Origin of the sequence: Mesorhizobium sp. L48C026A00, from assembly GCF_000502375.1 — a bacterium.
Lineage (GTDB): Bacteria > Pseudomonadota > Alphaproteobacteria > Rhizobiales > Rhizobiaceae > Mesorhizobium > Mesorhizobium muleiense.
Map to the genome: position 1 here is coordinate 1 of NZ_AYWU01000018.1, position 115,343 is coordinate 115,343.

General features: G+C 61.7%; 104 protein-coding genes and 2 pseudogenes (1 of these 106 running past the window's edge). 38 read left to right on the forward strand and 68 right to left on the reverse strand.

Features of this window, described 5'->3' with window-relative positions; genetic code table 11:
- Positions 1-414: pseudogene (locus X738_RS67385) on the forward strand (sigma factor); the annotation flags it as partial.
- Here the strand turns inward: X738_RS67385 and X738_RS67390 are convergent.
- Entirely contained in the window at positions 415-597 is a 183-nt protein-coding gene (locus X738_RS67390) for a hypothetical protein (protein WP_023801247.1), read from the reverse strand.
- 287 nt (positions 598-884) lie between these two features.
- Here X738_RS67390 and X738_RS67395 point away from each other — a divergent pair, with 287 nt between their 5' ends.
- Entirely contained in the window at positions 885-1,100 is a 216-nt protein-coding gene (locus tag X738_RS67395; RefSeq protein ID WP_023801248.1) for a hypothetical protein, read from the forward strand.
- Here X738_RS67395 and X738_RS67400 read toward each other — a convergent pair.
- The 19 genes from X738_RS67400 to X738_RS67490 all read right to left on the reverse strand — a co-directional run bounded on the left by X738_RS67400 (position 1,097) and on the right by X738_RS67490 (position 19,781).
- Entirely contained in the window at positions 1,097-2,131 is a 1,035-nt protein-coding gene (locus tag X738_RS67400; protein ID WP_063830557.1) for a class I SAM-dependent methyltransferase, read from the reverse strand. The genes X738_RS67395 and X738_RS67400 overlap by 4 nt on opposite strands.
- Positions 2,128-3,117 carry a GNAT family N-acetyltransferase gene (locus X738_RS67405; RefSeq protein ID WP_023801250.1) on the reverse strand — a complete coding sequence of 330 codons (990 nt, stop codon included), beginning with the start codon at positions 3,115-3,117 and terminating at the stop codon, positions 2,128-2,130. The genes X738_RS67400 and X738_RS67405 overlap by 4 nt, the downstream gene beginning before the upstream one ends.
- Before the next feature lie 9 nt (positions 3,118-3,126).
- Positions 3,127-4,191, reverse strand: a complete 1,065-nt coding sequence (locus X738_RS67410; RefSeq protein WP_023801251.1) for a glycosyltransferase — start codon at positions 4,189-4,191, stop codon at positions 3,127-3,129.
- Complete coding sequence (locus tag X738_RS67415) at positions 4,188-5,039, reverse strand: PIG-L deacetylase family protein (protein ID WP_023801252.1); 852 nt, start codon at positions 5,037-5,039, stop codon at positions 4,188-4,190. Before X738_RS67415 ends, X738_RS67410 begins: the two co-directional genes overlap by 4 nt.
- 7 nt (positions 5,040-5,046) lie before the next feature.
- Complete coding sequence (locus tag X738_RS67420) at positions 5,047-5,979, reverse strand: beta-xylosidase (protein ID WP_023801253.1); 933 nt, start codon at positions 5,977-5,979, stop codon at positions 5,047-5,049.
- Entirely contained in the window at positions 5,972-6,733 is a 762-nt protein-coding gene (locus X738_RS67425; protein ID WP_023801254.1) for a TIGR04290 family methyltransferase, read from the reverse strand. The genes X738_RS67420 and X738_RS67425 overlap by 8 nt, the downstream gene beginning before the upstream one ends.
- 2 nt (positions 6,734-6,735) lie before the next feature.
- The gene (locus X738_RS67430) at positions 6,736-7,539 is read right to left on the reverse strand and encodes a sugar phosphate nucleotidyltransferase (RefSeq protein WP_023801255.1); all 804 of its coding nucleotides are present in this window, start codon (positions 7,537-7,539) and stop codon (positions 6,736-6,738) included.
- On the reverse strand, positions 7,539-8,654 hold the full coding sequence (locus X738_RS67435) for a CgeB family protein (protein ID WP_031255700.1): 1,116 nt from the start codon (positions 8,652-8,654) through the stop codon (positions 7,539-7,541). Before X738_RS67435 ends, X738_RS67430 begins: the two co-directional genes overlap by 1 nt.
- A gap of 13 nt (positions 8,655-8,667) precedes the next feature.
- A complete protein-coding gene (locus X738_RS67440) occupies positions 8,668-9,264 on the reverse strand; it encodes a histidine phosphatase family protein (protein WP_023801257.1) in 597 nt (198 codons plus the stop codon).
- The gene (locus X738_RS67445; protein WP_031255702.1) at positions 9,261-10,364 is read right to left on the reverse strand and encodes an inositol-3-phosphate synthase; all 1,104 of its coding nucleotides are present in this window, start codon (positions 10,362-10,364) and stop codon (positions 9,261-9,263) included. The genes X738_RS67440 and X738_RS67445 overlap by 4 nt, the downstream gene beginning before the upstream one ends.
- A 163-nt stretch (positions 10,365-10,527) precedes the next feature.
- Positions 10,528-10,677, reverse strand: a complete 150-nt coding sequence (locus tag X738_RS83055) for a hypothetical protein (RefSeq protein WP_023801259.1) — start codon at positions 10,675-10,677, stop codon at positions 10,528-10,530.
- A gap of 159 nt (positions 10,678-10,836) precedes the next feature.
- Positions 10,837-11,883, reverse strand: coding sequence for a UDP-glucuronic acid decarboxylase family protein (locus X738_RS67455; RefSeq protein WP_023801260.1), 1,047 nt, complete (start codon positions 11,881-11,883; stop codon positions 10,837-10,839).
- Positions 11,884-11,906: 23 nt separating this feature from the next.
- A complete protein-coding gene (locus tag X738_RS67460; protein ID WP_023801261.1) occupies positions 11,907-13,016 on the reverse strand; it encodes a CgeB family protein in 1,110 nt (369 codons plus the stop codon).
- Positions 13,013-14,107: a CgeB family protein gene (locus tag X738_RS67465; protein WP_023801262.1), complete on the reverse strand. Its 1,095-nt coding sequence runs from the start codon at positions 14,105-14,107 to the stop codon at positions 13,013-13,015. The genes X738_RS67460 and X738_RS67465 overlap by 4 nt, the downstream gene beginning before the upstream one ends.
- Entirely contained in the window at positions 14,104-15,234 is a 1,131-nt protein-coding gene (locus tag X738_RS67470; protein WP_023801263.1) for a CgeB family protein, read from the reverse strand. The genes X738_RS67465 and X738_RS67470 overlap by 4 nt, the downstream gene beginning before the upstream one ends.
- 2 nt (positions 15,235-15,236) lie before the next feature.
- Positions 15,237-16,337, reverse strand: coding sequence for a glycosyltransferase family 4 protein (locus X738_RS67475; RefSeq protein ID WP_023801264.1), 1,101 nt, complete (start codon positions 16,335-16,337; stop codon positions 15,237-15,239).
- The gene (locus X738_RS67480) at positions 16,322-17,614 is read right to left on the reverse strand and encodes a TIGR04295 family B12-binding domain-containing radical SAM protein (RefSeq protein ID WP_023801265.1); all 1,293 of its coding nucleotides are present in this window, start codon (positions 17,612-17,614) and stop codon (positions 16,322-16,324) included. Before X738_RS67480 ends, X738_RS67475 begins: the two co-directional genes overlap by 16 nt.
- A complete protein-coding gene (locus X738_RS67485) occupies positions 17,611-18,678 on the reverse strand; it encodes an NAD-dependent epimerase/dehydratase family protein (protein WP_023801266.1) in 1,068 nt (355 codons plus the stop codon). Before X738_RS67485 ends, X738_RS67480 begins: the two co-directional genes overlap by 4 nt.
- Positions 18,675-19,781, reverse strand: a complete 1,107-nt coding sequence (locus X738_RS67490; RefSeq protein ID WP_023801267.1) for an NAD-dependent epimerase/dehydratase family protein — start codon at positions 19,779-19,781, stop codon at positions 18,675-18,677. Before X738_RS67490 ends, X738_RS67485 begins: the two co-directional genes overlap by 4 nt.
- Positions 19,782-20,030: 249 nt before the next feature.
- Between X738_RS67490 and X738_RS67495 the strand changes: the two genes are divergently transcribed.
- A complete protein-coding gene (locus tag X738_RS67495) occupies positions 20,031-20,300 on the forward strand; it encodes a hypothetical protein (protein ID WP_023801268.1) in 270 nt (89 codons plus the stop codon).
- Positions 20,301-20,415: 115 nt separating this feature from the next.
- Here the strand turns inward: X738_RS67495 and X738_RS67500 are convergent, their stop codons facing one another.
- A complete protein-coding gene (locus tag X738_RS67500) occupies positions 20,416-21,009 on the reverse strand; it encodes a response regulator (RefSeq protein ID WP_036270045.1) in 594 nt (197 codons plus the stop codon).
- A 1-nt stretch (position 21,010) separates the two neighbouring features.
- Complete coding sequence (locus X738_RS86225) at positions 21,011-21,208, reverse strand: hypothetical protein (RefSeq protein WP_023801270.1); 198 nt, start codon at positions 21,206-21,208, stop codon at positions 21,011-21,013.
- A 167-nt stretch (positions 21,209-21,375) separates the two neighbouring features.
- Between X738_RS86225 and X738_RS67510 the strand changes: the two genes are divergently transcribed.
- The gene (locus tag X738_RS67510) at positions 21,376-24,474 is read left to right on the forward strand and encodes a CheR family methyltransferase (RefSeq protein ID WP_373420441.1); all 3,099 of its coding nucleotides are present in this window, start codon (positions 21,376-21,378) and stop codon (positions 24,472-24,474) included.
- A complete protein-coding gene (locus X738_RS67515) occupies positions 24,471-24,830 on the forward strand; it encodes a response regulator (RefSeq protein ID WP_023801272.1) in 360 nt (119 codons plus the stop codon). Before X738_RS67510 ends, X738_RS67515 begins: the two co-directional genes overlap by 4 nt.
- Positions 24,831-24,841: 11 nt before the next feature.
- On the opposite strand, the gene X738_RS67520 is transcribed toward X738_RS67515, so the two are convergent.
- Complete coding sequence (locus X738_RS67520; protein WP_023801273.1) at positions 24,842-25,081, reverse strand: hypothetical protein; 240 nt, start codon at positions 25,079-25,081, stop codon at positions 24,842-24,844.
- 157 nt (positions 25,082-25,238) lie between these two features.
- Here X738_RS67520 and X738_RS67525 point away from each other — a divergent pair, with 157 nt between their 5' ends.
- Together X738_RS67525 and X738_RS67535 are read left to right on the forward strand one after the other, a co-directional pair.
- Positions 25,239-25,457 (forward strand): hypothetical protein, encoded by a 219-nt coding sequence (locus X738_RS67525; protein ID WP_023801274.1) that lies wholly within the window; start codon positions 25,239-25,241, stop codon positions 25,455-25,457.
- Between the two features lie 1,252 nt (positions 25,458-26,709).
- Positions 26,710-29,229, forward strand: a complete 2,520-nt coding sequence (locus tag X738_RS67535) for a caspase family protein (RefSeq protein ID WP_023801278.1) — start codon at positions 26,710-26,712, stop codon at positions 29,227-29,229.
- A gap of 490 nt (positions 29,230-29,719) precedes the next feature.
- Here X738_RS67535 and X738_RS67540 read toward each other — a convergent pair whose 3' ends face one another.
- From X738_RS67540 to X738_RS67550, 3 genes are all read right to left on the reverse strand, one after another.
- Complete coding sequence (locus tag X738_RS67540; RefSeq protein ID WP_023801280.1) at positions 29,720-30,286, reverse strand: DUF6931 family protein; 567 nt, start codon at positions 30,284-30,286, stop codon at positions 29,720-29,722.
- A gap of 278 nt (positions 30,287-30,564) precedes the next feature.
- Positions 30,565-31,365: an alpha/beta fold hydrolase gene (locus tag X738_RS67545; protein WP_023801282.1), complete on the reverse strand. Its 801-nt coding sequence runs from the start codon at positions 31,363-31,365 to the stop codon at positions 30,565-30,567.
- A 495-nt stretch (positions 31,366-31,860) separates the two neighbouring features.
- Entirely contained in the window at positions 31,861-33,642 is a 1,782-nt protein-coding gene (locus X738_RS67550) for a hypothetical protein (RefSeq protein ID WP_023801283.1), read from the reverse strand.
- A gap of 436 nt (positions 33,643-34,078) precedes the next feature.
- Here X738_RS67550 and X738_RS67555 point away from each other — a divergent pair, with 436 nt between their 5' ends.
- A complete protein-coding gene (locus tag X738_RS67555) occupies positions 34,079-34,609 on the forward strand; it encodes an OmpA family protein (RefSeq protein ID WP_023801284.1) in 531 nt (176 codons plus the stop codon).
- Between the two features lie 493 nt (positions 34,610-35,102).
- On the opposite strand, the gene X738_RS67560 is transcribed toward X738_RS67555, so the two are convergent.
- The 8 genes from X738_RS67560 to tagH (X738_RS67595) all read right to left on the reverse strand — a co-directional run bounded on the left by X738_RS67560 (position 35,103) and on the right by tagH (X738_RS67595) (position 48,165).
- Complete coding sequence (locus X738_RS67560; protein ID WP_023801285.1) at positions 35,103-37,427, reverse strand: M23 family metallopeptidase; 2,325 nt, start codon at positions 37,425-37,427, stop codon at positions 35,103-35,105.
- The gene (locus X738_RS67565; protein ID WP_023801286.1) at positions 37,424-37,930 is read right to left on the reverse strand and encodes a DUF1036 domain-containing protein; all 507 of its coding nucleotides are present in this window, start codon (positions 37,928-37,930) and stop codon (positions 37,424-37,426) included. Before X738_RS67565 ends, X738_RS67560 begins: the two co-directional genes overlap by 4 nt.
- Before the next feature lie 11 nt (positions 37,931-37,941).
- On the reverse strand, positions 37,942-40,584 hold the full coding sequence (locus tag X738_RS81045; protein WP_441295555.1) for a protein kinase domain-containing protein: 2,643 nt from the start codon (positions 40,582-40,584) through the stop codon (positions 37,942-37,944).
- An 81-nt stretch (positions 40,585-40,665) separates the two neighbouring features.
- On the reverse strand, positions 40,666-41,433 hold the full coding sequence (locus X738_RS67575) for a PP2C family protein-serine/threonine phosphatase (protein WP_023801289.1): 768 nt from the start codon (positions 41,431-41,433) through the stop codon (positions 40,666-40,668).
- Complete coding sequence (locus tag X738_RS67580; protein WP_023801290.1) at positions 41,430-41,612, reverse strand: hypothetical protein; 183 nt, start codon at positions 41,610-41,612, stop codon at positions 41,430-41,432. The genes X738_RS67575 and X738_RS67580 overlap by 4 nt, the downstream gene beginning before the upstream one ends.
- Before the next feature lies 1 nt (position 41,613).
- Positions 41,614-45,171, reverse strand: coding sequence for a type VI secretion system membrane subunit TssM (tssM, locus tag X738_RS67585; RefSeq protein WP_023801291.1), 3,558 nt, complete (start codon positions 45,169-45,171; stop codon positions 41,614-41,616).
- A gap of 22 nt (positions 45,172-45,193) precedes the next feature.
- The gene (tssL, locus tag X738_RS67590; RefSeq protein WP_023801292.1) at positions 45,194-46,702 is read right to left on the reverse strand and encodes a type VI secretion system protein TssL, long form; all 1,509 of its coding nucleotides are present in this window, start codon (positions 46,700-46,702) and stop codon (positions 45,194-45,196) included.
- Positions 46,703-47,112: 410 nt separating this feature from the next.
- Positions 47,113-48,165 (reverse strand): type VI secretion system-associated FHA domain protein TagH, encoded by a 1,053-nt coding sequence (tagH, locus tag X738_RS67595; protein WP_023801294.1) that lies wholly within the window; start codon positions 48,163-48,165, stop codon positions 47,113-47,115.
- A gap of 198 nt (positions 48,166-48,363) precedes the next feature.
- On the opposite strand from tagH (X738_RS67595), the gene X738_RS67600 reads away from it, so the two are divergent.
- Genes X738_RS67600 through X738_RS67610 form a run of 3 tightly spaced genes read left to right on the forward strand, consistent with a single transcriptional unit; the run spans position 48,364 to position 51,474 of the window.
- Positions 48,364-50,691, forward strand: coding sequence for a type VI secretion system Vgr family protein (locus X738_RS67600; protein WP_023801295.1), 2,328 nt, complete (start codon positions 48,364-48,366; stop codon positions 50,689-50,691).
- Between the two features lie 7 nt (positions 50,692-50,698).
- Positions 50,699-51,124 carry a DUF6484 domain-containing protein gene (locus X738_RS67605; RefSeq protein WP_023801296.1) on the forward strand — a complete coding sequence of 142 codons (426 nt, stop codon included), beginning with the start codon at positions 50,699-50,701 and terminating at the stop codon, positions 51,122-51,124.
- Entirely contained in the window at positions 51,124-51,474 is a 351-nt protein-coding gene (locus X738_RS67610) for a hypothetical protein (RefSeq protein WP_023801297.1), read from the forward strand. Before X738_RS67605 ends, X738_RS67610 begins: the two co-directional genes overlap by 1 nt.
- 46 nt (positions 51,475-51,520) lie before the next feature.
- On the opposite strand, the gene X738_RS67615 is transcribed toward X738_RS67610, so the two are convergent.
- Genes X738_RS67615 through tssA form a run of 17 tightly spaced genes read right to left on the reverse strand, consistent with a single transcriptional unit; the run spans position 51,521 to position 71,654 of the window.
- On the reverse strand, positions 51,521-52,387 hold the full coding sequence (locus tag X738_RS67615; protein WP_023801298.1) for a WD40/YVTN/BNR-like repeat-containing protein: 867 nt from the start codon (positions 52,385-52,387) through the stop codon (positions 51,521-51,523).
- The gene (locus X738_RS67620) at positions 52,384-53,403 is read right to left on the reverse strand and encodes a DUF4150 domain-containing protein (protein ID WP_023801299.1); all 1,020 of its coding nucleotides are present in this window, start codon (positions 53,401-53,403) and stop codon (positions 52,384-52,386) included. The genes X738_RS67615 and X738_RS67620 overlap by 4 nt, the downstream gene beginning before the upstream one ends.
- Positions 53,403-54,425, reverse strand: coding sequence for a 3-oxoacyl-ACP synthase (locus X738_RS67625; protein ID WP_023801300.1), 1,023 nt, complete (start codon positions 54,423-54,425; stop codon positions 53,403-53,405). The genes X738_RS67620 and X738_RS67625 overlap by 1 nt, the downstream gene beginning before the upstream one ends.
- Positions 54,422-55,525 (reverse strand): DUF2169 family type VI secretion system accessory protein, encoded by a 1,104-nt coding sequence (locus tag X738_RS67630; RefSeq protein ID WP_023801301.1) that lies wholly within the window; start codon positions 55,523-55,525, stop codon positions 54,422-54,424. The genes X738_RS67625 and X738_RS67630 overlap by 4 nt, the downstream gene beginning before the upstream one ends.
- The gene (tagF, locus tag X738_RS67635) at positions 55,525-56,067 is read right to left on the reverse strand and encodes a type VI secretion system-associated protein TagF (RefSeq protein ID WP_031255720.1); all 543 of its coding nucleotides are present in this window, start codon (positions 56,065-56,067) and stop codon (positions 55,525-55,527) included. Before tagF ends, X738_RS67630 begins: the two co-directional genes overlap by 1 nt.
- Positions 56,049-59,588, reverse strand: coding sequence for a type VI secretion system membrane subunit TssM (gene tssM / locus X738_RS67640; RefSeq protein WP_023801303.1), 3,540 nt, complete (start codon positions 59,586-59,588; stop codon positions 56,049-56,051). The genes tagF and tssM (X738_RS67640) overlap by 19 nt, the downstream gene beginning before the upstream one ends.
- Position 59,589: 1 nt before the next feature.
- Positions 59,590-60,912 carry a type IVB secretion system protein IcmH/DotU gene (icmH, locus tag X738_RS67645; protein ID WP_023801304.1) on the reverse strand — a complete coding sequence of 441 codons (1,323 nt, stop codon included), beginning with the start codon at positions 60,910-60,912 and terminating at the stop codon, positions 59,590-59,592.
- A 4-nt stretch (positions 60,913-60,916) separates the two neighbouring features.
- Complete coding sequence (tssK, locus tag X738_RS67650) at positions 60,917-62,251, reverse strand: type VI secretion system baseplate subunit TssK (protein WP_023801305.1); 1,335 nt, start codon at positions 62,249-62,251, stop codon at positions 60,917-60,919.
- Between the two features lie 39 nt (positions 62,252-62,290).
- Complete coding sequence (gene tssJ, locus X738_RS67655; protein WP_023801306.1) at positions 62,291-62,743, reverse strand: type VI secretion system lipoprotein TssJ; 453 nt, start codon at positions 62,741-62,743, stop codon at positions 62,291-62,293.
- Between the two features lie 4 nt (positions 62,744-62,747).
- The gene (tagH, locus tag X738_RS67660; protein WP_031255722.1) at positions 62,748-64,235 is read right to left on the reverse strand and encodes a type VI secretion system-associated FHA domain protein TagH; all 1,488 of its coding nucleotides are present in this window, start codon (positions 64,233-64,235) and stop codon (positions 62,748-62,750) included.
- The gene (gene tssG, locus X738_RS67665; RefSeq protein ID WP_023801308.1) at positions 64,232-65,317 is read right to left on the reverse strand and encodes a type VI secretion system baseplate subunit TssG; all 1,086 of its coding nucleotides are present in this window, start codon (positions 65,315-65,317) and stop codon (positions 64,232-64,234) included. Before tssG ends, tagH (X738_RS67660) begins: the two co-directional genes overlap by 4 nt.
- On the reverse strand, positions 65,281-67,155 hold the full coding sequence (gene tssF / locus X738_RS67670) for a type VI secretion system baseplate subunit TssF (protein ID WP_023801309.1): 1,875 nt from the start codon (positions 67,153-67,155) through the stop codon (positions 65,281-65,283). Before tssF ends, tssG begins: the two co-directional genes overlap by 37 nt.
- A gap of 1 nt (position 67,156) precedes the next feature.
- Positions 67,157-67,912, reverse strand: coding sequence for a type VI secretion system baseplate subunit TssE (tssE, locus tag X738_RS67675; protein ID WP_023801310.1), 756 nt, complete (start codon positions 67,910-67,912; stop codon positions 67,157-67,159).
- Positions 67,899-68,354: a type VI secretion system tube protein Hcp gene (locus X738_RS67680; RefSeq protein WP_023801311.1), complete on the reverse strand. Its 456-nt coding sequence runs from the start codon at positions 68,352-68,354 to the stop codon at positions 67,899-67,901. Before X738_RS67680 ends, tssE begins: the two co-directional genes overlap by 14 nt.
- A gap of 51 nt (positions 68,355-68,405) precedes the next feature.
- Positions 68,406-69,911: a type VI secretion system contractile sheath large subunit gene (tssC, locus tag X738_RS67685; protein ID WP_023801312.1), complete on the reverse strand. Its 1,506-nt coding sequence runs from the start codon at positions 69,909-69,911 to the stop codon at positions 68,406-68,408.
- Positions 69,912-69,914: 3 nt separating this feature from the next.
- On the reverse strand, positions 69,915-70,454 hold the full coding sequence (gene tssB / locus X738_RS67690; protein WP_023801313.1) for a type VI secretion system contractile sheath small subunit: 540 nt from the start codon (positions 70,452-70,454) through the stop codon (positions 69,915-69,917).
- A gap of 6 nt (positions 70,455-70,460) precedes the next feature.
- A complete protein-coding gene (gene tssA, locus X738_RS67695; protein WP_023801314.1) occupies positions 70,461-71,654 on the reverse strand; it encodes a type VI secretion system protein TssA in 1,194 nt (397 codons plus the stop codon).
- Between the two features lie 333 nt (positions 71,655-71,987).
- Between tssA and tssH the strand changes: the two genes are divergently transcribed.
- The 3 genes from tssH to X738_RS84985 all read left to right on the forward strand — a co-directional run bounded on the left by tssH (position 71,988) and on the right by X738_RS84985 (position 75,603).
- Positions 71,988-74,768, forward strand: coding sequence for a type VI secretion system ATPase TssH (gene tssH / locus X738_RS67700; RefSeq protein WP_023801315.1), 2,781 nt, complete (start codon positions 71,988-71,990; stop codon positions 74,766-74,768).
- 166 nt (positions 74,769-74,934) lie between these two features.
- Positions 74,935-75,174, forward strand: a complete 240-nt coding sequence (locus X738_RS67705; protein ID WP_023801316.1) for a hypothetical protein — start codon at positions 74,935-74,937, stop codon at positions 75,172-75,174.
- A gap of 147 nt (positions 75,175-75,321) precedes the next feature.
- Positions 75,322-75,603 carry a hypothetical protein gene (locus X738_RS84985; RefSeq protein WP_156942629.1) on the forward strand — a complete coding sequence of 94 codons (282 nt, stop codon included), beginning with the start codon at positions 75,322-75,324 and terminating at the stop codon, positions 75,601-75,603.
- 51 nt (positions 75,604-75,654) lie between these two features.
- Here the strand turns inward: X738_RS84985 and X738_RS67710 are convergent, their stop codons facing one another.
- The gene (locus X738_RS67710) at positions 75,655-76,347 is read right to left on the reverse strand and encodes a DUF899 domain-containing protein (RefSeq protein WP_023801318.1); all 693 of its coding nucleotides are present in this window, start codon (positions 76,345-76,347) and stop codon (positions 75,655-75,657) included.
- A 2-nt stretch (positions 76,348-76,349) separates the two neighbouring features.
- Complete coding sequence (locus X738_RS67715) at positions 76,350-76,607, reverse strand: hypothetical protein (protein WP_306454975.1); 258 nt, start codon at positions 76,605-76,607, stop codon at positions 76,350-76,352.
- Between the two features lie 893 nt (positions 76,608-77,500).
- Here X738_RS67715 and X738_RS83070 point away from each other — a divergent pair.
- The 4 genes from X738_RS83070 (at position 77,501) to X738_RS67730 (ending at position 80,741) form a co-directional block, all read left to right on the forward strand.
- On the forward strand, positions 77,501-77,704 hold the full coding sequence (locus tag X738_RS83070; protein ID WP_023801320.1) for a hypothetical protein: 204 nt from the start codon (positions 77,501-77,503) through the stop codon (positions 77,702-77,704).
- A gap of 142 nt (positions 77,705-77,846) precedes the next feature.
- Positions 77,847-79,133: an SDR family oxidoreductase gene (locus X738_RS67720; protein ID WP_031255727.1), complete on the forward strand. Its 1,287-nt coding sequence runs from the start codon at positions 77,847-77,849 to the stop codon at positions 79,131-79,133.
- Positions 79,133-79,606: a DUF2269 family protein gene (locus tag X738_RS67725; RefSeq protein WP_023801323.1), complete on the forward strand. Its 474-nt coding sequence runs from the start codon at positions 79,133-79,135 to the stop codon at positions 79,604-79,606. The genes X738_RS67720 and X738_RS67725 overlap by 1 nt, the downstream gene beginning before the upstream one ends.
- Before the next feature lie 199 nt (positions 79,607-79,805).
- Complete coding sequence (locus tag X738_RS67730; protein WP_023801324.1) at positions 79,806-80,741, forward strand: NAD(P)/FAD-dependent oxidoreductase; 936 nt, start codon at positions 79,806-79,808, stop codon at positions 80,739-80,741.
- A gap of 59 nt (positions 80,742-80,800) precedes the next feature.
- Here X738_RS67730 and X738_RS67735 read toward each other — a convergent pair whose 3' ends face one another.
- Positions 80,801-81,418, reverse strand: a complete 618-nt coding sequence (locus X738_RS67735; RefSeq protein ID WP_023801325.1) for a TetR/AcrR family transcriptional regulator — start codon at positions 81,416-81,418, stop codon at positions 80,801-80,803.
- Positions 81,419-81,514: 96 nt separating this feature from the next.
- Between X738_RS67735 and X738_RS67740 the strand changes: the two genes are divergently transcribed.
- Together X738_RS67740 and X738_RS67745 are read left to right on the forward strand one after the other, a co-directional pair.
- Positions 81,515-81,739: a hypothetical protein gene (locus X738_RS67740; protein ID WP_023801326.1), complete on the forward strand. Its 225-nt coding sequence runs from the start codon at positions 81,515-81,517 to the stop codon at positions 81,737-81,739.
- 19 nt (positions 81,740-81,758) lie between these two features.
- On the forward strand, positions 81,759-82,220 hold the full coding sequence (locus X738_RS67745) for a GFA family protein (RefSeq protein WP_023801327.1): 462 nt from the start codon (positions 81,759-81,761) through the stop codon (positions 82,218-82,220).
- A 258-nt stretch (positions 82,221-82,478) separates the two neighbouring features.
- Here X738_RS67745 and X738_RS67750 read toward each other — a convergent pair whose 3' ends face one another.
- Positions 82,479-82,796, reverse strand: a complete 318-nt coding sequence (locus X738_RS67750; RefSeq protein WP_031255729.1) for a hypothetical protein — start codon at positions 82,794-82,796, stop codon at positions 82,479-82,481.
- Between the two features lie 185 nt (positions 82,797-82,981).
- Here X738_RS67750 and X738_RS67755 point away from each other — a divergent pair, with 185 nt between their 5' ends.
- The 3 genes from X738_RS67755 to X738_RS67765 all read left to right on the forward strand — a co-directional run bounded on the left by X738_RS67755 (position 82,982) and on the right by X738_RS67765 (position 84,547).
- On the forward strand, positions 82,982-83,803 hold the full coding sequence (locus tag X738_RS67755) for an SIR2 family NAD-dependent protein deacylase (RefSeq protein WP_031255730.1): 822 nt from the start codon (positions 82,982-82,984) through the stop codon (positions 83,801-83,803).
- Positions 83,804-83,888: 85 nt separating this feature from the next.
- On the forward strand, positions 83,889-84,137 hold the full coding sequence (locus tag X738_RS67760) for a hypothetical protein (RefSeq protein WP_023801331.1): 249 nt from the start codon (positions 83,889-83,891) through the stop codon (positions 84,135-84,137).
- Between the two features lie 164 nt (positions 84,138-84,301).
- The gene (locus X738_RS67765; protein WP_023801332.1) at positions 84,302-84,547 is read left to right on the forward strand and encodes a hypothetical protein; all 246 of its coding nucleotides are present in this window, start codon (positions 84,302-84,304) and stop codon (positions 84,545-84,547) included.
- Positions 84,548-84,595: 48 nt separating this feature from the next.
- Here X738_RS67765 and X738_RS83075 read toward each other — a convergent pair.
- Both X738_RS83075 and X738_RS67770 read right to left on the reverse strand, forming a co-directional pair.
- Positions 84,596-84,989, reverse strand: a pseudogene (locus tag X738_RS83075) (thiamine pyrophosphate-dependent enzyme); the annotation flags it as partial.
- Between the two features lie 628 nt (positions 84,990-85,617).
- Entirely contained in the window at positions 85,618-86,940 is a 1,323-nt protein-coding gene (locus X738_RS67770) for an NAD(P)/FAD-dependent oxidoreductase (RefSeq protein WP_023801335.1), read from the reverse strand.
- Positions 86,941-87,643: 703 nt separating this feature from the next.
- Here X738_RS67770 and X738_RS67775 point away from each other — a divergent pair.
- A complete protein-coding gene (locus X738_RS67775; protein WP_023801336.1) occupies positions 87,644-87,889 on the forward strand; it encodes a hypothetical protein in 246 nt (81 codons plus the stop codon).
- Positions 87,890-87,905: 16 nt separating this feature from the next.
- Complete coding sequence (locus X738_RS0142620) at positions 87,906-88,121, forward strand: hypothetical protein (protein WP_031255735.1); 216 nt, start codon at positions 87,906-87,908, stop codon at positions 88,119-88,121.
- A 115-nt stretch (positions 88,122-88,236) separates the two neighbouring features.
- On the opposite strand, the gene X738_RS67780 is transcribed toward X738_RS0142620, so the two are convergent.
- Positions 88,237-88,926, reverse strand: coding sequence for a phosphoribosyltransferase (locus X738_RS67780; RefSeq protein WP_023801338.1), 690 nt, complete (start codon positions 88,924-88,926; stop codon positions 88,237-88,239).
- Between the two features lie 228 nt (positions 88,927-89,154).
- On the opposite strand from X738_RS67780, the gene ku (X738_RS67785) reads away from it, so the two are divergent.
- Both ku (X738_RS67785) and X738_RS67790 read left to right on the forward strand, forming a co-directional pair.
- Positions 89,155-89,958, forward strand: a complete 804-nt coding sequence (ku, locus tag X738_RS67785) for a non-homologous end joining protein Ku (RefSeq protein WP_023801339.1) — start codon at positions 89,155-89,157, stop codon at positions 89,956-89,958.
- Positions 89,959-89,999: 41 nt separating this feature from the next.
- Positions 90,000-91,040, forward strand: a complete 1,041-nt coding sequence (locus tag X738_RS67790) for an ATP-dependent DNA ligase (RefSeq protein ID WP_023801340.1) — start codon at positions 90,000-90,002, stop codon at positions 91,038-91,040.
- Between the two features lie 33 nt (positions 91,041-91,073).
- Here X738_RS67790 and ligD read toward each other — a convergent pair whose 3' ends face one another.
- A complete protein-coding gene (ligD, locus tag X738_RS67795; RefSeq protein ID WP_023801341.1) occupies positions 91,074-93,623 on the reverse strand; it encodes a DNA ligase D in 2,550 nt (849 codons plus the stop codon).
- A 3-nt stretch (positions 93,624-93,626) separates the two neighbouring features.
- Complete coding sequence (gene ku / locus X738_RS67800) at positions 93,627-94,496, reverse strand: non-homologous end joining protein Ku (RefSeq protein ID WP_031255739.1); 870 nt, start codon at positions 94,494-94,496, stop codon at positions 93,627-93,629.
- 210 nt (positions 94,497-94,706) lie between these two features.
- Here ku (X738_RS67800) and X738_RS67805 point away from each other — a divergent pair, with 210 nt between their 5' ends.
- Entirely contained in the window at positions 94,707-94,901 is a 195-nt protein-coding gene (locus X738_RS67805) for a hypothetical protein (RefSeq protein WP_023801343.1), read from the forward strand.
- Positions 94,902-94,961: 60 nt separating this feature from the next.
- Here the strand turns inward: X738_RS67805 and X738_RS88760 are convergent, their stop codons facing one another.
- Positions 94,962-95,315 (reverse strand): KTSC domain-containing protein, encoded by a 354-nt coding sequence (locus X738_RS88760; RefSeq protein WP_306454976.1) that lies wholly within the window; start codon positions 95,313-95,315, stop codon positions 94,962-94,964.
- Here X738_RS88760 and X738_RS67815 point away from each other — a divergent pair.
- The 7 genes from X738_RS67815 to X738_RS67845 all read left to right on the forward strand — a co-directional run bounded on the left by X738_RS67815 (position 95,309) and on the right by X738_RS67845 (position 104,508).
- Positions 95,309-95,971 (forward strand): alpha-ketoglutarate-dependent dioxygenase AlkB, encoded by a 663-nt coding sequence (locus X738_RS67815; protein WP_023801345.1) that lies wholly within the window; start codon positions 95,309-95,311, stop codon positions 95,969-95,971. The genes X738_RS88760 and X738_RS67815 overlap by 7 nt on opposite strands.
- Positions 95,968-96,405 carry a GFA family protein gene (locus tag X738_RS67820; RefSeq protein WP_023801346.1) on the forward strand — a complete coding sequence of 146 codons (438 nt, stop codon included), beginning with the start codon at positions 95,968-95,970 and terminating at the stop codon, positions 96,403-96,405. Before X738_RS67815 ends, X738_RS67820 begins: the two co-directional genes overlap by 4 nt.
- Before the next feature lie 150 nt (positions 96,406-96,555).
- Positions 96,556-97,830 (forward strand): DUF763 domain-containing protein, encoded by a 1,275-nt coding sequence (locus X738_RS67825; RefSeq protein ID WP_031255741.1) that lies wholly within the window; start codon positions 96,556-96,558, stop codon positions 97,828-97,830.
- A gap of 1,178 nt (positions 97,831-99,008) precedes the next feature.
- Positions 99,009-99,770, forward strand: coding sequence for a Tll0287-like domain-containing protein (locus X738_RS67830; RefSeq protein ID WP_031255742.1), 762 nt, complete (start codon positions 99,009-99,011; stop codon positions 99,768-99,770).
- Complete coding sequence (locus X738_RS67835) at positions 99,767-102,499, forward strand: hybrid sensor histidine kinase/response regulator (RefSeq protein ID WP_023801349.1); 2,733 nt, start codon at positions 99,767-99,769, stop codon at positions 102,497-102,499. Before X738_RS67830 ends, X738_RS67835 begins: the two co-directional genes overlap by 4 nt.
- Before the next feature lie 49 nt (positions 102,500-102,548).
- Positions 102,549-102,920: a response regulator gene (locus X738_RS67840; RefSeq protein WP_031255744.1), complete on the forward strand. Its 372-nt coding sequence runs from the start codon at positions 102,549-102,551 to the stop codon at positions 102,918-102,920.
- A gap of 25 nt (positions 102,921-102,945) precedes the next feature.
- Positions 102,946-104,508, forward strand: a complete 1,563-nt coding sequence (locus X738_RS67845; RefSeq protein WP_023801351.1) for an adenylate/guanylate cyclase domain-containing protein — start codon at positions 102,946-102,948, stop codon at positions 104,506-104,508.
- 509 nt (positions 104,509-105,017) lie between these two features.
- On the opposite strand, the gene X738_RS67850 is transcribed toward X738_RS67845, so the two are convergent.
- Positions 105,018-105,461, reverse strand: coding sequence for a PPC domain-containing DNA-binding protein (locus tag X738_RS67850; RefSeq protein ID WP_023801352.1), 444 nt, complete (start codon positions 105,459-105,461; stop codon positions 105,018-105,020).
- 284 nt (positions 105,462-105,745) lie between these two features.
- On the opposite strand from X738_RS67850, the gene X738_RS67855 reads away from it, so the two are divergent.
- Positions 105,746-106,504, forward strand: a complete 759-nt coding sequence (locus tag X738_RS67855; protein WP_245277751.1) for a TIGR02587 family membrane protein — start codon at positions 105,746-105,748, stop codon at positions 106,502-106,504.
- Positions 106,501-106,947: a TIGR02588 family protein gene (locus tag X738_RS67860; protein ID WP_023801355.1), complete on the forward strand. Its 447-nt coding sequence runs from the start codon at positions 106,501-106,503 to the stop codon at positions 106,945-106,947. The genes X738_RS67855 and X738_RS67860 overlap by 4 nt, the downstream gene beginning before the upstream one ends.
- Positions 106,948-107,109: 162 nt before the next feature.
- On the opposite strand, the gene X738_RS67865 is transcribed toward X738_RS67860, so the two are convergent.
- Together X738_RS67865 and X738_RS67870 are read right to left on the reverse strand one after the other, a co-directional pair.
- Entirely contained in the window at positions 107,110-108,822 is a 1,713-nt protein-coding gene (locus X738_RS67865) for an HAD-IIB family hydrolase (protein WP_023801356.1), read from the reverse strand.
- Between the two features lie 88 nt (positions 108,823-108,910).
- Positions 108,911-109,882 carry an SDR family oxidoreductase gene (locus X738_RS67870; RefSeq protein ID WP_023801357.1) on the reverse strand — a complete coding sequence of 324 codons (972 nt, stop codon included), beginning with the start codon at positions 109,880-109,882 and terminating at the stop codon, positions 108,911-108,913.
- A 279-nt stretch (positions 109,883-110,161) separates the two neighbouring features.
- On the opposite strand from X738_RS67870, the gene X738_RS67875 reads away from it, so the two are divergent.
- Entirely contained in the window at positions 110,162-111,694 is a 1,533-nt protein-coding gene (locus X738_RS67875) for an FAD-dependent oxidoreductase (protein ID WP_031255747.1), read from the forward strand.
- 37 nt (positions 111,695-111,731) lie between these two features.
- Here the strand turns inward: X738_RS67875 and X738_RS67880 are convergent, their stop codons facing one another.
- The 4 genes from X738_RS67880 to X738_RS67895 all read right to left on the reverse strand — a co-directional run.
- Entirely contained in the window at positions 111,732-112,502 is a 771-nt protein-coding gene (locus tag X738_RS67880; protein ID WP_023801359.1) for a TIGR01458 family HAD-type hydrolase, read from the reverse strand.
- A gap of 97 nt (positions 112,503-112,599) precedes the next feature.
- Complete coding sequence (locus X738_RS67885) at positions 112,600-113,553, reverse strand: dihydrodipicolinate synthase family protein (protein ID WP_023801360.1); 954 nt, start codon at positions 113,551-113,553, stop codon at positions 112,600-112,602.
- A complete protein-coding gene (locus X738_RS67890; protein ID WP_023801361.1) occupies positions 113,543-114,538 on the reverse strand; it encodes a Gfo/Idh/MocA family protein in 996 nt (331 codons plus the stop codon). The genes X738_RS67885 and X738_RS67890 overlap by 11 nt, the downstream gene beginning before the upstream one ends.
- Positions 114,535-115,343, reverse strand: partial view of a Gfo/Idh/MocA family protein gene (locus tag X738_RS67895; RefSeq protein ID WP_023801362.1) — the 3' portion only. 163 nt of this gene lie beyond the right edge of the window; 809 of the gene's 972 nt are visible here — the last part of the coding sequence; its start codon lies off the right edge, out of view; it ends in the stop codon at positions 114,535-114,537. Before X738_RS67895 ends, X738_RS67890 begins: the two co-directional genes overlap by 4 nt.

Sequence of the window (115,343 nt, forward strand, 5' to 3'; positions counted from 1 at the left end):
CGGATGACGTTTCCATCGTTGACCTGATACCTGCCTTGCGCGCCTTCGCCCGCACCTTCTGCCGGGTTCCCGACGATGCCGACGACCTGGTCCAGGAGACATTGACCAAAGGGCTCGCCAACATCGACAAGTTCGAGCCCGGAACGCGTATGAAGTCATGGCTCTTCACCATCATGCGCAATAGCTATTATACGCGCATNCGAGGTCCTGATGCTGATCGGGGTCCTTGGCGTCAGCTATGAAGAAACTGCCGAAATATGCGGTTGCGCGGTTGGAACGGTAAAAAGCCGCCTTAACCGAGCGCGTGCCAGCGTGCTGGAATACCTCGGCGAAAGTTCCTTGCAGACATTGGTGGAACGACGCAATCACCTGTCAGCAGCACAGGGAAACTTCGCAGTCGACAGGCGCCGATAGCTAGTCCTGTTTCTTTGCTTTGCATCGACGCTTCTCGACAAGCGCATTCTGCAATTGAACCGCAAGGTCGGTCAGCTGGTCGGGGACCTTTTCCTGCTCGATAGCAGTCAGCAGAGATGCAATCTTCCGGTCTATTGCCAGCCGGAGTTTCGGGCTGATGCTATCGTCGCTCGAGCGAGACATAGTGTTCTCTTAACGAATCAGTCCCTTCACCAGTGTGGTGACGGCAATCAGAGTTTGCAAGGATTCGCGCGTCCTCACAGTCAGCGCCGTCCCTTGCACTGCCCGTCCCTTGCACAGCCCGTCCCTTGCACAGCATTGTGTATCGAAGCTGCTGGTCTCGTCGGGGAAGCCTATGCTTTCCCCTCGGGTCCTCCCGGCGCTGTTGCCGGGTGCGCTCGACATTTCGACTCTCGTGACCTCGACTGGCCACTGGTCATGATTGGCGTTTGCGGTTGCAGCAGTCAGTCTTGGGAGAGACGATCTGCGGCGTAATACTGATCGGAGTTGATCCGATTGCCGTCGAGCCGGCGTTGCTCGGTGTGCTGCTTCCCAGGCTCTGCTGGACAAAGCAAAGCCGCGTTTCCTTGACCTTGTCCTTGGCCAAATCGGTCATCGCGCCGGCCGCCGGAGCCTTTATCTTGACGGCAGAGATGATGTCTATCTTGCCGCCGGATGCCTTCTAGTCCTCCTTCGGATTGTCGGCACTCACAGGTGCCCTGTCTGTTTGGTGCGCCTGTCTCTTTGACGCCCTCGTCTCTTTGACGCCCGAACAATCATTGCGCCGTAATGTTCCCTCGGATGCCACAAGTAGAAAGGCATTGCCGTCCCACAGCCGGAACGGCTTCGCGCCGTCAGCCACGACCTGCATGCAATGGGCTTCGGCGAGGCGGTGAACATCGGCACGATCCAGCGCCGTCGATCCGCGATAGGAGTAATTCAGAAGTGCTGCCACGCCTGACGGTTTCAGAACACGCGCAATTTCCTCGAAATACCGCTCCGCCAGGCCAGCCAGCACCAGGTAGGGGAAGCTGTCGACAGCCAGCACGCAATCGAAGCTTGCGTTGGAAAAATCGGCGAGATCGAGACCAAAGGTCGGCCGCAGATCCACATTGCGCAGCCCGGCACATCGCCGACGAGCGACCGAAATCATCTCCAGGGATATGTCGATGCCGACGATCCGGTGCGCGGCATCCGAGAGTGCGCTTTCGAAGCGGCCGATGCCACAACCAATGTCCAGTATGTCCTGGTCGGGGCCGCTGAAGCCTTGCCGCTGCAACCATGCGACGATCTCGTCGGTGGCGGCGGTGAGTTTCTCCTCGTCTCCCAGCGAAGACAGTTGAACGCTCGCCGCCTGGGAAATCGTCGCCGCGGCATCAAAGCCGGCGGCCAGCCGCCTGACGACCGCGGCGTCAGTTTCCCATTCATCGCGTTCGTGGCGGACGGCGGCACCTGTTTGGCGCAGCGTGGTGAAGATGTCAGGCCTGTGACGAAGCAGATCGGCGATCCGCTCCAGTCTGTCGCGTTTTCGCAGGTCGGCTGAACGCATCTCCAGCGCCACATCGGCCAATTCTGCGGCATCGACCCCGGTCTCGAAGCGCAGCGCCAGTCTGGCAATGATGGCGTCGACGCAGGCGCCGTCGGCCATGCACTCCTCGATCAGCATTTTTGCGGTCGATGCCGCCTGGGGCGATGGCTTTCGTCCGGTGGCGCTCATCGAGCCATGCTCCGCGTCCAGACCTTTCGCATTGTCCATTGGTCGACGGCCCCCCAGCCATACTTGTAGCTCTCCTGGCCGCGCAGAAAATCGAACTCCCGCGCCCCTTCACGAGCCGCTTCGGCAATCGCGTGACCGATCAGGATTGCGCCGGGACTTTCCTCGGCATAGGCCGGATCAAAACCGCCAAGGTAGGCGTAGGCGCGGTGGCGATGATGAAATCCGTAATAGGCGCCGACGACCGCATCGTCGATGGCAACAAGCCAGCATCGGACAAGACCCTGTGCGGCAAGCATGGGAAGCGCCTGCCGATGGAATTCTTCTGCAGCCGGATCGGCCAGGACGCCGTCGCCGCGCCCGGCCCAACGCGCGCCGTGAAGGCGGATCAGGTGATCGAAAAACGCTTTGAGATTGGCCTGCGCCGGTATGATGGAGACGCAGCCGCGCCGGCGTGCGGCATTGTGCGCGCGGCGCAACTGGCGTCTTCGCCGCGCCGGAATGCAGATCGCGAGCGCATCGTCGCCAGCGATCGGCAGCACGGGACAAGCGGCGTGGTCGACGGGTTGATCCGCCTCCAGCGCAGGGTGCGCGATAGTGAGACCGGCAGCACCGGCCGGCAGGTCCGGTAAGATCCATTGCGACCAATTGATCGCCAGAACCCGGTCGGCGATGACGGCGGCGACAGCCGCTTCGATGCCGGGGCAACACAGGACATCCAGGTAGTCGCTCAACGAAATCCCAACCGGAAGCAGTCTCGACCCGCAAGTTGCGTGTTCCAGGTAAAGCGGTGCCAATCCCACCAGATCGTCGCCTCGCCAGACGGCGATCGTCGCCAGCTCTCCGGGCGCGAATGCGCGCCACCACGGCACCAACCAGGCGGGGCTTTGGAACGGCGTCGCTGTCCGGCTGTGCGCCCACAGCTCCCGCCAGCGCGGTGCCAGCGCCTCAAAGGCGGCCGGATCGTCGATGATCTCGGAGCGGAGCATGAAAGCCGCTCACTGCACCGTCGCCAGGCGCCTGCGGCCGGCACCAAGCCCTGCCAGCGCCTGGTAGGCGTCCATGTAAGACGAAATCATTTGGTCGAGCGAAAAGCGCCGCCGCGCCTCGGCCCGGCATGTCTCAGCATTCAGGCCGGAGGCTGCGACGATGGCCTCCGCCATCTCATGGATGTCGTTGACCAGAAAGCCCGTCTTGCCGTGTTCGACCACATCCGGCAGCGCACCGTTTGGAAAGGCGACGACCGGCGTGCCGCAGGCGAGAGCCTCCATCGCGACAAGCGAGCTGGTTTCCGCGGCAAGGCTGGGAATGACCAGGCAGCGGGCGGCGTTGAGAAAGTGCCGCTTCGCGACGAAGCCGAGCGGACCGAGGAAGCGGCGGCGCTGGTCGAGGCGCGGCTGGACTTCGTCACGAAAGTACAGCGTGTGCGTTTCGTAAGGGTAGACCTTGCCGCCGATGATCAGCCGCACGCCAGCCTGTTTGGCCGCGTCCAGTGCCAGGTGGATGCCCTTTTCCGGGCAAATGCGGCTGAGCACCAGCGCGAAGTTGCGCTTGAACTGCCGACCGCTCAGCGCATCGATATCCACGCCGTTTGGAATGGGTGCCAGCAGCCTGGCACCCGGCGGCGCGGTCCTCTGTTGGGCCATCGAGACGGCGTGAAGCCATAGATCGTCGCGGACCGTGCGCAAGGCATCGGCGGGATACCAGTCGAGCGGCAGGTGCAGGCTTACCAGGGTCGGGCCATCATCAGGCAGATAGGCATCAAAATCGATGCCGTGCAGATGAACCACGTCGATCGGCCAACGGGCGCGTGCGACTTCTATCGCGGTGCGGTGAGAGCGCTGTGCCCGTTTCTTCGCCGCATCGTCGAGCACACCTGGTTCAGCAGGCGTCTCGATGAGCACGCCCGCCGCTTTCGAGCCCTGGCAACCGATCACGATGGAAGCGTGTCCCGCGCGCACGAGTGCCTGGTCGAGCATCGACAGCACCTGCTCGGCACCGCCAACCGCATCCGGGCCGACTGGCGCGAGAGGGTAGGCGACGTTCAGGACGGTGAGGGTCATGGCCGGTCGAGCCCAAGCTCCTCATGCGCAGCGGCCGCGGCGTGAAGCCAAACCGCCGGCTCGAAGCCGAGCGGCAGCGCCTCGTAATAAAGCCTGCCGCTGTTCGGCAGCGCCAGGAAATCATAGGCAGGCGCCACCCGGAAACGTTCGATGCGCGCCGTGAACGGCGCCAGCGTCCGTTGCTGTGTCCGGTGGCAGGCCAGCATGCACTGCTTCCGTTCGAAAGCCGCTTCCGTAAGGTGCAATTCGATGCGCTCGCTGCCGGAATGACTGTTGAAATCCTGAAGGACCGCACCCTCAGGCCCGGCCGAATAGAACGCCATTTCGACGATGGCCGGTGCCTGGCGTCCGTCGCGGCGCAGCAAATGGCAGGCCGCATGGACGGCAAAGGCGGTCGCGTCATGATCGGGGTGACCACCTTCATAAGGATGCGTGCAGACGAAGCTGACATCGCGCTCGGCCAAAAGGCCGGTCAGTTCCCGTGCGAGCGAGCCAAGATTTCCGGCGGCCTGCTTGTCGGGATAACCGAGGCTGATCAGGGCCGTCGACGGCAATCCCGCTGCCGCCAGCACCGCCTCCAACTCCCGATGGCGGGCCTCGGCATAGTCCTGCCACGTCTCGAAGCCGTATGCTCGCGCGTCTTCAAGGTCTCGCGGCGCGCCATCGGTGACATGAACGATGCGAGATCCGCGCAAGCCGGCAAGATGCCCGCCGATGCCGATGGTTTCGTCGTCCGGATGCGCGACAACGATCACGATCTCAGCACCGTCTGAGCGGTGCGGAGCAGCACCTAGCAACAAGGCCGCGAATTCGGCAAGCGGTCCGGACCTGTCAGCTGCGTGTTGCATGACACACTCATGCTGCCGAAGCCCGCACCGCTCTGACCGGCGAGGCAGCCATGGCGGGAGCATAGCGGCGGGTCATCGTCGCGCAAAACTCCGCAAATTCCTCCGGCACCAGCGGCGGACTGGTGTGATGCGGCATCACTCCGCGGTGCTCCGGCGTGAAGCAGAAGGTGATGGTCACGTCGAAATCGGCAAGTGCTTCCATCTGCCGGTCGTACCAATCCAGCGCATTCGGCCTGAAACTGTCGGCCCAGGAAAGCCCGGTGCGCAGATTGGTGACGCCCAGCCGTTTCATCCAGGCGACGGCGTCGTCCAGCCGGGGATCTTCAAAGTGGAACCATTGCACCAGCCCCATCCCGGGTAAGTAACGCAGGAATTCTTCGAGCGCGGGTTTGGGCGTGCCATCTTCGCGGAGCAGGCCCATGTAGAAGTGGCGATAGTAGGAGGAGCCTTCGGCCTCGCGATGACGCGTCGTTGCCCCCCATTCGCGCGGAAGATCGTAGAGGCTGTACCATTGCACGCGCGAGGCATTGCCGAGCAGCAGTTCGGCGCTCCGACGCAAACCCCAGAGCTGCACCTCCTCCGCCCCGAAGCTCGACACGCCAACTTCGCTGACCCATACGGGAAGATCGGTAACGGTCGAAATCTCGCCGATCTTCTGCGGCCATTCCTGAATCTGCCAGAGATTCCAGTCGAGTGGGAAACCATGCACACCGACGGCATCGACATGATCGAGCACCCCGTATTGCTTCATGAGCGCCATGAAATCGGCATCGATCGGCGAAATGCCCCCCAGTATCCTGGTCACGGCCGGGTTTGCCGATGCGATCGCATCGGCGGCCAGTATTGCCATGTTGGCGAAGCGGCTCCAGTCGGGGTCGAGTTCGGGATCCCAATGGGATTTGTTGTTCGGCTCGTTCCAGATCATCGCGGCTTCAATCATGAAGTTGTCCTTTCGACGGGTAGACGGCGCCGCCGCCGGCCGGCTCACCGGCGGCGCGGCAAAAATAAACCTCTTGCTCCGGGTGCAGCACGATCTCGAAGCCGGCGCTGCGCAGTATCGCTTCGGTGCAGGCGCGATTGGGAATCCACCAGTTGGTGGGGTCGTCGGCATAGCGATGCTCGACGAAATGCAGCTTCGGAAACTCCGGCCGGTCGAACAGATCATGGGTCCAGAAAGGATAATTCTCATCGAGCGCAGGCAGTTCGATGCTGCCGCGCTGCATGGACTGGAAGATCATCAAGTCGCCGGAAACGTGCTCCCGGATCAGATCGAGAGCGAGCAGCGGGTGGCGCAGGTGATACAGCACGCCCATGAACAGGACGATGTCGAATTTCTCCCGCAGGGCGCCAACGTCGTAGACCGACAGCAGCTGGAATTCGATGTCGCAGTCCGCGATTTCGGCGGCGAAGCGCGCCTGCGCCAGATAGGCTTCATCGAAATCGATGCCGAGGACGCGGCCGGCGCCGCGTCGCTTCATCTCGATCGAGTAGAAGCCGGCGTTGCAGCCTATGTCGAGCACGGCCTTGCCGGACAGATCGGCAGGAATGGCGTCGGCGAACTTGCGCCATTTGATCAGCGGGTAGTTGCCGAGGAAATGGTCGGGGGCGGTTTCGACGCCCGCCAGCTCCATGTTGTGGAACCACGGGCCAAGGGCATCGATGCGGCGGCGTATTTCGGCGTTCGAATGCAGCATGGCTAGCCTCCTTCGCCTGGATGGCTTGGTATTGCTTGCCCCGGCAGCACGAACATGAGGTTTTTCGGGTCCTCCAACGTAGTGTCGTTGTTCTCGAGCAGCCGAAGCGCCGTGCGGTAGCCGTTGAACGTGCCGACGTCGACATAGGCGGTGCCTGCCTTGACGCCGCAAGCCTCACCGCCTGCCGCCAGATAGGCGTTGATCAGGGTGCCGACATATTCGTCGCTTTGATCCCGCTCGCGCCAAAGCGCGGCAAGCTGGTGAAGTATGCAGCCCGGCATCTTGAACGCCCCCCAGATCCAGTTCGATGCGGCGCCTTGTTGCTTGACCTGGATCTCCTTCACCCGGTCATCCCCGTCGAGAACGACGGCATCGAAGAGTTCCGGGTGATCCACTGGGAAGAGCAAAAACGACAGCCGGTCGTCCGGCAGGCGGCAAAAGCCATCTTCCGGAAACCAGATCGTGTCCGGCAGGCCGACCAGAACCGTCTCGTCCGCCGCGACCAGCGGCGCGGCGCGGAAGATCGCGTCGCAAAGACCGACGGGGTTGGGCTGCACGACAAACAATGCGGCGGCGTCGCCGTAGCCGGCGGCGTAGTATTCGAGAATGTCCGATTTTCCCGATCCGATGACGAAGCAGATCTTGTCGACGCCGTTGCGCACCATGCGACGCACCAGATACTCGCTCACCGCGCAAGGACGCTCGGTCTGGCCGTCGATCCGGCTGCCGACCGGCAGGAGCTCCTTCGAGAAGCCGAGCGGTTGAATGCGGCTGCCGCGGCCGGCGGCGGGCACGATGCCCAACATCAGATTGCTTCCTTCAACGGCTCGCCCGCCGCCAAGCCCTGCCCCAAGCCCGGCAATGAATCGGACAGGAGGCGGTCCAGTTCCCTGGCGCGCTGCGCAGAGGTGTGTTCGTCCAACACCCGCTCGCGCGCCCGGCGCCGGATGGCGTCGACTTCGCTGTCAGGCAAGCCGACTGCCGCGACCACGTCGTCGGTGCTGTCCGCCAGGATGATCTCGCTGCCGGGCTGGAAAAAGCTGCTCAGCCCGGGCCAGGTGTCGCTCACGATCGCCGCGCCGCAGGCTGCCGCCTCGAACAGCCTGCCCGAAGGACACCAGCCCCTCTTGGCCATCGCCTCGCGCGTCACGTTCAGCGTCAGGCGCGATGAGCAGAAGAAGGCCGGATGATCCGCAGGCGGAAGGTGCCTGACAAAGAAGATGTTTTCGCTCCACGGAAATTCATGCGGATATTGGGCGCCGCCGATGACGAAACGGCGGTCCGGCATGCGCGCTGCCGTGCGGACCAGCAGCTTTTCGACGCCGGCCTGGCGATCGGCCGCATACGTTCCGAGATAGGACAAATCCCCGGCGAATTCAGCCCGGGGCTGGGCCGGCCGGTGTCGGTCGGGATCGACATGGCCGTAGAGAGGCAAGACTCGGCGGGCGCCCAGCAGCGTTTTCAGCGCATCGATTGCGGTTCCCCCCGTATAACTGAGGGCGAGGTCGAAATCGTGAAGGCCCTCGGGCCCGTAATAGGCCGGTCGTAGACCTTGTTCTATCCGGGCGAGCGTGACCGGGGTGTCGAGATCGTAGAAAACCTTCAGCCCGCGACAGGCCTGCTGCGCCAGGCGCGATGCCTCCACGGCGTCGGGGCAATAGGACGTGACGATGACGACGTCGGATTCCCCGATAGCCTGTTCCGCGACATGGCGAATGTCCTCCCACTCCGGATAGAGAACGACATTGCCGCCATCGAGATGGTCAAGATCGCGTGCGCCGGCATAGTACGGGGTATTGCGTTCGAAAAAGCTGACCGACCAGCCCAGGCGACCGAGCGCACGGATCAGCCCGCGCCACAGCGTCGCGTGTCCGTTTCCCCACGAGGAGGTGACGGTGAGACCGAAAATGACCATACGCATCCGGCAGTCCTCGTCAGGCGGCTTCGTTCAGTCGGATCAGCTTGGAGCCCCAGTCACCGGACACGACCGTGGTGATCGAAGCGGGGTCGATATCGAAGCGAAAACAGTCTCCCAGCGGCAAGCCGAGCACCTTGCAGACGGCGGCTTTGATCACGTCGGCATGGCTGACCAGTGCCACGGACTGGTTCTGGTAGCGTTTGCGAAGCTGCTGCATCAGCGAGACGACACGTTGCTGGACGTCCAGCATTGTCTCGCCGCCGGGCGTCCTCGCCTGCTGGCGTTGACTGTTCCACGTCAGCCAGTCGGCGTCCTGGCTCAACTCTTCGAAGGTCTTGCCCGACCACGCGCCGAAGTCGATCTCATCGAGTTCCTGGCGGATTGTAATCTTCTCGCGATTGCAGGCGATTGCGATCGGTTTTGCGGTTTCCAGTGTTCGTTCGCGCGGGCTGCAACAGATGGCCGCCAGCGGCCGCGCCGCCATGTGGCTGGCCAGGCGCGAGGCTTGTGCCCTGCCGGTTTCGCCAAGACAAACTCCAGCCATGCGTCCGGCAAGATAGTCGCCGACATTGTCGTGCGCCGCATGGCGGATCAAGAAGAAAGTTGTCGTCATTCCGCGGCATCAAGCATCGGCTCGTCCCTCCCGGCGATGAAAGACAGCGTGCGCAGGCGTGCCTCGGCATCGGTGAACTGCTCGGGCGGCGACTTCATGAAATAGCTGCAAGGGCCGGTCAGCGCCCCCGCGATGCCGCGGTCAAGCGCCAGTTTGGCGCAACGGACAGCGTCGATAACGACCCCGGCCGAGTTGGGCGAATCCCATACTTCCAATTTGAGTTCTGCATTCAGCGGCACGCCGCCGAACGTCGTGCCTTCCACGCGGATGTAGGCCCATTTTCGATCGGTGAGCCAAGGCACATGGTCGCTGGGGCCGACATGGATGTTGCCGGCCTCCAGGGGAACGTCGAACTGGCTGGCTACGGATTGCGTCTTGGAGATTTTCTTCGATTCCAGCCGCTCGCGCTCCAGCATGTTGAGGAAATCGGTGTTGCCGCCGAAATTCAGCTGATAGGTGCGGTCGATGCGGACGCCGCGCTCGCGGAACAGATTGGCGAGCAAGCGGTGGACGATCGTCGCGCCGACCTGGCTTTTGATATCGTCGCCGACCAGCGGCAGACCGCGCTGTTCAAAGCGCCGGCGCCATTCCGGCCGCGATGCGATAAAGACCGGTATGCAGTTGACGAAGGCGCAGCCGGCCTCGAGCGCGCACTCTGCATAAAAACGCGTGGCTTCTTCGGAGCCGACCGGCAGATATGAGACCAGTACGTCGGCGCCGCTTTCCCGAAGCAGCGCGCTGACATTCGCGACCGGCTCTTCTGCCTCCTCGATCTCATCGCGCAGATATTTGCCGATGCCGTCAAATGTCGGTCCGCGCTCGACGCGAACGCCGGTTGCCGCAACATCGGCAAAGCGGAAGGTATTGTTGGGCGCATTGTATATGGCTTCCGCCACATCACGCCCAACTTTGCCCTTGGCGACGTCGAAAGCACAAACCACCTCGATATCGGCGACATGATAGCCGCCAAGATCAGCATGCATCAGGCCCGGTATCGGCTCATTGCCTCTGGCGTCCCGATAATATGAGAGGCCCTGGACAAGGGAAGACGCGCAATTGCCGACGCCGGCTATTCCAATCCGTACCTTTTTTGATCCCACGAAACTGCCGCCATCGCTGTTGAAGGTAAGTTCCTCGCGCCGAACTGTCAGCTGCCAGGAATGTTCCTTGCGACCTGGAAAAATCACCAACCTCTATTCGGATCAAAGCTGCGCCCTGTATTTTGCGTTGCCTGGGCCGATCGAAGCCTGAGCGACGCGAGCCTCAATCGAGCGTTCGCAGCATATCCGCTTCTTTTTCCAGGATGGAGGCCACTTCCTCGCGCTCAAGATGCGTCATCATCAGGCTCACACAGCATTCGAGGTAGGTGATCGAGGTACGTCTCAGAAAGGCAGCCGCTTCCCGTTCTGCCATTTGCTCGATGTCCCTGGCGGATCGTTTTCGATGCACGGGTCCGTTCTCCCTGCCGATATTCGCCCAACGGCGAGCTAGACCGGATGTTCCCACAATGAGAAAAAGTGAAGACGCCTGTCGGGAGTCTCACCATGCCCGAGGGCATAGCTCTCCCCGACTTCAGGCCGGCAGGTTTTGCAGTCGGCCTGAAACGGACCTCACGCTTGTCGCCATTGGGGAGATTCGATCCTCGTTACGGCTGGCCTCGAGCTCCATGAAATAGCTGATCGTCTGCATCAGGCCTTGCTTGAGTGGCACCTTTGGCGACCAGTCGAGAAGGGCTTTTGCACGGGAAATGTCCGGTTGCCTCCGGCGAGGATCGTCTTGCGGCAGTGGCAGGAATTTGAAGGCCGAGTTGCTGTGGGTCATATCCCTCACCAATCCGGCCAGTTGAAGAACGGTGAATTCCCCGGGATTGCCCAAATTGACCGGCTGGCTCGGATTGGGATCGACATCCATGAGGCGGACCAGACCCTCGACCAGATCGGAGACGTAGCAGAACGACCTGGTCTGCAGCCCGTCGCCGAAAATCGTCAGCGGTCTCTTCTCGAGCGCCTGCATCACCAGGTTCGAGACGATCCGGCCGTCGGCAGGATCCATCCGCGGACCATAGGTGTTGAAGATGCGCGCGACCCGGATGTCGGCCGTTTCGGTTCTCAAATAGTCGAAGCACAAGGTTTCGGCGGTTCGCTTGCCCTCGTCATAGCAGGCACGAGGACCGGTGCAGTTCACGTGACCCACATAGTCTTCCGTTTGCGGGTGCTGTTCCGGATCGCCATACACTTCGCTTGTCGATGCCTGCAGGAGGCGCGCATTGTTTCGGGCGGCAAGCTCAAGTAGATTGAGGGTTCCGATCACGCAGGTCCGCGTGGTGTGAATCGGGTCAGCCTGGTAGCGCGGCGGCGATGCGGCGCACGCCAGGTTGAAAATGCGGTCGACCGGCTCAGCAAGGTCCAATGGTCGGCAAATATCCTGCTCGATCAGCCGGAAACGAGGACTGTCCAGCATCGAGACGATGTTTTCCATCCGACCGGTAAGAAAATTGTCGACACAGATCACACGGCACCCGGCCTGAAGCAGTGTCTCGCAAAGATGCGAACCGAGGAAACCCGCGCCGCCGGCGACAAGCGCCGTTCTGGTCCGTTGTGTCCTTCTTGATTGCCGCATCTCTATTTTCTCCTGTCTGCCAGTCATGCTGCACTTTCGATGTTCAGATCGAGCGCTGGACGTGCCGATCTTGGCCGCGCCAGCAGCGAAACGAATTCGCGGGCTCTCGCGGCGCTTGTATGTGCCGCCAGGATCGTTGCACGCGCTCGCTTGGCCAAAGCAAGCCTGACGCGGTCGGATTGGCTGGACAGGATATCGATCACGTCTTCGGCTTGGCCCGCCGTGTTGATCGTGGCTGTCGGAAAGAAGCTGTCCAGACCGGTCCAGCGATCGCTGATGATCGCTGTGCCACAGGCAGCCGCCTCGAAGAGGCGTACGCTGGGAGACCACCCAGCCGCTATCATGGAGCTGCGCGTGACGTTCAACGTATAGCGCTGGCGGCTGTAGAACGAGGCGTGGTCCGCCGGCGGCAGGTGCTCGATGCGATCGACGTTGCTTGGCCAGACGGTCTCGGACGGGAATTGCGAGCCGGCCACGACGAAGCGACGGTCCGGCATGCGTCTTGCCGGTTCGAGCAGGAGAGCATCCAGCGTCGCCTGCCGGTCCGAGCTGTAAGTGCCGAGATAGCCAAGGTCCCAGCAGATCGGATCGGCCGTTCGGCGATGCCGCTCCGGGTCGACGGAGCAGTAGAGCGGCTCGGCGCACCGTGCACCGAAGTCCGCCGCCAATCGGGCGAGTGTTGGCCCGCCGGTGAACGAGAAATAGACGTCGAAATACGGGATCTGCCGCCGGCATAGGTAGTCGCAATCATCCGCGGCGAACTTGGCCAGCGTGACCGGCGTGTCGATGTCGTAGAAGCAGAACTGGCCCGTGCACAGGGACGCGACGATGTCGATGACGGCTCGCCCCTCCGGAACGAACGACCCGACCACTACGACATCGGCCTGTTGCAGACAGCCGGCATAGGTCCGACGAAGATCGTTCGTCGTTTCGTAGTAGCGCAACGTGCAGAAATCCGGGTCGCGCAGATCGCGATGGTTCGCATACCACGGCACGTCGCGCTCCAGGAAGGTGACGCGATGGCCGAGCTCGTGCAGGCCCTTCAGCAACCCCCTAAAGGTCGTGGCATGGCCGTTTCCCCATGAAGAGGACAACGACAGGCCAAGAAAGACGATGTCGAGCCGCTGGGTCATTCCGCTGCCTCCACGGTGGGGCGCTCGAAATGACGCCTGAAGACAGCGTCGGCGACAGCGGCCCTTAACGCATAGGTATGCTCGGCGAGAACACGCCGAAGCGCAGATGCGCCGATCGCCCTTGCCCGCTGGGGGGTGAGGGTGCGCAAGATCTCAGTGACATCATTGCCATCGCGCGCCACCAGGATCTCTTCCCCGGGGGCCAGGAACAATTCGACGCCGAGCCAGGCATCGGTGATGAGGCATGCGCCGGCACCGGCAGCCTCGAAGACGCGGGTGGCAGGCGAAAAGCCGTTGGCGGCCATGCTGTCGCGGCTGATGTTCAGCACCGCCTTGGGGGTGACGTTGAACGCATTATGGTCCCGCGTCCCGACGTGGCCGAGCCATGCGACATTTGCCGGCAGCTGCTTGTCACCCCAACCAGATCCGCCGAGCAGGAAACGCTGATCGCCCGAACGGTTGGCCGGATCGAGGAAGAAGGCTTCGACGCGTGCTTCACGGTCCGGCAGGCGGTTGCCGAGAAAGGCGAGGTCGCAGGCGAAACGCTTGTCCTTCGCGACCGGATGGTGCGTTTCGGGATCGAGCGCGTTGTAGATCGGCACGCATTCGGCAGCCCCCAGCGCACGATAGGCCCAGACGACCGGATCGCCGCCGCCATAGGTGAGGACAAGGTCGATCTCCCGCAACGCGCGGTGCAGGGGGTGATCCGGCTCGTCGCGCAATTGGCCCAGAGTGGCCGGTGCGTCGACATCCCAGAACACTGTCAGCGCCTCCGTCCGGGCGTGGTCGAGTACGGCGCGCAGCAGCGCCTCGTCTTCGAAGCCGACTCCGCTGGCCTTGACGACGATATCAGCTTCGCCTGCGCTTGCTGCCACCTGCATCAGCGCATGCGGGGTCGCCTCGTATATGACGACGTTGCACCAGTCCGGTGCCTCGATATCGCGGTTCTTCTGCCGGTCGTAGACGTCCGGTTCATAGAACGTGATCTCGTAGCCAAGTTGAGAAAGAGCCTTCAGCAATCCACGGTAATAGGTCGCCGCGCCGTTCCAATAGGACGACAGCAGGCTCGATCCATAAAATGCAATCTTCATGCGACTGTCTCCTCTTTGGCGATGCGATCGATGGCCTGGCGGTTGCCGCATTCGGCGAGCACGTCGAACAGCTCGTCCGCCCGGTGCCGGCAAGTGTGTCGCCTCCCGATGGTTTCGAGGCCGGATCTCACCAGAGAGGCGGCCAGGTCAGCATCGTCCAGCACGTCGCGAAGATGGCGGCACATCTCGGAACCGTCGCGCGCGAAAAGAAAGTCGATACCTGGCCTGAAGAGTTGTTCGACATCGGCCCAAGGCGCCGACACGAGCGGGATGCCACAGGCGAGCGCCTCGAACATGCGGATCGTCGGGATGCCGGGCAGGTTCTCCCGATACGGGCGCCGCGGGATGTGGACGGTAACGCGGTGGGCCGCGAATGCCTTGGGCACGTCGGCATTGGCAATCCAGCCTTCGTATTCCAGGCCGGCGGCAGCAAGATCGGCGAGCGCTTCGCGTGGATAGCGCACGCCATGAACAGTGCCACGCAGGCGAAGTTCTTCCACCGGATCGATCAGGAATTCCTTGATTTCGGCACTGCGCTCGTCATCGCCCCAGTTGCCGATCCAGATCAGATCGGCAGTCGGGTCGATCTCCGGGTGAGGCTTGAACAGGCGCTCATCCGCCGCCTCGTGCCAGGTGAAGGCACGTTTGCCCCAGCCGGCGCGAAGATAGCTTTGCCGCAACGCCTCGCCGAAGGCGAGCACGCCGTCATAATGCTCCAGCCGCAGGGCCGAGATCGCCTGCGTCGCCGACACGGCGCGATGGTGGGTGTCATGGAACAGAAGCGTGAAACCGCCTCCATTCGCCTTGGCCCCGCCGATGCGCTCGACAACCTCCGGGTCGGTCCATTCGTGGACGATCACCACATCGGCGTCGGCAATCCAGCCTTCATGGTCGAAGGACGCGTCGTAGGTCACCGACATCAGCTCCGGAAAATCTTTTCTGAAGCGCTCGACCGCGTAGGGCCCTTTCTCTGCCAGCAGGTTCGAACGGCTCCAGCCGTCTGCTGGCTCCAGCGCGATCGCCTGGTGCCCGCGTGCAACAAGCTCCCGCATGATGCCGCGCAGGAAATGTGCGTTGCCGTGGTTCCAGTCGGAAACGACCGAATGGGTATAGAACAGGAACCGCATTGTCAGCGTTCCGCAACGGCCAGGGCGGCCCGATCGTAGATGTCGTGCATGGCCGCCGCCTGCCTTGCTGGTGAAAACTTGCGCGCTCGCCGTGCGGCGGCTTCGCCGAGCCGGCGCCTGTGTTGGGCATCGTCAGAGAGACAATCGACGCACCTGGCGAGATCGCCTGGATCGTGGACGTCGTAGAACAAAGCCGCGCCATTCCACAATTCGCGATAGTTCGGGATGTCGGCAAGCACCAAAGGTGTCGCCGACGTCGCTGCCTCCAGTGCGGCAAGGCCAAATGGTTCATAAATGGAGGGCGATACGAAGATGCCGGCCCGCGCCATCAAGCGACGCACCTCGTCGTGGCAGACCGAGCCCAGAGCAACGACATTGCTGAAATTGACGCGTTGGCCATCGCCGCCCTCGATCGGCCCGGCAGCGAAGACTGGCCATTTCGTCAGCGCTGCTGCCTGGTCCAGCGTAGCTGCGTTCTTTCCTTCGTCCCACCAGCGCGCGGCGGCGAGAACCACCGGTTCGCGTCGCTCTGCCTCTGGAGCCGGCCGTGTGCCGTTGCTGACAACGCTCAGGCGGGCGATCGGCCCGTAGCAGGCCTCGAGCATGTCGGCATGGCTGCGGCTGGGTGCGACTACCGCATTGGCCCAATCGAAGCCGCGTCTGTTGCGGTCCTTCTGCCAGGCCCATTCGCCGTCCGCAGCCCGCCCCCTGACGGCGTGGAGCCAGGTCACGACGCATGAGTGCGAGACCGCCACGACCGGGCAGGGCAGATCAAGTCCCACGGCCTGCGTCGGCGCGTTGAGATGGACGAGGTCGATCGCGTAATCGCCGACGAGCGCGCGCAGTTCCTGCGGCAACATTTCCAGATCGTCCTCATTGCGGGTCATCCAGTCCGGCGGTGTCTTGAGCCACGCCAGGCCGGCGAAAGCCTGTGCCTCCTTCGCCTGCTCCTCCGACGGTTCCGGGCCCAGCCCGGCGAGCACGATGCTGTCGCCGCCATGAGCCAACTCCCGCGCCAGATCAAGCGCGTAGCGCCAGACGCCGCCGACGGCATCGACGGTCATCAGGATTCGCCGCGGGCGGCGGATCAGTGACTGCAACATGTCGCCTCCAACTCGGCCAGCGCGCGGGGGCGCTTCTCCTGGATATCGCTGAACGTCCGGAACGAGGCCAGGTAATGCTCGTGGGCGCGCTCCCAGGCGAGATCGTCGGGCTCGCCCCAAAGCTCGCGATAGCTGGGCGAACTGGGATAGGGATAGAGCGGCACCGGCTCGTTGGCCCACACGCCGCGGTCAATGAGGTGCTTGCGCCAGTGGTCGACCAGAGCCGGATCGTCCTCGACGACGCCGATCAGATTGGCTTGGACGAACGGAACGTGACGTCGTGCATCGACCAGCAAAGCGGCCAGTTCCTTGGTGTCCAGCCGGCAACGCTTTGCCAGCATGGCCCGGCCTTCCACCGTCAGGCTTTCAAGGCCGGCTTCGATCGAAACGCAGCCGGCCGCACCAAGCAATTCCAGGAGCTCCGGCTTCCAAAGATCGATGCGGGTCTGCACGCCGAACTTGACGTCGCGATCGACCAGTGCCTCCAGCAGCGCCTTCTGCGGCAGGAATATCTCGTCGATAAAATAGATGTAGCCGACGCCTTGCCAGATCAGCCGATCGATTTCAGCGATGATCGCATCGTGGCTCCTGCGGCGGTAGGCGTCGCGGAAATCCATCTTGGCGCAGAAGCTGCAATTGTAGGGGCAGCCGCGAGATGCCTCGACCTCCGCGCCGAAACCCAGCTGATTATCATCGAATCGGTGGTGATGGTGCGAATGCGCGGCTATCCAATCGGACGGCCAGCTGAGCGGCGGATGATCGACAAACGAACTGGTGTGGACGCCGCCATTGCCGACAAGTTTTCCCTCGTCGAGGTAGGCGGTGTGGGGCACGGCGCTCCAATCGTCACCGCGGGCGAGTTCTGCGACGACCTCTTCGCATTCGCCGCGCACGACGACATCGACGCCCAGCTTGCGCAGCGTCGGCGCCGGCGTTGCCGAGCCGTGCGGCCCGACAGCCACTGTGCGGCCGCCGTGCCCGGCGAGGCGGTTGAGGAAGTCGGCGGGTACACGCAGCTCGGGCGGCGCGCAGCGCCAAAACAAATAGGTCGGCGCCGTGCTGACGACGGTCATGGCCGGTGCGAAAGCGGCGACGCGATCGGCAAGTGCCGCGTTGTCGAGCTTCTGGATTTGCCCGTCCAGCATCAGCACCTGATGGCCGTCGGCCTCCAGCGAGGCTTTCGAGTAGCCCAATTCCAGCGGCAGATGTGGCTGGCGGCAGCCGAAATAGATGCTGTCCTCGTAGGTCCAGAACGGATTGACCAGGGCGACTTTCATGCCACGTACCTCGCTGGTTCAGGCTCGAGGCGATGACGCCGGAGCCAGTCGGCGAGATCGCGGACGCCGTCGCGCCAGGAGACATGCGCTTTCCAGTCGAGCGTCGCTTCTAACTTGCGGGTATCGGCGACAAAGAAAGGTTGGTCGCCGGTGCGTTCCCGGTCGTAGCGGATCGCGAGGTTCCGCCCGGTCAACTCGCCGATCTCCTCGATCAGCATGCGCAGGCTGACGGCGTTGCCCGGTCCGCCACCGAGATTGAATGCCTGGCCCTTGATGTCGTCGATCCGGGCAAGTACCCCGCGATAGGCCGCAACGGCGTCGCTGACATGAAGGATATCGCGCACCTGCTTGCCGTTGCCGTAGATCGTGATCGGCCGGCCGGAAAGCGCGCTGAGCAGAAAATGGGCGACCCAGCCCTGGTCCTCCGTGCCGAACTGGCGCGGCCCGTAGATGCAGCTCATGCGCAGGACCGCGGTCGGCAGATTGTACGACTTGGCATAATCGAGCACATATTGGTCGGCCGCGCCTTTGGAGCAGCCATAGGGGGTGCAGAAATCCAGGCCGCAGGCCTCGTCTATGCCGTTGGCGCGGATGCCGGCATCGCAGGGCACGCACCGATCGTCCTCTTCGCGCACTGTGACGTCGGGCAGGCCGCCATAGACCTTGTTGGTGCTGGCGAAGATCACGGGAATGCGTCTGCCGCTGCGGCGAGCCGCTTCCAAAACGTTGAAGGTCCCGCGCAGATTGATGTCGAAATCTTCGCTTGGCTGGACGAGGCTCGTGGTGACGGCGGTCTGCGCGGCGAGATGAAATATCGCCCTGGCATGCACCAAAAGCGGCGCCAGCACGTCTTCGTCCCGGACATCGGCGGTTTCCACGGCAAGTTGATTGCCGTGCTTCTGCGCCAGCCACGCCAGGTTCTGATCGACGCCCGGGCGGCTGAGATTGTCGATGACCAGCACCGGCACCCCATCCGACAACAGGCTGTCGGCGAGGTTCGAGCCGATGAAGCCGCTGCCGCCGACGATAGCCACCGGCGCTTCACGAAAACCGTCCGGCCTCATGACACCAGTCCTCGCTCTTCGAGTTCCCGTTTCATGTCGGCGCCGCGGTCGATGGCGACCGTGTTGCGCACCCATGCGACGAACTCGTCGAGTGAATCCTCCAGCCGGTGCTGCGGCTCGAAACCGAGCAGTTCGCGCGCCTTCGAGATATCGGCGAAGCAATTGCGGATATCGCCGGCGCGCGCCTTGCCGAGAATTTCAGGCCGATGGTCCGGCACACCCATAGCGTCGGCGAGCAGCCGGGCGACCTCGCTGATCGCATAGGCCCGTCCGCTGCCGATGTTGATGACGTGGCCGCGCGCCTGGCGTTGTTCCAGCGCCAGGCGGAACGCGCGGGCGACGTCGCGCACATGCACGAAATCGCGTTTCTGCTCGCCATCTTCGAAAATCATCGGCCGCTGGCCGTTAGCGAGGCGTGAAGCGAAATTCGCCAGAACGCCGGTGTAAGGATTTGACAGCGCCTGTCCGGCGCCGAACACGTTGAACAGGCGCAGCGCCACCGCATCGACGCCATAGGCATCGCCGAAGATCAGCACGGCGCGCTCCTGGGCATATTTCGTCAGCGCATAGATCGAGGCGAGGTCGACCGGCTTTTCCTCGTCTGTCGGCAGCGGCGACAGGCTTTCATCCGCCGCCGAGAGTGGATTCCATTGGCCGCTCTTGACGTCGCTGGCCTGCCGCCGTGCATTGTCGACGCGCCGACCGCCTGGCGTGGCATAGAGACCCTCGCCGTAGACGCTCATCGAGGAGGCGACGACGATCCTCTCGACCGGATGCTTGATCAGTGCCTCGAGCAGGGTGGCGGTGCCGAGGTCGTTGGCGCCGACATAGCGGGCGATCTCGTACATGGACTGGCCGACGCCGACCTCGGCGGCGAGATGAACGGTGGCGTCGACGCCCTGCAGCGCCTCGGCGACGGCGGCGCGATCGCGAACGTCGTCTTTGATCAGTTCGGCTCCTGCCGGCAGGCTGATCGCCTCGCTGCCGTGCACCTGTTCCAGCAGCGCATCGAGAATGCAGACGGCATAACCATGTTCAACGAGTTCCTGGACGACGTGGCGGCCGATGAAACCGCACCCTCCTGTAACCAGTATGCGTTTCACGACAACTCCTTACGCAGTTGGCCTTGGCGCCCCGAACTGTTTGGCAAAAGGTTTGTTCCCTCTGCTTCAACAAAGATGGTTTTGGCGAGGCTGCAACCTGAGGTGAACGCATGGCGAACGAGCCTTGGGCGATGCGCTGGAACATTGCAGCTTCTTTGGTGTTAGGGGCGGTCATCCGGTCCGTGGGCGGCCCGTGGGCGCAAGCCAGGAGGCCACACGCCTGCAAGGTCTGGATCAAAGGAGGTTCCAATGTCTGAATCGAAGACAACCACCAATCATGACGAGATCCGCCAATGGGCCGAAGATCGTGGTGGCCGACCGGCGGTTGTACGAACCAGGGGCGAGGGCGGCATCTTGCGGATCGATTTTGGCGAGCCCGAGGAGAAGCTCGAACCCATCCAATGGGATGAGTTCTTCCGGATTTTCGACGAGAACGATCTGACTTTCCTTTACCAGGACGAAACCGGCTCCGGAAAAAACAGCCGGTTCAACAAATTCATCGACCGCAAGAACGGCTGAGGAAGCTGCTACTCAGCGCTGTCGGGTAGCTCTTAGGCTCGCCTCGCGTTCTGATAGAGGACTTAACTATAGATGGCTGTTTTCGCCTACTTTTCAGACTGTTAGAAAACCAATCTCAGTGCAGCAGGCTGGTTCCGCCCGATCCGGCAATGTTTCGCATGATGCCGTTCAGCCAGTCTTCGGTCGATACACCGGGCCGCCTGTCGATCTCACCGATGGCGCGCTCCAGTGTTCGCTCGACCAGCCGATCGGAAGCACCGACGTCGCCCAGAAGCAGCCGCGCCGCGAGCCTGAGCTTCGGCAGAAGTGAAAACACGTTGTCCGACAAGTTCACGGCAGGGCGACCGGCAAGGGCGGATTTTTCCGGAGGGAACAAGGCGTCGAAGACGGCGTAGCTATCCGACGATTTTCGAAGATTGCTGGCGTGGCGGAGACGTTCGGGAATGACGATGTCCTCGTCACCGCTGAAAAAGACGAAGGGAACGCCGCGGCGCATCAGTTCGTCGGCGATCGGAAACACCCGCCGGCCGTTGAGATTGACGTCGAGGATCGCGGCCTCAGCCACCTCGGTATGCATGGAGGCGTGTTCGACCGTCGCCGCAGGGCCAAGGACGACCGCGCCCATATTGCCGAAATATCTTGCAAGATCGCCGGCCAATACCCAATCGTCTTCGACAATCAGGATGCGCACTCCTCGGAGATCGCGCACCTCATCGCCCTTTCTTCGAGCGGGATTTGCAAGTGTCCGCACGGGCCTGTTCGGAATGTTCCTGCAAGGCTGCCTGCAATCGCTTCGCCAAAACAAGCATGCGCGGCGGAATGGATTCGTTTCCCGGCAAACTCAGCAGATCCTCGAAGCGCAACGACGCTCGTCTTGTCAGCTTCAGCTCAGGTGTGCGCTTTGACATTGGAGTTCCACAATAATCCCGACTTTAACGCCGTCTGCACGGACTTGTTCCGGCCCTCGCGCACGTTATATGCTGGGCGTTGCGTTCAGCCCGGTCGTGGGCTTTGGGTCGATTTGGCGGCCTTGTCGTCTAGGCTGTTCAACCGAGGGCTTGCGGTGACATCTCAGGTGAAGAGATTTCCAATTGTGGGCGTCGGCGCGTCGGCCGGCGGCATTCCTGCAATGGAGGGCCTGTTCAAAGGCATCACCGGCCAGCCCGGCATGGCGTTCGTCATCGTCACCCATCTCAGCCCCGAGCGCGAAAGCCTGCTTCATGAGGTCGTCGGACGTTACACGCAACTCCCGGTTGTCGTCGTCGAGGACAGCACCACTATCCTGTCCGACCACGTCTATGTGATGCCGCAAAACGTCGTTCTCACGATCGAGCGGGGAGTGCTGCACCTGCGGCCATCCAACGTGCTCAGCCGCGAGCGCAAGCCGATCGATATCTTTTTTAGCGCGTTGGCGGAGGATCAGGGCGAATATGCGGTTGGCGTCATTTTGTCGGGCGGCGATTCCGATGGCACGCTTGGCGCCAAGGCGATCAAGGAGCGTGGCGGACTGACGGTCGCCCAGGCTCCCGACGGCTACGGTCCGCGCAACCCGGACATGCCGAAAAGTGCGATCTCCAGCGGGCTGATCGACATTGCGGCGCCGGCGGAGGAGATCGGCGCGAAGCTCGAGGGGTTCGCCCGCAGCTTCGACATGCTGAACGGCGTTGCCGGAGACGGCGAGCACGAGACGGCAGAACTGGGTCGGCTCCGCGACGAGATCTACGGCATTCTGCAGGGCCAATCCGGCCACGATTTCTCAGGCTATAAGACCAAGACATTCCTGCGGCGCATCAAGCGGCGCATGCAAATCGGACAGCTTGATTCCATTGAAGAGTATGTTGAATGGCTGAAGAAGGACCCTCGCGAGGTGGCGAACCTTTTTCGTGACCTTTTGATCAACGTCACCGATTTTTTCCGTGATCCCGACGCGTTCAAGCTGCTCGAGGAGAAGGTCGTACCGCAGCTGTTCGAGGGCAAGACCGCCAGCGACGCCGTCAGGATCTGGGTGCCTGGCTGCGCCACCGGCGAGGAGGTGTTCTCGATCGGCATGCTGTTGCGCGAACACATGGAGACGCTTTCGGTTGTGCCGCGCGTCCAGATATTTGCGACCGACATCGATGAGCCCGCGCTTGCGGTGGCGCGCGCGGCGCGTTACCCGGCGGCATTGCTGCAGGGCGTCTCGCCCGAGCGCAGGCAGCGTTTTTTCAGCAGCGACGGCGAGAGCAACGTGCTTGCCAACGAGGTCCGGGAGCTGTGCGTCTTTTCCCCTCACAGCGTCGTCCGCGACCCGCCGTTTTCACGCATGGACATGGTTTCATGCCGCAACCTGCTGATCTATTTCGGCTCGGACATCCAGAACCGGGTGATTCCGATCTTCCACTACGCGCTGAAGCCGGGCGGTTATCTTTTCCTCGGCACGTCCGAAAGCGTCGGCCAGCACGACAACCTCTTCGCCACCGTCGACAAGAAGCAGCGCATTTTTCAGGCGCGGGAACATGCCTCGCCACACATTAGGCTGCCGATGCTGATCGGCGATGGCCGTTCAGGCGCCTTCCTGCCTGAAGGAACGGGGCCGAACAAGCGAACCGCCAGCTATCCGCTTCGACAGGCGGTCGAGGCACAGGTGCTGGAGCGTTTCGCGCCGCCGCATGTCGTGGTGAATGGCGACGGTGACGTCGTCTACTATTCGGCGCGGACCGGCCGATATCTCGAAGCGCCGCAAGGCATTCCGAGCCGGCAGGTGCTGACTTTGGCCCGCTCCGGGATAAGGCTCGACCTGCGCGCAGCGTTGCGGGAAGCCGCCACGACGCGCCGCACTGTCGTGCGCGAAAATGTCGTCGTCGATGAGGACGACGAACAGGCCCAGTCGATCAAACTCACTGTCGAGCCCCTGGCGGAACGCGGCAAGGGCGAACGGCTTTATCTCGTCCTGTTCGAACCGACGGGGCCGGTGCAGGCGCGGTCCGATGTTGGGCCCGAAAACCGTAGTAGCGAAGGCACTGCTGATCTCGAGCGGGAGCTGCGCGAAACCCGGGAGCGACTGCAGTCGACGATCGAGGAGTACGAAACGGCGCTGGAAGAGCTGAAATCGTCGAACGAGGAACTCGTCTCCGTCAACGAGGAGGCGCAGTCGACCAATGAGGAGCTTGAGGCCTCGAAGGAGGAGATGCAGTCGCTCAACGAGGAGCTCAACACGATAAATTCGGAACTGACCAACAAGATAGAAGAGCTCGACCGCGCCAACAGCGATTTGCGCAATCTGTTCGAGAGCACGCAGATCGCAACCATCTTCCTCGACCGCAATCTGGTGGTGCGGACCTTTACGCCGGCGGCCTCGTCTTTCTTCAGCCTGCGTCCCTCCGACGTCGGCCGGCCGCTGACCGAGCTTTCGAGCCAGCTCGACTATCCCGAGCTGAAACAGCACATCGATGCTGTCTTCGAAACCGGGGAGACCCTGAACCATCATCTGGCGCGCGACAATCGGGGCCGGTTTTACATGGTTCGCATCAATCCGTATCGCGACAAGGACAACAGGATCCAGGGCGTCGTGGTCACGCTGGTCGATGTCACCACCTTGGCCGAGACGGAAGAGCAAAACCGGGTGCTCATTTCGGAGCTGAACCACCGCGTCAAGAACATGCTGGCGGTGGTCGCCAGCATCGCCAACCGCACCCGTGAAAGTTCGGAATCGAAGGAAGAGTTCGCCGAAGCGCTGATTGGTCGCCTGCACGCCATGTCGCGGGCTTACGGTCTGCTGTCGAAGGAACGCTGGAAAGAAGCTTCGATCAACGAACTGCTGCATCAGGAGCTCGAGCCTTTCAGCATTGACCGGTTCGAACTTGACGGCGCTGAAGTGAAGCTTAGCCCGCAACAGAGCCTTTCCCTTAGCATGGTGATTCATGAACTGGCGACCAACGCCGCCAAATATGGCGCGCTGTCGACGCCCGAGGGCAGGGTCGTGCTGAAATGGTCTGGCGACGGCGATGTTTTCACGCTCACCTGGTGCGAGCGACACGGGCCGCCGGTCAGAAAACCTGAAGTCAGCGGCTTCGGACTTTCCCTGCTGCAGGGTGAGATCGGCTACCGGCTTGGCGGAAACGTCGAGACCACCTTCAACCGTGACGGTCTTGAGGTCCAGATCACATTCCCGATGCTGCGCAAGGAGACGCCGTGACCGACCCGCTGCGCGTTCTGGTGGTCGAGGATGAATGGCTCATCGCCGAGGACATCGCTGCTTGTCTGCGCGATTCGGGACATCAGGTGATCGGCCCCGCCCCTTCGGTGGCGGCAGCCCTTCGTCTTATCGGCGAAAATCCTGTCGACGTGGCGCTGCTGGATGTTCAACTGCATGGCGAAACGAGCCTGGCGATCGCAGAAGAACTAAAAACCCGCCATATTCCGTTCGCGTGCCTGACCGGCTTTGGGCCGCGCGATGTTCCATCCGCGTTCGCCAACGCTAGATTTGTTCGCAAGCCGGCAGATCAGGCGGCCATTCTCAGAGCCTTGGCGGAATTGGTCCCGACGTCCTAGCTCGTTGCCCTTCAGTCCAGCGGCTTTTCGGTCGGTCGCGGCGTGGCGCCTTGCTGGCGCGGCCGGCCGGCATTGCGGTTGGCCACCGGATTGTCCAGCGGAGCGGTCGAGGGCTTCGAGGCTCCCGCGCTTTTCGGCGTCGGTGGCCTGGCTCCGGCATCCGTATCGTCAGCATCCCGCCTTGGACGTCGCAAGCCAGCGGCATTTGCCTGCCGGATTGCCGGTTTCGATGTGGTTTTCTTGTTGGCCATGATGTCTCCTTCCTGCTGCGACGGAAACAACGGAGGCTTCGTTCACCGCTCGCAGCCCTGCGTGTCAACCGCCGGCACGGTGCGAAGTTCCACGACCTGCCGCTGGATGGGAACCATTTTCGATACTGGCTGTTCGGCTCGCAGGAAGGAGCCGGACATGGAGCGACGTAACGCCATACTTTCGCTGGTGATAGCAGCGATCATCATCGTCGGCTTTCTCATCGGCTTTTTGTATGCCGATATGGGCTGGCGCACCTCGCCACTCGAAAGAGCCCAGGAGCAAAACCAGGGTGGGAACGCCCCGGCCGACACCTCGCCTGCCGCGGGCATCGAAAAGAACCCCCAAGAGAATACCGAGATGCCGGATCAGCAATAACCGCGATCTTTCCGGCAGGAACCGGGCAAGCTGGATGGTCTTGCCCAGAACCAATGGCTGTATCGCTGGTGATATCGGACTTACGGTGGCTGCTGGTACCCGGCTGCCAACGCCGCGGCCTCTTCCCCCGTCGTTGAAACCCCTCCTGCTGATGTAAGCGATTTCTGGCATTTGCGTATCGGCAGCACGGCGTGCTCAGTCTCCGGAGACGAGAGCCGGCCGATCCTGCTGCTTCTTGCCAACGCATCTTGGTTGGCCCTTGCTGCGAGCCACTCTGCCCGCTCCCGCGGCAAGCCGATAAGGCAAATACCAGCGAAGTGCGCCGGCACATCCACCGTCGTGTCGAACACGGCCCATGTGTTGGTAGGCTCCTGAACCGGCAAAAACCTCATAACAGCTCCTGCTAATATAAAGCACGAACTTACGGACGAAGCACTGTTCCGGCATCAACCAAACGAAGGAGAATTTTTCGTTTTGCCACGCTGCGGCGCGCTGAGCCTCGCAAATTGATCCACACCGTCTGTATCGCGGCTGCGACGTGGCCGAAAATAGATCTCGACGAGCGAACGCATCCAGGAGTCCGCCATGCGGCGGCGCTTTTGCGTGTCGGCGGTCCGCCTTCAGTGCCCCATCTCGCGGCGCCTCGGCGTATCCCTTGGGGAACTGTCAACTGGCCTTTGGAGCGCTGCTCGGGACCAGGAATCCACCTTTTAGCAACTCCAGGGCGTCGAGCGCCTCCTCATCCAGCAAATCTGTCAGAGCCACCCCTTCTGCGAAGACCACCCTATCGTCGTCTATGTCGTAGACCTCCCAAAGCCCTTCCTTGTTCCGTCGAATGGCGTGCCGATGCTCCATAAGCAGACGCTAATTGAGTCGCGGAAATGGTGGCTAGGAAAAATCAGGGGCAGGCCGACATTAGCAGTGGAAAACCTCAGGCGCCCTGACGCGTGATGCGTGTGCGAAGCCAAGGGTATGCCGGCCGCGCGTGGCCCGAGGGGACCAAATCGACCACGGGCAAATAGTTGAGAAACCTTTTGACGATCATTGCGGACACTCGGGCTCTGATGTAATTTAGGGACCGATCAAGTGAGGAATATACCGCTGTCGCGACGGCTTTTCTCTCTTTTCTGTCTCGGCAGATAGCATGCTCTCTAACGGACCTTGGCACTGCAAGCTGTGTTCTTGTGGTCGCCAGGTAACGACGGTTAAGGGATTTGCCATGCTCCGACGTTGCGGTTTCGTTGCGGCCTTGATGCTCGCAAGCGTCGCGACTTTCGACGCTTCTGCAGTCGAACGAAGGGTCGCCTTTGTAATCGGCAACTCCGATTACCAGGAAATCTCGGCCCTCAAGAACCCGGCCAAAGATGTGGTGGACGTGTCCAACACGTTTCGAGCGGCTGGTTTTGATGTTTTCGTTGCGAGCAATCTTACAAAGCTGCAATTTGAAGATCAGTTCCGCAACTATCTTGCCGCCGTGGACGGCGCCGATGTCGCTGTCGTCTACTATTCCGGCCACGGCTTTCAGATCGGCGGCGAAAATTTCCTGATCCCAGTCGACGCCTCGTTGAAAGATGCGGCGGACGTCGAGGTCCAGGCAATCAAGCTGAACGATGTGCTGCAGCAGATGCGTTCGAAATCGAAGATCCAGGTGATCATCCTCGATGCCTGCCGCAACAATCCATTCCCTCGCAAGGACTATTGGCTCAGGGACCAGCTTCTTACTGCCAGCGGCACCGGCCTTGCGCAAGTAAGAAGCTCACTGAACACGCTGATTGCTTTCGCCACCGAACCCGGCGCGGTCGCCTATGACGGCGCCGGCGACCTCAGTCCTTTCTCATCGGCGTTTTCTCGTCGCGCGCTCGCCCCGAACCAGGAGATCCGCACGGTCATGTCGGCCGTCCGCCGGGATGTGGTTGAGGCTACCAAGGGCCTGCAGGTTCCCTGGGAGAACTCTTCGCTGATCGACGAAGTCGTTCTGATGCGTCGCATCAGCCGCCCATCGCTGCCGCCGGTATTGGAGAAAGTCGTGCTGTCCGGGGCAGGCCCCATCGATCTGGACCTCCCGGAACCGGTCCAGGTCGATGGCGGGACAATAACCGTCAGCATCGAAAGACCTCCCGCCTTGGGACGCCTGATGCTGGACGGCAAGGTCATCGAGGCGGGAGACCTGATCCAGGGCAAGGATTTGCCGCGTTTGCAGCTGGATGTCCCCAAGGGAACTGGCGAGCCGGAAGAGATGGATATGCTGGCCTACGCCGCACGCGACAGTTGGGGCGGCGAAGCCAAGGGCATGCTGGTGTTCCGGGTCAAGAGCGGCGAAGGAGCCGAGGGCGAACAGGTGATGGCCTCGCTCGAAGCCGAGCAGAAGCAGCAGGTGCTGCAGCGCGGCATTCATGTCACCGGTGCGGCCGAGGCGATCGAGAACCGGGACGTCGACGTTCCGGTCGGCGTCGGCGCCGTTGCCCTGAACCTCGACGTCCCGACAGACGATGCGGCGGTCAGCCTGAAAGTCACAAACTATCCGGCAACGGGGACGCTCTCCCTGCCCGATCGCACCCTGTCGCCCGAATCGAGCTTGACGGTCGGCGAAGTCGAGGGGCTGCGCTATGAACCCCAGATCGGAGCCAGCGCACCGGTCGAGATCGGCTTCGAAATTCGGGCGGACACCGGCGCAGCCAAACCCGCCAAAATGAAACTGTCGCCGAGCGTCGATCCGTGCGACCTGGCTGCCGGCGAACCTCTCGACCTTCAAGGCGTCGTCCCCGGCCTGCTGCCAAATGAAATCGGCGCCGACGCGGTGAAGCTGTGCGAGGCTGCGGTGAAGGCGTATCCCGATGTCGCCCGCTTCCGTTATGAACTGGGACGCGCGCTGCTTGCAGCCGGCAAGGTGGACCAGGCCAGGAAAGCCATACAGCAGGCCGCCGACAGGGGGCATGTGCGCGCGGTGTTCGAACTCGGCTACCTCCATGCGACGGGAACGGGCCAGGCTGTCGACCGCAAGCAGGCCAACACCTTCTACGCCGCTGCGGCCGACAAGGGCGATCCCTATGGGATGACGTCGTGGGGCCGTGCCCTGTTCCATGGCTACGGCGTCGAGAGCGACACCGACAAGGGGCTGGACCTGCTGCTCAAGGCGGCATCGATGGGGCACACCTATGCCATGAACGATCTCGCGGCGATCTTCACCGAAGGCCGCAACGGCGTGCCCGCCGATCAGGCCCGCGCGGTTGCCTTCCTGGAGGCCGGCGTCCAGCGCCAGGACATGTATTCGATGAACTTGCTCGGTCGCAATTACCTCAGCGGCAGGGGCGTCGAAAAGGATCCGAAGGCTGCGCTGGCGCTTTTTCAGAAGGCCATCGACCTCGGCCAGCCCTATGCGCCGGCCAGTCTTGCGCGCATGTACCGTGATGGCGTTGGCGTCGAGCAGAACCTTGATGAAGCCCAACGTCTGTTTGAACTGGCAACCTCGCGCGGTGACCAGTCCGGCGCCTACGACCGCGCGGCTCTCGAGATGCAAAAGGGCGACAAGGCCGATCAGGCCGTCGCCGTGCGTTTCCTGGCATTCACAGTTGCGCTCGATCTTCGCAATGAGCTGCCTGACGCCCGGGCGACGTTGGCGCAATTCGGGGCCAAGCCGAAAGCGGCGGCGTTGAAGCAGCTGCGTGGGGAACTCAAGTCGAAGATTCCGTTGAGCGGTTCTGTCGACAAGCAACTGGTCAAAGTGGCAAGGGCGGTCTGGGAACAAGCCAATCCGCGTCGGGATTTGTTCTGATCAACAAGGAGGCAATGGTGGGCAGAAATCTGAAGCAGGCAGCAATCGGGATAACTCTGTCCATAGCCTTGGCGGGGGTCACGGGCTGCACATCCTGGCCACCCCTTCAACCGACGCCGCTGGTGGCGACACCCACGCCGGCGCCGAAGGTCGTTCGCAGAGCCGCGGCGCCGCGGAAGGTCGTCAACCCGGCTCCCAAACCGGTGGCCGCCAGGAAAGTGGTCAAACCGGTCGCGGACGAGCCGGCTGCCCCACCTCCCGTAATCATTCCTTCTTCGGGAGGAGGCGGGGGTGGCGGGAACAGCGGAGGAGGAGGAGGAGGTGGCTGGGGAGGATAGCGTTGAATGGCTGCTGCAAGTAAGCCAAACAACTAGAGCATTCCGCAGCCAAGTGGGTTCACTTGGCGTCGCAGGAATGCGGCCAAATCAAACAGATAGAGCCGGATTCTCGTTCAATTGAACGTATGCCGCTCGCGGATCCGGGCTACGGTCTAATTCGCATCCGCTGATTGGCGCAGCGCCTCGATCTCTGCCATCTGGATGCCCATTTCGACAAACGCGGAAAGAACTGAAAAGCGGTCCTCCAACGCAACACGTGCCAGTCCGGCCAGAACCCCCGCACTCACCGCGCGGGCGGCTGGCGGCAAGGCTGGCGCCGCCTCCACAGCTGAACCGTTGCCATGCCGTCCTGCAGCCAGGGCAATCCAGGCGGCCGGCGTTGTTGGCGGCATTGCCGCAGCCTTGCTCACGTCCGGGCGATGGTGAGGGCTCTCCGGTTCGCTGACCCAGTCACGAACAACCGCGAGCAATTCCTGATCCCTGCTGTCGAGCAGAACGGTGAGGTGGCTCAGGCATTCATGGGCCCACCACACCGCAGCCCGCTCGGGAAGCAGATAGGCACAGAACGTAATCGCCTCCTCTGGCACCCGCCCGGCCAGCAGGGCGCGGCAAAATTCGATTGAAGGCTGTTCGGTCGGAAGTGCCACCATGTCCCTGGAAACGGCGGGGCAGGCCATGAAAAGGTCCCGTGCCGTTTTGAATCGAAGCTCATTGGCCATGGCGCCACGCTCTCCCAGGGAACAATCGACACTGAAGCCCTGGATACGGGGCGGGTCAAGTCTCCAGTCCCTAGTGGTGAAAATCTGACGGTTGATACCCAAATCGAATTGCAGCAATGGGTGGAAAGTTGCCCCACAGCAGGTTTAACCTGAACGACAGGATTGCGCGCCAGGAGCCGACATTCCAGCTGAACCACTGGGCACTGGAGACGTCTCTCACCGACTGGCCGTAGGTAACCGAGAACATGCATAGGGCGCGCCCGTGCCTGAAGTGCTTATCAACTCTGGTCTATAAAGGCCTCGAGATCGGCTGCGACGCGTTGGGGCCGTTCCCAATTCGGACAATGTCCGGTCTCTGGGTAGCTGAGCAGTTTGGATCCTCGGATCGCGGTCACGAGGCGATCCTGATCGTTTCTGGAAAAGAGCACGTCGCGTTCGCCCCATATGAGGAGCGTCGGGGTGACGATCCGAGAAAGTTGATCCGTGTCATCGTAAGCGAGCAAACCGTCGAGCACGCCGCGCCAACGCCAAGCCGCCAGCTTCAGGCTTTCGGCAACGATCCGTTCGAAGAACGATTCGGGGAGGGGTACGTGCGCGGTGCTCGCCTGAAAATCGCGGGCGAACTCCACCGGCACCGGGTCTGGTAGCTCCATCAGTGTGGCTTGAACCTCCCGCGTGACCGGAGTGGCGGCCGACACACCAGTGCCGATCAAGACCAAGCGTGCGACTCGTTCGGGATTGGTGATCGCGACGTGTCGCGCGACGAAACTTCCGAAAGAGTGTCCGACGATGGTGGCGCGCTCGATGGAAACAGCGTCGAGAAACGCGACGGCATCAGCGGCGAATTCGTCGATCCCGTAACCGGCATCCAGCGCTTCCGAGTCACCGAAACCTCGCTGATCCAGGACAAACGCATGAACCCGATGCGACAGCAACGGCAGAATACTGCTGAACGAGAACCAAGAGTCCGGCCACCCGTGCAGAAAGAGGATCGGATCGCCCTCAGCATTGCCCTGTTCCGCGTAGTGAATCTGTGGACCCGTCGCCAGTCGAACAGTTGCGAATCGCAGGTCTCCCATCAACCAAACTCCGCTTTCTGAGTTGAAATTGCCTGCCGGCCGCACATCTTCGGGGCGTTTGCCATGTCGCTCTTTCAGCCGAGCGCAACCCGCTTACCAACGGCTGCGCCTTCTTGAATATGTGTCACACCTTGGACCGTGCTGCTCCCATTTCGCAACATTCGCACCACTCCAACGGTTGGAAGCTGCTGCGGTCGGCAGTTCCGTCTGACATAATCCGTTCTTGTTTCGGCAGTTTCGCTGGATCGACGCCAGAGTGTTTCGTTTGTTTCAGCAGGACACAGAGCTCGCATGTCGCGCTACCATCGCGCAGCGGACGCGTGGTCCCTCGGCCTAACAGTCGCTCACAATCTTTGGCGTGGAGGCCGAGTACCGTATTGACTTGATGAACGGCGGTGCGCCTCGACCGGATTTTTGGCCGGCAGCCCTGCGGGAAGTGAAATCCCCCTCCGGTCAACGACCGGAGGGAGAAAAATCCCCTGCGGGAAAGGCCCGTCACAGCCGCTCCAGCGTCAGCGTGGCGGGGTCGCCACGCCAGGCTTTGGCGAGCTCAGCGGCGGCCTTGGCCTCGGCGCCGGTGTCGCGCCTGGCCTTTGCCGTTTCCTTGAGGCCGAACAGCGCCCAGGCGCTGCCGCGTGCCTTGTCGAGCGCGGCCCGGAACTCCTTCTCGGCCTCTTCCGGATGGCCGGTACGCAGCAGGGCAGCGCCCAGCGACTGCCTCACCGGATAATACCAGTAGGGCGGCTCCATGTAGGGGATCGTTTCCTCGACCTCGGCGGCCTTCCTCCAGATCGCCACGGCGCCCTCCAGGTCACCGTCGGCCTCGGCCGCGCGTGCCCGCACCGTTGCCTCAGCTACCTGCAGCACGGCCAGCGCCGGGATTCCCCAGGCGTCATGGGTCGACCAGTCGGTCTCCGCCGCGATGCGGTGAATGGCGTCGGCCTCGGCGCGCGCGGCGCCAATATCCTTCTTTGCCGCCAAGGCGGCGCCGCGCATATAATGCTGGACTGCCTTCACATAGGCTGGCGCGTCCGCCTGCACCGGCTTGGCCAGGACCATGTCTGGGTCGCCGTATTGCGCCCAGGCGAAATAAGGCGCCGCCTTGACCGGCTGCACGATCGGGATCGCAGCGGCGATCTCGTTGGTGAGCAGCGTGTCCAGCTTCTCGGCCTGGTCCAAGACCGTCGGCGCGTCACCCAGAAGCTGCGCCGAGACCATCACGAAGTGGACATTGTGAGAATAATAGCCGATCGGGTAGACACCGACCGCACCGGTATCGGCAATGTAGGTCTCGTCGACCTTTGCGGCGGCGACGTTAGATGCGAGCGAGTCGGCGTAGCGGCCGACCCGATGGTAGATGTGGCTCGGCATGTGGACGATGTGCCCGGCACCCGGCATCAGCGCGGCGAGTCGCTCGGCATAGGGCTCGGCCCGCTCCGGGCGGTCGGAAGCCTCCACCAGATGGATGTAGAGGTGAATCGCCCAGGCATGGTCGGGCTTTTTCGTCAGCACGGCTTCCAGCCGCTTCTGAGCGTCAGCTGTGCGGCCCTTCGGCTCCTTGCCGCCGGGCTGCCAATAGTCCCATGGCTGGGTGTCCATGGCCGCTTCCGCCGCGATCATGGCGAGTTCCAGATCGTGGGGATATTTGTCGGACAGGGCGGCCATGGTATCGGCGAAGGCCGCATCGAGGGCTTTGCGATCCGCGTTGGGATCGTCCGAGTAGCGGGCGGCGACGGCATCGATGAGGCCGCGCTCCTTGTCGGTCGCCGCTGAGGCGAGCGACTGTGCTTTTTTCAGCGCGGCGACGGCCGGTGCGTTCGCGGCAGGGTCCATCGGCACGTTGATGTTGGGTCCGAGTACAAGTGCTTCGCCGAGGAAGCACATCGCGCAACCCGGATCGAGACGCTGCGCCTTGCGGAAGGCGCGACGCGCCTCGGCGTGGTTGAAGTTGGCGGCCTGCCTCGGGCCCTGGTCGAAAAATTTCTGCGCGTCTGGGTTCTTCGTGCTGATCGGCCAGGTGAGCGTGCCGAGGTTGTCCCAAAGCGGCGGCTCGGCATCCTCGTAGGCCTTGACCGCCTCGGCGATGGGCGATTCGAGCGGTAGCGTCGCGGCGACGCAGTGCGCCATGGACAGGTCCTTCGGGAGCGGCACTCGCGTGGCGGCGGCAAGCTGAATTCTGGCCGGGCCGCCGGCCGCATACGCGATGGCGCCGGCGCCGAAACCTATGACTAAGAGTGTGGTCCATCCCGCGCCAGGCAGGAACTTGCGCAATTTCATGTGAGCCTCCCATTGATTGCGGGCCGCGCCGGCGTCACGTTCTGGCGGCGCGCTCCCGCTTGCCTGGAATCTACGCCCCGGATGTTTCAGTCGTTGTTCTTGAGCGGTGCTGAAATGTTTCGATTGTATCACAATGCTCATTCCCCCTTGGGTTAGAAACCGTGCGACGTCGTGTCGGCGAGACTCTATCTTTCATGGGCGCCTCCGAGATGGACGTCCGGGCCAATACCTCTCATGTAAGTGCCTCGGTCGAGGTCTGCCTTGCCCGCACCCGGCACGTCCGCCGACCAATTCGGCAGGGCCCGCGCGATGTCTTCACGACTAGCAAGATGCAACTGCCCCCCACTATGCTCGACGTTTATTGACAGACAACCGCTTCGCAATTTGGTATTGTCCGCAGTCGATGAAATCGATGCTCAAGACAGGAGTAACCGTTATGCGGTTGGGCAGTTTAGCCTTCGTGTTTACGGTCGCGTTTTATTCGACCCACGCTTTTGCTGATCCACTTCAGAAATCAGAAGACATCGTGAAGTTTTTTGACGCGGCGAGCGAGCTCGGCCCGCCGCGTGGAATTTGCGTCGGCACCGAGGAAGAGTGCAACAGCAAGAACAAGGCAGCGCCTGCCGAAAAAACCAGCCTCGACATGCTGATCAATTTCGGCCTTGATTCTGCGGAACTCGATGCGACTGCGCGTGCTGAACTGGACGAGTTCGCCAAGGCACTGAAGGACAGCCGACTGAGCACTCTGAACTTCGTTGTCGAGGGTCACACCGATGCAACCGGCTCGGAGCGCTACAACGAGGGGCTGTCGGAACGCAGGGCCAGATCGGTAACAACCTTCCTCACCTCCAACGGCATCGATCCTGCCCGCATCAAAGCGACAGGCCTGGGCGAAGCGAGCCCGCGCAACCCCAATCCATTCGATCCGGTAAACCGCCGGGTGGAAATGCGGATAAGGACCGAGTAGCTGGAGCGGGTGTGCTGGACTAGTTTGCAGTCAAATGGAATCACTTGCGACAGCACTCCGGCCAACACCCCCTCGACCGTCTTGGCGCTGCGCGCCAATCCACCTTCTTCCACAAGGGGAGAAGGCAAGAGCGCGCTATTACCGCTACGGTTGCAAACTCCGGTCGCCGACGTAAGCGATTTGGCTCCCCCTTCTCCCCTTGTGGGAGAAGGTGGCCGCGAAGCGGCCGGATGAGGGGNACCATCGTCACGCAAATCGCCGACATTCGAGATTGGCTCCCCCTTCTCCCCTTGTGGGAGAAGGTGGCCGCGAAGCGGCCGGATGAGGGGTGTTCCAGCTTGGCACCGACAGCACTCCGGCCAACACCCCTCAACCGTCTTGGCGCTACGCGCCAATCCACCTTCTCCCACAAGGGGAGAAGGCAAGAGCGCGCTATTACCGCCACGCGTAGCAGAAATGCGGCTAAAACAAATAGATAGAGCGGGATGCTGGCTCACAGCGCATTCTGAACGGAACTCACCATAGCCGTGATCGCCTGCTTGTATTTTTCGAACTCGGGCGATGTCTGCCGGACTTCCGTTGTTGTCGTTGTCTGTTGGCTCACTTCAACCATCGCCGGGCTCAGCTTCCGCCCCATTTTCCTTTCGGCCCAGCTCACGACATAGCTGGCGGACTTGCCGGTGAGAAACGGGTTGGCCTGAATGACGGCCGATCCGAGCACGGCGCTCAATTGCGCCGAACCCGGCGACGACAACACTTGATGGGCGCCTTCCATCCCCAGGAAATGACAGAGATAAAGCCGGCCGGCCGTGATCTGGTGGCCGCGTGCCCGAAGATAGGCTTCGCCTTCGCGCGCCAGATTGCTGACCATCTCGCGCGAGATGGTGGCGTCAAAACGCAGAGCGAGCAGGTCGGCGGTTGACAGTGTCCGCGCCAGTTCCGGGCGGTAGGTGTTCATCATCCGGATCCACGTCTTGGTTATGAACTGACCGGCGCCGGTCGCCGAAGAAAGTGGGTTCTTGGCGCGGGCCTTGCCGCCACTTTCGACTTGAACGATACGCTCGGTCAGCGTTTCGACGGCGGAAGCGTCCGTCGCGACTGCCGTAACCGTGCCCAGCGGATCGATCGCCTGCCCATTGCGATAGAGTTCGAAATGCAGGTGCGGCCCGGTCGAAAGACCGGTGGTGCCGATATAGCCAATGATATCGCCTGCCTTCACCTTCGCGCCGACACCGGCCTTATCAGCGAATTTTTGCATATGCGCATAGCGCGTCTCGCTGCCGTCCCCGTGCGAAATCTTCACCAGGTTGCCGTAACCACTTCCATCGCCCTGAAAGACGATTTCGCCGTCGAAGGCGGCGGCTATCGGCGTGCCCAGCGGCGCCGCCCAATCCACGCCCTTGTGGATACGAACGGTTCCGAGGATTGGGTGCTTGCGTGGGCCGAAAGTCGAGGTCATGACCCCGTTGACCGGGGTGACCATGCCGTTGGCCACTGTCAGCGAGCGAACCTGATCGTCGCCGCTGACGCATGCAAACTGGCCGTCGGTCTGCTGGAACACGAAACAGTCGAGGCTTTTTTCGCTACCCTGGACGCCAACATACAGCACCCGTCCGGCCGTCTCTTCCTTGCCACGCGGTTTTTGCGAATAGATCAGGACCAGACGCTGGTCTTCGCTGGCGAAGGCATCCAGATCCTGTCCTCGCGACAGATACATGATCGCTTCTCCGATCACGCCGGTTGGAACCTTGTTGCGCGCTGCTGTCGAGTAGATCGCGTCGAGCAGCCGGTATTGCCTTTTGTGCGTGCCTTGCGCCTGTGCGCCCGAGTAGTTGAACAAATCTTCGCGGACCCACGGGTCGACACCAGACACAAACACACCGGCGGCATTGCGCGTCAGCGTACCGACAAATACGTTCCTGGCGTAGATCGAGACCTGCATGAGGGACATGGTTGTCGTATCGCGCGTCGGCCTGAAACCGCGCATGGCGACGACATGACCTGGCTCAAGGCTCTCCCGATTGAAAAGCGCCTTCAGGGCTTCGCCTGCCAGCCTGGCATCCTCGGCGGAGAAATGCGCATCGAGCGCAACGCTGTCCAGGCTGCGGTCGTTGAGGATCTTTACGAAAATGTCCTCGGTAGCCTCGTATCGTTGATGTTCACTGATGACATTTGCAACGCTTGTGTTGTTTTCGATCTGGGTTTTCTGGAACGCGGGAAGGGCTGCCTCACCTGAATCGATTGTTTCGCCCCAACCTGCTTCGGCATCCCCCTGCGGGTCCGAAGCAACCGGAGCCTCGTTTGGAACGGGCGGTGGCTGAACGTCGTTTTGCAGATCGTCGGATGGCGCCGGCGCGGTCTGTCGCTGCGCCTGGAAGAATGCGAAATCTTCTTGCGTGGACGGTATCGTCGTCATGAACTTTTCGCTGGCGCTAAGCATCACGTCGGACAGGATTTCGATCTGCGGAGAAACGCCGGCCTGATCGAGTTCTGCCGGGCGCGGGATCACCTGGCTTTTTGTCGCGCCGCCGGTGTCGGGCGCAAGGGTGATCCACATCGGGTCGCCTGCGAGATCGATGATGGCAGGCACATAGACGGATGCGTCGGCCGGCACATCGTCGGTTCCCTCGACGGCCTGCAACTCCTCATCCTCGTCGCCAAACGACCAATAATCCGCAGTGAGATAGAAGCCGGCAGCGATCGACAACAGGGCAACCACAGCAAGGCCGGCAAGCAGCCTGCGCCAGAGCCTGCGTCTGCGCAGGGCGGCGCGGGCCTGCTTTTTCAACTTGAAGCTTGTGTCGATACTGTGCGTCACGGATTGCTTCCGGTCAGAAAGAAGGTCCACCGCGCCTGTTCAAGCGTATCGACTTCGAGAAATCGTGCGGCGATATGGCCGCGCTGCCAGCATTCATCGATGCCGCGTATCGAGAAACGCCGCCGGTCGATGCACATTTCGGTCGACCCGGTCAGGGTCGCATGGCCAAAGACGTCCGTTGCATAGATGTAGATGTAGCGGTTCGAAAGTTCCTCGCGGATGACGTTGACGCACTGATTTGCGCCGATGGTCCACCAGCCATCGGTCTGGTCGGCATTGTCGACTTTTTGGCCGACAGCGAGATTGACGACGTCGAGCGTCTGATTGCAGACGGTGAATTCGGCGCGCGCTTCGTGAGGCGACAGGAGAGCCAGCAATGTCGCGCCCAATATGACCGCAAGTCTGATACGGCCGCTCGGGGCAAGCAGGCCGCGAAGCCGGTCACGCTGATTGTTGGGCGGCACAGCGGGCAGGAAGGAAAAGCGCGAGCGGCGGTGGGCCATCGGCGTCCATGCTACCCGCCGAGCCGAAAATACTTTGCCGTTGCGGAGTACTCAGCTCGGTTGGCGTCGATCTCGTCGAGAATTTTGGGCAACAGCAGCGCGGCTGGTGTCGGCGCAGAGAACGCCGCAGCCTGAATATCCTGTGGGCCCGTGATCACCATTATGATCTGCGGCACGACCTTGCCGGCCGCCTTGTCGGCTGCGCCGAGATCGATCGGGATGTTGAAGGTGGCCTTGCCGGCTTGCGCCAGCATAAGATCGTCGAGGCTGAATGCCATGCCCCTGTGGTCGATCAGCAGCACGCTGGAAATCAGGCCGCCCTGCGTCACCAGCGTGCCGCCGATCGGCGAGCCGCTCGGCACCGTCGTTCGATCGAGAACAAGCTGCGGCTTGTCAGCCGGCATCTGGTCCAGAAAGCGCAGAAAGTTGGTGACTTCGCATTGAGCCGGCTCAATGAGGCGGACGCTGATGTCCGGTTCGACACGGAATTTTGCCTGGAAATCGGACAGCATTCGTTCGAACGGCTGGATCTCCGTGCCCAATCCTTCGATTGCGGCGGCGGCCTCGGTTGCCGACGTCAACGTCGCATAGAAACAGTCGCCGCCGTTGAAATCCCGCACCCAGGAGACCCGTTGCGCAGCGGGGTCGAGGGCATTTTTCGGCGGCAGTTTTAGGTCCGGTTTCGGCACGTTCAAGGCAATAGTGGCTTCGCCCGGCTGTTTGCCTGCCGCCGTCTCTTCCTGCTGCCGTTTTTCGTTCGCATCATCCGTCTGGCTTTCAGCCCGCGCGTGCTGGCTGGCCGGCTGATCGGGCCTCCGGCTCTCCATAATTTCGGGCCGGACCGCTTCGGGCGGCGAGGTCTTGTCGGCCGGCGGCATTGGCGCGACCTGGATGCGCGGCGGGATCGGGGCTTCCTCGGTTGGCGAAAGGACTTCGGCGGGCCGTGTCGGCTCCAAGCTTTGATCCGCCGCGGCATCTGCCCGATTTTCAGCTGGCGATGGCGCCTCGGCTGCCGCCGGCTCTGAAATGTCCTCGGATGCCGCCGGCTCCGGGGTTTCCTCGGTTGGCGAGAGGACTTCGGCGGGCCGCGTCGGCTCCAGCCTTTGATCCGCCGCGGCATCTGCCCGATTTTCAGCTGGCAACTGCGCTTCTTCTGCTGCCGGCTCCGAGATTTCCGCGGATGCCGCCGGCTCCGAGCTTTCTTCCGATGCCAACCGCTCCGGGGTTTCCTCGGATGGTGAGAGGACTTCGGCGGGCCGTGCCGGCTCCAATTTTTGATCCGCTGCGGCGCCTGTCTGACTTTCAGTTGGCGGCGCAGTGGCTTCTGTTCGTGACTGCTCAGGTGCAACTGCTTTTGCCGGCTCATCGCCCGGCGAATTTGCCGCGCTGTCCGTCGGACCCGGTTTGGATGCTTTTGGCGACAAGAACGCTGTGTCGCCGGCGGTCGGCGTGGAAGGCGCCATCACGCCGCTGAGATAAACGCCTGCACCCGACGCGACAGCCAATGTCGCCAGGACAGCGATCGCGATCGATCGGGTCCTGGCGGACTTTGCCGGAACCTTTGGCAAGACCGCCCGAGCAGGACCGGCAACTGGCGACGGCCTTGGCTCGGACAGAAGCGCCGGCCGGACATGCGGAACGAAGCGCTGCTCACCGGCAGCCGCCGGAGGCTGACTTGCCATCTTGGGGCCGGCAAGCCTGGGGCCGGGAAGCTTGGGGCCAGGCGCGGCGGTTCCCCCCGTTCGCAGCGTCCGGTCGCGCGGTGTGATCGACGCTGGCGGCCTTGTCTCCTCGTCCGTGTCGTCACGTGTCGCCCTGGCGATATCGGCCATGCTGATCGGCCGGTCTTGTGGATCCGGCTGCAGCATGGCCTCGACAATTCCACGAAAATCGGCGTCGATGTCGGAGAGGTCCGGAACGGTGCGGCGTTTTTCCACGATCTCGAATTGGGAGCCGCTCATGTCGATCGGTTTCCCGCGCAGAGCAGCGGCCAGCACCAGGCCCAGGCTGTAGATGTCGGATTGCTCGCTGACATCGCCGCTGTACAGCCCGAGTTGCTCGGGAGAAACGTAGTTGTACTTTCCCGCGAACTTTCCGCCGATCAGCGTCTCGCCGCCGACGGTCGCCGATCGCGCGATGCCAAAATCGATGATCTTTGCGCGATCGACCCGGCCTCCCGGCAGGATGATGTTATCCGGGGAGAGGTCACGGTGTATTGCTCCCGCCTGGTGCACGGCGTTCAAGCCGGAAGCCAGACGATGGCAGAGCTTGCGCACGTCTTCCGTCGGCATCGGGCCACGTCGCATGATATCGAACAGCGATTGGCCGTCGACGAATTCCATGGCAAGGTAAGGGCGGCCGATACCGGGGTCGATCGTGAAGACGTGATATCGCACGACCGCGTCGTGCGACAAATGATTGAGGATCGTCGCTTCCTTGCGGAACAGCGACAGGATCGTCTGGTCACGGGCGAACTCGGGCAATACGATCTTGATGGCGACGTGGTCGCCGNTTGCGGAACAGCGACAGGATCGTCTGGTCACGGGCGAACTCGGGCAATACGATCTTGATGGCGACGTGGTCGCCGGTCTGGATGTTGTGGCCACGGTAGACTTCGCCCATGCCACCGAATGCGATCCGCTCGTCCAGTTCATAGATGCCGCTGAGTTGCGTGCCTACGGCTGTGGTGGCCATGTCAGGCGATATCCGCGTCTTGTCGTCGGCGCTCATCAGCCTCAGCCTACCGCTCTGGAAGAACCGGGATAGGCCCCATTGCGCCCGTCTCCGATCTTGACGAGCACGATCGTGACATTGTCCGTTCCCCCGCGCGCCAGCACCATTTGCAGCAGGTTTTCGCATGCCGCCTGAGGTGTCGCCGACACCGCCGCCGCCTCGATCTCGGCGTCTGTGACATGCGCTGTCAGCCCGTCGGTGCTCAGCACGAATATGTCGCCCGGCATGATTTCGCCTTGCTGGAAATCGATCACGATCTCGTCGCTGACACCGACCGCAAGCGTGATGACGTTGCGGCGCGGCCAGGCGAGCGCTTCGGCTGCGCTGATCATGCCCTTGTCGAGAAGTTCCTGGACTTCGGTATGGTCCTTCGAAATCTGCGAGATCGAGCCGTTGCGGATCAGGTAGACGCGACTGTCGCCTGCCCACAGGCAGGCAAACCGCCCATCCATCGCCAGCAGGGCGGCGACAGTGGAGCCAATGGTTACTCCGCGGGATTGCGATATCCTGCGGATTTCGGCGTTGGCCCGGCTCAGCCGGTCCTCGAAGCGCGCGCGCAGATCCGGTGCAGAGCTTGCAATGCCGATCGTTGCCAGATGATCGACAATGCTGGCCGAAGCGACTTCCCCGGCATCATGTCCACCCATTCCATCGGCTACCACCCACAGGCCGGTTTCCGGCTCGACCAGATAGCTGTCTTCGTTGAGCTCACGGACACAGCCTCTGTGGCTAACGCCGAAGCTTTCAAAGGGAAGGGCGACATTGTTCACTTTGCCACCAAGCGCTTCTCAAGCGTCCTCTGCGGCGCACCGTCAGGCGCTCGCTCGCGCCAGTTTGCCACAGGCTCGAACGTTAGAGTATCGAAATCAACGTCCGCCCATCTGTTGCCGATGGACAGCCGCCCCATATTTGAAAATTCAAGGTCATCATTGGAAAATTCAAAGGTCATCTCAAAACGCCTTTGGACAGCTGAACCCGGATAGCGCAGGAAGGAAGAGAGGGATTTGGTCCGAACTGGCCTGGATCGTATAGGCGACATCGCGTCCCCCGATCACGAAGCGGGCTTGCGTGTTGCCGCCGGTGCCGGTGATATCGGCCTTGTCCAGCAGGCGCTTCAGTGCCCACGGACCGTCGAACTTGATCGCGGATTCACGGCCCGGCATCTCCGGAATGAGGCTCAGGCTCGCGGACGCGGAAGCCATGCCGCTCGGCCAGGTCACCGTGCTTGGCGCGTTGCCGGCCTGGTTGCTTTGGACGATCTGGCCATCGACGTCGAGTACCGCCGTATCGGCATCGCCATGCAGTGAAAACGGCGTAAAGGTGATACTGACCGACGGCACCGAACCACCTGAAGGAAAGAAGGCATTGCGGATTTCCGCCGCCAGCTGGAAGTTTTTCAGGGTCGACTTCGACAGGTCGCGCCCGAAACGCGCATCCTGCTTCCAGTTCCAGTCCTGGCCGGTCATGTCGATCAGCGATGCGAGATTCTGTGCGAAGAACCGGTCCATCAGGCCGCCTGGAGCGAACAGTTTCGCGAAATCCGCCATCGCGATATCCTCCGGGCCATCGCTGGCGAAAGGATAACGGCCCTCGACCATCTCCTCGCAGGCGCGCGTCACCGTCTGGTCGAGCAGCTGGTTCAAATTGGTCTGCGACGTTTCTGCGACGTTGCCGTCAAGCTCGTCGGCGGTCGCAGTAACCATTCGGGCGAGTTGCTTGGGCAGCCGCGAGACATTGGCGCGAAGGGTGGAAATCTGCAGCTGCAGATTCATGTTGGCGCGTTCCGTTTGCGAAGGGACATCGGCCGCCAATTGCAGACTTTGATGGATGTCGCGGAAATTCTGGGTCAGTGCATCGATGGGGCGGCGCCCAGTGGGACCGTTCACCAAAGCCTGAAATGATCTGAATTGCGCTTCGATGTTCGCCCCGGGGTTCTGGTTTTGCGCGCGAGCGGAGCCCGTGCCGGCCCGGCTTTGCGATTTGCCGCTGGCGATTTGAATGCCGATGCGGGCCAATCCGCTGGCGATGTCTGCAGCGTTTTGCGGCTGGTTTTGAAGCATGCCGGCTTCGGCCTCGGAGCCGGGCTCTTCGCTGGAACCAGCTTCTCGCGTCAGCGCTGTTTCGCCGGCTATCGCCGTAAAAAGCTGGTCGATTGGCGAGCTTGGTGACGCAGCGGCGGAGAGCGCGATATAGTTGTCCTCCAGCATTGCCTTGAACTTCAGTCTGTCGAGAACGCCGTTCCACGCCGCGGCGAACTCCCTGCCATAGCGCTCGACAAGTTCGGGACCGAGTTTTGGCAATTCCTGGTCGATGCCGCCTTGCTCGGCGCCGCCGCCGAGAACCCACTGGTCATCGACAAGCATCTGCGCAATGCGCGAGAGGTGTCCAAGATAGAAGTTGTTGAAGCCGCCATAGGTGTAGATACCGGGCACGCGAAGGCCGGACAGATCGCCGCCATCGACACGCTCGAACAACAGCTGCGCTTCCGGGCCGCCTTTGACGGAGACGGAAAAATCGCCCAGCGCTGCGGCGTATACCGCCGACTTCACCAGGGCAGAGGCACGATCGGCAAGGCTCATGCGTCCGAGCGAGCGTTGAGCGGCTTCGACAAGTGGCTGGTTGAGTTCGAAAACCGGATCATAGGCGTCGTCCAGCGCAAGCATGGCCCGCAGATGCTTTTCGAGTTGCGCTCGTCCCTCGCGGTTGTTTTCACCCGGATACCGGTTCTGCTCCCAGTCCTGCCTCATCCAGGACACGATCAGCTCGTCGTCGACCTTGGGCGCCTTGCCGCCAAGCATCATGTAGATCTTCAGCGGTTCGTAGAGCGCGGTGGGATCAGCCATTTTTGCCTGGATCGTCCGTTCGGCCTGAAGCAGCAGGCGCGAGCGGAACATGCGCTCCAGGGCTTGCCGGTAAGCTGTCTTTGATGCCGAAAGCAGTCTTTGCCGCTGACTGAGGCCGAATGTCTCCTGGATCGGGGTCGGCAAGTCACTGGTGTCGAACCCGGCCGGCAGTTCGCGCAACTGGTCGAGCGGGCCGATGACGTTTTCGAGGTCGACATCGGCGACTTCAGTGCTTTTGAGGAGCGGGTCCGCCGTCTCGCGATACTGGCCTGCAGCTTGCGTGGTAGAAGCGATCAGCGACCTGTTGGCTGAAAAGCTCAGGGCCAGGGTGCCGAGAGCCGCGGCAGCCATCAATGCTATTGCGCCAAGGCCGCCATACCTGGCGATCGCTGCACGCCTTTCAGCCGATTTGTCGTATGAGACCCAGCCGGATTCCGCGAAAATGACGCCGGTCAGAAGATCATGCAGGAAGAAGCTCTTGCCGGTGCCGGAAAGATGGGCGCGAGAGGCGCTGCCGAAACTGCGGCCGATTGCGCCCAGCACCTGGTCGATCGGCGTGCCCTCCTGCGTGCCTGACGAAAAATAGAGACCACGCAGGCTGACATTCACCTGGCCGCGGGCCGGATCGAAGATGCCGGCGACGAAACCGGCAATACGGCTTTTTAGCGCGTCAAATTGAGCTGGAAAGCCAAAGATGGCTATGCGCGCGACCGGATCGGCCTCTTCCTGCAGGCGGTCGGCCATCTCCTCTGCCAGGCGCTTTGCCAGTGCGTCGAGTTCGGCCGGTGCCTCACCGGCCATGTTCTTGCTGCGATCGGCGGTCTGGAATGTCGCGCCCCACACTTTGCGGCGGCGCTGCTCGTCGAAGCCGCCAAAATAATCCATGAAACCGGAGACAAGGTCGGCCTTGGTGAAGAGCAGGTACACCGGGAACTGGATTTTCAGTGTTTCGTGAATTTCGCGCAGACGGCTGCGTATTTCGACGACATGGGCGTCAAGCTGCCGATCATCGAGGCTGATGAGATCGGCAAGGCTGATGGCCAGAATAACCCCGTTTATCGGTTGCCGGGTGCGGTATCCCTTGAGCAGCGACAAGAAGGCGAGCCAGCTCTTCTTGTCGCTCTGCGCATTGGAATCCTGCGTGGTGTAGCGCCCGGCGGTGTCGATCAGCACCGCCTGGTCGGTGAACCACCAGTCGCAGGATCGTGTGCCGCCAACGCCGGCCACTGGCTGGGCGTCGCCCGAACCGGCAAGCGGAAAATTCAGGCCCGAATTGACCAACGCCGTTGTCTTGCCGGCACCAGGCGGGCCGATGACGACGTACCAAGGAACCTCGTAGAGGAAATTGCGCTTGCCGCTCGACCGCTTGAGCGCAGCGATGGCTTCATTCATCCGAGTCTCGAGCACCTGCGAGTCGTCGTCCCTGTCGTCGTTGCGGGCGACTATCGTCTCGAGCGCCTTTTGCGCCTTTCGCTTTTGCCAGAAACGCACGCCATAAAGCAGCGTCGCGATCGCAACGATCACGCCGATGATCGTCACGCGCAGCCAGACGGGTGCCAGTGGACGCGTGTCGGCAAAGCGGATCAATGGTCCGGCAAACCAGACGGCTGCCGCGAAACCGGCCAACGCGATCGCGCTGAATATCCGCAGCAGCCAGCGCGTCATGGGCGCTTCCAGATGGCCGTGCTCACAGCGTTTCCTCCTTGGGGATCATCAAGTCGACACGGCGATTCTGGGCGCGGCCTTCCGGCGTCGCATTGTCGGCGATCGGTTCGTCTTCACCCTTGCCGTCGACGGTGATCCGGGAAGGCTTGCTGAACCGTGGCGCCATGACAGCTGCGACGGCCTTCGCCCGGGCGATGGAAAGGTCGAAGTTGGATTTGAACGGGCTCGATTTCCGCGGCTTCACATTGTCTGTGTGGCCGACGATCATGATCGGTCCAGGCTCCGGTTCCAGTGCGGCGGCGATGTCCGCGGCGATTGGTCCAAATTCCGGTTTTATCTCGGCCCTGCCGGACGGGAACAGCAGGACATTGTTGATCTCCACGATGATGAACCTGCCCTGCGTGCCGACAATCAGCCCGCCGCGCGCGATAGTTTTGGCCAGTGCCGCATGGATGCGATCGATCTGGGAACGGGTAGGGGCGACAGGCGGAGCGATTTTCACCGGCGCAGCCGACGGCATCACGCTGGCGCGTTCGATGGCGACCGGCATCGACGGATCGAGCGCCAGCAACCTGCCGGCAAGGGTATCACCCTCGTTGGTAATGATGACCCGCAATGCGAAGAATGCCGCCGTCAGCAGCGCCGACGCAGCGGCCGCAATCACCCAGAGGGGCAACCGGGCCGACGACTGTAGGCTGGACACCGCCAGGCTTTGCCAGTGGGGCGAGATGTCGTCGTCGGCGCGCGCCCTGAAGTAACGAAGCGTCTCGTAGACGTCGCGTCGAACGCGTTCGAGATTGTTGTCCTCGCGCGCCAGGCCTCGATACTGGCCTTCGAACCCCAGCGACAGGCAGGCATGCATCAGTTCAAGCAAATCGTAGTGTGCCTCCGGCGCGGCCAGTATCTTGTTCAGTGCTTGGTAGAAGCCCGAGCCGGTGGGCACGACGTGAAAGAACTGTGACAGCATGCTGTGCTGCGCCCAGGCGTCTGTCTGGGGCCAAGGCAGGTTGCCGATGAGGTCGTCAGCGGTTTCGCAGAGAGCAAATTTTGCGATCCGTGCATCTTCCTCGGGAACACCGGCTTTCTCCATTGTCCGGTCGAATTTTTCGATCGCCTCGGCGACATGTTCCGCCAGCTGCTCCGCCTGCCTTTCGACAGCCATAAGCCTGAGCTGGCCAAACAGCATCAGCAAAGGCGCGGCCGCGGCGAGGATCTGATTGGCTGCGGAATACCTGACGCTGTCCGTGGCATGCAGCAGTATTTCCTGCTGAATGCCCGGCGCCGCAACGGAGCCGGTTGCCGCCGCTGCGCCGGGGTCTGCGCCCTGATAAATCACGGTTCCGGATGTCCAGCCCGGCGGTGCATGCCGAGCGACCGGATCGAAAACCGTTGAATCCTTGACCGGCGAGGGGCCGGGGCGCCCGCCGTCGGCAACGGCCCGGTGGGGATCGGGCGCTGATTTTTCAGCACGGCGCGGTGCGCGAATGACGGTCTTGCCCGCTGGGCCGAAAGGGTCGTCCTTCGAGCTCATCGCCAATCGTCCGTGCACGCGTCGGTGCCGCATGCGCGCCACATCAGGGCAAGACGGTCCCCAGCCGGGCGCGGGGACTGCAGGCGCAGGAACTGCAGGCGCTGCTGACGAGGGCAGTGTCCGGAGGAAGGTCGGCTATATCTTTCTAACCCGCAGTAACATGACATGTGCCGCAGACCCCCAGGTCAATCAGCCTTACCCGCTGGCGAACTGTCGAAAATGATCGTAAGCTTAGAAACGGTCGATTGGAACCAGATGCAGCGCTGCCAAAGAATTTTTCTTCGCCAACGACAGCGCCGTATCTTTGGGCTCGCCAAGGATACATTCCACCTGGTGCGTGATCCGCTCCGCAGCCGAGGCTAAGCGCAGCAAACCGATCCGATTTCCGGAGCACCTGCCAGATTTCCAGTCTACTTTTGCTTGTCGGCTTTGGCATAGGCTTCGCTGAAATAGGCCAGGAATATGTCCAGCATGCCGTTTTCGTGTGCTTCCTCCATGGTCCGCCATTTGGCGACGAAGGCGTCCCAGGCCAGGCCCTTCTTCGATGTGAATGACGTCGGTGGGAGTTTTTTGCTGATCGCCTCAGGCGACAAATCGTCAAGCAGCCGGGAGAGCGCAGCTTGCATGGCCGCATAGGTGGCAAATTCGTGCGTCTTGAGATCGCGGAACGCGTCCTCGACACTGTGCCTGGCATCAAGGTAGCCGGATCTGCGCCGCGCAAACATGATCTCGAGGATGTCGTCGGTTCCCGGGACGAATTTTAGGGGATTGTTGTCGGCAGCGCTGATCATCGTCCGGTGTGTGCTCTTGGCCAGTATTTTCGCAGCCGCACGTGCCTTCAGCAGCAGGGCCAGTTCCTCGACAACCGTCCGAAGCACCGCGCCGATTTCGGCGGCCACTTCATGCGGATCACGCGATTGAAGCAGTTCCGGCGCGATGCCGGCTGCGATCGCGATGTCCCGCAGCACCTCGTCCTTCGTCGAAGCGAGAGGCGCGGGCGTCGAAGCCACCGGTGCTCTCTGCCCGGGCCGTTGCGCCACCGGTTCGAAGAAAGGCTGGTCTCCGAAATCCTGCGGCCGGCCGGTTGCGACAGGCATTTGTCGCTGCGTCGAACCGTGGCTGCTTTGAGGATGCCCTGTCGCGGCGCGCTCGTCATCAATCGAAACCAGGACGACATAGCGGCCGATCAGCAACCGGTCGCCCTGATCGAGCCGGTGAGGGCCGGCCATGCGCTGGGTTGATCCATTGATGAATGTGCCGTTGCGCGAGATATCGTGCAGCCAGAACGCGCCTGCCTGGTAACGCACTTCGCAGTGTCTGGCGGAGATGAACTTGTCGGGATCGGGCAAGGTCCAATCACAGGCCTCGCGGCCGATTTCAAAGCTGCGATCACGAGCGGAGTAGCCGGTCGACATACCGGCGGGCAGGGAGACGACATTGTTGATCTGCAGCCTGATGAACATTCAAAATCGCCGTCGATCCTGTCGGGAAACTCGCCCAGGACACCCCATTATACCAGCAATTTGTGAGCGGCGGCACAGAAGCGTTCAAGTCGATGATTCCACAGGCGACCAGGCTGCAGCCGCCAAGCGTCCCCTTTGGTCGGTGCAAGACATGTGCTAGGCTCAGGCAGAAACGAGCGGCGGGAGGGGGCACGACCCATGCCGAACGAACGTGCTACGGTTGTGCAGACGCCGGTTGGCGCTGACCTGTTGACCTTCACGCATCTTGTCGGGCGCGATGAGATCAGTCGTTGTTTGGCCTATACGGTCGGGTTCGTCAGCAGCAGCCCCGAAATCGATCCGCTGAAGATGCTGGGCGGCGCGGTTTCGATCGAGGGTGAATCCGATCCCAAACGCTGGTTCAGCGGCCTTGTCTCCGAGTTTCGGCTGACCCGGATCGAGGACCGTCTGGCCTACTACGAAGCCGTCATCAGGCCATGGCTCTGGTTTCTCGGCAATACCACCGATTGCCGTATTTTCCAGAACATGAGCGTCATCGAAATTGTCGAGGAGGTTTTCTCGAAATACAGCACGGCAAAATTCGAGAAGCGCCTGCAAGGGTCCTATCCGCCGCGCGAATACTGCGTCCAGTATGACGAGAGCGATCTCGATTTCGTGCAGCGGCTGCTCGAGCACGAAGGCATCCTGTATTTCTTCGAGCACGACGAAGGCAAGCACACGCTTGTGCTCGCCGATGCCATGAACAAGCTCAAGCCGGCGCCGGGTTATGAAAAGGTGCCCTATCACTTTGAAGGGCAGGGCTCCCGGCGCGATGTCGAATACATCACAGAATGGATTCCGGGCAGCTCGGTGCGGCCGGGCGCCTATGTCCATACCGACTATGATTTCGAGAAGCCGGGCGCCGACCTGATGGCCAAATCCGCCCAGCCGTTCAGTCACAAGCTGGCCGCGGGCGAGAACTACCGCCAGCCCGGCGCGCATCTCGACGTCGGCCGCGGCGACAGCCTGGCCGCGATACGGCGCGAGGAAATTCAGGCCGTGCACCAGCGCATCGCTGCAGTCGGCACCGTGCGCGGCCTGTATTCCGGCTGCACCTTCAAGCTGGACGGCTTCCCAAGGGAAGACCAGAACCAGGAATATCTGGTGGTCAGCGCCGAATACAGGCTGTTCGATCCCGGCTACAGAGCCCTTGCCGACGTCGAAAGCGAGAACTTCAAGGTGATCCTCGGCGTGGCGCCGACCGCCTTGGCCTATCGCCCGCCGCGGGTCACGACACGGCCGATCATGCGCGGTCCGCAGACGGCGACGGTGGTCGGCCCATCCGGCGAGGAAATATTCACCGACAAATATGCCCGGGTAAAAGTCCAGTTCCACTGGGACCGTCTCGGCAAGAAGGACCAGAACAGCTCCTGCTTCGTGCGGGTTTCGCAGACCTGGGCCGGCAGCGGCTGGGGTTTCATCCAGATACCGCGCATCGGCCAGGAGGTGATCGTCGACTTCATCGAAGGCGATCCGGATCTGCCGATCATCACCGGCCGCGTCTACAACGCCTCGCAGATGCCGCCCTACGGACTGCCGGGCAGCGCCACGCAATCCGGCTGGAAATCCGACTCCTCGAAAGGTGGCGGCGGCTACAACGAGCTGATGTTCGAGGACAAGGCCGGTTCCGAACTGGTCAATTTCCAGGCGCAGAAGGACCATAACCTTCTGATCAAGAACGACCGCACCAAGCTTGTGCAGCACGACCAGTCCGACCGCATCGATCACGACGCCAAACACTCCGTCGGCCACAACCTCGACGAGGACGTCGGCAACAACAAAACGGTCAAGGTCGGCGTCGACCAGACCACGGATATCGGCAACAACGACACCGAGACGGTGGGGGTGAATAGGTCGCTGACGGTGGGCTCGAACGAGACGATCGGCATTGGGTCGAACTCGACGGAGACGATCGGCATAGCGCACACGCAGACTGTCGGCGCTGTCCAAACGGTGACCGTCGGCGCGGCTCGGGTCGACTCGGTCGGGACATCCGAGACCCGAACCGTGGGTGGCCCGCAAGCGAACACGATCGGCGCGACACGGTCGGTCACTGTAGGTGCGGCGCAGAGCCACGATATCGGTGCCGAGGATAGTTGGAAGATCGCTGCTGCTCAGAGCGTGCAAATAGGAGCCGGGCAGACGATCAAGATCGCAAAGGATCAAGGCACCGATATCGGGGCTGGACGATCGGCCAAGATCGCTAAGGATGATGTAACCGAGGTCGGCGGTTCCAGAGCGCTCAAGATAGCCAAGGGCAGCGCCGTCGAGGTAGGCGAGGACGGGCTCATCAAGATCGGCAAGGATCTGATCATCGAGGCAGGTGACTCCATCGTGATCAAATGCGGCTCGGCGGCAATCGCCATGAAAAAGGATGGCACCATCACGATTGAAGGTAAGGATATTTCGGTGATTGCCTCAGGTGAGTTCAAAGGCAAGGCGTCAAAGGAAGTTTCTTGGAAGGGCAGCAAGATCAACCACAACTGAGGGCGTTATGGCGGAAGTGTTAGAACGGATCGAGGGCGTCGCAATCGGGATATTGATCGGATTTGACGCGGGTTTGCCGCTTGTAGTCTTTACAGGGAATCCGCAAGAAACGGCGGTTTCCGCACGCAGCCTCACCGAACTTAACTCGGCGATGATAGGCGCGGAAGTGGCGCTGCTCTTTCAGGAAGGTAATCCGCTGCGGCCGCTGATTCTCGGCAGGATCGTGGAGCCGGTCCGCAAATCATCAACGCCATATGTGGTTCGCGATGGTGAGAGGGTTCAGATCGTCGGCGAAGAACGCCTAGAATTGCGTTGCGGCAAGGCGACGATCATTATGGAGAAGGATGGTCACATCACTATTCGCGGCACCTATTTAACTAGCCACGCCAGCGCCGCGAATCGAATCCGCGGCGGCTCGATAAATCTGAACTGATGCCGCCGCCGACGCTCCGCGAGATCGTGCGCCAGCATGCCGAACAGGCGGCGTTTTTGTGGATAATTTACGACCGCCATCTGCTGAATCCGGAAGAGAATCCGGAGTTGGACGAGGTGCGGCTCGCGCGACTAATAGAACGACTGGAAGCCCATCTCGACGGGTTGCGAGTTGCCGGAAGGATTGGGCTTGAGATCGCCGAAGAACGCTACCGAGAATATTCCGAGGCGGGCGAACTTTTTGTGGTCAGAATGCTCAGCTATAAATCGACTATGCGTATCATCGATCTCGATCTAGACAAGGTGAGAGCGTATCTGATAGCGAATTTGCCGGCAGAGCAGCCTCGTTAGCTGCGCGCCATATGCGGGCAAATGGACGATCATGCTGATCGCGCTGCTACAGAAAATCCTTGCGCAACCAGCCACTTCCATCGAATTTGTAGTAGGAATTATGGCCGCATGACCAAAGGCAGTCACCGGAAGATAAACGTTGCCCGAAAACGGTTGGTTTGAACGGCACGACTTCCAGTTCGACCAAGACGTCGACACCTCGCCCTGCTGCGCCGAAGTAAATCTTGTCCCGAAAACGAGTGACGGCGCTGTACCAGCGCGGCTGCGTCAAGAAATTTACCAACGCACCTGCGTCGTAGCGAAAGCAGGTTCCACTCTCACCGCAGACATAAACCTTATCCGGCCCGTCCACAAAAACGCCGAGAAGGTTGGCATTTGTCTGAACATCGATTTCCAGCCAGGTATCGCCCTGCAGTTTCCAAAATGCGCCGCGCTCGCCGACGGCATAGATGTGTTGGAGGGATGGGCCGTTTATGTCGAAAAGGCGGGTCGAGTCAGGAATTGAAATATCTCGCCAGCCGTCGCCGTCCGATCGTAATACAAGCCCGCCCTCGCCAAGGATAAAGATAGTTTGATCGTCCAGACCCCAGACCTTGAAGATCATTCGATCAGACAGGCGTTGTTGCGTGAACTGACCATCCGACCCCTTCCAGAGGCGAAATCCGTCGCAGGCGTAGATCATTCGTGATGGCGAAACCCAGAACGAGTCGATCCAGGTGTGTGTATCGAGCAGAATTCTTGGTTCGACCTCGGGAAATGAGGGGGTATGAAAGATCTGGCTGCGCTTTTCTTCGCGACCCTCGTCCATCTGCACAATAAGGTTCCAAACCCCTGTTCCCTTGTCCGCCTGAACGAGTGTGCAATCGACCGTGAAGCCTTCGGGACTGATGTATCGTTCCGCATTGTTTGTCATTCTGCAACTCCTCCTGGGGCTGGTGTAGAGGTTCTCGGAATCTTGTCGCCGCCAGGTACGCGGCATTTTTGTTCCGCAATTTCTTCCTTTTTCTTACCTGTGCAGCGCTCAAGATAATCATATATGACGGCCTCGAGACAGGTCATTACGTCATCCTGCTTTTTCTTGTCCTCGATTTTGCTAATGGTCTCGTCGTGTTCGCGAATAGAACCCAGTTCGGAGGCGATCGCGTCTTTGACCTTCGGGCGGTTTTCGCCGATCTTGTTGCCAGCCTCGTCGCGAACAATGCAGGACTCGGCAAATTTTTCCTGGTTGCGTGTCTTCTTGCCATGGGGGGTGGAACTGTCGGCAGCCGGGCCCTTCATGCAAAGGCACGGAGCGCCGCCCGCACTGTAGTCACCCATACCCTCGATAGATCGTGGCGCGCCGCCCCGCTTGTTTTGCGCCAGCGCGTTCTGAAACATATGCTCGGATTCATTCTGATTTTCTTTCGTCCACCCGCAGTTTTCCGTCTTGTCGGAATGCTTGTGAAGCGTGATCTTGAATTCATTGAGCAACGACTTGCAGTCAATGTTATTCGGCCTTATTTGAGCGATATGCGGCCAGGTGACCGTGTTGCCGGGTGGCGAAGCGTGATTGTTCGTAGCGAGATCGGTCATCCTGATCACCGGCTCGCCGTCAAATTTCACGTCACCCGACCAAGAGTTGAAATACTCTTTGCCCGTATTTTTCGAGGTGATGATGCCTTTCTTTGCGGCGCACCCTGCCTCGGTTCCCGATGTTTTTGACAAGTCGGACTTGTTCTTGATATTGACGGTCTTACCGCCAATAAATACCGTACCTGTTCCTTGCTCGGTATCCGAAGCCATGCCGAAACTCGGATAGGGGATCGGGACACCTGGTGGTGTCGCCGGATTCTCCGGCGGGGTGAAGCAAACGTCGGGAAAGGCGGCAATCGTCTTTGCATCGACTGACTTGCCAGAGATTTCCAACCCATTTGCGAAAACGTTCGCCATCAGGCTGCCCTTGTGGCAAGCACTGCCGCTCCACAGGCACCCTCGTCATTCGATGCCTCAATCAGCACAGAATTGCCTCCGGCATACCCTTTCTGTGCTGCCATTTTGGCCATCCCGAGCATCAACGGCCCTACTGCCGCGCCGACATTGCCTAGCGATTCACTTGGTGACCAAACGTCCTGAAAGTCGCGTCCGTTTCTGACCAACCGCAAATTGGCGAGCGCGCTCTGCTTGAACCAGTATTGCTCACCAATGAAATCGGCAATGCGATAGCCGAGGCGATTCAGTTCGATCCCGGTCTCCTGCAGTGCCAGGTGATAGGCAGACGTCATGCCATCGCCGCGCAGCGGCAGGTCCTGGCGATTGTAGATAGTTGCATTTTCTCGCGAAAGGCCAACGCCAAACAACCTAAGTCCTTGGCTGTCGGGTCGACTGCAGAGAACCGCAGCGGCCGCCTCACCTGGAATGAACCCATTTGGATTTCCGGGCGTGAGAATGCGGTTGGCATTGAGGTAATGAGCGACCGATTGCGAGGTAAGGTAGCTGTCCACCCCCGCAATCATCACATAAGGGACGTCTCCCGAGGCAAGGAGCAGCCGTGCATGGCCAAGCGCGACATGCCCGGAAGGACGGCCATGTGCGACGACACGCGACCGTGCGTGCGGTTTGACCTCCACGATTTCCGCGATGCGGCCGAGTAGGGACGCTGGATTAGTAACCGGTCGGCCCGGCCTGTTTTCCTCTGCCAGGCAGAGGATCAGTGCTGTTTGGCCTCGCGCCTCTGGAACGGCGTCGAACGCTTCGGCGATGGACCCGGCGGCGAGGTGCGCCATCCGCTTTTCGCCGATCCAGTTTCGCGGCAAAGGCACGGGAGCTCCGATCAGGCGACCATCGTTCGGCAACACAAAACGCGTCTCTTGAAATCCGTCCAATCGGGCACGCATCGCCGCACATGCCGATAGCGCATCAAGGCCGACAGCGGTGACCATGCCGATCGAGATGATGTCAAGGCTGACGCTCATGTGTCCGCGCCCTCCGTTTCCGGCGCGGAGCCGTTGGCGCGGATATACATCCGGCCAGTTGCCCGCGCCCGCAGCATGGACTCAGTCGGCGGACCGACCCAGCACTCGGAAAAGTCGAGTATCGTCCGGTGAATGCGCTGCGACACGCGCCAAGCCAGCGAGAAGCGGCGGTTTTGTGGGTCAAACAAAAGAGTATCGGCGGGAATGTCTCCCTCGAAGGCCTTTTCCCTGCCCTTAAATAAAGTGATCGGCAACGCCGTAGATGGTAGCCGGAAACTCTCACGTCCCTGCGGCGTCAGGTTGACGAGCTGCACCTCTTCGCCACCTCTAGGCGGGTCGATCTGCTGGTCAGGCGGGGCCATCTGGAAATAGCGCTCGTCGAAGTCCGGCGGCAGAAACGGAAAGATGTTCTTCGTCCAGTTGTCGTCATAGGTGCCGCCATATTCGATCCGGCCAGGCCAGCCGCGGCCCATCGGACCGAAACTCATCGGCTTGTAGTCGCCGAAGGGCGAGCGGATTTCTTCGCCGACAGCTTGCGTATTCGGCAGCCGCAGGCCGGGAATGAGGCGCTGGTTTTTGGTGCGCGACCAGCCGGTTCCGACGGGATTGTATTTATAGCTGGCGGGGAGCTTGTCCTCCGGGTCCAGTCTGTCGACGCCACCCCAGGCAACGTCATAGGAAATTGGCATGCGCAGGAAGGGCTGCGGCGCGGTGGCGGTGAACACTGGCCCGATGGCGCGCCACTCACGCGTGCCCACCACCTCAAAGAGTTTCGACCAATTGCCAACCTTGATGCCAACCGGTACTCGCTCCGCCGGTTTGCCACCCGGTGCATAAGCGCAGCCGTTGGCGATCACGTCGCAGCGTGGCTTGCGAAAAGCGAAATCGGTTTCCCACAGCGTGGCCGAATAGCCGGGCTCGCCGGTGTGCGTGTCGGCCATCACCAGCGGCACCTGTTCCGTTGATTTCTGCACCGGTCCGCCGGGCGTCGCGGGAAAGTCGAACGTGCCTTTCACCACGACGACAATCCACTCATGTCCGGCCTTGTCCATGCCCATGGTGAACTGATGCGGATACCCCATCTGGTTCCAGATCTGCATCAGCTGGTCTCCCAGCTGGCGGCAAAAATCTGCTCCAGCGTCGCTTGCGGCGACAGCGGATCAATATCGAAAAAGTCGGAACGGGCTGTCCACATCACCATTTCGCCGATGATCTCTTCGCCCGGCTCGACAAGCGGCATCGGCAGTTCGGTCAATGCGATGTCCAGTTCGTCAGGCGTCAGCTCGCCATGCTGGGCGGCAAAAGCAGCGTCTTCAATCCCGGCAAACCACGTATCGGCGCGAGCCAACTGAATGGAAGCGTCAGGAAGCCGCGCGACAACGCTCAGAGGGAACTGCCGGCCGACCCTGTCGGCGCTCTGCAGAATAATGCCCGCCGATGCGCCGAAAGAAGCCGGACCGGCCAGGAAGCGCAGCGCGGTGGTGCGCGGCCAGGTTTCCGAGCCGATCAGCGGCACGATGTGCTGCGCCAGCCAGCGGTCCCAGCTGCGCACAAAATCCCCCGGCAGCCGCCGCGTGACGAAATCGCCGGTGGCAGGCATTTTGCCGTAAAAGCCGGGCAGGATCATATCTGCGGTGGACATGAGAATTTCTTGAACATTTGCAGATTGTAGGGGTTCTCGACGCTTGCCGCCTTGAGCTCGAAATCGGCGTACATGCCTTGCGTGCCCAGCCGCAGGCTGTAGACGTCGGACAGCGAGGTGCCGGTGAAGCGGCCGCTGCGCAGCAGCCTCAGCCACGCCCAGCTGCCGGTTTCGTTCAACATGACTTCGGGCGAGCCGTCGATCGGCTGGAAGGCGAGCGAGATGACGCCGGTGCCGTCCTTGCCGGGCCAGGTCATCGGCTGCGGCCGCGTCGCATTGTTGTAATAGACGAGGTTCTGGCCATCGAGATTGAGCGTCACGCGCGTGACGTTGGGCGACAGGTCCGTCGGTTGCAGGGTGAAGCTCATCACCGGCCCGGTACCGCCTGGAAACAGATCGTCGCGGATCCGCCTGGCCTGTTCGAACGCCGCCAGGGCCGCCGCGTCGAGGCCGAAATCGGCGCGCCATTTCCATGGCTGGCTGGCGGTGTCGACATAGCTGATCAAATGGTCGTTGATGAAGGTGTCGATCATCCCGGCCGGCCCGAACAGGCGGGCGAAATCGCGGACATTGACGTCGACCGCGCTTTCGGGGCTGAACGGGTAGCGGTCGTTCAGCGCCGCCTGGCAGAACGGCAGGATGTCGGCGCGCCAGATGGCGTTGAGCTCCGAGGTGACCGCCTTCTGTGTCAGGCCGCTGGTGTCGCCGGCAATGCCGCCGAGCCAGTCGTCGACCGGATCGGGCAGGATCTGCGCCTGCCTGGCCACCGCTCCCGTCAGTTCGGCCAGCCCACCCTGCTTCTTGATGGCGTCCTGCGGGTCGGGATTGGCCGTGACCGTCTGCAGCACGTTCGAAAGTGCGGTCAGCGCCACCACCGCGGCGTCGAGTGCCGGCGGCTGGCCGTCGACCTCGGCGATCGCGCCCTTGAGCGGCTTGAAATGTTCGGCAACCAGATTTCCGGTAAGGTCCACCTCGTTGGCGGATCCTGCGCGCGGCAGCAGTTTTGCGCCTGTCTTCACGATCTTTCCAAGCTTCCCCAGCTTGCCGAGCAGTTTCGAGGTGCCCTTGGCTGCCGCCTTGTTGTCGGCCGGCGCTGCTTCATCGGATCGGGTCAGCTCGGTCTCCTGGACGACCGCCGTAAGCAGGCGCTTCAGCGCGGAATCGGCACTCGAAAGATCTTTTAGGTTCTCGCTGGCGACATTCAGGTCGGCCAATGGCGCGAGCCTGATATCGCGCAGGATGCTGTCCCATTGCGCGATGTAGTCTTCGTAATAGAGTTTTAGAATATCCTCCGACAGCGCCGAGACCGAGGTTTCGGAATTTTCCGAACAGCCTCCGGCAAACACCGCCCGATCGAGCGCCGCCTGGGCGGCGACATCCTCGATCCGGTCGAGAATGGCATCGTGGAAGCCGGAATAGGTGAACGCGCCCGAAATGCCGACGCGCAGCGTTTTGTCGGAACGCCGTGCAAAAACCTTGGCGCCGTTGGGGCCGGCGAAATTCGCCGGGATCCATTCCTTGAGTCCGGCCACCGCCGGATCGGCCAGCAACTGCCTGTAGGCGCGCGCCGGCAGCGAAATCGTGCAAACCGTTTTCAGCGCCTCGGCAACCAGCGCCTGATCCGCTGATATGTAGCTGTCGTCGACCGTCATGCGACGGATCGCGGCAAGCTGGTGCTCTTCCGCATCGGCGGTCGGAAACGGCGCCGCCGGTGCGAATTCCGGCAAATCGTTGACCCACCAGGTCTCAACGTAGTCGGCGTCCATCTGCGACAGGCCGGTCATCATCCGATAGGTTTTTAGCGCCCCCAGCATGAAATCCGGATCGCGGATCTGCCGCCACATCGTCGCCTCGAGCAGGGCGACCATGTGCGGCTCGAGGACGTTGCGCAAAGCGTGCTCGTAAGTGTCGGCCTGCGCCCGCAGCAGCTCTGCCGACGCCGATGGCCCGAGCAGGTCCTGGGCACTGCTCGGCGGTGCGGTACGGGCATTTGCGACCTCTGCCATCGCATTGAGCGCGCTGTCAATGGCGGGCTGCTCCACCGATGCCGGGCTCGCGGCTGCCGCGGTCAGCGGGGCCTGCAGCGCTTCGAACTGGCCCGCCTGCGCTGCGATGGCATTGCGGTTGTCATAGTAGGACCAGGTGAACATCGCACCGGCCAACAGGGCGGCGGCGGCACAGGCTGCCGCGGCGCCCCGCCAGATCCAGGCGCGGCGGCGCTGCGTCAGCGGATCGAACGTCCCCAGGCCGGCTTCCCTAAAAATGACCTCGGTCAGCAGGTTCTTCAGGAAAAAGCTGCGTTTTTCAACGCGCGGCGCCGGCATCGCCCGTCGCGGCGGAAGACCGAAGGATGACGACAGCGCCGCGGTCAGCCGGTCGATGGGCGCCCCTTCCTGGGTCGCCGACGTCAGATAGACGCCGCGCAGCCAGGCGGCTTCTTCGTAGCGGCTTTCGCCGAACATCGCCTCGACCAGCACCTGGATCGGCTCGGACAGGCTCGTCAGCTGGGCGGGAAACCTGAAAATCTCGGCGCGGGCGGCGAGCTTGTCCTCGTCCTCCAGGCGCGGCACCAGCCGCCGCTCGAGTTGCGTCGCAAGGGTGGCGATTTCCCGTTCTATGGTCTTTGCGTCGACACGCGCATCCAGCGCGAAGGTCGTGCCCCAGACCTGCTCGCGCGAGGCCGTCGACAGGCCGCCGAAGAAAGCCTCGAAACCCTTGATCAGATCGGCCTTGGTCAGCATCAGATAGACTGGAAGGCGGATTTCGAGCCGGTCGTTGAGCTCTGCCAGGCGCCGACGGATCTTGCGGCCATGCGCCTTGATGGCTTCGTCGCCCTCTGAAAGCGCATCGATCGAAAGCGCGACGATCACGCCGTTCAGCGCCCGGCGGCCGCGATGCTTTTTCAAGAGGTCGAGGAAGCCCAGCCATTCCGCCGCATCGACGTCGGGCTGGCTCTCCTGCTGCACATAGCGGCCCGCCGTGTCGATCAGAACCGCGTTCTCGGAGAAAAACCAGTCGCAGTTGCGCGTGCCGCCAACGCCCTGCAGGTCGTCGGTAAGGTCGATCGGAAAGTTCAGGCCGGACTGGCGCAAGGCCGTGGTCTTGCCGGTGGCCGGCGGTCCGACGATCACGTACCAGGGCATCTCGCGCAGAAACTTGCGTCCGCCCAGCTTGCGGCGCTTCAATTCGACCATCACCTCGGCGAACTTGGCGCCGACTGCGGCGACGTTCTCTTCGCCGGGGCTCAGCGGTTTTTCCACCACGGGCGCAGCGATTTCGGCGACGAACATGCGGTTGGCCCGGATCGCCCGGCGCTGCGCGACGATCAGCCAGATCAGCCAAAAAATGACCAGCAGCGCAATGATGACGATGCGGGCATTTTCCGAGGCGAAGGGTTCGTAAGCACCGACCCTGACGATCGGGCCGAACACCCAGATAACCAGAGAAAGCAGCGCGATGCCGATCAGCGTCCACAGCCAGCGCGATGTCAGAACCGCCCAGAGGAAGCGCAGGATGAACATCTCACAGCCTCTTTTCGACCAGCACCTCGACGCGGCGGTTCAAGGCCCGTCCCGCGCGGGTGCTGTCGTCGGCCACTGGATCGGTAGCTGCACGTCCTTCGAAGCGAATGCGGTCCTGCGGCACACCGTTCTGGACCAGCATCTCGGTAATGGTTGCTGCGCGCGCTTCGGACAGCCGCTGGTTGGTGGAAAGCGGATTGGACCGTTGCAGGGGAATACTGTCGGTATGGCCGACCACGGTGATGTTTCCGATCAGTTCCTGATTGGCGAGGATCACTTTGGCGATCGAGCCGATCAGCGGTTCGAAGCCTTCCGTCAGTGTCGGCCGCGACGACTGGAACAGTTCGGGGTTGGAGGCCTGGATGATCAGCCTGGCCAGCGAAACGCTCTCGGTGCCGCTGAGCGCGGCCCTCAGATTCGCCGGCGCTCCGGCCTGAAACTCCGGCACCAGCGCGAAATCCACTGCCTCCGGCGGCGGCGCGTCGACCTGTGGCGATGTCCGGCTGATCTCGCCGCGGGTCGGCGGCGGCAAGGCACGAACCAGCGTCGAAAGCTCGACCGCCTGACTGCTCAGCCCCATCGACAGGCCGAGGTAGATTGTCGTGGCGAGAACCGCCGCGCCGAGCCCCATCACCCAGATCGGCACGATGAAACGCTGCGGCTCGTCGGATGCGATCACGCCTTTCCAGTTCGGCGACAGTGGCGCGCCGTCGGCGTCGGCATCGCGCAGAAATCGCGCCGCAGCAACGCGAACCGCATTGATCGAGCGGTCGCCCGACCGGCCCGGGACACGATATTTGCCGCGGAAGCCGAGCGCCAGGCAATGATATTGCAGTTCGAGCAATTCGCGATCCCGGTTCGGATGCCGCTCCAGTTCGTCGAGACGCGTGAAGAACTGCGTGCCGGCATCGACATCGCCTCGCAGCATCACCACAAGCGGCTGGCGCGGCCATGCGCTGGCGCCGCCCCATGGCGTGTTCAGCGCCAGGTCATCGAGCAATGCCGCCACCACCCAGGCTGCCTGGTCGGCGCGCTCCAGGGAGGACCCCGCCGCCATTGCCGCGTCACGTGCTCGAACCAGCTCATCGAGCAACCGGGTCCGCAACGCTTCCGGGTTTTCCGGCGGCAGCGCGCTTTCAAGCTCGGGCGCGAACTCGAGCAGCGGCGCGAATGCGTTGACCAGCGTGTTCGGATGGGTGCGCGACCGTTTGATTGGCACACCCGACAGGAGTGGCGTCATCGGTCGCGGCATCGGCGCGCCGGTCAGTCGTATGCGGGTGCGTTCGCGATCCTCCGACAGTCCGAAAGGATCATCCCGGCTCATCATCTCACCTGTTTACCGAATAGCAGTCGACCTGCGGCTCGCTCGGCAGCACGCCCGACACGCCGATGACGAAGCCGGGGGCATCGAGCAGCGAGGCCCAGTGCTCGCTTTTCTGATCCAGCTCAAGGCACAGCCGATCGCCGTCGTAAGGGATTTCGCGCGGCTGGGAATGAAGCGGTTTCAGTGGAATGCCGGGTAGACGGGATTTCCACAGGCCCTCGAACTGATCGGCCGAACCGACGGTCGCCTGGTTGACGAAAATCTTGCGCAAGGCATCTTCCGACAGCTCGGAGCCGACCCGGATGACGATCCGGCTGGCCACCAGCAGTTTTGGGTTGTCGATGCGGATTTTCCAGACATTGGTCGAATGCCGCATGACCGGCAGCGCGCGTGATTTAGGCTCGATGTAGCGCAGGCTCAGGATGAGCGAGCGCAGGGCGTCGGCCAGCGCCGAATAGGCGGGGCCGGGCGCCATGTGATCGTAGGCGGGCAACTCGCTCAGCCGACGCGCGCTCGAGCCATAGGTCGCCATTGAACCGGCAAGACCGGCAAGCTCCAGGTAAAGCTCGGCCGGATGGAAAACATCCTGCGCCAGCATGTGGGCCAGCCGCGGACGCGCTGCATTGGCGAGATTGAGCATCAAAAGATCTTCGACGCTGCGCCCTGGCCCGCCCATGACCATTTTACCATGCGCCTCGGCGATCTGGTCGAGGCCGGTGACAACTTCCAGAAGCAGCTGCCGGTACCAGGCCACCGCCCCGGTGACCAGTGTCGGCGGCAGGAACGTCTCGTCCAGCGAGACGCCGCCGTCGGCGCGAACCCCTTTGATGTCGGCTATCGGCAGGGCGGTGTAGCCGCCAACCGATTTTCCCGGTGCAATCAGCAGCGCCTGCGGGCGGGCGATTTCGATTTCTTCAGGATCCGAACCGCCCTGGACGGCGTCGCGCACCGAAACGATCCGCCCATGATAGCGTGCTCCTGTCGATGCAGCGTGCGCCGGATCGAAGCCGACACCGCCGGCAGGCTCGAGCGGCAGGGCGACCAGCACCGGTCCGGCGCCGGTATCGGCGGTGACCGGCAGCGGTCGCGGCGCGTCCATCAGGTCCGGGATGGAGAAGGGGGTTCCATCCGGAAAGATGCCCCGTGCCGACAGGATCGAAACCTGGCCGGCATCGAGCATTGCCTGGTCCAGCGTCAGCTGCTGAAAGCCGAACGTATGCAGCTGCCCGGCCTGCAACGCGCCGCGCACCGTCGCCTCGAAAAAGCGATCCTGCTGCTGAAAATGCTGGGTCCGGAGAAACAGGCCTTCGGACCACAGCACCCTGTTTGCATCGCTCATGCCGCTACTTCCTGCATCGAGCACCCCTTGCCCTGGCCGCTAGGCGGAAATGCCGCCGCTGCCAAGCGTGACGTTGACGGTAACTGTTGATCCCGACGACACCGATTTGGTTGTACGCCAGGTCCGGCCGCCGGGCTCGCGAACGAGGGCAACGAAGCCCAGCGCAGCCGCGTCCGGCTCGACCGTGATGGTTTTGGATGCGGTCTTTCCAGGCCCGACGGAGATCTGGTCGGATCCAATGAGATCGCCTGCGAGCGCGGAGCCGGCATCCCCCTGCAGCGCGAAATAATCGGCCGAGTTGAATTTGCCGGTGCTGCGCAGCCGCATCACCAGGACCGTGACCGGCCGGTCGCCGCCGCCTGGTCCCGGGTTCATGCCGGCCGCGCCGGTCAGGTTGACGGTCACCGCGGATGGTTTTGGCGGACCGCTCTGGCAAGCAGCAAGCAGCCCGGTTGCGCCCAGGGCAACGATGAATTCGCGGCGATCGATCATTTTTTCACTCCTCCTCATATGCATCCCGAAAATCAGCGCCGATTTCGCCGAGGAAGCTCGATTCCGCACTCTGGGCGATTTCACGATGGCGTTTTTGGTAAAGCTCCCACAGCCTCGCGCGGCGCCCGCCCGAAAGCACGGTGCCGATCGCGGAACTCGATTTGAGCTCTTCCTCGATCGCTGCCGGGTCAAAACGGTCAATCATTCGCCGCAAGGCGGACTGCACGCCTCGCCAGGCGCGCACGTGATGTTGCGCGAGATCGCGGACCGCGTCGGCGATTGCCGCTTCGCCGGCCAGAAATCCGGGGCTGCGTTCCGCGATGAGGGTCACGATGGCGTCGTCGACCGTCGGCAGAAACTTGAGCGGATTGACTTCAGAGGCCCCGACCACCGTCTGGGCGACGCGCGCGTTTCCTTTTTCCTCGGCCCGTTTGCGCAGCAGCTGCATCAGGCCTTCCATCATCAGCCGATACTCGCGACCGAATTTTTCCATTTCCGCGACGCTGTCGCGTCCGGGAAACTCGGCTTCCTCGATGCCCATGCCTCGCAGGAACGCGCTGCGAAGGGCCGTGTTCGCCGGCTGCGCCGCTACCGGCGATGGGGCGGGTCTGGGGGGAAAGCCAGCACGTGGCGGAGAAGGCATAGCTGCCGCGGGGCCAGGCAAATCCCAGGGATTGGCCGGCTGCGGCTCTGGGGCGAAATGTTTGCGTTGACCGGCCGAGCCGGCGCCGTTTCGCAAATCGGGCGAAGCGGCCGGCCCGAAATCGAAACCGTCATCGAATTCGGAGGACTTTCTTGAAACGGGCTGGCTTGAAACGGGCTGGCCTGGAACGGGCTCGCTTGCACCGGAAGGCACCGGATCGAAGCTGAATGGGTCTGCGGTGTCCGGCGCATCACGCGGTTCGGAATAGCCAGCGCCATTCGGCGCCGGCGTCGATACCGGGTCGAGGCTGAACGGGTCGTCGAAGGCGGGCGAACTGCGCTGGTTGGCGCGCTCGAACGCTCCTGGAACGGGTTGCTCGAACGGGTTCGGCAGATCGGCGGGACGCGGTCGGCGCGGCTCTTCTTCGACCGTGGCTGAAAAGAAGTCATCGCGGCCGATGCTTACCGGCGCTCGCGATGCCGGCGGTGACGGTTCGGCGAACGATTGGCTGGCCGTTGGTGCATGAGCGACCGGCGTCTGCAGATCGACGCATACGATGTAATCGCCCAGCCTCAGCCGCATGCCGTTCTGAAGACGGACCGACGTGCCGGTGCCGAGCGGGCTGTCGGCCTCGTTTATGAACAAACCGCTGCTTGATGTGTCGGTGACGAAATACCCATCCGGCCCGCCGGTGATCCTGCAATGGGCGCGTGAAACGAACATGTCGGGATCGTCGATCTGCCAGTCCGCGTCCGCGCTGCGGCCGATCACCAGTTCACCCTGGTCCAGCCGGGTCTGCCGTACCGCCTGGGTGCGTGGCCCGTGCTCCAGCGTCAGCAGCAGACTCATGCCGCGACCTCCGCCATTTCCGGCCGCCATCCGACGATCGTCCGCAGCCGCATATCGTCAGCATCGCCCCTTTCGGCGGGCCGCGCAAGCCAGGTGGTTCTGCCGAGCTGTACCGCTCCGATACGCGGCGGCGGCACACCTTCACGCGCGAGCACGATCCGCAGATCGACGTCGAGCGATTCCCCGACCATGTCGCGAACCGCCTGCTTGAACATCTTCAGACGTTGACCGCCCGGCAGGAACGTCTTGAACTCCTCATAGCCGAGTGGGCCGACGCGGAGCTCGATCCTGCTTTGGCGGCTGAAAACGCGCGGGCCGATCGTCGCCCCGCGACCCAGCACTGCGTAAGCCTGGGTAAGCCGGGTCTGGAGCGTCGCCGGTATGGTCATCCAGGTGGCAACGAACTCCTTGATCGCGACCGGCACCTTGAACGCTTCCGCCAGGAACAGCGTCAGCCGCTCCGGACCGTCGACCTGGCTGGCGAGCGACGCGGCCTGGCGAAGCTTCACGGCGTCGAGATCGGGATTTTGGGTGCCGGGAAGTCCGGTTCCCGCCATGGCTTCAAGCATGGCCCTTACCCGGCCGCCGACCGCACGTTCGACCTGTACCGCCGGATGCGCGTCCGCCCAGGCTCGATAGTACAGGGCGATCATGCGGTGCTGGAGAATATTGACGAAGTCCACGAACGTCGTGTCGCTGGTCTGCCGTGCGTCAGCGCCGGTGAACCAGCGCTGCGACAGACGATCGAGCACCCAGCGTGTCAAATGAAGCGGCATCGGGCCTTCCGGTCCCATCAGCCCGAGATTTGCAACCGTGACCCGGGCCGGTGTCCCGTCCGTCCTCGGCGTCTTGTCCTTCGCGTCGCGGAATTCAACCACGTCCTTGGCGGAAAAGCTAAGACGCACATGCTGCCCGAGCCTTGCCGGCTCGCGATCTGCGCGGCCGGAATAGCCGAACAGCCCGCCCCGTTGTTCGAGCCGGCGCAACAGTTCGAAGAAGTCGAACGTATCATCCAGTTCTTCGGCCCGGACCGGGTCGAGCTTGCCTAGATCAGGTAGCGATTGCCGGGCGTCATCGGCCATGGCACATCCTCCTGCTTCTGCAGCAACCGCGTGCGGGTCCGCACAAAGCCGTTTATCCCGGCGTGACGGGCAAACAGCCGGGCAAGCAAGGCTGAAAGCAGCAATGTGCTTTGCCCGGCCAGGACCGACTGGTCCACATGCAATGTCACTTCCGTGCCCCGTCCGAAGCACATCGGCCCATCGATCTGCAGCCGTTCGATGACGGATCGCGAGTCGATGCGAACGATCGAGTGCACGTTGCGAGCCAGGCTCGGATCTCCCCGGTCGGCATAAAGATCGAGCAGCGCATGCAGCGGATCGACACCGCGGCCTTCCTTGGCGAGGCTGAGAAAGTTGAGGGCCAACTGCGCCACGAGCCGCCATGCGAGATTGTCGGCTCGAGATTCGCCTTCGGCGCCGGCGGGCAGCGCGGCCGGGATCGCCGGCTGGGGCGGGCGCAAAGCACCGATAAGCCGGACCGTTTCGACCGGATCGCCTGTCTCCAGCGTCAGGGTAGGGTTGTCGTCGAGGATCGGCAGATCGCGGTTGGTGCAAAGCGCCATGATGTCGAGCCGCTTCAGCGGCCGGTTCGCCGGGCTTCCGGCCGGCCGGGAAACCGAAAGGAAAACGTCGTCTCCGGTGTAGGAAGTGCGGGTCAGTCCGTCGCGCCGTTCATCTTCGGTGGCCCGGCGAGGGCGCCGTTCGGTGGAATAGACCCAGCCATTGCTGCGGTTTTGCCCCAGGCTGAAGAGTTCTGGAATTTCGGCGTCAGGACCCTCGGCATCGGCGTCCTCGACATGGGTCACCCGATAGATTTCGAAGTCGCGCGCCCGCGTGCGGTCGGCATGCAGCACCTGCCGCGTTCTGCGCGGATCGAGCTCGATGACGTTGCAGTCACGCTCGAACAGGTTGATGATCGGTGTCGCGAAAAGTTCGAAATCCGCCGGCGTCACATCGGCAAGCTCGGGTACCGGACGCCGGAACATGAAGATGATCTCGACCCCGGCCTCGCATCGGCGCACGACCGGTTGCAGTCCTGAAACCCGCACGTAGTGAAAGCGCTCGGGCATCATGAAATATTCACGCAGCAGGCGGTAGCCTTCGAATGTCGGCCGGGTACGAGGCATCAACGCCTCGTCGTCGCTGATGCCGACCATTTCGGGTTCCGGCAACCGCGACAGCGGATTGGCCTTGCCCTCGGCGCGTGCGCCAACCGCCGAGCAGGCGCCGAAAATCGCGTCGAACAGCAATGGCGCCTTGGTGCGCCCGGCAAAATAGAAATCAAGCCGGTCGAGCGCCAGTTCGCCGAGCTTGCCTTTTCCGGTCCGACCCAGCGTGATGCGCAGCGCCGCCTCGCCGCCTGCGCCGCCGATCGGTGTTATGCCGGCCGCCGCCAACCCGCTGCGATCCTGGAAATAGCTGACCGAATTGATGGTTATCGGCCACAGCGTGATTTCCTGCGCGGTGGTGAATGTGCAGCGCGTCGACAGGCCGGGTTGCAGACTGGACACCAGCCGCGTGTTCCGCTTGATGACATGGCCGGCAATCATCGACTGGACCTGCTGGCCGGGTTTCAGCACTGCCATTGCCGTAGCCGGGGCCGGGGTAACCAGATCGGGATACAGCACATCCAGCACGCTGCGTGAAAACCGCGAACGCTCGGCGTCGACTTTCAACCGGGTGCGTGCAGCGAGGAAAGCGACGCCGTCAAGCAGCCGCTCGACATACGGATCCGGGCACGGGACGGTATCGAGAGAAAGATTGCGCGCCACCGCCGGATGCATGTCGGCAAATTCCGCCGCGAGTCCGCGGATATGGGTCAGTTCCTCCTCGTAATATTCTACGAAGACCCGATCCATCTCAGCTGTCCCTGAATTCGGTCCGCGCCAGGCCGTTATCGAGATTGATCGTGGTGCGCAGGCGCATGCGTTCCGGCGTCGGCGTCATGATCAGAACGGCGTCTATCTCGATCTTCAGGCCGACACTTTTGTCACCGAGGGTCACCGTTACCTTGGTTGCGCTTTCCTTGAGACGGGGCTCGAAGGTGGCAAGGACCGAGCGGATCTCGCGCGCCAGGGTCTCGCGATCAAAGTCGCGGGACGAACGGCCCGAAAACGACGGCACGCCGTAGTTGACCACACTTCGGCGCACCTCCGGAAAATCGGCCAGCGACGGCGGATTGTCTGCGGCCTGTTCGCTTTCGAAATCGGAAAGAAGCGGAACAGCTTCAAAACGCTCGGTGTTGAACAAGGCCTCGATGTCGCGCCGCACCGCCTCCCTGAGAACGCGGGCCGATACAACCACGCCACGGCTTTCGATCTCGGCGCGGTGTTGGGTCTGAAAGGCCAGGCGGTGCAGACGCCGCTTCTGATCGGGAGTCAGCTCCGCGTCGGCGTCGATCAGCCGCGCGCTGCCCGCCAGCAGCGTGTCCAGCCGGTCCGCGCCCAACTCGTCCTGCAAGGTCTGGCGCAGCCCGTCGATCTCGGAGGTGACGCCCGGCAGATCGTTGACGAGGCGGTCCCAAAGAGAGGGCTGGACCGCCTCGCGTTTCGCCCGCGAACTGCCGGTAACCTGTAGCTTGTCGGCGCCGGGCCGCCGCGCCTCACTTGCCGACATAGACATCCATTTCGATTTCGTCATCCTTGTCATAGACGAACTTGATCTTCTTGTAGGCGAAGCTGACCTCCTCCTCGATCAGGTCTTCCTCGTCCTCGGCCTGCGACATGTCGTATTCCATGATCGAAGCGTCGGTCAGGGTGACGACCAGATAATCGCTGGTCTCGCCATCGATGGTCCGGCGGGCGGAGAACACAACTTCGTCCAGCGCCTTGTTGTCGAACAGCGCCTTTTTCAGATAGGGCGATGACTTGTCATAATGCTTGGTGAACTTGATCATCCCCAGCGACACGCGACCGCGGCGTGAGAGCGAATTCGGATCGTATGGCGCGATTATCTTGTAATCGACCCCGTGGACTTCGATCTCGTCCTCATGACCGTCGCGAACGCTTGGCCCTTTGATATCCGGAACTTTTAGAAAACCATCAATTTTCACGGGCATTGTCTTCCTCCAGCGCTTTCAAAACAAAACAAGGTGGATGTTGCTGCAAAATCAAGCTTTTACGGACGGTAGTTCTGACACCAGTCGAAGCGAGGCGTTGATGCCCTCCAATTGGTAATGCGGGCGCAGATAGAAGCGGGCGTTGTAGTAGCCCGGCCGCCCCTCGACGCTGTCCACCTGGACTTCAGCGGCGGCAAGCGGGCGCTTGGCGCGCGCCTTGTCGTCGGCAAAGGCCGGGTTGGCCAGCACGTAGCGGTTGATCCACTCGGTCAACCAGATCTGCATGTCGGAGCGCTCCTTGAACGACCCTATCTTGTCGCGCGCAATGGCCTTGAGGTAGTGCGCAAAGCGCGAAACCGGGAAAAGATAGGGCAGGTTGGCGCTCAGCCGTTCATTTGACTGGGCGTCGGGATCGACCAGCCGCCCGGCGCGCGTCTCGTCGTCCTGCAGCGAATGCGCACCGATAAAGGCTGCGAGATCGGTGTTCTTGCGGTGCAGAATGGGCATCAGGCCGAGCTTGGCCAGTTCCGCCTCGCGCCGGTCGTCGATGGCAACTTCCGTCGGGCATTTCATCGCGATCGATCCGTCGTCCGTGGGGAAGGAGTGCACCGGCAGGTTGATCACTGTGCCGCCGTTCTCGACTCCGCGGATCTGCGTGCCCCAGCCATAGAGCTTGTGACTGCGGTTTATGTTGACGCCCATCGGGAAGGCGGCGTTCATCCAGACATATTTGTTGTGGTCGCCCTGCACTTCCTCCTCGAAAGTGAAGCCCTTCACCGGAACCGTTTCCGAGCCATACGGCAGTCGCGCCAGAACACGTGGCATGGTCAGGCCGATGTAGCGCGCGTCCTCGCTCTCGCGCAGCGATTGCCACGAGGCATAGGCCGGGTTGGAGACGATCATCTGCAGGTCCTGCGGGTTCGGCAGTTCCTGCCAGCTGTCCATGCGGAACAGCCGCGGGTCGGCGGCTGCGATGAACGGCGTATGCGCGGAGGCGCAGATGCCCGAGATGTTGCGCAACAGGCCGACGTCACGCGGATGGTTCGAGAATTCGTAGGCGCCGATCAGGCAGCCGATCGGCTCGCCACCCAGCATCGAATACTCGTCCGTATAGACCTTCTTGAAGATCGGGCTTTGATCCCACATCTGGCCTTCGTAGTCTTCAAGCGTGTCGGCAAGCTGAACCTTGGAAATGTTCATCACCCGGATCTTCAGCTTCTGATCCGTCTCGGTGTTGTTGACGAGATACCATAGGCCGCGCCATGTGCCTTCCATTTCGCGCACTTCCGGCGCATGCAGAATCTCGTTCACCTGGGTAGTCAGCATCTTGTCGATGCCTGCTATCAGCGACTTGATCGATTTGATCGCGTTGGACGAGATGGTCGTGGTATCGGAGCGGGACTGCGCCGCCAGCGCGAGATTACGGACGAGCTGCTGCAGCTTCTCGCTGTCGTCCTTCTTGACCTTGAAATCCTTCTCGAGGAGCCCGCTGAATTCTCCGAGGTCTATGGCTTCCGCCTCAGCGGCGACGGCTGCGGTTTTTTGTTGTTCGGCCATGATTTACTCCTGAACCTTGTCGTCGTCGGATAATGCCTGGTTGGCGATCTTGCCGAGAAGCGGCTCGTTGTTCAGAAGTTGCGCGATGCGCTTTTCGGCGTCGACACGGCCGTCCATGAAACCGAGCAGCTCCTCGAGCTGACGACGCATCTTGAGGATCTCGGCCAATTGCGGGACTTGTTCGGCGATCTTGTCCGGGGCGAAATCGCCCATTTTGGTGAAGGTAAGATCGAGTGCTAGCTCTTCGTCCCGCTCGGCGCCCTCAGCCTGGGGCAGCGTATTCTTCACACGGGCTTTGACGCGCGGCCCGAGCGCCTCCATGAAACGGGGGAAGCGGTTGGCGTCAGTCTCGACAAAGGAGCGGTCCAGTACCGACTTCATCGCTTCCCTGGTCTGTGAAGCGCCGGAGAGGTCGGCCATCACGCCCATGACGAACGGCAATTCGATCGTCGTCGGGCTGCCATAGGTTTCCACGTCATAGGCGATCTGCACGCGCGGAGCGCGGTTCCGTTCGATGACTTTCGCTTTGCTTTCAGCTGCCATGGCTCGTTACCTTTCATCCTTCTGGGCCGTCTTCTTGGCATCGGGAACGCCGGCAAGCAGCCGGAATTCCTTCAGCCCCGACGGGGCGAGATCTTCCATCAGTTCAACGAAATCCATATGCACCATCCGGCGCACCCGGCGGGCCAGGTGCGGGATCGGGCTCGACGGTTCGGTGCGGTCATAAAAGGCGATGACGAGGTCGAGGCATTTCACGACGTCGTCGCGCGAGGAAATCCGCTCCGGCAGCCCCGTGCTCGGTTCCGCGTAACTCGCCACACTTGCCATAGTATCGGCTCCATGGCCCTTTGCAGGCATTTGACCGTTTCGAGCAGGCATTTCCGGATCTGCAGTCGTGGGGGCTGGCTCGGCCGCGCCGTTCGTCGCCGTTTCGATTGCCGAATTCCGTTCGAGGGTCGACAGCAAACGCTGCAGAAACCGTTTCAATTCCGGAACAGCGGCGCCACCGCCCTGCAGACGGCCGTTGAGAGCCGTCTCGACCGCATCAAGAGCCGTGATCGCCGCATGAGCATCGGCAATGAGCGACATCATCTCCGCATTGGCTTGATCGGCCTGCGCCTTGCACCCGCTATGAACCCGGTTCAGCAGTTGACCGTGCGCGCTGGCCAGCGTTGCCTTTTCCGCCGCATTCAATCCCGAAGCCGCTTCCAGAAGCATGACCCGCTCGTCGAGTGCGGCTTGTTCCAGATCGCGTCCGCTGATCGGTCCCATAGGGCGCGGCGCGAAGAAAATCATTCGCCGCAAGTCCGCCAGCAGCCCGTCCTGGCCATTCTGGAGGTCGAGCAGGGCGTTGATGCGACGCAAGGCGGCGTCGCGTGGTGAAGCACTGGGCCGCAGGGCCGGGTGCATGGTCTCCCAATGCTGATCGAAGCTCCGCGCAACAAGGGTCAGGCCATGTGCGAGCCCGGCGAGCCGCTGCTCATTGGCCAGCGCGCGCGTGACAATGACGAGCAGGCGCAGATCCCGGCCATGCCCACGCAATTCCTCCGCCTTGTCGAGGACGGCAGGCCAGTCGACCGGAATGGTGCTTTGCGACGAGGGCTGGTTGTGGCCGCCATGGACGACCTTGACCTGCGGCTCGGTGAGACGCTCCAGCTCATGAAAGGCTGGATCGTTGCGCAAATCCTCCCCTGACGGATTTTCACCGTCCAGCGGATTCAGCCAGAGTGCGAGATCAAGCACACCATCCCCCAGCGCGCGGCTCGTGGGCCGTGCCTGACCCAACGTTACCACACTGCGACACTTTACCACAATTTAGTTGATGCTCAATCTTAATACGAGCCTGCAACCGGCGCGCTGGGCTCAAAAGTGCTGGCGGATTTGTCGAACCCTGTCGGTGAACGCATCGCCAACAGGCGCGGCGTTCGATGGCGTTGCAGCCGATGGCGCCGGCGCCTGCCGGGACGGAAGAAATCGACTGAATCGCACACCCGGACGCCCCGCTGATAAACGCTCTTTGTCAAGTCGCTGCTTATGTGGCAGTTTGTTGGCTGGCAGATTGGAGGGGCAAGTTCGATGGAACAGCGCCGGTCGTCGCAGAGCTTTAAACGCAAGGAACTGGTCGGCAAGCTCAACCCCATCTGTTTGCGCGCCTTCAAGGCTGCGGCCGACACCGCCAAGCTGCGCGGCAATCCTTATGTCGAGCTCGTTCACTTCATCGAGCAGCTGGTGCTTTCAGAGCGATCGGATGTGCAGCTGATACTGGCAGACGCCGGGGTGGATGCGAGCCGGCTCACGGCCGATATGACCCGCGCCGTCGACAAGCTGCCTTACGGCGCCACTTCGATCGAGGAATTTTCCGATCATATCTTTCACGCCATCCAGGAGGCCTGGGGCCTGGCGGGACTGGAATTCAGCGTCGAGGAAGTGCGCAGTGCGCATATTCTGCTCGCCTGCCTGAAGACGCCGGTGCTGGAAGGCCTGCTGTCGAAGATCAGCGGCGAATTCGACAAGATCGATGCGCAGGCCGTTGTTGCGCGGTTCGCGGACGTCATGGAGGGTTCGCTCGAAGCCGGCGCCGCGACTGCGGTTGCCGCCGCCGAAACACCGCGGCGGGCTCCGGGCGGGGATTCGGCGCTGGCCAAATATGCCACCGACCTGACCCAGCGCGCCCGCGACGGCAAGATCGATCCGGTCGTCGGCCGCGATCCCGAGATCAGGCAGATCGTCGATATCCTGATGCGGCGCCGGCAAAACAACCCGATCCTGACCGGCGAGGCGGGGGTCGGCAAAACCGCGGTCGTCGAGGGCTTTGCCTTGCGCATTGCCGAGGGCGACGTGCCGCCGACGCTGCAGGGCGTCAGCGTGCGCATGCTCGATGTCGGCCTGATGCAGGCGGGCGCCAGCGTAAAGGGCGAATTCGAAAAACGGCTGAAGGCGGTCATTGACGAGGTGCAATCCTCGGAAACGCCGGTCATCCTCTTCATCGATGAAGCGCACACCTTGATCGGCGCCGGCGGCGCGGCAGGAACCGGTGATGCGGCCAATCTGCTGAAGCCGGCGCTGGCGCGCGGCGAGCTTCGCACGATCGCGGCGACGACCTGGGCCGAATACAAGCAGCACATCGAGAAGGACCCGGCGCTTACCCGTCGCTTCCAGGTCGTCAAGATAGATGAGCCGTCGGAAGCGGTCGCCGTTCTCATGCTGCGTGGTGTCGCCGGTGTCCTCGAGCAGCATCACAAGGTGCAGATACTCGATGAGGCGATCGAGGCGGCGGTCAGCCTGTCCCACCGCTACATCCCGGCACGGCAACTGCCCGACAAGGCCGTGAGCCTTCTCGACACCGCCTGCGCCCGTGTCGCCATTTCGCAGCATGCCACCCCGGCCGAGGTCGAGGACATCATGCGCCGCCGCCAGGCGCTGGAGGTCGAGCGCGCCATCATCGGCCGCGAGGCAGCGATTGGCATCGACGTGGCCGACCGGCAGGCTCGGGTCGAAACCGGGCTTGCCGAGACCGAACTCACGCTTGCTGCCGCGCAGCAACGCTGGGATCGGGAAAAGGCGCTGGTTGGCGAGATACTCGAACTGCGCGCCAGGCTGCGCGGCGAGGGTGTGCCGCTCGACGCCGTGGAGCCTTCGGGGGCGGTGGCCGAAACCGCAGGCGCCGATGTATCTGAGATCAAAGCGCCCGAACCCGATGCGCCCGAACCCGATGCGCCCGAACCCGATGCGGAAGCAACGGCCGCTGCCGGTCCTTCTCCACCCGACCCGGCTGCCGATCTCGCGCGGCTGCGCGAGTTGATGGCCGAACTCGCAGAAGCGCAGGGCGAGACGCCGCTGATCCTGCCGTCGGTCGACCGCAACGCCGTGGCGGCGGTGGTGCAGGACTGGACCGGCATCCCGACTGGCCGGATGCTGTCGAGCCAGACCGAAAAGGCGCTGCGGCTCGCCGTCACGCTGTCCGAGCGCGTGGTCGGTCAGGATCACGCCATGGAAATGATTGCCAAGCGCGTGCAGACCAGCCGCGCCGGGCTCGGCGCGCCCGAAAAGCCGGTGGGGGTTTTTCTGCTCTGCGGTCCCTCGGGCGTCGGCAAGACCGAAACCGCGCTGGCCCTGGCCGAGACGCTCTATGGCGGCGAGCAGAACCTCATTTCGATCAACATGTCCGAGTTCCAGGAGGCGCACACCGTCTCTACCTTGAAGGGCGCGCCACCCGGATATGTCGGCTACGGCAAGGGCGGCATCCTCACCGAGGCGGTCCGGCGCAAGCCCTACTCGGTGATCCTGCTTGACGAGGTCGAGAAGGCGCATCCGGACGTGCATGAAATCTTCTTCCAGGTCTTCGACAAGGGAATGATGGACGACAGTGAAGGCCGGCGGATCGATTTCAAAAACACGCTGATCCTGCTCACCTCGAACGTTGGCTCCGAAGTCATCATGGACCGGACCAGCAGCGGCACGGTGCGGGCGGGGCTCGACGATCTCGACACAGCATTGCGCGCCCCGCTGCTGAAGGTTTTTCCAGCGGCCTTCTTGGGCCGGGTGGTGACCATCCCTTACTACCCGCTCTCGGACATGATGATCGAAGCGATCACCCGCCATCAGTTCGCCAAGATCGCCCGCCGGCTGCGCTCGAGCAACGATGCCGAGTTGGTGATCGGTGACGGTGTCATGGATCTGGTCAAGGCCCGCTGCACCGAGATCGAATCCGGCGGCCGAATGATCGACGCCATTTTGACAAACACGCTTCTGCCCGAATTGAGCCGTGGCGTGCTGAACCGGTCGCTCGAGGGCGAAAAAATGACGAAGGTGACGGTCGGAGCCTCCGAAGGAGGTTTCACCTATTCCTTCGAATAGCTGAGCAGCAATCTGTGGTTAACCGGCGCCGTAGCACCGCTCAGGGTTGATCCACCGCATTTTGCGCCCGAGCACCAGAGCCAATTTGGCGTGGTTTCGCGCGTCGGTTGCATCCTGGCCCCAGACACGCTACTATACCCTCTCGCGTTCCCGGGGGGGAAGGTGGATGAGCATCGTCCATAGGGTCGGTCCAGTTCTAGATCAGGCGATTGCCGCAGTCCTCAACAGGGCCGGCTATGGCGACACCGTCTCGGTCAAAGCGGCATTAAACCAGGTTCGGCAGGCTGCACCTGGTTTGGTCGCATCCAATGACGATCTGACCGAAGCTATCCTCGAAGTCGCTGCTGCTTTGGGCCTGTTGGTGGCTTTCGATGAGCACGAGCAGTATCCGCTCAATCCCGCTTAGTTATCCGGTCACCGCTCGAAAGATCTAATGCATGTCGCGTAAGCGGTTTTGCGATAACGACATGCATAAAACAAGAACTTAGCGTCACATGAATCCATTCAGCCGAGACGCGCTTTAGCGAGATAATCCGGCCCCTCATGGAACCCTTTGGCAAGCGACGAGTTGCGTTCAAAGCTGAAGGTGATCGTCATGGCAACCAGAGAGAGCAATCGTGGTTTCCGAGACCTGGTCCGTTCGGAAGACAATCGTCGGAGCCTACGCAAGCGATTAGGACTGGAAGGCGATCCAACCCTGTCGCCGAGGCTTCTCGCATTAGCTCTGAAGCTTCAGAAGGAGCTTGACCGGCGAGAGCAAGAACTGGCTGACGAGAACCCTCCATCACCTGAAGTCATAGCACTCATTCCGGTGACCGTAGATAGCAACGCGTGACAGAGCGGGCCATAAGATCCTTGCCGACGCCGTTCCACCGTCCCCGCGGGTCTACGCGTAGCGGTCGTGGCGGCGCACCCAGTCCATTCCCTCAGCTTCGTTGCGCCCCTTTGGCATGAGGTCGAGCATGGCGTAGGTGCCCATCATCACCTCTACACCGCGGCCGAAGGTGGAGTAGGTGTGAAAGACGGTGCCAGCCTCATCCTTGTAGAAGGCGCTCAGGCCAGGCCATTCCTCGCCGGTTTCCCGCCATTCGCCGTAGTTGTAGTCGATGTGCCCGGTAGCGACCTCTTCGGGCGTGAAACTGACCCGGAAATCGTAGTTGAACGGACTGCCGTTCGAGGACACCCATCGGAACTGCCAGCCCATACGTCTGCGGTAGCGCTCAATATCGGCCAGCGGCGCGCGCGAGACGGCGATCATGGTTACATCGTGATGCGCCAGATGCTTGTTCATGCCGTCGGTGTGATCAGCCATGAACGAGCAACTTGGGCAGCCTTCCTTCCATCCCGGTGCGAACATGAAATGTTGCACGAGAAGTTGCGAGCGGCCGTCGAAGAGGTCGGCGAGCGCACGCGGACCGTCCGGCGTGTCAAACAAATATTCCTTGTCGATACGCACCCATGGCAGCGCGAGCCGCTCGCGTGCGACCTTGTCGCGAAGATGCGTGAGTTCCTTCTCCGCTCGCAGGAGGTCCCGGCGGGCGCTCAGCCAGTTATCGCGTGAAACGACAGCGTGTTGCATTGTCAGTCTCCTTGGGTTTGGGCGACGGAAGTGTTGCAGTGCTGCGAACGGGCGGAAAAGAGCTTCAGCCACGGCGATACGTGAAAGAGGCTCATCAGCAGGTACATCAGGGCCATGTCGTTGACCGGCATGAAAGGCGAGGCGGCAGAGCACATGGTCATGCCCGGCGAGCCGACAGTAGAAATCCAGGCCATCAGGGCAAAGGTCGGTGCGGCGGCGAGCCCGAGCCGGCCGGCAAAATCGACCGCCTGCCCGAGCAACGATGTGGCTTTCTCTTTTGCTGCAAATATCGTCATTTCCGGTCCTGCGGTCGAATTCGCAGTTTCCACGTTTTCGATAAAAAGACGCTATCTCGGGCAGCCGGAGAGGTGAGAGTTACAAGTGTGACGGGATTTCAATGTGGGGCTGCAAACGGACCTGCAGCAATCGCCTACCGCAATAATCGGGAGCGCGCATTAGCCCTCAATCCAACGCAATCTCACCGCGCTTGGCCGACACGGAAACGAATGAGACGACTCCCGGTTGTTGGCAGGGTTGACCCAATGCAGTCTTTCAGCGCGAGCGTCGCTTGCTGGAGCTGCGTTGGTCGGTCGGAGGCCAATGGTGTTTCTAATGGAACGCTAATATACATGGACGCTCGAACGAGCAGCGCCTGCCAAATACCTGGGGAACGCCATGCGAAGCCTCGTCTTCACGATGTGTATCGCCACCGCAACTGCCGCCAGCGCCCATGATTGGTACGAGGACAGGATTGACCCACTGACGAAATTCAAGTGTTGCGGTGGCTCTGATTGCCGCGCCATACCTCGGTCGTCGGTACGGTCCAGGATAGACGGTGGTTACACTTACTTGCCGCATAATTTCAACATCCCACGGGACCGTGTGCAGGAATCGCCGGACGGCCAATACCACATCTGCGAGAGTACCTACGTCGTCACTAATCAGCTGTTTTGGCGTTGCTTTTTCGCACCTCGCGCAAATGTCTCTCTAATTCTCCCACATTAAGACACTGCCTGAATTCCTTGCCGCCCGGACAAGTGGAGCTGGACCAGTCCCAGCGCTTCGGCCGGAGAAGCAGCTGTTGTGATCGATCATCCGGGGAACATTTTCGTCAGCCTTCAATTAAGCAGAGGAGCTGGTTTGGAGCAGATCAATGGGCATTTTTTCCGACCTTGATAAAAAACTGACGGAAAATCTCTACGCGCACGGCAACGACCTCGTCGATCCTGCTGCGGATCTCCCAGAGAGCGTCGAGGAACGGGTCGAACTGTTGATGCCGTTCGTTCAGCCCGAGGCTCGCGAGTTGGTCCGCTCGCAAATCCTTGGTCTCATTCATGAGTACAGGAATGAGGATTGAACGCCTATGGTCATCGTCAAACCTGGAGCAGCTGGCCGAGAGACATGTGCTTTCGCAGCGCCGGAAAAACATCGACGGCGTGGAGGAGATACGCGCCGAATAGAACGGCGACGATCTCGTGGCTGCCGGAGATCGGGGTCCGATGAGAATTCTCGTTGTTGGAGCCAGCGGCTTGATCGGCGCTTCGATCTGCGCCCGCCTCGTTTCCGAAGGACATGAGGTGGTTGGCATCACCCGTAGCCCTCGGGCAAATGCAGCCCGCGATTACCAGACATTGGTGCTGGATATGGCCGCAGCACTTCGCCCTGAGGATTGGCTGCCGCACCTGACTGGCGTCGATGCCGTGGTGAACTGTGCCGGCGTTCTGCAGGACAGCCCGCGCGAAAAGACCGGGCAAGTCCATCGCGATGCGGCGGCTGCTCTTTTTCTCGCCTGCGCGCGGGCCGGCGTTGCCAAGGTGATCCACTTCTCGGCAATGGGTGTGGATCGGGCACAGCCTTCGTCGTTCTCGGCGACGAAATATGCCGGCGATCAGGCGCTGATGGCGCTTGACCTGGACTGGATAATCCTTCGCCCTTCCGTGGTGCTCGGCCGGCCTGTGTTTGGAGCCAGTGCATTGTTTCGCGGTCTGGCCTCGCTGCCGATCCTGCCGTCAATGCCAGATACCGGCCGGCTGCAGGTCGTGCAGCTCGATGATGTGGTCTCGACTGTGCTCTTCTTTCTCAATCCCGGCAGTCCGTCTCGTCTGGCGCTGGAACTTGCCGGTCCCGAACAGCTGACCATGGATGAGATCATCGGTACTTTCCGCCGCTGGCTCGGCTGGGCTCCTGCAGCCAGGCTGGTCTTGCCGGGATGGGGTGCGCGGATTCTCTACCGCCTCGGCGATTTTGCCGCGATGCTCGGCTGGCGGCCTCCGATGCGCACCAATGCCGCCAGGGAGATCGCGCGGGGGGCGCTCGGAGATCCGTCGGACTGGATTTCCCTGACCGGCATGCGGCTACAAAGCCTGGCGCAGTTCCTCGCGCTCAATCCTGCGACGGTGCAGGAGAAATGGTTTGCCTGGCTTTATTTCACAAAGCCTGCAATTTTCGTCGTGCTGCCGTTCTTCTGGATCATGACAGGGATTGTTTCGCTGACCACGGGCTACGGCAACGGCATCGGCCTCATGCAAAGCACGGGGGCTGGCATGTTGTCGGCGCCTGCCGTGATCGCCGGCGCTCTTGCCGACATCGTCGTCGGCGCACTCATAGCCTGGCGGCCAACGGCGCGAAAAGGCCTCTACGCCGGCATCGCGCTGTCGCTGTTCTATCTGGTCGTGGGCACTTTCCTGCGCCCGGACCTGTGGAACGAACCACTTGGGCCATTCCTGAAGGTCTTGCCGATCATCGTCCTTCACTTTGTTGCCTTGGCGATCCTGGAGGAGCGCTGATGCTTTATTTCGTGCTGAAGTCCCTGCATGTCATCGGTGCCAGCGTGCTGCTTGGCACCGGCGCCGGCATAGCGTTCTTCATGCTTCTCGCCCACAGGACCGGCAATGCGGCAACAATTGCGGCAGTGGCGCGCATCGTCGTGGTCGCCGACTTTCTCTTCACGGCAACTGCCGTCGTGGCGCAGCCGATAACCGGCGTCGCGCTCGCCTGGCTGGCGGGCTACTCGCTCTCCGAAGGCTGGATCGTGTTGTCCATCGCGCTCTATATCGTCACCGGTGTGTTCTGGCTGCCGGTGGTATGGATGCAGATGGAAATGCGCAATCTGGCGTCTGCAGCCGCCAAAACGGGGACCCCGCTGCCGGCCCGGTATACCAGGCTCTTCCGGCTGTGGTTCGCCTTCGGCTTTCCCGCCTTTGCTGCCGTCCTCGGGATTTTCTGGCTGATGATCGCGCGGCCGACGATCGAGTGGTGACGCCTTGCCGCGATAATGCATGTCGCGAAAGCATGCCCTCGGGCTTGAACCGAGGGTGCGCAGCGGTTTTGCGACAACGACATGCATAAACAACAACTTATAGCGCGTCACATGAATCCGTTCAAATTGCGACGCGCTTTGGATGCCGTGGCTTGATTTCGGCGCTGGAACATCTTTCCCATGAATGCGTTCGGCGCGGATGGATCAACCCGCGCGCAAACGCCGACATTCAGCCTCGTCCGCGACTGAAGCGGATGTTCTCATCGTTGGCGGTGGACCTGCGGGGCTGGCGGCGGCTATCTATCTCGCCAGGTTCCGTCATCGGGTCGTCGTGGTCGACGCGGGTGAACCGCGCGCGAGGCTGATTGCGGAAAGCCGCAACTGTCCGGGATTTCCGGAAGGGATCAGCGGCCCCGATCTTCTGCAGCGGCTTCGTTCCCAGGCCGCCAAGTTCGGAGCGACACTGATCCAGGATCACGCGTCATCGGTCGAGCCGACCGTAGGCGGGTTCGGCGCCGAAACCAACGGCGGGCGGATCGTCGCCCGAAAGGTATTCCTGGCGACAGGTATCGTCGATGTCGTGCCTGCAATTCCGCGTCTGCGCGAGGCCATCGCCAAAGGCAGCGTACGCCTTTGCCCGGTTTGTGACGGCTACGAAGTCATAGATCGTCAGGTCGCGGTCATCGGTCACGAGGCGCAGGTGCTGCGAGAGGCCTTGTTCCTCAAGCAGTATACGCAGCACGTCACAATGATCGCACGCTATCTTCCAGATTTTTCCGCCAGCACACGACGCGTGGCCATGGAAGAGAACATTGCTATTTGCGACGCATTCAAAAAGTTTGTTCCCACCGACAGCGGCTACCAGGCCATCCTCAAGGACGGCGAGGTGCGCCATTTCGACGTCATCTATCCGGCGATGGGATGCCAGGTGCGTTCCGACCTTGCGCTGGCAATGGGCGTCAAATGCTGCGACGAGGGCTATGTCATCGTCGACAAGCATCAGCGGACTTCGGTCGAGGGGGTGTATGCCATCGGCGACCTGGTCAAGGCTCTGAACCAGATCGCAGTCGCCTTCGGCCAGGCTGCGATCGCTGCGACAGATGTTCACAATGACCTGGCCCTCGGCTACGAATAAGGCCCTGAACATTAAAGGGCACAGATATACGGTAGGCGGGGCGAGCGGGATGGCACCAGCTATTGTTGTGGTGCTGGGTTTCCCAGCCCCTCCAACAGTGTGCTCAAGGCCGCATCCAAGGGGGCCGATCCCACCTTCTCGGGCACCAGGAGTCCATCGATCGCAAGCATGGTCATGCCGTGGATGAGCCCCCAGCCGGCTGCCGCCTGACCTTCTATAGGCCGCTTGCGAATGCTCCCCGCGGCCTGGCCCCGCCGGAGGATTTCGACGAGAACGTCGAATACCGCCAGCGCCCGCTCATTGAGATGCATTCCCACCGCTTTTCCCTCCTCCGCGCTAAACATCAGGCGGTAGAGAGCCGGATTGTCCGTTCCGAACGCGACGTAGGCTCGAGCTATCGGAGTAATTTCGTCGCGCAGAGTTTTCGGCGCTTCAGACTTCGCTGCCGATAGGGACTCGCGCAGCCGGTCGAACCCAACCATAGCGATCTCCGCAAGCAGCGCGGCCTTATCGGAAAAGTGCTTGTAGGGTGCCGCGTGGCTTACGCCAGCCCGGCGGGCGACTTCCCGCAGGGTGAACTGCCAGCCCTTCTCCTCCCGAAGCATATCCAACGCCGTCTCGATAACCGCACGGCGGAGATCACCGTGGTGATAGGGGCGGCTGGGTGCGTCCTGCATGGTACCTCAAAGTTTCTTGTGAATACATTGTTGACACTGGCTACTTAAGGGGCTACATCAGGGCGTAAGTTTCTTCTGTCTACATCGGAGTGGACCATGAACGCAATCGCAAAAATCACCGATGCAGATCGGCTAGGCAGTCTCCTCGCCGGCCAGCGTGCTGCCTTCATGCATGATGCTGCGCCTTCGCTGGCGCAGCGACGCGCTGATCTGGCCAAGTTCAGGGTCACGATCATCGGGCGCCGCAAGGCGATCGAAGATGCCATCAATGCCGATTTCGGACATCGATGCTTCGGCGATTGGAATTCCGTTTCCCAATGACAACGAGGAGCATCAGCACATGACCATCGACCCATCGTTGGCGCTACGCGGCTCCTGCGAATGCAGCGCTTGCTCGTTCGAGGTGCATACGTTGCCGAAAGCCAGGTTCCGGTGCCACTGTTTGATCTGCCAGGCCTTCAACGGCAAACCGTTCGCGGATGTGGCTGCCGTTCGCGCCAAGGGTGTCGTGCTGAAAAACGCCGGCAATATTTCATTCAAGAAATACCGTCCGCCGCCGAACTTCAATCGCGGGGCCTGCCGGACCTGCGGCAAGCCGGTTGTGGAGGTTGCGGGCTTTGGGCCGTTCAAGACGATGTTCATCCCGGCCAGCAATTTCGAGCCCGGGGCCCGGCTGCCGCCGGTTCGGATGGATATATTCTATCACCGTCGTGTGCTGGACATGCCCGGCAGCCTGCCCAAGTACAGCGGCTATTACCCGAGCCTTTTGGCAGTCGGGAAAATGATCATGAGTGGCTTGTGAATTGGTGAGTCGATTTACTTGGGTGCCATCGACGTGATGGTCTCGGCGCTGTCCGGCATCTACCTGTCGTCATGCGGCATCATCGGCTCGATCTTCGGCAGTTCGGCCAGGTTCATCACGGCCTCACCGAACTGAACTATGCTTTTGGGCGTGACATGGCGGCGCGGCCAGATCCTTACGGAAGTTACGGGGGATGGCTCACGTATATCTGTGCCCGTTTCATGTCCGGGGGCCGATAAGCTCTCGAAACCCACCTCGCTAGCGCAGCATGGCTGCCAGCACGAAGGCCGCGGCCGCTACGAGAACGACTGCGGCAATCACCAGCACCGGCCAGTTCTTGCCAGGCTGAAGACCAGGCTCGCTTGCTGCCGGCCGCATCGCATCGCCGAAGCTTGCTTCATTCGTGAACTCAGGCTGTCGCCGTGGACGAGCCTCGGCGACAGGATTTGGCATACCGGCCGCTTCGGCGTCGGTCTTTTCAGGTGCCGCGGCAGGGTCGAACCCCGGGGTCTTGTCCTGTGTCGCCCCGGCCTGAATATCGCCTCTCGCTTTGGTCTGATCTCGTCGGACGGCCATCATGGTCTCTCCCCTGACACCAAACTTCGATCTGGCTCAGCGGTTCCAGTCTGCGCCGCATTTGCTGAACACACCCGATTTTCCGAACAGACCCGGTTTCTGAACAGACTTGGCGCTGATCCGGCTTCTCCGGAACAGAGGGCGCCGTTCGCAGTTGTGTTGGATCATCGCCTGGTGAGTTGGCCATGCCGTCTGCACTTGAGCAACTGGCTCAATCCGTGAAAGAGCGACGAGCGATCTTGTTCGTTGGGGCGGGGGTGTCGATGAGCGTCGGCCTGCCATCCTGGGAGAAGCTCATCGAGCATATGGTGGATGAACTCGGCCTCGATCGAGACGTGGTCGACAGGCCTGAGTCCAGTTACCAGGCTCTTGCCGAATATTACCGGCTGAAGCATGGCAGTCTCGGCCCCTTGCGCAGCTGGATGGATCGCGAATGGAGCGTCTCGCGGGAAAAAGTCAAGGGATCGGCGATCCACAAGCTGATCGTGTCACTCGATTTTCCGATCATCTACACCACCAACTATGATCGAAACCTTGAGGTTGCGTTCGAAGTCCACGACCGCGCGTTCGTGAAAGTGGCCAATGCCAAGGATATCCCCAAGGTGAACGGCGAGGTTACCCAGATCATCAAATACCACGGCGATTTCGACGACGACGCGTCTCTCGTCCTGGCGGAGTCCGACTATTTCGAGCGGCTGTCGTTCGAGTCGCCGTTGGATGTGAAGTTTCGCGCCGACGCACTGGGGCGCACTGTCCTGTTCATCGGCTACAGCATGTCCGACATGAACATCCGTCTGTTGCTGTATCGGCTTTGGGAAACCTGGCGCCGGTCCGGTTATGAAAAGAATCGTCCGAAATCGTTCGTCTTCATGCCGCAACCGAGCGTCGTCCAGCAAGCGGTTCTCGGACGCTGGGGTATCGACATGCTGACCGAGGAGGCCGATCGGCCGGAGGATGCTCTGGTGGCATTCCTGAGCAAGCTCAAGGACGCGATAGACCAGGCTTAGTGCGTATGCGTTCGGCCGGCCGGGAACATTGTAGATCGTTGCGACGTTCATAGCCGCGAAGGGATGCTGTTTGCGGAGGCCTATGATGGGCCAGTTCCAAATGATCGATCTCGTTTCCGTCATCGACGCCTGCACCACCGACCGCGCCGCAGGGCGATTGGTGTCGATGGCCAAAGCCGTCGAAGAGTTGCGGGTGCTGACCGGTGATTTCATCTCGCCGGACGAAATCGTGGCCAACGCACTGTCGCCGGTGGCGTGGGCGCGCGGCTGCGCGGTTCTGTTCGACGAGCAGCCGGGCGCCGACATCCTGCACGCGCCATGGCAGGACGCCTGACCGGCGCAGGACGCCTGAGTGTCGCCGAAAATCGGCAGCCGTGTGACCGCGGGGTGCTGCCCGCGCCGCATACGGCGGCCATCAGGAGTGCCGGCAGTCGGAACCCTGACGTCACAGAACCGTTTAATCGCCATGCAAGCGAGTGAGGCAATCGGAGAAACGCCGTGACTGAAAACGAGACCCGTTACGAACATGGCGCGACCAAGTACCCTCCCAAGAAAGTTGCGGACGCGTCGGATCAATTCTCCCAGGAGGCGGCCGGTAACAAGAAGCCTGCCGGCGGCATGGGCCTGACCCGGTCAAGGGACGAGGTGGAGGACAAAACCCGTCAATCCGAAGGGCAGGACCCGCCCAGGCAGTCCACGCCAGATTCCGCGAGCGAAAAGACATCCAGCGCCGCCAAGCAGTGACCGGTCAGGAGCCCTGCAGGTCAACGGCCGCCAAACAGGCAAGCGCCGTCAGCCCATCATCGCCTTCAGCGGCTCCCGAGCGAGGTTTGCTTCGATCTCCTTGCGGCCCGGCGTTTCCCGCAGCGCCGTGCGCATGTTCTTGCGATATTCGTTCGGCATGCGCGGCGGCAGCATAGGTTCATATGCATCGACGACCGCCTCTATGATCACCGGGCCTTCCGCGGCAAACGCGGCATCAAGAACCCCATCGACGTCCTCAGGCCGGGTGACGCTGTAGCCGATGCCCCCAGGCTTCCGCGGCCAGGGCGAAATCGATCGGCTGGAGTTCGCAGGCAAATTGCGGGTTGCCAAGGAACATCATTTGCTCCCAGGCGATCTGGTTGAGCATGTTGTTCTTGATCACCAGAAGCTTGAGCGGAATCCTGTAACGCACGGCCGTCGAAATGTGTCGACAAGGATCTCGGCGGTGTTGGGCATGGTTGCCTCCAGTGTGTTGTCCCGGGGCAATGACCGCCCCAGGCCAAGGACAACCGGGAGAAGCAGGGCGAGGGCGCTTGTAAGAAGCGGCGCCGAGATTGACGCCTCCGGCGTGGACGAGGTGCGGGGCCGCTCCGCCTGTGGAAGAGCTGGGTGAGATAAAGCCGTGCGTGCCCCGCGCAGGGGGCGAGCACCCACAGGTTGGTTAAGACGTTGTCGACGACACCCCAGCGCCGTAGAAACCTGTCTCCCGCATGATGCCGTAGTGCAGGGCCACGGCGTTGAAGTTTGCGCTGCCACGTGTGTAGGTTGCGGCAAACATCCCGGCCGCTGGCGCGGCGTATGGGCCGAGCAATTCGCCTTACCGGCAGAAGCAGAAAACGCTAGAATGAACTCCTGCGACGGTTCCAACTGCGCCAAAGACGAGCGCGATGAGCGCGGCGCTCTCCCGAGCGGATTCTGGTGCAACTCCTACCACGTTGCGCTCATGCACCCGGAGACTTGACTGCGAGGGAACGTGGGGATTCCGCTCACCCGTCTGCTGACACTTTGACTTCGCTTGGTGCGCGTCAGGCCTGACTTCCGGCTGATCTTCAGATAGCGGCGATGTCCAGCTTCGAGCCGTCGACCAGACGCGACAGGCGGAACGGTGAAGGATCGACGCAAGGCGTGTCGTTTACGACAAGCTCTGCGGCCAGATAGCCAAGCCCCGGGCCCAAACCGAAGCCGTGGCCCGAGCAGCCCGCCGCGAGGACGAGGCCTTTCACCCCGTCCACCTGCGACACCACAGGCACTGCGTCCGGCGTGCAATCGACGAAGCCGCCCCAGGCACTATCGATCTCTATATCGCCGAGTTGGGGGAAGGTCTTCCGGACACTCTCCACCACTTGGCTTACGAGCCATTTTAAGGGTGGAGGATCCAGCACCCGATTCTGTTCGAAGATCCGATCGTCGCTGGTCAGCAGCGCCGGCATTGAATCCGGCCCCGAAAGGAACGATTGGCCGATGCCGAGCCTGACGTTCTTCAGGCGACGCAAGAATTGCGGCATGAATTCCCGGCTATACCGGATAGCCTGGGGCGTGATTTCGAGGTTCGCCTTGCCGCTGATCGCAAGCGTATAGCTGCCGTCCAGTCGGCGCGTGATCGTGCAGTAGGGTGTGGAGACCGCCTCGCCTATGTTGATTGTCGGGGTGGAACGCAGCGCGGTCTGCCGGATGCTCGCTTGGGGGAAACTGATCCCGAGCGGCCTAAGGAAGCGCGAGGACCAGGCGCCAGCGGCGCACAGCACCGCGCTGGTTCTGATGTAGCCCTTCTCCGTGTGCACGCCCGCAATCTTGCCATTGGCCAAGTCGAGCGCCCGCGCGGCGCATTCCTGGTGGATGGTGGCGCCCAGAGCTCTGGCCCCATCGGCGATAGCCGGCGCGGCGAGCGCAGGTTCGGCCTTACCATCCCGGTCCGAATAGGTCCCGCCGACCCATTTGTCGCGCGCTTCGGGGACGCGCTCGGCCACCTCCGCCCGGCTCAGCATGCGGGTGTCGACCTCGTACTCCCTGGCGACCTCGCGCCACCTTTCCCAGCCGGCGAGCACAGCCTCGTCGTGAGTGGCATAGACGAGACCGCAGCGTCGAAATCCAAGGTCCCGATTGATATCGCGCGTCAGCTCGTCCCACAGTCGCATGGAGATCACCGAGAGCGGCAGTTCGCGCCGATCGCGGTTCTGCTGGCGGCACCAACCCCAGTTTCGGCTCGATTGTTCACACGCGACGTGGCCCTTCTCGAGCAGAGCCACAGAGAGGCCACGCTTCGCCAGGAAATAGGCGGCCGTAGAGCCGAGGATGCCGCCGCCGACGATGACGACGTCGACCTCGGCCGGGAGACGCTCATCGCTGTGAATGCGTTCGACTCGGGGCGACATGTTCCAACCAACCTCGGCTGCCAAGGATGCGGAAGCAAAGTTCCGATCAGCCCTTCATCGCATCGTGCGCTCGAAAGAATGTGCCGAAATCATCCAGGACTTCGCCAGATGTGCGGGTTTTTGATCCCTTGATCGATACGAGCTGCTCAAGCCCGACCGAGTTCCAGTTCGGCGCAGGGCGGCGTAACCTGCTCGCGAGTCCGTTGGATCGCGCTTGAGGGTCTTGAGCCTGCGAGCGAAGTTGTAGGCGGCAACGAAGTCGGCGAGGTGTTACCTGAGCTGATCGTGGCTCTCGTAGTAGAAGCGTTTGACCGTGGCGTCCTTGATCGTGCGGTCCATCCTCTTGCAGCTTTACGCGCTCGCTGCGGCGGGCGTCAGACGTGGACATAGGCGATCAGTCGCCGAACGACGGAGATGCTCTGATGTTCCAACGGAACACCGTGGGGAGAAAGACTGACGGATCATGGCAGATGCGGATGAGCAGCCCGGAACAGATGAGCGAATAGACGGATTATTCGGCCGCCATCTCGGAACGATCCCGCCGCCCTGCCATTATCGCCATAAGGACAGGCTCAGATCGTGGTGGCGCACGATTGGTCCGCTTCGGCAAGGACCGTGGCCAACTGCAATCACCGGAAGTCGACGGTTCCGTCAGCGATCTGGGCGTCAAAAAATCGAACGCAAGGCACCTTGGAGGAAACCAATGGCTGGACGCAGAACCCATGAGCAGCAATTGCGCATCATTGAAAAGCGGGAGAACACGAAGGGCGCCGGCAAGGATTTCGACGCAGAGGCCGACCTGAAGCGATCAGCAGCGGAACGTGAAGCGCGGCGCAAGGGGTCGGAAATCAGGTCCAAGACACCCGACCTCGTTGACCCTGACGATCGCAACATCCTTCGCGGAGAAAATCAGGAGAGCGTTCATCACAAGAACCGTCCCGACCACTAAGAATTGGAGCAAGCCCATGGCAAAAGGTAGCAAGAAGCACATCGGAGCGGGTGCGCGGGGAAAGGGTTCCGGTGCAGGTGCCATGACCACCACCCCAAAGAACAAGCTCGAGGAAAACAAAGTCCTGTCCAACCGCGACAAGGCCCAGCATACGAAGCAACGCGGTCTGGATTCCAGGCAGATCGCGACCGAGCAGCGCCAGGATCACGCTGCCAATCGTTTGCGCGATTGACGGCTCAACCGCCGCTGGCGCGCGGTCTGGTCGGTAGAGAAAGATGCGGTCTGGTCTGGCCGGTTAGAAACATATGGCCGCGCTCGGCGTGCGCCATCGGCTGTCGGCGAACAGGCTAGCCGGGAGATCGCATCGACGATTTGCTCTCGAACTGCTCTGCCTCACGCAGCAGCCGGATCACCTCCGCGTCGGTCGTCTGCGCGAAATCGTCATAACACTGGCTCACGGCTCTGAACGGCTCGGGCGTGACCAGACAGACCGCTTCGTCCACGTCGGCTTTGATCAGGTCGAGCGTGTCCCGGGGCGCGACCGGGACGGCCAACACGACATGGGCGGCGCGATCCTTTCTTAGCGCCTTGAGCACCACTCTGACCGTGCCTCCGGTCGCAATGCCGTCATCGACGACGATGACGGTCCGGCCCAGGACCGAAGCCGCAGGCCGGCTTCCGAGATAGAGGTTTCTGCGACGTTCGATTTCGAGCAGTTGCCGCCGCATCTCTGCTTCGACGTATTCGTCTGACGGCCGGACCAAAGCCATCGCCTCCTCGTTGAGGACGAGCTGCGGATTTTCCCCGTCGACGACCGCGCCGATCCCATATTCGGAATGGCCCGGCGCGCCGATCTTGCGCACAAGCAGCACGTCGAGCCGGGCACGGAGTGCCTTCGCCACTTCGAAGCCAACCGGCACGCCGCCGCGCGGCAGCGCCAGCACCAGTGGATCGGTTGCCGCGAACCTGGCCAAAGGGGCGGCAAGCTGGCGCCCCGCATCCGTTCGATCTTTGAATCTCAAGGCGTCAAAGCGCATGGTCTTCACCTCTCCAAGGCCGAGACCTAGGCGTCGGGGTGCTGTTCAGGCCTCCTCCTCGCCCAAATTCAGCTTGCTGGCGAAACGACGATCGGAGGCAATTGTTTCGTCTCACCTTGGTAAAAATTGCCGAACCATGCGATTGGCCCCGGTTTGCGAAAAAATCGCTGCTGGAACAATCGATCGCCCTGCTGCGTTCGACTGTTTTACTCCTGCCGGGGGTGCTCGATGGCGCCACGACCTTTCTGGAAAGGCTATCTGAAGCTTTCGCTGGTGACCTGCCCGGTGGCGATGACGCCCGCTACCACCGAGAGCGAGAAGGTCCGGTTCCATACGCTCAATCGCAAGAGCGGGCATCGGGTGGTCAGCCAATATGTCGATGCCGTCAGCGGCAAGCCCGTTGCTGAAGACGACGAGGTCAAGGGCTACCAGCGCGGCGAGGACGAATACGTCCTGCTCGAGGACGACGAGATCGACGCAGTTGCGCTCGAGAGCACGCGCACCATCGACATCGACATGTTTGTCGATGCCGACAGCATCGGCTGGATCTGGTACGACAAACCGCACTATCTCACCCCTGACGACCCGGTTGGGGAGGAGGCATTCTCGGTCATTCGCGACGCGATGCAGTCGACAGGGACAGTCGGAATATCGCGGCTGGTCATGTACCGCCGCGAGCGCGCCGTCATGCTTGAACCACGAGGCAAGGGCATCGTGCTGTGGACACTGCGCTATGGCGAAGAGGTTCGCGATCCCGAGGATTATTTCGGCAAGATCGATGACGTCAAACCCGACCCGAAACTGATGGATATGGTCTCGACCCTTATCGATGAGCGAACCAGGCAGTGGGATCCCGCCATGACCGGAGATCCCGTCCAGGCGCGGCTGCTGGAGATCATTGCCTCGAAGAAGAAGGGCAAGAAGGGCCCGGCCAAGGCGAAGGCCAAGGCCGAGCAACCGGCCAGCAACGTGATCAACATCATGGATGCGCTGCGCAAGAGCATCGGCTCGGAGCCCGGAAAGCGGAAATAAACGCCTGGGAGCAGGCTGGGCTGGGGGACAAAGGCAGCACAATGAAGGTCATACCCCGCGATCCTGCTTTCGACAGCACCCGCCGATCCAGCGATTTCCTCCTGCCGCTCGATACGCCTCCGATGGAGGCAAAGGCGGCCGATGCGATTCCCGAAGGAGAGGGATGGCAGTATGAACGCAAATGGGATGGTTTTCGCTGCCTGGCATTTCGGCAGGATGATGCGGTCGAGTTGCGCGCAAAGTCAGGCAAGCCGCTCGGACGCTATTTTCCCGAACTCGTCGCGACATTGAAGGAACTGCCGTCGCGCCGTTTTGTCGTCGACGGGGAAATCGTCATCTCGGTCGACGGCAAGTTTTCGTTCGACGCGCTCCAGATGCGGCTTCATCCCGCCGAGAGCAGGATCCGCAAGCTGTCCGCCGAAACCCCGGCTAGCATCGTCCTGTTCGACATGCTCTGCGATCAGCACGGAACCGTCTGGTTGGCGCGGACCCTGAAAAAACGGCGAGCGATCCTTGAGGCTTTCGTCGCTTCGGCAAACCGCAGGAACATCGTGCTTTCGCACTGCACGCGCGATGTGAAGGAAGCCCGCTCCTGGTTAGGGGATGCCGGACATGGGGCGACAGACGGCGTCGTCGCCAAGCGGCTGGACGGTCCGTACCAACCGGGGGTGCGCGCGATGGTGAAGGTGAAGCGGCTGCGGTCGGCCGATTGTGTGGTCGGCGGCTTTCGCTATCTCAGCAGCAGTCGTCAGGTCGGATCATTGCTGCTGGGTCTGTACAACGAGGCCGGCAAGCTCGACCACGTCGGTTTCACCTCGACGATTGCCAAGGAGGACAGGGCCGAGCTTACCCGCAAGCTCGAAGCCATGCGCGAGCCACCGGGCTTTACCGGAAAGGCGCCGGGCGGGCCGAGCCGCTGGAGCACCGAGCGCAGCGGCGAATGGGAGCCGGTGCGGCCCGAGCTGGTGGTCGAGGTACGCTTCGATCACGTCACCGGCGACCGTTTCCGGCACGGCACCAAGTTCCTGCGCTGGCGGCCGGACAAGGCTCCGGAGCAATGCACGTTCGAGCAGGTCGCCTGATTATTCCGATGCATGCACTTCGTAGTGCCGTCCTCAAGCCGCTTTCTTGCGCCGGTTTGCACGGTCTTCGATTGGCGCCGCGGCCGCGCGGAAATCCTGCCAGGGGTCCGACGACAGCGAGGCAAGCCGGGTCGGCGTGTTCTCGACGGTAAAATAGGCCGGTCCGATGCCGGGGCCGAGCTCGTCCCAGGCAAGCGGCATCGACACCGCCGCACCCGGCCGTGCTCTTGTCGAATAGGGTGCGACTGCGGTCGCGCCGCGCTGGTTGCGCAGATAGTCGACAAGGATTTTCCCGCGCCGTTTCGATTTTGTGATGGTCGAGACGTAGCGGTTGGGATTGTCGGCGGCCATGGAGTCGGCAATCGCCTTGGTGAAGGCTTTTACAGCTGGCCATTCGGCTTTCGGCTTCAATGGCGCCACGACGTGCAGACCCTTGCCGCCGGAGGTCTTGATGAAGGGGACAAGCCCCGCATCCTTCAGCCGGTCGCGGGTCTCGACGGCGGCTTCGATCACCGCCTCCCAGCTCACGCCTTCGCCGGGGTCGAGATCCATGATGATCGTGTCCGGACGCTCCCAATCGCTCACCGTCGAGCCCCAGGGGTGGATCTCCAGCGACGCCGACTGGACGAGACCGATCAGCCCGTCGAGATCATTGATGCTGATCAGCCGCTCGTCGGGCGGATCCTTGGGGTCGTGGACCAGTACGATGTTGGGGTTCAGCCCCTTCCAGGCATGCTTCTGGAAGAATTGCTCGCCCGAAATCCCGTTGGGACAGCGCACCAGCGCCAGCGCGCGGCCGACGATGTAGGGCGACACATAACGCCAGACCTCGGCATAATAGTCGGCGAGGCCTTCCTTGGTCACGCCCTCGTCCGGCCAGTAAAGACGGTCGGGATGGGTGAGCTTGACGGTCCGGCGCTGAGGTTTGGCCACCTCCTTGCTCGTCTTCGGCGTCTCGCGCGTGATTTCTTTCGCCGGCTTGTCTTCGCGCAACCCGCGGAACGAGGCGTGGCGCAGATGGCCGTCGGCGGTCCACGCCCGGAACTCGACTTCGGCGACGAGGTCCGGCCTGACATAGCGGACTTGCCGAGCCTCGTCGGCGCTCAGCCGTTTTTCGAACGGGCTTGACGGAATGCGTAACCGCTCGAGCTTCTTGAACAGGCTCTCGGCGACCGCTGCCGTGTAGCCGGTGCCGACGCGCCCGACATGATGCAGCTTGCCGTGGTCATAGACACCCAAGACAAGCGAACCGATCGCCTTGCGCGACGTTGTCGAGGGGACATAGCCGGCCACGACAAATTCCTGCCGCGCCGAGCATTTCGACTTCACCCAGTTCTTGCTGCGGCCGGCGCGGTAGGGCGCATCGCGAAGCTTGGAGACAATGCCTTCCAGGCTCAGCCGACAGGCATGTCGCAGCACCAGGGCGCCATCCTCCTCAAAATGGCCGCTGTAGCTGATGATGCCGCTGTTACTGCCGATGATTTTTTCCAGCAATTCCTTGCGCTTGATTAACGCAACGTCGCGCAGATCGTAGCCGTCGAGATGAAGCAGGTCGAAGACGTAGAAGTGAAAGCGATCACTGCGGCCCTCGCTGAGATCGGCTTGCAGCGCGGAAAAATCCGATGCGCCGGCTGACGTCTCGACCACGAGTTCACCGTCGATCAGCGCCGTCCCGACAGGGATATCGGCCAGCGCCGAAACGACCGCCTTGCCGAATTTCTTCGTCCAGTCGAGACCGCTCCGCGTCAACAGTTTGACGCGGCCGGCTTCGATCCTGGCCTGCAGCCGGTAGCCGTCGAATTTGATCTCGTGCAGCCAGCGCTCGCCCGACGGCGCTGACGAGACCAGGGTCGCCAGCGTGGGTTCGACGAAATCGGGAAGCGCCGCCTTCTTGGCGCCCTTGATCTTTGACGGTTCGGGAACGCTGATAGTGGCGGGGGCCTCTTCCGCTGGAGCTGGCCTGGTGCTGCCGCCGCGGCGCCTGCGAATGCGCCCTGTCTTAGACGACCAGCCGGGCTCTTCGCCGGCGACGTCCTCTATCTTGCGGCCGGTCGCGACGGATTCCGGCCGCTCGTCCAGAATGTCGGGATCACGTTCGGTGCGCGCGGCGTCATCGTCGCCTTTGATCAGCAGCCAGTTCTCGCGCTTCTCCCGGGGCTTTCCGGCCATCCGCACAAGATGCCAGCGGCCGCCAAGCTTCTCGCCGTGAAGTTCGAAGTCGAGATGGCCTTTCGCATAGCCGCGATGCGCGTCGCCGATCGGCGCCCAAGTGCCTCTGTCCCAAAGGAGGACGGTGCCGCCGCCATACTCGCCCTTCGGGATTGTGCCTTCGAAGTCGCCATATTCCAGAGGATGGTCCTCGACGTGGACGGCAAGACGCTTCTCGCCGGGGATCAGGCTCGGCCCTTTTGTGACGGCCCAGCTCTTCAGGACGCCGTCCATTTCGAGACGAAAATCATAATGGAGCCGGGTGGCATCGTGCTTCTGTATGACGAAGCTGTTGCCGGTCCTCGGCGCCCTGCGGCCCTGCGGCTCCGGGGTAACGGAAAAATTGCGCTTCTTGCGGTAGGTCTCGAGCGCCATCGGTCAGCCGGCCTTCCGACGCGGCGCTGTCTGCTTCGCCTTGGCATGGCGCGCTGGCTTTGACTTTGCCGCGGGCTTTCTTGTCGAGGGCTGCTTCCCGCCAACGCCGGCACTCTGGCGCAGCGCATCCATAAGGTCGACGACCCTCTCCCGCTTGGCCGGCTTCGGAACGGCAATCTTCTTGCCCTCGAGCTTTGCCTTCACAAGCTCGGCCAGCGCCGCCTCATAACGGTCGTCGAATTTGGTCGGATCGAATTTGCCTTTCTTGGTCTTGATGATGTGTTCGGCCAGTTCGAGCATCTCGCCCTCGATCTTCAAGTCGGGGATGTTGTCGAAAGCCTCCTCCGCCGAGCGCACCTCGTAATCGAAATTCAGCGTCGTTGCGACCAGGCCTTCGTCATAGGCGCGGACGAGCAGGGTCCGGACGCGCCGAAACAGGACGGTCTGGGCGATGGCGGCGACTTTCTTCCTGCGCATGCCTTCGCGGATCAGCCCAAACGCTTCCTCCGCGTGTTTGTCCGACGGGGCCAGGTAATAAGGCTTGTCGAAATACACGTCGTCGACATCGGAACAGCCGATGAAGGCCGAGACCGACAGCGTCTTGTCGCTCTCGGGAACAGCGGCTGCGACCTCATCGGGTTCGAGCACGACGTACTCACCCGAGCCGATCTCATAGCCTTTGACCTGGTCGTCCTTCTCGACCGGCTTGCCGCTATCGCTGTCGACGAAGGCGCGATGCACCCTATGACCGGTGGCGCGGTTTATCGTGTGGAAGGCGATCCGCTCGGAGGTTGAGGCAGCCGTATAGAGCGCCACCGGGCAGCTGAGTTCTCCGATTTTCAGAAAACCCTTCCAATTTGCTCTCGGCGCCAAGACGATAGCCTCACTGTCACAAGCGTTGCACAGGAAATGCAACGTGGCGGCGCCGAGATTTGTTCCTTTGGCGCCTGCTCTGCGATGATCAGAAGGGTCCTGGGCCAGCAGACAAGCCATTCCGCTGCAACCAAATTCACCACCCGTCGTTGTCGAGCAGCAAGGGAGCGGTTGGCCATGACGGGATTATCCATGAGGAGACTGTCGTTTTTGTCGGCGCTGGTGGCGACTCTGGCTCTGGCGGGTTGCAGCAACGAGGCCGAGCCGACACAGGGCAGCACCAGCAGCACTGAGCCGACCCAGAGCAATACCAACACCGTCGATCAAAATCCCGAAGTCGACAAGGACCCGACGCCGAAGACGACCACGGGCGGCGATCAACCCGGAACGCCGCCCGCGCAATGAGGGATCGGCCGACCGACCGGATTCTCCCGGATGCGCTACGCGCGACAAGGGCAAAAGATCTCATCCCGACGGGCTCTGTTCGACCAGATGGTAGCTATACCGGTCGCGAATGAAGGCGTTGAAAAACCGGCCTTTTGACCAGGCCTTGCGGAATGCCGCATAAGTTTGCGGCGGCACGTCGTTGAAATCGTAGCGATTTCCGCTTGGGACAAACCATACGGAGAGGGTCCTCGTCGCCGGGTCGTAATTGATGCTTTGGATAACAGTTGAAGGCATTTCCCAACACTCGACGCGCCTGGGCAATAACCCGCCCCGGCAATCCGGGTTCCATCTCGCGCATGTGGAGGCAATGATCCGGCGGGCCCCAAGGCCTTGCCGCCACGGGCCGGCTTCACCAATTAGGGTTGATGCCATCGCTCAAAACCAGGCAGCCGCAATCCGCTGGCCAAGGCGACCTGTTTCGCGCGCCTGACTTTCTCGCGCCCGACTTTCACGCACGTGACGACCTGCCGGAAGGATTTTGCTACCGGCCGGAGCTGATCACGGCGGAGGAAGAGGCCGAACTGGTGCGGCAGCTCAAAAGTCTCGCCTTCCAGCCTTTCGACTTTCATGGCCATCTCGCAAACCGGCGCGTCGCCGGTTTTGGCCTGCGCTACGATTTTGACCAACGCAAGGTGGTCGAGGCGCCGCCGATCCCTGCTTTTCTGATGCCGCTCAGGGACAAGGTGGCGGCATTTGCGCGGCTGCCCGCCGATGCTTTCGTGCACGTCTTGATCAACGAGTATCGGCCCGGCGCGGGTATCGGCTGGCATCGCGACAAGCCGCAGTTCGATGCCGTGGCCGGCGTTTCTCTTCTTGCGCCATGCAGCTTTCGGCTCCGCCGGAAGAACGGCACGAGATGGGCTCGCGTGACCGTCACCCTCGAGCCAAGGTCGGCTTACCTGATGAGGGGCCTGGCGCGCACCGAATGGGAGCACAGCATCCCGCCGGTTGCCGCGCACCGTTATTCGATCACCCTGCGGACCCTGCGGCCGCAACGGTCGCCTCGATCAGAAGCGATAGTTCGATGACCAGAATCGAGACCGGCTCCTGTTTTTGCGGTTCGATAAGTGCTGAGATGCATGGTGACCCGTTCTGGATTTGCTCCGATCACGATGACGATTGTCGCAAGGCGATAGGCAGCCCGTTGACCGTCTGGGTCGGCTATCGACCGGCCCAATTCAGATTGCTCACCGGCGCGCCAAAAAAATTCTCAAGGACCCGAGGCGTGCTCCGCACCTTCTGCGCCGATTGCGGGACATCCATAGCCTACCTCGACCAGGGGCTTCCCGAGGAACTTTATCTGACGATCGGCTTCTTCGACCACCCCGAGCGCTTTGCGCCGCAGGCTCATGCCTATTGGGACATGAAGCTGCCGTGGGTGGAATTTGGCGACGATCTGCCGCGTGTGGGAAGATATTCAAGGCGGCGCGATCCGGCGGTCGGAAATCCGGCCGACCGGTAACCGGCAACGCCGCCGATGGGACCCGAGTGGCCCAGCTGAATTGAATTGCGATCAGTTTGTAATCCAAACGGACCGGCATCATCGCTTCTTCACGCCGCTTTCTATACTATCTGTTGAGCGCAAGGCATAGGTCGGAACAGGCAGAAAAATTTGGCACAACGATCGGGAAGCGCAGACCTTCCACTTCATGGCGGACGCGTGCCGAAATGGCTCGGCGACCGTATGACGCGCCTTGGAGCCGTCATGTGCGAGGCGATCATTCACCATTACGGTCGCGAAGAGCTGCTGCGCCGGCTGGCGCATCCCTTCTGGTTTCAATCGTTTGGCGCCGTCATGGGAATGGACTGGCATTCCTCCGGCATCACGACCAGCGTCATCGGCGGCCTCAAACGTGGTTTGGCTCCGCTTTCCGGCGAACTCGGTATTCACGTGTGCGGCGGCCGCGGCGCGCATTCGCGCAAGACCCCGCATGAGCTTGCCGCCATCGGCGAGCGCGTCGGCTTCGACGGAACAGGCCTGGCGATGGCCAGCCGGCTTGCCGCCAAGGTTGACAGCGCCGCCGTCCAGGACGGCTTCGACCTTTATCTGCATGGCTTTATCGTCACCGATGACGGCGACTGGGTCGTGGTACAGCAGGGCATGAACGGCGACAGCAAGGTGGCGCGCCGCTATCACTGGCTGTCCGAAGGCCTGAAGAGTTTTGTCGACCAGCCGCATGCCGCCATCGAAGGCGCCAACCAGGGCGAGATCGTCAACCTGACGGACCGCCGGGCCGATGCCTCGCGCAAGGGACAGTTGGATCTCCTGCAGGACCTCGGACCGGATCGCATTCTGAGGGAGTTCGCCGCGCTCGAACGTGACGTGGCTGCCGCACCGGAGCCCGACCAGCCAATGCTGCCGCACCTGGTCATGCCGGCGCACCACGACGTTCGCGAAACCGATGTCATCATGCGTCGTCTTCATGGCAACATGGCGGCGGCTGCCGAGCGTGGCCCCGCCGATTTCTCCGAACTTCTCCTGGTACCCGGCGTCGGTGCGCGCACGGTGCGGGCGCTGGCGCTGGTCGCCGAGGTTTTGCATGGCGCGCCATGCCGGTTTTCCGATCCCGGCCGCTTCTCGCTGGCACATGGCGGCAAGGACAGGCATCCGTTCCCCGTGCCGCTGAAAGTCTATGACGAAACGATCGGCGTCCTGAAGTCGGCCGTCCACAAGGCCAGGCTCGGTCGCGACGAAGAACTCGGCGCCTTGAAGCGGCTGGACGAGCAGTCGCGGCAGGTCGAACGCTATGTCACCGGCCCGAGCCTGAAGGAAATCGTCGCCGGAGAGTTCGATCGGTCGCATCAGCTCGGCGGCCGCAGCGTGTTCGGCTGGGAGGCCGCACCCGAGCCGCCCGCGGATGCTAAACAAATCAAACAAAAGGGATGATCGGACCGGAACGCAGTTCAGCGGACCAAGTGGTGAAAATCTGACGCTTGATACCCAAAACGAAATACCGATTTCGACCCTTCTCTGCCCTTCTGTCGGAGAAATTGAAGGGAAGCCTTGACCCGTAACGACCTTCCTGACATCGCGCTTCAACGTCCGCACAGGGGGTGAATGCTGTCATTGTTGCGCAGTCGTGGAGCGACGAGCCACTGAATCACGATCTGCGAGCAGGTAACCGATCGGCCAGCGCCGTGATCACTCGGGGTCGGTTCGACTCGCCGCCGCGGGGACAATGAGACCTTGGCATGCGACATGGCAGATACTGTGGGCTGGACAAATCATGGGCCGGCCGCATTCCGACCCGACCCGGAACTCGGATTGGGACGCTTTGACAAAGCGCACGTGATTTCGTCGCGCGAGATACCAATGTCGTTAAGAATGTCATCCGGTGACCGGCTCAACCCGTCCGTTATCATCCACATAGCTTTTCGCTCGGCGCGAAGGCGGAACCATCCGCGAATGTAGCCAATGGTGCCATTATGAAAACTCGTCCACATCGAAGTCATCTTAATCATCGGCTCGAACACACGGCACGGAACGGCACTGGCGGTATTCACCGCGAGAAGGACCGGTTACGTAGCGTCTGACTCGTCTCAATTCCGAACTTATCGGTCTCGTCCGGCTGGGCGCACCGCGGCGGCAGCGACTGCAACCGCGCCGGCGAGGGTTGAAATGCTGATTGTTTTTCGTAACATAGTTCTGTTTCCTTTCAGCGATGATGGTTCATCAAGCGATCAAGATGACATGCATAGGTTGTGCCGGCCGACAACATAAGGCCAGAACCATCATCTTCTTCTACAAACAATTGCTATGCTAAGTTTACGGTGCGTGAGGTTGCGCTCGAACACAACGAATATATATTTCAAAGCTAATTTTCTAGCTTTAGCAAGCTATATTTTAACGGCAAGCTTGACAAATCCACCGCTAACCTCTCGGTGCTCCACCCAGGGTGGTCAAGAGACGTTCGGCAAAAACGGGTTTGCGGGCCAGGGCCGCTTCGGAGCGGCGGCGGATGCTTCGTTCCTTCTCTCACCGCTTGCGCATGGGCATTTGTCGCTACGCTATCGGCCTGCGTCGTGCTATACTTTTTGTTTGGCTTCCTTCGACGGGATGGAGAGATGTTCGCCCTGTCAACCTTGACGCGGAGAAGCATTGGCGTTGCTCTTGTCGGTTGCGCTTTCCTCGCGTCGGCTGCCATGGGAGCGGGAGATACTGAAGATGTCGCGATGGGAATCCGACTTGCGGAATTGCTTCGCGCGGGGCGAAGCGTTGTCTCCAACTATCAGACACTAATCAACGATCCAGCACTTGGCGACAAGCACCTCGACAGCGAGCGGTTCGCGAGCGAGGCCATCGCCGTTTACTCAAAAAACACCGGCCAGGACCCGTTTTCCGGCGAATTGACCAATCGCGACCGGCGTCTGCTTGAGGCCCAGATTGGGGCTATGCGGGAGGTGGTGGACGAGCAGCAAGATGACATCAACCGCGCTGGGATCGGGTTCAAGGGCTTCGTGCCGGCCGTTTTCGCGCGTCTGTTGAATGAGAAATTCGCCGCCAAGGTTGGCAACGAAGCTCTGGTGCGCGTGACAGCGCCCGAGCAACTCGTGCGCAACCGCAAATCTCTTCCGGACGCTTGGGAAGCCAGCATCATCGTAAGCGTCTTCTCAGATCCGAAGAAAGCAAAGGGCGAAGCCTACACGGATGTGACCGAGGTGGAGGGACGCCCGGCATTTCGAATGCTCCTGCCCGAATACTATACGGAGTCGTGCCTTTCCTGCCACGGCGAGCCGAAGGGCGAGATCGACATAACTGGATATCCCAAGGAGGGCGGAAAAGCCGGCGATTTGGGGGGCGCAATCAGCATCGTCTTGTTCAAATGAGCGTCCTGGAACAGACATCCCACGATGTGGAAGCCATACCGGCGCCGTCGAAATCCCTGGGACGTCGCCTTGCCAGTCTGCCGATCGCGGCCCGCGTAGCTGCACTGACAGCGGCCGGCCTCATTAGTCTCATCGTATCTTCCATCCTTCTCACGCAGGCGCTTTATCGCAGTGCCGACCGCACCGCAGACACTAAGGCATTGTTCGATCTCGCGGCGAATGCGGCTGCGGCGCACGTGACCTTCGGCGAATTGCGATACTGGCTCACCGATTTGTCGGTCAGCTTGCTAATGAACTCCCAGCGGAATGCCGAGCAGGCGCGTGAGCGACTGCTGGACCAACTGGACGGCCTTTCGAAATCATCCCCCGATGCAGTGAGGGAAATCCGTGTCGAGATGGATGACTATGTCAAAAGGGCACTAGAGGCGGCGGACAGCTATACTCAGGATAACCGCATCATTGGAAACGCTCTCCTGGCGGAGGCGCGAACCCACAGCACGAATGTCGATGCCGCCCTTAACGAACTTGTCGAGGAAGTGAGCGCCGAGGCAGAAGCTGCTCGCAACGAGGCTGTAAGGCTAGCCCAGAAAACCGCGACTACCGCTGCCATTCTGGTGATCATCGTGCTGTTGATTGGGTCGCTTCTTACAATCCTTGTTCTTCGCTCGATCATTGGCCCGTTACGGCGGCTGAACCGGGTCATCGGCGAACTGACGCAAGGACGCTACGATATTGAAATACCGATTGAGGGAGGCGACGAACTCGGCGCAATGTCGCGGGCGCTTCGACTTTTTCGCGCGGGCGCGATTGAAAAGAAACGACTGGAAGACGAGGCGGAGCAGCAAAGACGGACGATCGCAGCGGCGCTTGAGGCAATTTCTGACGGATTTGTCCTATTCGATCCGCAGGACAGGGTCATCCTGGCCAACAGCAAATTTTGCGAATTCTTCCCTGACCATGCGCGAGCTTCTCTTCCTGGGCAAAGCTTTCAAGAAATCTTGGAGCAACGCCTGGCGGGCGGGCAAGTCGACCTTGCGGGCGCGTCGCCGGAGGAGTGGATTGCCCAGCGGTTACACATCCACAAGGACCCGGCGGGCTTCGTCTGTGAGGATCGCTTCGGCGACAGATGGGTTCGCGTAAGCAGGCGAAAAACGCCTGACGGCGGCGCGGTCGCCGTTTACACCGACATCACGGAATTGAAACAGAGACAAGACGAACTCGAGCGCGCCAAGAGCCGTGCTGAATCGACGAATGAAGCCAAGAGCCGCTTCGTCGCATCCGTCAGCCACGAACTGCGTACGCCGCTGAACGCGATTATTGGCTACAGCGAGATGCTGATCGAAGATGCGAGCGACCAGCACATGGTGGAATTCGTTCCGGAACTGGAGAAGATCGCCGCGGCTGGTCGCCATCTCCTGGCGCTCATCAACGACATCCTCGACTTGTCAAAGATCGAGGCGAACAAGATGGAAATTTTCTTGGAAACGTTCGTCGTCGCCGATTTGATGCGCGACGTCCAGGCCACAGTCGCGCCTCTGATGGCGAAAAACCGAAACGGTTTCGTACTGGACCTCGACGACGACCTCGGGAAAATGCATTCGGATCAGACGAAGTTGCGTCAGAACCTGTTTAACCTGCTCAGCAACGCCGCCAAGTTTACCGAAGGGGGTCGTGTAACACTCACGGTGCGTCGCGACAGACGACCAAAGGGCGATTGGCTGATATTCAAAGTGTCCGACACCGGGATCGGGATGACGCCGGAGCAGCAGGAACGGCTCTTCGACGCTTTCACGCAGGCGGACGCATCCACCACTCGCAACTATGGCGGAACGGGGCTTGGCCTCAGCATAACCCGGAGTTTTAGCCGAATGATCGGAGGCGTTGTAAAGGTCGAGAGCGAACTCGGAAAAGGCTCGACCTTCACAATGGCGATTCCAGCCGAGTTCAAAAAAGAATCTGGCGAGCAACACCCCTCCGAAGCTGTGCCGTTGCCGCCACGAGACAAGGCGGTTCTGATCATAGATGATGAACCCGCCGCCCGAACCGTCATCGCCAGGGCCTTGGCGGAGGCGGGACTGGCATCGTTCGAAGCAGCAAGCGGCGAGGAAGGAATAGCCGCTGCTCGAGCGCATCGCCCCGCGGCGATCATTCTCGACATCATCATGCCGCATCAGGACGGCTGGTCAGTGCTGCGATCTCTGAAGAACGATAGGGAGCTTTGCGAGATTCCTGTGATCCTTGCGACGATACTTGCAGATCGCGAACTCGGCCTCTCACTCGGGGCGGTTGAATACCTGACGAAGCCGATCGACACCGAGAAGCTGATTCAAACAATTGAGGCTTGCGGCGGTGGCAACCGCGATGTGCTTGTAATTGATGACGACCAAGCCTCCCGCGATTTCCTTCGGCGTATCCTGATCAAGAAGGATTGGCGGGTTCACGAGGCAAGCGACGGCGCGCGCGGACTTGGCCTGATGAAACGGTTGTTGCCGCGCCTGGTGGTGCTTGATCTGCTGATGCCCGAAATGGACGGGTTTCAGACATTGAGTGAGATGCAGCAGACGCCCGAACTGCAGAATATTCCGGTGGTCGTAGTTACCTCGAAAGATCTGTCGATGAACGAGCTCGAATGGCTCCGCGATAGGGCGGTTGCCGTTGTGACCAAGGGCGCGAACAGCAGGTCTCAATTGGTCAAGGCGCTCGAACGCCAGATTTCCGCGGCCGAGTAGGTTGGCCCGGCATCTCAGTTCGTTGACCCATCGTTAGAAGAGGCCGAAGATGACGAGAATCCTTCTGGTGGAAGACAACGAAATGAATCGCGACATGCTCTCGCGGCGGTTGTCGCGGCGTGGGTTCGAAGTGCTTATTGCGGAAAACGGACAATCCGGCGTGGAACTAACCATTTCGGAAAGACCGGATCTGATCCTTATGGATATGAGCCTGCCCGTGATGGACGGATGGGAGGCGACGCGGCGGATCAAGGCTGATCCGGCCACCTCGGGGATCCCTATAATCGCGCTTTCTGCGCATGCTATGACCAGCGATCGGGAATTGGCGCTTGAGGCCGGCTGCGATGACTACGACAGCAAGCCGGTGGACCTGCCGAGGCTTGTCCAGAAAATCGAACAATTGCTTGCCGCAAATCCGTGAGCCGCCGAGTCGGCGGATTGGAGACATGACTGCCAACGAGTTCCAACGCCACGCAATAGCCGCCCATCTGGCGCAGCGGCTTGCTGGACCGGCACGGGCAATCTCGGGATTTCAGGAACTGCTGCTAGAACAGGTGCAGAACCATAGTCTGGTGCACATCACTCCAGATCTTGAGAGGGTCGGCGCCGCTGCCCGGCAATTGAACAGCCTCATCGACAGCTTGATCCATGGCAAAGCCGACTGTCCGGACCATGCAGGGCGCGAGATCGAGGCGAAACTGCGCCACGATTTGCGAACACCACTCAACGCGATTATCGGCTACTCCGAAATGATCCTTGAAGAAGCCGAAGAATTGCACGAACACGCATTGGACGAAGATGTCAGGGTGATGCTCGCGGCTGCGGCCGAGCTGTTGGCGCATGTCGATGCAATTGCCGGCCTATCGCGCGCCAGCGACAACGAAGCGCTGTGGACGACGGATCAGGCAGAGATCGATGCAGCAGGGCTTGAAAGGGCGCTCGGCAAGACGGAGCACGATGCATTCTCAGGACGCAGCGGTAGAATACTTGTCGTCGACGACATCGGCAGTAACCGCGATCTTCTCTCGCGCCGCTTGCTGCACGACGGTCATCAGGTAGTCACTGCCGAGTCAGGCCTGTCCGCGCTGACCCGCCTTGCGGAATATGAATTCGACCTTGTTCTGTTGGACATACTGATGCCGGACATGAACGGCATCGAGGTGCTCTCGCGATTGAAAGCTGAGCGCCGGTGGCGGCACATCCCGGTCATTATGATCTCGGGGCTGAACGAAGTCGACGCCGTGGTCCGCTGCATCGAGGCGGGAGCCGACGACTACTTGCTTAAACCATTCAATCCGGTCCTGTTGCGCGCCCGGATCAACTCCAGTCTGGAGAAAAAGCGTTGGCGCGACCGCGAGCACCAGTATCTTCAGCGGATAGAGGCGGAAAAGCGGCGGGCCGACTCGCTTCTACATGCCGTCCTGCCCGGTCAAATCGTTGCGCGGCTGCAAGGGGGCGAGGAGATCATTGCGGACCGGTTCGAGGAAGTGACCATCCTTTTTGCCGATATTGTCGGATTCTCGCCTATCGCAGCGAAATTGCCGGCATCCGACCTTATCAAGCGCCTCGACCGGATGTTCAGCATGTTCGACGCGCTGGCGGAGAAGCATTCCGTGGAGAAGATCAAGACAATCGGAGACGCGTATATGGCCGCTTGTGGTCTTCCGGAGCCGGCGGCCGATCACGCCGACAGGACCGTGGCGCTGGGAAAGTCCATGCTGGACTCGTTGAGGCTCTTGGCGTCGGGCAGCGATAGTTTTCGCGTCCGAATCGGCGTACACACCGGACCGGTGATCGCCGGTCTGATCGGCCGACATCGGTTCGTCTATGATGTCTGGGGCGAAACCGTGAACATCGCAAGCCGGCTCGAATCCCAGGGCGTAGCCGACCGCATGCAAATCTCGGAGGCAACCAGACGCGCTTTGCACGACTCTTGGGAGCTAGAACCGCGCTGCACTGTGGAACTGAGAGGCGTCGGCACGATGGAAACCTATCTCGTTCGACACTGATGTCTGATTTCCTCAAAGCGACGCGTAAGCGAGTAGCTTACGGCACCGGCGTTGAGAGGCTATCACTACCATAGCATTCGCGAATCCAAGAGCAGATTAACCAGCGTCCGTGTCATCATCAGCATGACTGGGTTAGGCTCGGCGGACTTGGCTACCACCACCCGTCCCATCCATATCGAATTTAGGTCATGGGTTGCTGGCGAGACTGGAGGCCTATGTCGAGACGGGCTTTCTGTGCTTCCGCCGCATCTCCAAGCGGAAGTTCATCCATCTGTGATGGTCGAGAATAACGCCAGAGCTATCGCGACACGGGTGCTGATCTATGTGGCACGATACGTCCGGAACGTGTCCGAGACGCGACCTCCATAGCGATGGCCGCGCAAGTCCGATTATGGCGCTCTCTGCTCGTTCAGGAGGCTAAACGAACTACGGCTTCCCACCCAAAGCGGTTGTCTAACCTCGGGGACCAAGCGTCAGGTTTTCACCACTAGCCTGATCCGCGCTTGGCTTCAGGCATCCAGATCGATCAAGGCGATGCCGAGTTCCGGACGTTTTCTGCGGCGCAGATGACCAGGCGTTTCCACCAAAGTGACTTCGAGTGTAGGCCGAACAATGCCATCGAGCAGATGTCCGCCCTTCGTGCTGCCGTCGCGCAATCCGAGCACCGCATGGACGTGAAGGCTGGGCTTGCCGTCGTCGCCGATCGCAACGTCGCCGATCGCGCTGAGCACCTCGCACTGTTCCAGCACCGGGATTTTCCGATAAGTTTTTTCCTCGATGTCGAACCAGCCGACAGTCGCCTTTTCGAAGGCGCCGAGCGCGGTCAGCGAGGCGCCGCCAATATCGTTATCGACAGCGAAAGATGTGAGCGCCGCGAACGCTTCCTCGCCGGGATCAAGCACCACAACGAACGTCCTTTGTCCGGCGCTTTCGGCGACGAGCTGCGATTTCATGATTTCACTCCAGACGCTGTGTCGGCTTTGGGTTGTCATTCGATCGAGAGGTTGAACGGAAAGCTGGCTCGCAAGTTCCCAACAGGTTTGGCTTGGCTTTGAACATCGCAGCGCCGTTCGGCTGTGGCGAAGATGCAGCGGTGCGGAACAAGATTGTCCAGGAAACATTGTTCCCCGCAGGCTATCTCTGAGGAGCGGACGTGGCGCCAACCGAGATCATCGTCAGGCATGCGCTAACGCCGCGTGAGTTCTGGATTGGTCTTGGCCGTGCCTTTGCCGGAGCGTTGATCTTCGCCGCCCCGGTGCTGATGACCATGGAGGCCTGGGCGCTGGGCTTTCACCTTCACCCACTGCGGCTCGCCCTGTTCCTCGCTGTCACTTTGCCAATGCTGGTGCTGCTGCACAAGTACGGAGGCTTTCGTCACACGGTGGCGCTGCGCGACCGCATCGCCGATGCTTTTGTGGCGATACTTGTGGCCGCTGTGGCGGCTACGGCGGTGTTGTTTATTTTCGGCATCGTGACCGCCGAAATGCCGCTACGGGAGGTGATTGGCAAAATTGCGGTGCAAATTGTCCCGGGCAGTCTCGGGGCATCCTTGGCACGCGCTCAGCTCGGCCCGAGTTTGTTGGAGGAGGAGGACATTCCCGAGCCCGGCTACACCGGAGAGCTGTTCCTGATGGTGGTCGGAGCGCTGTTTCTATCGGTGAACATCGCACCAACGGAAGAGGTCGTCCTCATCGCCTACAAGATGGAGCCCTGGCAGGAAATCGCCCTGGTGGTGGTCACCCTCGCTCTCATGCACGCCTTCGTCTATGAGTTCGAATTCCGCGGCTCGCACAGTCCCGAGCCAGGCGCTGGATTCGTCAGCATCTTCTTTCGCTATGCGATCGTCGGCTATGTCCTGGTGATGCTTGTGAACCTCTACATCTTGTGGACCTTCGGCAGGACCGATGGCGCCGGCTTTTCGGAGACACTTAGTGCAGTCGTGGTTCTATCGTTTCCTGGCGCGCTCGGGGCGGCGGTTGCGAGGCTCATTCTGTGACAAGGAACCCGGCAAAAGGCGACAAGCAACAGAAGCAGCAGTCCGATAACAAAGCAAAGACACGCAAACCCGGGACTTCGGTCACGGAGTGGGTCGTGGCGGGCATAAGCTCCGTAGTCCTGCTTGCCGTGCTCGGTTATCTTGTCGTCGATGGCGTGAGCACGCGCGATGGGACCGCCCGGATCGTTGTGGTGCCGCTCGCGGTCGCGGTCACCGAGGGGGGCTACGTGGTCGAGTTCGCCGCTGCAAACAGGGCGGGGAAATCAGTTGCTGCTGTCGAGATCAAAGGTGAGCTCCGCAACGGCGATGAGGTCGTCGAGGATAGCAGCGCTACGCTCGACTATGTCCCACAGAATTCCCAACGGAAGGGCGCGTTGATCTTTCGTCGCGATCCCGAGGCCTATGACCTGCGCCTCTTTGCCATTGGATATAGTGAACCCTGACCAGTCAAAACGCCATGGATGAAAGGGAACTCGGCGTGGATGACGCGGTCAACCGGCCACTGCTTCGCCCTGCTGTAAAAGCGACATGGCTGCAGAGAACCAACACGGCCGGTGCCTCCGAGAATGATGTGCGTGGGCGATCCTTTCGCACCCTATTCCTCTCTATTCCTCCGGGGCGGTGGCAGGAGCCGTATAACGGCGACGCACCGCATCCAGAACGTGCTTGCGGCTTTCCTGCGCCGAGAGCATTTCGTCCTTTTCCGCGTCGGCGGTCTCGCGCGCCAGATCCTTGTCCCTGATCTGTCGGCGAAACCATTCGGAATAGTCGCCGGCGCGCAGGTGATGCTCCCAGGTTCTGTCGTCGATGCCCTCGGCAATCTGAGCGAAGATCATCAGGTTGTGGGCCCGGAGGTTCATCGCGTTGTCGGGACCTCTGAAATAGAAGCTGCCGGCCTCGTCGAGTTGACCTTCTGCATATTTGCGGCTGTGACGCTTGAGCGACTGGCGCGGCTCGATCGCTTTGACCATGGCAATTTTCTTGCGGGCTTGCGGCCGCCAGAACAGCACACGCTCGCCTTTTGGCGAGGGAATATCCTTTGGCGGCTTGGTGTCCGTCTCCTGACAAAAGGCCTTGATGACATTCTTGGCCTTGGGACCGAGCGCAATGACGGCAGTGACCAGACGCAGGGCGTCGGTCGAGATCGCTTCCGGATGAACGGTGATCAGGACAGTGCCCGGCAATTCCAACGACAGGATGGCGCGCGTGTCGTCGCGCCTCTTGGGCAGAAGATGATGCGCCTCGTCGATGACCAGCCAATGCGGCCTCGCCGTACGGTAGCGGAAATTGCCAAGACCGGGGAGCAGGTCGGCAAAGAAGCCTGGTCGCTCGTTGACCCGCAACGCCAGCCCGTTGACGACCACATTGGTGTCGGGCTTTTCGATCAGGTCGAGCACTTGTGCCTTTGTCGGTTCGCTTGAGGCATCGCCTACCCGGACGGCGCCTTCGAGGCCATCATAGTCGCCTTCCGGATCGAAAACGCAGAATTGAAATCCGTTCTCGACGAAGTGTTCCGTCAGCGCGGTGGCCAAGGTGGATTTGCCGATGCCGGAGCTTCCGGCGATCAGAACCGTGTCGGTCGGCGTCAGATAGACTTCGTCGCCGCCGACCGAACCGAGAAGGATGCCGTCACGGGCTTTTCGGACAAATTCCCGATCACGCTTTACCAGCTTTTCGATCAGTTCCTCGACGCCCTTTCCACGTGCGCCGCGCGTTACAAGATCCGCTGTATCCTTGACCGCCGCAAGGGCGTTCTCGACAGCGACGCTGCAGCCGCAGGCCCGCAGGAACGCATGATCGTTTTCAGCATCGCCAATACCGACCACATTGTGTGGCGACAGCTTGAGGTCCTCAAGTGCGGCTGCCAGCCCGGCTGCCTTGTTAATGCCGGTGGGCAGCACCATCACCGCGCCCTTGTTGAAGATGATTTCCAGCTCCAGCCCGAGTTCCTTGATGACCTCAAGAACTGTTGCCTGGTGTGGTTCCCAGGTCGCGACGATCGACCGTCCGACTGAAAGCGGCTTGACGCCGCGTTTCTTCAAACTGGCGACAAATTTCGGCGCCGGCGCCGGTGAGATCGCACGTTCTTCCTCGCTGGCAGGCGTGTAGATCAACGCCCCATTTTCGGCGACGACCTTGTCGAACACGCCGAGTTCGGGAAAAACCCGCTTGAGGTCGGGCAGTTCGCGGCCAGTGACGAGGATGAGCTTGCGGCCACTTTTCTTGAATCGTTCGAGGGCTGCAAGCGTCTTTTCGACTACGATCCCATCGTGCGCCAGCGTGCCGTCATAGTCCGTCGCCAAGGCAATGAAATACATCTGTCGACCATTTCATATCTGAGATCGCCGCTACCTCCGCCACAGGCGAGAGGTCCACGATGATCGAGGCAGTGCGGGCGACACGTTCTCAGTAGCCGCCGATGATCGGCAATATCTCGCCGGTGATGTAGCTTGAACAATGCGGCGAGGCGAGGAACACATAGGCCGGCGCGATTTCCTCCGGTTGCGCTGGCCGTTTCATCGGTGTGTCTGCGCCAAATTTCGAGACGTCGCCGGCTTGCTTGTCCGACGGGTTGAGCGGGGTCCACACCGGGCCTGGCGCCACGCAGTTCACCCGAATTCCCTTTTCGATGAGGTTGCCGGACAGCGCGCGCGTGAAGGCATGAATGCCGCCCTTGGTCATCGAATAGTCGACCAGCTGCTTCGAGCCCTCGATGCCGGTTATGGAGCCGCTGTTGATGATCGCCGAACCAGGCTTCATATGCGGAACGGCCTCCTGCGCCATGTGGAAATAGCCGTAGAGGTTGGTCTTCAGCGTCGTGTCGAAATGCTCCTCGGTCAGCTCACTGAAGTCGCTGGAATGGACCTGGAAAGCGGCGTTGTTGACCAGCACGTCGATCCGGCCAAATTCCTTCACCACCTTAGTCACAGCCTTGTGGCAGTGGTCGCGTTCGCTGACGTCGGCCTTGACCAGCGTGCAGCGCCGGCCCTCGGCTTCGACGGCCCTCTTCGTTTCTTCAGCATCCTTGTCCTCGCACAGATAGACGATCGCCACATCGGCGCCTTCGCGCGCATAGAGCACGGCCACGGCTCGGCCGATGCCGGAATCGCCGCCGGTGATGACGGCCACTTTGCCGTCCAGCTTTTTTGATCCGATATAGAATGGCGCGTCGTAAAGCGGCGCCGGCTCTATCGCCCATTCATGCCCTGGCTTCGGCTGGTGCTGCTCGGGAAAGGGCGGCTCGGGATATTTGCGTGCTCCGGCCTGCATGGCGCCTTGTTGCTTGCCGTTGCCCTTCGTTTTGTCCTTGGCGTCGATGCCGCGCTGGATGTGGCGTTGCTTGGCGGCCTCGCCGGCGATTTCCGATTTCCTCTGCATGGCTGTCTCCTTGGCTTGGAGAACGAACAACGCATGTCCGGCGAAAAAGTTTACGCGACGGCGTCATTCCTTCGGCAACGAATCCAAACGCCAGGAAATCGACGGCGTGTACTGCGCAACTGGCAACTAATGATGCGGCCGGACGTTTGGGCACAAGCGGTGTCCGAGAACCTGAAGGCGCGCTGGCCAAGCAGAAGGTATTCCGAGGCTGGTGACCTGACGATTTCCCGCTTGTCGGCCGTACAGGCGATCTTCTGGATCGCGCCAAGGGAGAGGAAAATGGCTGAAGATCATGCCAAACCAACCGGGCCGGATCTGGTCGAGGGTATCGCGTTATCCGACCTTGCCGACGGCGGAAAGCTCCTCGGCCATTGCGACGATGAGCCGGTGCTGCTGGTGCGCCGCGGGGCCGAGATCTTCGCCATCGGCGCGACATGCACACATTATGGCGGGCCGCTCGTCGACGGTCTTGTGGCGGAAGACACCGTCCGGTGTCCCTGGCATCACGCGTGTTTTGATTTGCGTACAGGCGAGGCCTTGCGCGCCCCTGCTTTCAGTCCACTCGCGTGCTGGTCGGTGGAACAACGCGATGATCGGATCGTCGTGGGCGAGAAACGCAAGCGGACGGTGTCCAAGCCGCGCCCTGGCGGCTCCAGCCAGGCTCCCGAAAAAATCGTCATTGTCGGTGGCGGCGCCGCCGGTTTCGCGGCGGCAGAAACACTGCGGCGCGAACATTATCAAGGCAGCATTGTCATGCTCAGCAACGACGAAGCGCCGCCGGTTGATCGGCCCAATCTTTCCAAGGACTACCTCGCCGGCAAAGCACCGGAGGATTGGATTCCGCTGCGCCGAGAAAGCTTCTATTCGAAGAACGGCGTCGACCTGCGCCTCAATGCGGATGTCGCCAGCATCGATACGCGTTCTGGCGAGGTTGTGCTCGCGGACGGGGCCCGGACTGCCTACGACAGGCTACTCCTGGCGACCGGAGCCGAACCGGTTCGCCTGACCATACAAGGCGCCGACCAGCCACATGTTCACACGCTGCGCTCGTTCGCAGACTGCAAGGCGATCATCGAGCGAGCCACGACTGCGCGCCGCGCCGTCGTGCTTGGCGCCAGTTTCATTGGCCTGGAGGTTGCCGCGGCGCTGCGGTCGCGCTCGATCGAAGTTCATGTCGTGGCGCCGGAAAAACGGCCCATGGAACGGATCATGGGTCCGCAAATGGCCGACTTCATCCGCGCCCTGCATGAGGAGAATGGTGTCGTATTCCATCTTGAGGACACTGCGAGCAGCATCGACGCCAGCGAGGTGAAACTCAGCGGTGGCGATACATTGGCGGCGGATCTCGTCGTCGCCGGCATCGGCGTGCGACCGCGGACAGGGCTTGCCGAAACGGCGGGGCTCACCCTTGACCGCGGTGTCGTCGTAAACGCCTTTTTGGAGACGAGCGCACCAGGCATCTTCGCGGCCGGCGACATTGCGCGGTGGCCGGATCCTCACAGTGGCGAGAACATTCGGGTCGAGCATTGGGTGGTTGCCGAGCGGCAGGGGCAAACCGCGGCCCTCAACATGCTTGGCCATCGCCAGAAGTTCCTCGCCGTGCCGTTCTTCTGGAGCCAGCACTACGATGTTCCCATCAACTATGTCGGCCATGCCGTGCAATGGGACGAGATCGCGATCGATGGCGACATCGTTGCCAGGGATTGCCTGCTCCGCTTCAAGCGCGAAGGGCGCACGCTGGCTGTCGCTTCGATCTTCCGCGACATCGAAAGCCTGGGGGCCGAGCTGGAAATGGAGCGCCGGATGACCTAGCGAAGCGCACGCTGTGCGGTCGGTTCAGTCCGCGCAATCAGTCCCGGCGCGCAAGAATCCAGTCGGTCGCCGCCGCGAGGTCGGCGACGGTTGCGGTCGGGGGCGGATCAAACCGTTTCTCGTCGCCCTGCCGGTATTTGCCGGTCCTCACCAGCAATGCGCCCGACAGTCCGGCGCTTAGCGCGCCAGCTATGTCGGCCTCCGCGTCGTCCCCGACCATGATCGCCTGGTCTGGCGGACAGTCCATGCTTGCCAGCGCCGACAGAAAGAATTCCGACGACGGCTTGCCGAGAACGGTTGCGCGTTTCAGCGAGGCAAATTCCAATGCCGCGACGAATGGCCCTGTATCGAGGCTGAGTTCGCCGTCGGCATCCCGAAACGTCCGGTTTGTGGCAAGGGCAAGCAATTCGGCCCCGGCGCTCAACTCGCGGAACGCGTCATTCAACGCCGCATAGGTGAAGGCGTCTCCGGCATCGCCGACGATGACGGCGCGCTTGTCGTGATCCGGCAGTTCGCAAAAATCCGGCGCAAGGCCAGGGTGAATCAGCAAATATGGCGCACGGCCATTGCGAAGCAGCCATTCGCGAGCAGCGTGCGCCGGGGTGAAAACATCTGCCTTGGTAACGGTGAGCCCCATCGCCTGCAGACGTTCGAGGACCCTCTGTTTCGACGAGCGCGTGGTATTGCTTATGAAGCGTATGGCCAAGCCGGCCTGGCGCAAACGTGTGACGGCGTCGATCCCGCCTGGTATGGCGGTCTCGCCATCATAGATGACGCCTGCGAGGTCCAGCAGTACACCTCTTGTCATCGGTCCAGCATGACCACGAGTCCGTCAGGCGTCAAATCCCGAACAGGCCATGGTTGTTCCTTTGGATCAGCGGGGCAGGGCGCGCGATTAACGACCCTCACTGCCACCATGCGGGAAAGGCCGTTCGTGCGGCTTGGGCCAGCGTCGCGATCGCCTCGTCGGGGACCGAGCTGTAAGGCCAGAGCAGTCGCGGGCCAAGCGGCGCCCAGCCGCCGGCCGCCGCCATCCATTTGTCGAGCGCCGCATCGCTGACGTCATAGCGAGCGCGAAAAGGCAGTACGTGGGTGGCGAGAAAGGCCTGGATGCGCGTCTCGACCTCGGCAGCGGCCGCCGCGTCGGTGCGGATCGTCTGCCACCACATTACCGCGCCCTTGGGGTTAAGGCAGGCGACGTTGGAGTAGCTGCCGTGCGCTCCCTGGGCGAATCCCGTCGCCAGCGTATGGCCGGGCACGAAGACCGAAAATCCCGGCAGTTCGCGGCGCATGTCGGCGTACCAGCCGGGGTCGCCGCCCGGCAGCTTGGCGCCGACCAGCGACGGCACCGCTGCACGCAGCCTGGCGATGGCTTCGAGCGTCAGGCGGCGCTTGGCATGCGGTGGATTGTAGAGCACCAGCGGCATGTCGGGCGCGGTCTCGCACAGGCCGCCGACGAAGCGCATGACCTCGCCGTCGCTGGGCGGCCACCAGTCGGGCAAGGTGAATTGCACCGCGGCCGGACGAAGCGCCGACACCCGCATCAGCCGCTCGCGTGCGACGCGCGGATTGGACTGGCTGATGCCGATCTGGAAGGGCAGGCGCGCGCGGCCGGCAATCGCGGCCACCAGGGCGCAAAGCCGGTCGAACTCGGGCTCGGTCTGGCAGTGGAATTCGCAGGCCGTGCCGTTGGAATAGATGCCGTCGACGCCTGATGCGCAGAGCCGGGCGATCGTTTCCTCCGTCGCTTCCCAGTCGATGGCCCCGCGATCGTCGATGGCCAGCATCACCGCGCCCCAGACGCCGCGCGGCGCGTCTGCGGGCAAGTGGCTCGGGTGTTCGTCGAGCTCAGGGCGCATCGGCGATCTCGTGCTCGCGGCGCGTTTCGTTCGACGCAAAGGCGGCCTCGATAATGGCGATGATCTTGCGGCCATAGGCGCCGTCGACCGGCACCGGCTTGTCGTCGGCAATGGCATCGCGCATCGCGCTCCATTCGCGCACCAGCGCGGCATGCATCCAGTTCGGCTCGAACGAGCCGGGCAGGTCGGTCCAGGCCGTGTCGCGGCCAAGCATCGTGCCGCGGTCCATGTCGATGCGCAGCGTTGCCTGCTCGCAGACCAGGTCCATGACGTAGCCGGCCGCGCCATTGCGATAGCCGACGCTCTGCACCTGGCCGAGCCCGCCGCCGGCGAAGCGCAGTCCGAGCAGGGCGGTGTCGTCGGCTTCCTGATCATGGGACATGGCGCCAAGCATAGCGCTCACCGACACGACGTCGTCATCCATGAGCCAGACGAGGCGGTCGAGCGCATGGATGCCGGCCGTCAACAGCATGCCGCCGCCGGTGGCCTTGCGCAGATGCCAGTCGCGGCGATTGTGCTCCATCCACAGCTTGATGATCCAGCTCGAGCCGACGAGCGGCCGGCCGAGCGTTCCTTGCTCAAGCATTTGCCTGGCCGCCATGCAAGGCAGCGCGAAATGCATGAGATGGGCGACCATCAGCTTGACGCCAGCGGCGGCCACGGCGGCGTTGATCGCATCGCAGGCCGCCGCCGTCGGCGCCATCGGTTTTTCGAGCATGATATGCTTGCCGGCGTTCGCCGCGCCGATCGCCATTTCGGCATGGAGATGGTGAGGACTGGCGATGAGGACTGCCTCGACTTCCTTGTCGTCCAGCAGCTTGCGCCAGTCGGTGTAGCCGCGACCACCATGTTCGCTGGTGAAGGCGGCCAGGGCATCGTTGTTCCCGCGGCACGATGCGACGAGATGCAGGCCCTGTAACTGCTTGATTGCCCTTGCATGGGCGGCGCCGAAATCGCCCGCTCCGATAATACCTATTCCAATCATCGTCCTGCCTTTTCATACGCGGCGTCGATCAGCGACATCGCCGCAACATAGTCATCGATCGAAGTCGCCGGCGGCGCTTTTCGAGCCAGCCGGTCGAGCGTGTCGCTCATGCACAGGCGGTAGCGCGTCGCCGGCAATTCGATCGGCAATTCGATGATAGCGCCATCGTCGAGCGTCGCACAGAAGGCGCGCTCGCCATAGTCGATGAGGGTCGCATTCTCACTGACGATACGCCATTCGAAATCGCCGCCGGGGCGCATCGAAGCAAAAGTGTATCCGGCCTCGACGACGAACAACGCTTCGGCAGCGTCTTGCAGCACAAGCAGCGCATGGTCCTCGACCGGGGCGCGGTGAATGCGGTTCTCGATCGAAACGGTTTTTAGCCTGAGCGCGCCGGTTGCCAGGCTGAGCGCGGCATTGACGCCGTGTATGCCGAGGTTCCTCAGCGCGCCGCCGCCGCCGATCGCCGGATCCGCCACCCAGGCGACGCCGTCGGCCGCATAGCGCTGCGGCGGGCCATTGACCAGCCGGAACTGGCAATGCGCAATCGCACCGGCGCGGCCTTGGCTGCGCAGCCGTTCAAAGGCAGTGGCGGCCGGCCCAAAGCGGTTGGGCAGGGGAACGCTGACAAAGGCCTGGTGCTGCCTCGCCAACTCGCTGAGCGCGGCCAACGCTGCGGTGCTGCTGGCCGCCGGCTTTTCCAGGATCAGCGGTATGCCGGCTTCGATCACGGCACGGGCCCGCGCCGGCACCGTCGAAGGGTGTCCCATCAGCAGGATCGCGTCCGGCGGGCCGGAGAGGATTT

Coding starts and splice junctions, on each gene's coding strand:
- X738_RS67390 (WP_023801247.1), bottom strand. CDS start 597: ATGTCTCGCTCGAGCGACGATAGCATCAGCCCGAAACTCCGGCTGGCA.
- X738_RS67400 (WP_063830557.1), bottom strand. CDS start 2,131: ATGAGCGCCACCGGACGAAAGCCATCGCCCCAGGCGGCATCGACCGCA.
- X738_RS67405 (WP_023801250.1), bottom strand. CDS start 3,117: ATGCTCCGCTCCGAGATCATCGACGATCCGGCCGCCTTTGAGGCGCTG.
- X738_RS67410 (WP_023801251.1), bottom strand. CDS start 4,191: ATGACCCTCACCGTCCTGAACGTCGCCTACCCTCTCGCGCCAGTCGGC.
- X738_RS67415 (WP_023801252.1), bottom strand. CDS start 5,039: ATGCAACACGCAGCTGACAGGTCCGGACCGCTTGCCGAATTCGCGGCC.
- X738_RS67420 (WP_023801253.1), bottom strand. CDS start 5,979: ATGATTGAAGCCGCGATGATCTGGAACGAGCCGAACAACAAATCCCAT.
- X738_RS67425 (WP_023801254.1), bottom strand. CDS start 6,733: ATGCTGCATTCGAACGCCGAAATACGCCGCCGCATCGATGCCCTTGGC.
- X738_RS67430 (WP_023801255.1), bottom strand. CDS start 7,539: ATGTTGGGCATCGTGCCCGCCGCCGGCCGCGGCAGCCGCATTCAACCG.
- X738_RS67435 (WP_031255700.1), bottom strand. CDS start 8,654: ATGCGTATGGTCATTTTCGGTCTCACCGTCACCTCCTCGTGGGGAAAC.
- X738_RS67440 (WP_023801257.1), bottom strand. CDS start 9,264: ATGACGACAACTTTCTTCTTGATCCGCCATGCGGCGCACGACAATGTC.
- X738_RS83055 (WP_023801259.1), bottom strand. CDS start 10,677: ATGGCAGAACGGGAAGCGGCTGCCTTTCTGAGACGTACCTCGATCACC.
- X738_RS67455 (WP_023801260.1), bottom strand. CDS start 11,883: ATGCGGCAATCAAGAAGGACACAACGGACCAGAACGGCGCTTGTCGCC.
- X738_RS67460 (WP_023801261.1), bottom strand. CDS start 13,016: ATGACCCAGCGGCTCGACATCGTCTTTCTTGGCCTGTCGTTGTCCTCT.
- X738_RS67465 (WP_023801262.1), bottom strand. CDS start 14,107: ATGAAGATTGCATTTTATGGATCGAGCCTGCTGTCGTCCTATTGGAAC.
- X738_RS67470 (WP_023801263.1), bottom strand. CDS start 15,234: ATGCGGTTCCTGTTCTATACCCATTCGGTCGTTTCCGACTGGAACCAC.
- X738_RS67475 (WP_023801264.1), bottom strand. CDS start 16,337: ATGTTGCAGTCACTGATCCGCCGCCCGCGGCGAATCCTGATGACCGTC.
- X738_RS67480 (WP_023801265.1), bottom strand. CDS start 17,614: ATGAAAGTCGCCCTGGTCAATCCGTTCTGGACCTACGAGGACAGCATC.
- X738_RS67485 (WP_023801266.1), bottom strand. CDS start 18,678: ATGAGGCCGGACGGTTTTCGTGAAGCGCCGGTGGCTATCGTCGGCGGC.
- X738_RS67495 (WP_023801268.1), top strand. CDS start 20,031: ATGTCTGAATCGAAGACAACCACCAATCATGACGAGATCCGCCAATGG.
- X738_RS86225 (WP_023801270.1), bottom strand. CDS start 21,208: ATGTCAAAGCGCACACCTGAGCTGAAGCTGACAAGACGAGCGTCGTTG.
- X738_RS67520 (WP_023801273.1), bottom strand. CDS start 25,081: ATGGCCAACAAGAAAACCACATCGAAACCGGCAATCCGGCAGGCAAAT.
- X738_RS67525 (WP_023801274.1), top strand. CDS start 25,239: ATGGAGCGACGTAACGCCATACTTTCGCTGGTGATAGCAGCGATCATC.
- X738_RS67535 (WP_023801278.1), top strand. CDS start 26,710: ATGCTCGCAAGCGTCGCGACTTTCGACGCTTCTGCAGTCGAACGAAGG.
- X738_RS67540 (WP_023801280.1), bottom strand. CDS start 30,286: ATGGCCAATGAGCTTCGATTCAAAACGGCACGGGACCTTTTCATGGCC.
- X738_RS67545 (WP_023801282.1), bottom strand. CDS start 31,365: ATGGGAGACCTGCGATTCGCAACTGTTCGACTGGCGACGGGTCCACAG.
- X738_RS67550 (WP_023801283.1), bottom strand. CDS start 33,642: ATGAAATTGCGCAAGTTCCTGCCTGGCGCGGGATGGACCACACTCTTA.
- X738_RS67555 (WP_023801284.1), top strand. CDS start 34,079: ATGCGGTTGGGCAGTTTAGCCTTCGTGTTTACGGTCGCGTTTTATTCG.
- X738_RS67565 (WP_023801286.1), bottom strand. CDS start 37,930: ATGGCCCACCGCCGCTCGCGCTTTTCCTTCCTGCCCGCTGTGCCGCCC.
- X738_RS67580 (WP_023801290.1), bottom strand. CDS start 41,612: ATGACCTTTGAATTTTCCAATGATGACCTTGAATTTTCAAATATGGGG.
- tssM (WP_023801291.1), bottom strand. CDS start 45,171: ATGACGCGCTGGCTGCTGCGGATATTCAGCGCGATCGCGTTGGCCGGT.
- tssL (WP_023801292.1), bottom strand. CDS start 46,702: ATGAGCTCGAAGGACGACCCTTTCGGCCCAGCGGGCAAGACCGTCATT.
- tagH (WP_023801294.1), bottom strand. CDS start 48,165: ATGTTCATCAGGCTGCAGATCAACAATGTCGTCTCCCTGCCCGCCGGT.
- X738_RS67600 (WP_023801295.1), top strand. CDS start 48,364: ATGCCGAACGAACGTGCTACGGTTGTGCAGACGCCGGTTGGCGCTGAC.
- X738_RS67605 (WP_023801296.1), top strand. CDS start 50,699: ATGGCGGAAGTGTTAGAACGGATCGAGGGCGTCGCAATCGGGATATTG.
- X738_RS67610 (WP_023801297.1), top strand. CDS start 51,124: ATGCCGCCGCCGACGCTCCGCGAGATCGTGCGCCAGCATGCCGAACAG.
- X738_RS67615 (WP_023801298.1), bottom strand. CDS start 52,387: ATGACAAACAATGCGGAACGATACATCAGTCCCGAAGGCTTCACGGTC.
- X738_RS67620 (WP_023801299.1), bottom strand. CDS start 53,403: ATGGCGAACGTTTTCGCAAATGGGTTGGAAATCTCTGGCAAGTCAGTC.
- X738_RS67625 (WP_023801300.1), bottom strand. CDS start 54,425: ATGAGCGTCAGCCTTGACATCATCTCGATCGGCATGGTCACCGCTGTC.
- X738_RS67630 (WP_023801301.1), bottom strand. CDS start 55,525: ATGCAGATCTGGAACCAGATGGGGTATCCGCATCAGTTCACCATGGGC.
- tagF (WP_031255720.1), bottom strand. CDS start 56,067: ATGTCCACCGCAGATATGATCCTGCCCGGCTTTTACGGCAAAATGCCT.
- tssM (WP_023801303.1), bottom strand. CDS start 59,588: ATGTTCATCCTGCGCTTCCTCTGGGCGGTTCTGACATCGCGCTGGCTG.
- icmH (WP_023801304.1), bottom strand. CDS start 60,912: ATGAGCCGGGATGATCCTTTCGGACTGTCGGAGGATCGCGAACGCACC.
- tssK (WP_023801305.1), bottom strand. CDS start 62,251: ATGAGCGATGCAAACAGGGTGCTGTGGTCCGAAGGCCTGTTTCTCCGG.
- tssJ (WP_023801306.1), bottom strand. CDS start 62,743: ATGATCGATCGCCGCGAATTCATCGTTGCCCTGGGCGCAACCGGGCTG.
- tagH (WP_031255722.1), bottom strand. CDS start 64,235: ATGAGTCTGCTGCTGACGCTGGAGCACGGGCCACGCACCCAGGCGGTA.
- tssG (WP_023801308.1), bottom strand. CDS start 65,317: ATGGCCGATGACGCCCGGCAATCGCTACCTGATCTAGGCAAGCTCGAC.
- tssF (WP_023801309.1), bottom strand. CDS start 67,155: ATGGATCGGGTCTTCGTAGAATATTACGAGGAGGAACTGACCCATATC.
- tssE (WP_023801310.1), bottom strand. CDS start 67,912: ATGTCGGCAAGTGAGGCGCGGCGGCCCGGCGCCGACAAGCTACAGGTT.
- X738_RS67680 (WP_023801311.1), bottom strand. CDS start 68,354: ATGCCCGTGAAAATTGATGGTTTTCTAAAAGTTCCGGATATCAAAGGG.
- tssC (WP_023801312.1), bottom strand. CDS start 69,911: ATGGCCGAACAACAAAAAACCGCAGCCGTCGCCGCTGAGGCGGAAGCC.
- tssB (WP_023801313.1), bottom strand. CDS start 70,454: ATGGCAGCTGAAAGCAAAGCGAAAGTCATCGAACGGAACCGCGCTCCG.
- tssH (WP_023801315.1), top strand. CDS start 71,988: ATGGAACAGCGCCGGTCGTCGCAGAGCTTTAAACGCAAGGAACTGGTC.
- X738_RS67705 (WP_023801316.1), top strand. CDS start 74,935: ATGAGCATCGTCCATAGGGTCGGTCCAGTTCTAGATCAGGCGATTGCC.
- X738_RS67710 (WP_023801318.1), bottom strand. CDS start 76,347: ATGCAACACGCTGTCGTTTCACGCGATAACTGGCTGAGCGCCCGCCGG.
- X738_RS83070 (WP_023801320.1), top strand. CDS start 77,501: ATGGGCATTTTTTCCGACCTTGATAAAAAACTGACGGAAAATCTCTAC.
- X738_RS67720 (WP_031255727.1), top strand. CDS start 77,847: ATGAGAATTCTCGTTGTTGGAGCCAGCGGCTTGATCGGCGCTTCGATC.
- X738_RS67725 (WP_023801323.1), top strand. CDS start 79,133: ATGCTTTATTTCGTGCTGAAGTCCCTGCATGTCATCGGTGCCAGCGTG.
- X738_RS67730 (WP_023801324.1), top strand. CDS start 79,806: ATGGATCAACCCGCGCGCAAACGCCGACATTCAGCCTCGTCCGCGACT.
- X738_RS67735 (WP_023801325.1), bottom strand. CDS start 81,418: ATGCAGGACGCACCCAGCCGCCCCTATCACCACGGTGATCTCCGCCGT.
- X738_RS67740 (WP_023801326.1), top strand. CDS start 81,515: ATGAACGCAATCGCAAAAATCACCGATGCAGATCGGCTAGGCAGTCTC.
- X738_RS67745 (WP_023801327.1), top strand. CDS start 81,759: ATGACCATCGACCCATCGTTGGCGCTACGCGGCTCCTGCGAATGCAGC.
- X738_RS67750 (WP_031255729.1), bottom strand. CDS start 82,796: ATGGCCGTCCGACGAGATCAGACCAAAGCGAGAGGCGATATTCAGGCC.
- X738_RS67755 (WP_031255730.1), top strand. CDS start 82,982: ATGCCGTCTGCACTTGAGCAACTGGCTCAATCCGTGAAAGAGCGACGA.
- X738_RS67760 (WP_023801331.1), top strand. CDS start 83,889: ATGGGCCAGTTCCAAATGATCGATCTCGTTTCCGTCATCGACGCCTGC.
- X738_RS67770 (WP_023801335.1), bottom strand. CDS start 86,940: ATGTCGCCCCGAGTCGAACGCATTCACAGCGATGAGCGTCTCCCGGCC.
- X738_RS67775 (WP_023801336.1), top strand. CDS start 87,644: ATGGCTGGACGCAGAACCCATGAGCAGCAATTGCGCATCATTGAAAAG.
- X738_RS0142620 (WP_031255735.1), top strand. CDS start 87,906: ATGGCAAAAGGTAGCAAGAAGCACATCGGAGCGGGTGCGCGGGGAAAG.
- X738_RS67780 (WP_023801338.1), bottom strand. CDS start 88,926: ATGCGCTTTGACGCCTTGAGATTCAAAGATCGAACGGATGCGGGGCGC.
- ku (WP_023801339.1), top strand. CDS start 89,155: ATGGCGCCACGACCTTTCTGGAAAGGCTATCTGAAGCTTTCGCTGGTG.
- X738_RS67790 (WP_023801340.1), top strand. CDS start 90,000: ATGAAGGTCATACCCCGCGATCCTGCTTTCGACAGCACCCGCCGATCC.
- ligD (WP_023801341.1), bottom strand. CDS start 93,623: ATGGCGCTCGAGACCTACCGCAAGAAGCGCAATTTTTCCGTTACCCCG.
- X738_RS67815 (WP_023801345.1), top strand. CDS start 95,309: ATGCCATCGCTCAAAACCAGGCAGCCGCAATCCGCTGGCCAAGGCGAC.
- X738_RS88760 (WP_306454976.1), bottom strand. CDS start 95,315: ATGGCATCAACCCTAATTGGTGAAGCCGGCCCGTGGCGGCAAGGCCTT.
- X738_RS67820 (WP_023801346.1), top strand. CDS start 95,968: ATGACCAGAATCGAGACCGGCTCCTGTTTTTGCGGTTCGATAAGTGCT.
- X738_RS67830 (WP_031255742.1), top strand. CDS start 99,009: ATGTTCGCCCTGTCAACCTTGACGCGGAGAAGCATTGGCGTTGCTCTT.
- X738_RS67835 (WP_023801349.1), top strand. CDS start 99,767: ATGAGCGTCCTGGAACAGACATCCCACGATGTGGAAGCCATACCGGCG.
- X738_RS67840 (WP_031255744.1), top strand. CDS start 102,549: ATGACGAGAATCCTTCTGGTGGAAGACAACGAAATGAATCGCGACATG.
- X738_RS67845 (WP_023801351.1), top strand. CDS start 102,946: ATGACTGCCAACGAGTTCCAACGCCACGCAATAGCCGCCCATCTGGCG.
- X738_RS67850 (WP_023801352.1), bottom strand. CDS start 105,461: ATGAAATCGCAGCTCGTCGCCGAAAGCGCCGGACAAAGGACGTTCGTT.
- X738_RS67865 (WP_023801356.1), bottom strand. CDS start 108,822: ATGTATTTCATTGCCTTGGCGACGGACTATGACGGCACGCTGGCGCAC.
- X738_RS67870 (WP_023801357.1), bottom strand. CDS start 109,882: ATGCAGAGGAAATCGGAAATCGCCGGCGAGGCCGCCAAGCAACGCCAC.
- X738_RS67875 (WP_031255747.1), top strand. CDS start 110,162: ATGGCTGAAGATCATGCCAAACCAACCGGGCCGGATCTGGTCGAGGGT.
- X738_RS67880 (WP_023801359.1), bottom strand. CDS start 112,502: ATGACAAGAGGTGTACTGCTGGACCTCGCAGGCGTCATCTATGATGGC.
- X738_RS67885 (WP_023801360.1), bottom strand. CDS start 113,553: ATGCGCCCTGAGCTCGACGAACACCCGAGCCACTTGCCCGCAGACGCG.
- X738_RS67890 (WP_023801361.1), bottom strand. CDS start 114,538: ATGATTGGAATAGGTATTATCGGAGCGGGCGATTTCGGCGCCGCCCAT.